Raw genomic sequence first — 100026 nt, 5'->3', positions numbered from 1 at the left:
GGCTGGGACAAGGTCGGCGGGGCCGGGGGCAACGCGGCCGGCGGTATCTACAACGCTGCCAGCGGCACCCTGAAGATCGTCGGCACGTCCGTCATCAGCAACAACATCGGTGCGGGCGGCGGCGGTGGCGGCGGTGGCGGCCAGGGCAGCAACGCCAGCAACGGCGGGATCGCCGGGCGCGGCGTCGGCGCCATCTGGAACCAGGGCGGCACGGTGCTGATCACCGCCGCCAACTTCGCCGCCATCAGCGGCAACGGCGCCGGCAGCGGCGCGGGCGGCACGGCCCAGGGCGGCGGCTCGACGGGCGCGTCGCCGACGGCCTTCGCGGCGATCTTCAACAACGGCGGTACCCTCAACACCGCGTACGTGGAACCGCCGACCGCCACCATCGTGGTGTCCGACACCGCGCTGAAGATCGGCGAGACCTCGCTGGTGACCATCACCTTCAGCCGGGCGGTGACCGGTTTCACCAACGCCGACCTGACCATCGCCAACGGCACCCTGAGCGCGGTGAGCAGCGCCGACGGCGGCATCACCTGGACGGCGACCTTCACCCCGACCAACGGCATCACCGACACCACCAACCTGATCGTCCTGGACAACACCGGGGTGACGGCGGTCTCCGACGGCGCAGCAGGCGTCGGCACCACCTCGTCGAACAACTATGCCATCGACACCCAGCGGCCGACCGCGACCATCGTGCTGGCCGATTCGGCCCTGAAGGTCGGCGAAACCTCGCAGGTGACCATCACCTTCAGCGAAGCCGTGAGCGGCTTCACCAACGCCGACCTGACGATCCCCAACGGCACGCTGAGCGCGGTGAGCAGCGCCGACGGCGGCATCACCTGGACGGCGACGTTCACGCCGACCGCCAACATCACCGACACCACCAACCTGATCACCCTGGACAACACCGGCGTCGTCGACCTGTCGGGCAACGCCGGCAGCGGCACCACCGACTCGGCCAACTTCACCATCGACACCCAGCGGCCGACCGCGACCATCGTCGTGACGGACACGAACCTGGCGGCCGGCGAAACCTCGCTGGTGACCATCACCTTCAGCGAAGCGGTGACCGGCTTCACCACCGCCGACCTGACCGTGGCCAACGGCACGCTGTCGGGCCTGAGCAGCAGCGACGGCGGCATCACCTGGACGGCCACCCTGACGCCGAACGCCAACATCACCGACAGCACCAACCTGGTCACCCTGGACAACACCGGCATCGCCGACCTTGCGGGCAACGCCGGCAGCGGCACCACCAACTCCAACAACTACGCCATCGACACGGCGCGCCCGACCGCCACCATCGTGGTGGCCGACAATGCGCTGAAGATCGGCGAGACCTCGCTGGTGACCATCACCTTCAGCGAGGCTGTGACCGGCTTCACCAACGCCGACCTGACCATCGCCAACGGCACCCTGAGCGCGGTGAGCAGCAGCGACGGCGGCATCACCTGGACGGCGACCTTCACGCCGACCGCCAACATCACCGACGCCACCAACGTCATCACCCTGGACAACACCGGGGTCACCGACGCGGCAGGCAACACCGGCAGCGGCACCACCGATTCGAACAACTACGCCGTCGACACCCAGCGCCCGACCGCCACCATCGTGGTCGCGAACCCGACGCTGGCCGTCGGCCAGACCTCGCTGGTGACCATCACCTTCAGCGAGGCGGTGACCGGCTTCACCAACGCCGACCTGACCATCGCCAACGGCACCCTGAGCGCGGTGAGCAGCAGCGATGGCGGCATCACCTGGACGGCGACCTTCACGCCGACCGCCAACGTCACCGACGCCACCAACCTGATCACCCTGGACAACACCGGGGTCGCGGACACGTCGGGCAACGCCGGCAGCGGCAGCACCGATTCGAACAACTACGCCATCGACACCCAGCGGCCGACGGCGACCATCGTCATGGCCGACAGCAACCTCGCCGCCGGCGAAACCTCGCTGGTGACCATCACCTTCAGCGAAGCGGTCACCGGGTTCACCAACGCGGACCTGACCGTCCCCAACGGCACGTTGAGCGCGGTGAGCAGCAGCGACGGCGGCATCACCTGGACGGCGACCTTCACCCCAAGCGTGGGCGTCAACGACGCCACCAACGTGATCACCCTGGCCAACACCGGCATCGCCGACCTGGCCGGCAACGCCGGCAGCGGCACCACCAACTCGGGCAACTTCACGATCAACACGCAGGTGCCGACGGCCACCATCGTGGTCGCCAACAGCAGCCTGGGGGTCGGCGGCACCTCGCTGGTGACCATCACCTTCAGCGAAGCGGTCACCGGGTTCACCAACGCGGACCTGACCGTCGCCAACGGCACCCTGAGCGCGGTGAGCAGCGCCGACGGCGGCGTCACCTGGACGGCGACGTTCACCCCGACCGCCAACGTCACCGACACCAGCAACCTGATCACCCTGGACAACACCGGCGTGCAGAACAGCGTCGGCAACGCCGGCAGCGGCACCACCGACTCGAACAACTACGCCATCGACACCCAGCGCCCGACCGCCACCATCGTGGTGGCCGACACGGCGCTCGGCGTCGGCCAGACCACCACCGTGACCATCACCTTCAGCGAAGCGGTGACCGGGTTCAGCCTGGCCGACCTGACCGCGGAAAACGGCACGCTCAGCGGCCTGACCACCTCGGACAACATCACCTGGACGGCCACCTTCACCCCGGCGCCGGGCATCACCGACACCACTAACCTGATCACGCTGGACAACACCGGCGTCGCCGACGTGGCGGGCAACGCCGGCAGCGGCACCACCGACTCGAACAACTACGCGGTCGACAGCCAGCGTCCGACCGCGACCATCGTCATGGCCGACACCGACCTGCGCCCGGGCGAGACCACCACGGTGACCATCACCTTCAGCGAGGCGGTGACCGGGTTCGACAACAGCGACCTCAGCATCCCCAACGGCACCCTGAGCAGCGTCACCTCAAGCGACGGCGGCATCACCTGGACGGCGACTTTCACGCCGGCCCTGGGCGTGACCGACAACACCAACCTCATCGTCCTCAACAACGCCGGCTACACCGACGTGGCGGGCAACGCCGGCCTCGGCACCACCAGCTCGGCCAACTTCACGGTGAACACCCTGGTGCCGACCGCGACCATCGTCGTCGCCGACACCGCCCTCAAGGCCGGTGAAACGTCATTGGTGACCATCACCTTCAACGAGGCGGTGAGCGGCTTCGACAACAGCGACCTGACCATCGCCAACGGCACGTTGAGCAACGTCAGCAGCAGCGACGGCGGCATCACCTGGACGGCGACGTTCACCCCGACCGCCAACGTCACCGACACCACCAACCTGATCACCCTGAACAACGCCGGGGTGACCAACGCCTCGGGCAACAGCGGGGTCGGCACCACCGACTCGAACAACTTCGCCATCGACACCGCGCTGCCGACCGCCACCATCACGGTCGCCGACAACCGCCTGGGCATCGGCGAGACCACCACGGTGACCATCACCTTCAGCGAGGCAGTGAGCGGTTTCGACCTGTCGGACATCAGCGTCGCCAACGGCGTGCTGTCGAACCTGAGCAGCAGCGACGGCGGCGTGACCTGGACCGCCACGCTGACGCCGACCGCCGGCGTCAACGACGCGACCAACCTGATCGTGCTCGACACCGCCGGCGTGCAGGACGCGGCGGGCAACCTCGGGGCGAGCATCGCCATCTCCAACAACTACATCCTCGACGCGACCCGGCCGACGGTGAACATCGTGGTGGCCAACCCGCACCTGGGCATCGGCCAGACCACCACCGTGACCTTCACCTTCAGCGAGGCGGTGAGCAACTTCGACCTGTCGGACCTCAGCGTCACCAACGGCGACCTGAGCAACCTGAGCAGCAGCGACGGCGGCAAGACCTGGACGGCGACCTTCACGCCGACCGCGAACGTCACCGACCCGAGCAACTTCATCGCCCTCGACACCAGCAACGTCACGGACCTGGCGGGCAACGCCGGCAGCACAGTGGCGGTGTCCAACAACTACGCCCTCGACGCCGAGCGGCCCACCGCCACGGTGGTGGTGGCCAACCCGAACCTGGGCATCGGCCAGACCACCCAGGTGACCATCACCTTCAACGAGGCGGTCAGCGGTTTCGACCTGGCGGACATCAGCGTCGCCAACGGCACCCTGTCCAACCTGAGCAGCAGCGACGGCGGCAAGACCTGGACCGCGACCCTGACGCCGAACGCCAACGTCAACAGCGCCAGCAACGCGATCAGCGTCAACGCCGCCGGGGTCAGCGACCTCTCCGGCAACAGCGGCAGCGGCATCAGCCAGTCCGGCAACTACGTGATCAATACCGTGCCGCCGGCGCCGCCGCCACCGACGTCGCCGACCGTGGTGGTGACCCCGGATCCCGAGTTCCGCAGCAGCGACCCGGTGACCGTAGCGCCGCCGCCTTACGTGCCGCTGCAACCGATCGTGTTCACCCCGCCCACCGGCAACCTCGGCTCGCCGCTGACCTTTTCGCCGCTGTTCGAGCAGCGGGTGATCGGCGACGGCATCCGTCCGCTCGGTGACATTTTCATCAACCGCGGCGCGCTGAGCCCAAGCTTCATCGCCCAGGTGTTCGGCGACAGCACCTACGGCGACGGCACCGGTCACGGTTTCCTCGGCTTCGGCGGAGGCGACGGCGGGGTGTTCGGCAGCAGCACCTTCGCCGGCCTGTTCAACCAGGCCAGCGATGCCGAGCGCGAATCGGTCAACGCCTTCGACAGCCATCCGATCAAGGGCGGCGACATTTCCCAGGGCCTGCGCGGCGTGTTCGGCGCGCCGACCCTGGGCCAGCAACTGCAGCAGTTCCAGGACAGCGAGCAGCACCGGGTCGACAGCCTGGCGGCGGCGCTCAAGCAGATCGGCGTCAGCGAAACGCCGAGCGCATAAAAACAACACACCATTTGTAGGACCCAAGGGGCGATCCAGGGATGAAGAAGAGTCAGAAGTTGTTCGGCGCCAGCCTGCTGGCGCTGGCGATCAGCGGATGTGCAGTCACCAGTGAGCCGATCGAGCGCAGCGTCAGCGAACAGCGCGCCCGAAGCGATCTGCAGAACATGTACAAGGGCCAGGAGCCGCTGCACGGCCCGCTGACCCTGCACCAGGCCATGGCCCGGGCGGTGAAGTACAACCTCGAAGGCCGGCTCAAGGTCATGGAGGAGGCGCTGGCCAAGCGGCAGCTCGACCTCGCCAGCTTCGACATGCTGCCGCGCATGGCGCTGGACGCCGGCTACGTGGGGCGCAACAACGTCAGCGCCTCCAGCAGCCAGAGCGTGCGCACCGGCACCCAGTCCCTGGAGCCGTCGACCTCCCAGGACCGCGACCGCGACGTCGCCGACCTGACCATGGTCTGGAACGTGCTCGACTTCGGCGTCAGCTACATCAGCGCCAAGCAGCAGGGCGACCAGCGTTTGATCGTTCAGGAGCGCCGGCGCAAGGTGATCAACACCATCGTCCAGGACGTGCGCTCGGCCTACTGGCGGGCGATGGCCGCCGAACGCCTGCTCAAGCAGATCGATGCCTTGATGGCCCGGGTCGACACCGCCCGGCGCAACAGCCAGAGCATGAGCGACCAGCGCATCGGCGACCCGGTGCAGGCCCTCGGCTACCAACGCTCGCTGATCGAGGCGACCCGCCAGCTGGAGGAGCAGCGCCGCGCGCTGTCGCTGGCCAAGACCGAACTGGCGACCCTGATCAACCTGCCGATGGGCTCGGAGCTGACCCTGGCCACCGACGACGGCTACCAGATCCCGGAACTCAAGGTCGACCTGGCCAAACTGGAACAGGAAGCCCTGACCAACCGTCCGGAACTGCGCGAGCAGGACTACCAGACCCGCATCAGCGCCGCCGAGACCCGCAAGGCCATGTTGCGCATGCTGCCGGGGCTGGAGTTCTCCGCCGGCGGGCACTACGACAGCAACTCGTTCCTCGTAGAGCAAGGCTGGGCCGACTACGGCGTGAAAGTCACCTGGAACCTGTTCAACGTGATCTCCGCCCCGGCGGCCATCGACGTGGCCAAGGCCGGCGAAGAAGTCGCCGCCGCACGCCGTCAGGCGATGTCGGTGGCGGTGCTGGCCCAGTTGTACGTGGCCAACGCGAACTATCAGGAGGCGCTGCGCCAGTTCAAGACCAGCCAGCAGTTGTCGGAGATCGACGGCCAGATCGTCGGTCAGTTGCGCAACCGCCACCAGGCCGCCGGCATCGGCGAACTGGACCTGATCCAGGGCGAACTGAACAACCTGCAGGCCGACCTGCGCCGCGACCTGGCCTACGCCGACCTGCGCAACGCCTACGGCCAGATCTTCGCCAGCGCCGGGCTCGATCCGCTGCCGGATCAGGTGCAGTCGACCCAGGTGCAGTCGATCGCCACCGCCCTGGCCAACCGCGAAGCGGCGTGGGCCTCGGGCGACATTTCGGTGCCGGTGGCCCATGCCCCTGCGCAGTGATGCGCCCGGTGTCCCATGAGCCGGCCGGCCTACTCGCGGTTGCCGGTGGCGGTGGATCTGCCGCTGCTGCGCCAGGCGCTGGCGGCGATTGACGACAGCGCCTGGCGGGGGCATTTCAACACCGCGTACTTTGCCGGCGACTGGAGCGGCGTGGCGCTGATCTCCGCGGCGGATGCGTTCACCGAACTGTCGCCCGGCCAGGCTGCGCCGGTGCCCCGCGGGCCCTGGCTCAACGACCGCCGCTGGCGCCAGGCGCTGCGTGGCCTGCCGTTGCAGATCGTCAGCGCCCGGCTGCTTCGGCTCGGGCCGGGCGGGCAGATCCACGAACACCGCGACTACGACCTGGAAGGCCCCGAGGCGGATCTGCGCCTGCACATCCCGCTGCTCAGCCCGCCCGCCGTGGATTTCTGGCTGGACGGCCAGCGCATGCCGATGCAGGCCGGGGAGTGCTGGTTCCTCGACCTGTCGCGGCCCCACCGGGTCGACAACCGCGACAGCAGCGTTCGGGTTCATCTGGTGCTCGATTGCCGTCCCTGCCCTTGGCTTGAGCGGATGATCGGCGAAGGCCTGGCGGACACGCCGGCCCCCGGCACCGAAGACACGGCCCTGCAGCAGTTTCAGCGGCAAGTGGCGGACGATCCGGCGCTCAGCGCGACGCTGCAGGCCGTGCAGGATCCCGAGCGCTTCATCGATTGCGCCGTGGCGCTGGCCGCCGAGCGCGGCCTCGCGCTCACGCCTCAGGCCCTGCGCGCCGCGATGCGCAACGGACGGCGGACATGGAACGAACAATGGCGCGCATGAATTTCGACGGCTGGCTGCCGATCCGCATCTGGAGCGAGGCCGGGCAGTGGCAGGTGGACTGGTGCTGGTTCGGCGATGCGCCGTTGCGCCAGCCGTTTTTCCGCGATGCGGTGGACGACGCGCTGCGGCTGCCGTTCAACCAGGCCTTGCGCCGGCAGACGCCGCTGTCGGCGCTGACGGACTGGCAGGCGCACAGCCCCGGCCTTGCGCCGAGCGCGTTCATCCTGCATGCCTCGCGCTGCGGTTCGACCCTGGTCAGCCAGATGCTGGCCCGGCTCGATGACCACATCGTCGTGTCCGAGCCGCCGCCCCTCGATGCCCTGCTGCGCAGCGACCTGCCGGCGCCCGAACGCCGGGCGGCCATCGCCGGGCTGCTGTCGGCCTACGGCCAGCGTCGGCGCGGCGGCGAACAGCGGCTGGTGATCAAGCTCGACGCCTGGAACATCGGCGAATGGCCGCTGCTGCGCGAATGCCACGGGCAGACGCCGTGGCTGTTCGTCTACCGCGACCCGCTGGAGATCGCCGTCTCCCATATGCGCCGTCCCGGCATGCACATGGTGGCGGGCATGCTCGGCGACTGCGTGCTGGACGACGGCCTGCCGTTCGAGGGGCGCGAAGACTTCATCGCCCGGCGCCTGGGGCGTCTGCTGGAGGCCGGGTGGGTGCATTGCCGCGATTCCGGCGGGCTGGCGGTGAACTACAGCGAATTGCCCGAGGCCATGACCGGGCACCTGGCGACGTTTTTCGGATTGAGCGCCGAGCAGTGCCTTCGGGCATCGGCGGCGACCGTGCAGCACGCGAAACAGCCGGCGCAGGTGTTCGTCGCCGACGGCGAGGACAAGCGCCGCGAAGCGTCGGCGCTGCTCCAGGCGCGGGTCGAGCACTACGCCGGGGCGCCTTACCGGGCGCTGGAGGCGTTGCGGCAGGACACGTCGTGCGCCGAGGTCAGGACGGTTTCGTCAGGTCGCTCATCCCTTTGAGCAGCTCGATCGGCAGCGGAAAGACAATCGTCGAGCTCTTGTCCCCGGCGATCGAACTCAAGGTCTGCATGTAGCGCAGTTGCATGGCGCCGGACTGGCGCCCCAGCATCTCGGCGGCCTGCATGAGCTTCTCGGAGGCCTGCAGTTCGCCTTCGGCGTGGATCACCTTGGCCCGCCGCTCCCGTTCCGCCTCGGCCTGCTTGGCGATGGCGCGCACCATCGACTCGTTGAGGTCGACGTGCTTGATCTCGACGTTGGCGACCTTGATGCCCCAGGCGTCGGTCTGGGCGTCCAGCACCTGCTGGATGTCGATGTTCAGCCGTTCCCGCTCGGCCAGCAGTTCGTCCAGCTCATGCTTGCCCAGCACCGCGCGCAGGGTGGTCTGGGCCAGTTGGCTGGTGGCCATGAGGAAGTCCTCGACCTGGATGATCGCCTTCTGCGGGTCGAGCACGCGAAAGTACAGCACCGCGTTGACCTTCACCGACACGTTGTCGCGGGTGATCACGTCCTGGGGCGGCACGTCGAGGACGATGGTGCGCAAGTCCACCCGCACCATCTGCTGCACCACGGGGATCAGCAGGATCAGCCCCGGCCCCTTGACCTGCCAGAAGCGCCCGAGCTGGAACACCACGCCCCGTTCGTACTCGCGCAGGATGCGGAACGTCGAGCCGGCCAGGGCGATGAGCAACAGCAGCAGCGCGACAAAACCGATTTGCAGACCCATGATCACTCTCCGAGCGGTGCCGCGTCAGCCGCGGCCACTTGCAGCAACAGGCCCTTGCGGCCCACCACCCGCACCGGTTGCCCGGTGTGCAGCGGCGTGGGGCTGAGCACCTGCCAGCGTTCTCCCTGCAATTGCACCCAGCCGCTGCGGGCATCGCCGGGCTCCACGACGGTGACCGCCGTCACGCTGCCGAGCAGCCCGGCGTCGCCGCTGACCGGCCGGCGCGGCCGGGTCTTGAGGGCCCGCCAGAGCAGCGCGGCCAGCAGCACCGCACTGACCAGGCCCAGGCCGAGCATCATCGGCACCGGCAGGCCGACGTCACCCAGGATCAGCGCGCCGACCACGAACATGACAAGGCCGGCCAACCCGACCACACCGTAGTTGGGCAGCACGGCTTCGGCGATCATGAACGCGATGCCGAGGGTGATCAGCCACAGGCCCACCGGGTTGACCGCCGGCAGCGGGGCATCCGCCGCCAGGGCTGCTCCGCTGAGCAGCATCGACAGGGCAAGCGCACAGCAACGGGTGTTCACGTGACCCTCCGGGAGCGTCAGGGGCTTACCTACAGTCTAGTTGAGCCTGCACCTGGATGATTTTTGATCAGTCCGGGCAAGCCGCCAGTGGGCGGAAATCCCTGTGCGGGCGGCCCGGCGGACTAGACTTTGTGGACGGCAACAGCATTCATGACCGTCCGCCGCACAGCGCCGGCGGGCATCGAGGTGCATCATGCGTATGGCAAGAAAGGTGCAAAGCAGCCTGAGACAGGCGCAATGCGAATATGACATCGTCGCTCATCCGCACTCCTCCAGCAGCCTGGAAACGGCGCGGGTCGCCGGGGTGCCGGCGGAGCGGGTGGCCAAATCGGTGATCCTCGACGATCGCCACGGGCACTACCTGATGGCCGTGCTGCCGGCCAGCCATCATCTGGACCTGAGCAAAGTGCCCGACGGCGGGCAATGGCAGATCACCCGCGAAAGCAACCTGGCGCACCTGTTCGACGACTGTGAACGCGGCGCGGTGCCGCCGCTGGGCGACGCCTACGGGCTGGACATGGTCATCGACCCGCTGCTGACCCGGCAGAAAGACATCTACCTGGAGGCCGGAAACCACAACAACCTGCTGCACATGAGCATCCCTGAATTCCTCAAGGCGGTGCCCCATGCGCAGGTGCGGGAGCTGAGCGATTAGCTACCGCCCTGCGGTGCACGACGCAGGACCTGCGCAAGCGAGCCTGTCCGCGATGACGGCGGCAGGCGGGCTCCCGCAGTCTTTCCTTTGCCCGTGACTTTCGAAGGAGCCAGACATGGAAAACCCGACCCACAGCCTTTCAGCGTTGTTCAAGCAACTCGGCCTGGCCAGCGATCCGGCCGGCATCGACCAGTTCATCGCCACCCATTCCCCGCTCAAGCCGGAACTGCACCTGGCCGATGCGTTTTTCTGGAACGAGGCGCAGAAGGCCTTTCTGCGGGACGAGATTCTGGATGACGCGGATTGGGCGGAGGTGGTGGATCAGTTGGATGTGATGTTGAGAAAGGGAAGGGCCGGGTAGTCGTCACTGCGGCAATGGCCATCGTCGAGCGGTATGGATCAGCGCCAGAATCCACACCGCCTCTTGCTCGATCTGGTAAACGAGACGGTAGCTGGGATGAGGAATGATCTCGCGCGTGCCGGCGATGATGCCGACGGGGCCGATGTTCGGGTTCCGGGAGAGGCGGGACACCGCCTCGCTGAAGCGGGTGTCCATGTCTGCGGCGGCTTTTGGATTCGCTTCGTAAAGGTAATCCCAAATCTGTGCACGATCCTGTGCGGCGGTTGGTGTCCATATAATCTTCATTCTTGACTGTCTGCCCGCCTGCGCCTTGCGGCGAATTGAGCTTCAACGTCTTCGTTCGACAGGCCGTCACCCGAGCGGACGGCATCGCGGGCGATGTCGACCTTGCGTTGCAGAAAGGCTTCGTACTCCCGTGCTTCCCGTTGTGTCCGCACAAAGTCGCGCATCATTTCCCGCACGATCTGCGAAGCAGGGCGATGGCTGGCTTCGGCCTCGGACATGAACTGTTCGCGCAATTCCGGTTCAAGCTTCATTGTGAAAACGGCTTGTTTCGACATCATGTCGTTCCTCGATTTAGGTACTGACGAAGTATATACACCGTCAGTACCAATCAAGGAGCTTCACTGCGACCAACGGATCAATTTGTTTCAAAACTTGACTGAAATTCCCCGCCAATGCCATATTGATAGTTAGCAAACTAACAGTATGTGCCTTGCCCGTGTCCGATAACCTCGACATCCTCCAGATGAACATCAGCAGTGCCATGGTGGTGGCCGCCCGTCATTGGCGCAAAATCTGCCAGACCACGCTGGTCAACTACGGCATCTCCGAAGCCTGCGCCGTCCCGCTGCTGATGATCGGGCGGCTGGGCGAGGGCGTGCGTCAGGTGCAGGTGGCGCAGGCGGCGGGGATGGAAAGCCCGTCGCTGGTGCGCCTGCTCGATCAGCTGTGCCACGCCGGGTATGTCTGCCGCAGCGAAGACCCCCAGGACCGCCGCGCCAAATGCCTGAGCCTGACCGACACCGGCCGCGAGCTGGTGCAGGCGGTCGAGGCTGAACTGGTGCGCCTGCGCCATGAGGTGCTGGAAGGCATCGACCGGCGCGATCTGGAAGCTACGCTTCGGGTATTGAAGGCTTTCGAGGCGGCGCGTCCGCCGGCGGTGACCCATCCGTGAACGGCTTCTTTTCCGGCTTTCCTCCGGCCCGGGACTGGTTCTACGGGATCCGCACCTTCGCCGCCTCGATGATCGCGCTGTACATCGCCCTGCTCATGCAGATGCCGCGTCCGTACTGGGCGATGGCCACGGTGTACATCGTCTCCAGCCCGTTCCTCGGTCCCACCAGTTCCAAGGCCCTGTACCGCGCCATCGGGACGTTCCTCGGTGCGGCGGCCGCGGTGCTGTTCGTGCCGATGTTCGTCCAGAGCCCCTATGTGCTGGTGGGGGTCATCGCGCTGTGGACGGGGATCCTGCTGTTTCTCTCGCTGCACCTGCGCACCGCCAACAACTACGCCTTGATGCTCGCCGGCTACACCTTGCCGCTGATCGCCCTGCCGGTGGTGGACAACCCGTTGGCGGTGTGGGACGTGGCCGAGGCGCGCACCGAGGAGATTTTCCTCGGCATCGCCGTAGCCGCAGTGGTCGGGGCGATGTTCTGGCCGCGCCGGCTGGCCCCGGTGTTCAACGACGCGGTGGGCAAGTGGTTCGCCGACGCGACGACCTACAGCCTGCGCTTCCTCGGCCGCGACGTGCGCCCGGAAGAGATCGGCGCCCTGCGCATGGCCATGGTCGGCAGCTTCAACAGCCTCGAACTGATGATCGGCCAGTTGCCCCACGAAGGCGCCCGGCCGCAGACGGTGCGCAACACCAAGGAACTGCGCGGGCGGATGATCCACTTGCTGCCGGTGATCGACGCCCTCGACGATGCGCTCTATGCCCTTGAGCGCCGCACCCCGGAACTGGTGGAGCGCTTTGCGCCGCTGCTGGCGGCCACCGGCGAGTGGCTCGGCCACAAGGACGCCGACCTCGGGCGGTGGCAAACCCTGAAGGATCGGCTCGACGCCCTGCAGCCGGATGCCGAAGCCCTGAACGACCGCAGGCAGTTGCTGTTCTCCAACGCGCTGTACCGCCTGGCCGAGTTCATCGACCTGTGGCAGGACTGCCGTTCGCTGCAGGACGCGATCCTCTGCGAGCGCCAGGACAGCTGGCGCGCGGTCTACCGGCACTGGCGCCTCGGGCGACTGACGCCGTTCCTCGACCGCGGGCTGATGCTGTATTCGGTGGCCTCGACCATCCTGGCGATCATCGTCGCGTCGGTGCTGTGGATCCTGCTGGGCTGGACCGACGGCGGCAGCGCGGTGATCCTGGCGGCGGTGTCGTGCAGCTTCTTCGCCTCGATGGACGACCCGGCGCCGCAGATCTACCGGTTCTTCTTCTGGACCGCGATGTCGGTACTGTTCGCCAGCCTGTACCTGTTCCTGGTGTTGCCCAACCTGCACGACTTCCCGATGCTGGTGCTGGCGTTCGCCGTGCCGTTCATCTGCGTCGGCACCCTGACGGTGCAGCCGCGCTTCTACCTCGGCATGCTGCTGACGCTGGTCAACACCTCATCGTTCATCAGCATCCAGGGCGCCTACGACGCGGATTTCTTCGCCTTCGCCAACTCCAACCTGGCAGGTCCCATGGGGCTGCTGTTCGCGTTCATCTGGACGCTGGTGGCCCGGCCGTTCGGCGCTGAGCTGGCGGCCAAGCGCCTGACCCGGTTCAGCTGGAAAGACATCGTCCACATGACGGAGCCGGCGAACCTCGCCGAACACCGGCAACTGGGCGTGCAACTGCTCGACCGCCTGATGCAGCACCTGCCGCGCCTGGCGCTGACCGGGCAGGACACCGGCATCGCCCTGCGCGAAGTGCGGGTGGGGCTGAACCTGCTCGACCTGCTGGCCTACACCCCGCGGGTGCCCGGCGCGCCGCAGGCGCTGCTGGAGCAGGTGGTGGCGGAAGTCGGCGATTACTTCCGCGCCTGCCTCAAGGCCGGCGAGCGCCTGCCGGCGCCCAGCCCCTTGCTGATGACGATGGACCGCACCCGCCGTGCCCTCAGCGGCCACGGCGATGACGAAACCCGGCTGCACCTGTTGCATGCCCTCAGCGGCCTGCGCCTGGCGCTGCTGCCCGGCGTCGAGTTTCTCGGCAACGCCGAACCCGAAGAACCGTTGCCTCACGGCATCGATGGAGCCCCCCTATGATCGGTGACCTGGACATCAGCGGCATTTTCCTGCCGACACTGCTGATTCTGATGGGCATCACGTACCTGCTGTTCCTGCTGGTGCACGGCGTGCTCACGCGCCTGCACTTCTACCGCCTGGTCTGGCACCGGGCGTTGTTCAACGTGGCGCTTTACGCCTTGCTGCTGGGCGCCGTGGATTCCCTCAGCCGATACCTGATGACATGAAAAAACCGTTTTTGACGCTCGGCCGCACCGTGCTGACCCTGTTGATCGTGACGTTCGCCGTCGTCGTCGTGTGGCGCATGGTGATGTATTACATGTTTGCGCCCTGGACCCGCGACGGGCATATCCGCGCCGACATCGTGCAGATCGCCCCGGACGTGTCCGGGCTGATCCAGCAGGTGGAAGTGAAGGACAACCAGCCGGTCAAGCGCGGCCAGGTGCTGTTCAGCATCGACCCGGACCGTTTCCGCCTGGCCCTGCGCCAGGCCAAGGCCACCGTCGCCGACCGCGAAGAGACCCTCGCCCAGGCGCAGCGCGAGGCCAAGCGCAACCGGGGCCTGGGCAATCTGGTGCCGGCCGAGCAACTGGAAGAGAGCCTGTCGAAGGTCGCCCGCGCCCAATCGGCCCTCGCCGAAGCGCTGGTGGCGGTGGACAGCGCCCAGCTCAACCTCGACCGCTCGGTGATCCGCAGCCCGGTGGACGGCTACGTCAACGACCGGGCGCCGCGCGCCCAGGAGTTCGTCACCGCCGGTCGGCCGGTGCTGTCGGTGGTCGACAGCAACTCTTTCCACATCGACGGCTATTTCGAAGAGACCAAGCTGGACGGCATCCGCGTCGGCCAGGCCGTGGACATCCGGGTGATCGGCGACCGGGCGAAGCTGCGCGGGCACGTCGAAAGCATCGTGGCCGGCATCGAGGACCGCGACCGCACCAGCGGCAGCAACCTGCTGCCCAACGTCAACCCGGCCTTCAGCTGGGTGCGGCTGGCGCAGCGCATTCCGGTGCGCATCGCGTTCGACGACGTGCCCGAGGATTTCCGCATGATCGCCGGGCGCACCGCCACGGTGTCGATCATCGAGGACGGCCGGCAGGAGTCCGCGCAATGAACCGGGCGCTGATGGTCGCCGGGCTGGGCGCGCTGCTGTCGGCCTGTCAGGTGGTCGGGCCGGACTATCACCTACCGGGCGAAGCGGCGGTGCAGCGCCACGACCTGCAGGGCGAACTGGCGGTGGACGGCAAGCCGGTGGTGTCGGCGCCGGTGCCGGCCGACTGGTGGCGCCTGTATCAGGATCCTCGGCTCAACGAACTGGTGCAGCAGGCCATGGCCTCCAACACCGACCTGCGGGTGGCGGCGGCCAACCTGTCGCGGGCTCGGGCCCGGGTCGACGAGGCCGAGGCGGCCGGTGGCTGGAGCGGCGGGGTGAAGATGGGGGCCCAGCGCCTGCAGGAGTCCGGTGAAGCGTTCCTGCTGCCGGAAAAGGTGCCGGTGGACAACATCGGCGAGATCGCCATCAGCGCCTCTTACCAGTTCGACCTGTTCGGCAAGCTGCAACGTGGCATCGAAGCGGCCAAGGCCAGCGCCGACGCGACCCAGGCCGCCGCCGACACAGCCCGCATCACCCTGGTGGCGGATGTGGTGCGCGCCTACACCCAGGTCTGCGCCGCCAACGAAGAGCGCGAAATCGCCCAGCATTCCCTCGACCTGCAGGACCAGAGCACTCGGCTCACCCAGCGCCTGCGCGATGCCGGCCGGGGCGACGAGACCCAGGTCACCCGCTCCCAGACCCAATTGAAATCCCTGCGGGCCGACCTGCCGCGCTACGAGGCGGCGCGCCAGGCCGGGCTGTTCCGCCTGTCGATGCTGCTGGCCAAGCCTGTGGCGCAACTGCCGGCCGGCACCGCCGGGTGCGCCGAACTGCCGAAGGTCGCGCAACTGATGCCCGTCGGCGACGGCGCTGCGTTGCTCAAGCGCCGTCCCGACGTGCGCCAGGCCGAACGGCAACTGGCCGCCGCGACCGCCGGCATCGGCATCGCCACCGGCGAGCTGTACCCGGACATCAGCTTCGGTGCGACGATCGGCACCGTCGGCCTGCTGGACGACCTCGGCAAACCGTCCACCAACCGCTGGGGCTTTGGCCCTTCGTTGAGCTGGAACGTGCCGACCAACGGCGCCCGGGCGCGCATCCGCGAGGCCGAAGCGTCGACCCAGGGCGCCCTGGCGCATTTCGACGGCGTGGTGCTGAACGCCGTCCGCGAGACCCAGACCGGCCTCGCCCAGTACAGCGCACAGTTGCAGCGCCGCGAGGCGCTGGCCGATGCCGAGCAGTCGGCGAAACAGGCAGCGGAGCAGACCCACCGCTTCTACCAGGCCGGCCGCGCGTCGTTCCTCGCCGACCTGCAGGCCACCCGCACCTACACCGATGTGCGGGCGCAGCTGGCGTCGGCCAACACCCAGGTCGCCCTGAGCCAGATCGATCTGTTCCTCGCCCTGGGCGGCGGCTGGGAAAGCGGACGAACGCAAGCGTCGGGCACCGGCAAACCCTGAGGCCGTTGCTATGCTTTGAAGTGTTGGAAGGGCGCCCGGTGCAAGGCGTCCTTGCAGCGCACTGGGCTTGCGCAGGTCGGGGAAACCAATAATGAAAAACCCTTACGCTCTTGGCTTCTGGTGCGCCCTGGTAGCGCTGGTGCTGCTCTCGGCCACCTATTTCTACGGCATCATGCTGGCCCATCAGATCGACAAGGCCATGGTGTTCCTCGACAGCGCCGTGGCCTTGATCGCGGTCATGGGGATTGTGGTGGTGGCCTGGGCCCTGGTGCAGGTCCGGCGGCTGAAGCAGCGCCAGCTGGAGCAAAGCAAGGTGCTGCTGCTGATCTGGGACACCAAAGTCGCGCTGCGCCGGGTCGAGACCGTGTTCGACCGGTATTTCTGGGGCAGCTACTGGCAACCGGGGCGCACCTTCGCCGAAGTCATGGGCGAACTCACCGGCACGCCGCTGGAAAAAAGCCTGGATGCCCTGAAAAAGCAGTGCCTGGAGCTCGACAAGCAAGTCGCCAGCGACGGCTGGCACTGGCTCAACAACGCCCGCGAACTGTCCGACGTCGCCACGGCCATGGCCCGCGAACGCTATCAGCTGGACTTCTGCGACCCGCGCAACGACGGCCCCGGCGGGGCGGTGATCGACCGGGACTTCGAAGTGCTGGTGTTCACCTGGACGGCGCGGCTCAAAAGCTTCGACCATCAACTGGACGAGATCGAGGTGCAGTATTCCTGAGCCCGCCAAGGCGCCATCGAGCTCACTGCCATCCCCTCGCCATGGACACTCTTTAACCTTTAAACACTGGGCCCTCACGGGGCGCCAGTGCTAATCTGCACCGCTAAATCCAGCGGAGTCGTGCCGCGGCCCGATCACGGGTTCAAGGAAGACGACCACACTTTCAGCCACGGAAATCGATCGGGTCATTCATGAATAAATCAGCAGGCGTGCTTCTGGGAATCGTTGTTGCCATCGGCGCCATCAGCGCCGGCGGGGCGTGGTACACCGGCACCAAAATCGAAGGCGTGCTGAACAACGCCGTCGCCAACGCCAACAAGGAACTGCAGGCCGCCATGGCCGGCTCCAACGGCAGTGCGTCGCTGGAGCTGGTGTCCCTGGAGCGCCACACCTTCAGCAGCACCGCCCAGTACCGCCTCAAGGGCGAGGGCGAGATGTTCGGCGAGGCGCCGGTCGAGCTGCTGTTCACCGACCGCATCGAACACGGCCCGCTGCCGTTCTCGCGGCTGGCGTCGTTCAAATGGCTGCCGGTCATGGCCAGCAGTCACTATGAGCTGGAAAAGACCCCGCTGACGGAAAAATGGTTCGCCGCCACCAAGGGTGCCGCGCCGCTCAAGGGCGTGGTCAACATCGGCTACGACGAATCCACCACCGGCACCCTCGAACTGCTGCCGCTGGAAACGGCGCTGGACGACAAGTCGAGCCTCAAGTTCTCCGGTCTGAACATGGACATCTCCGCCAGCGCCCAGGCCCAGAAGGTCAAGGCCAACGGCTACATGGACAGCCTGCACCTGACCACCGTCGCCGAAGACGAGGCGCCGGTGCAGATCGAGCTCAGCGGCCTGACCCTGGCCAGCAACCTCACCAAGAGCACCTACGGCTACTACACCGGGGAGAACACCCTGGAGCTGACCAACAGCAAGACCACCTTCGGCGCCAAGCAGTCGGTGCTGGGCATCAAGAACTTCGAGATGAAGAACCTCACCGAAGAGACCGGCTCCAGCGCTTCGGGCCGCGCCGACTACAAGATCGGCGAGGTCACCCTCAACGACAAGAAGATCGGTTCGGCCAACCTGGCCATGAGCCTGAAGAACCTCGACATTCCGTCGACGATGTCGCTGATGCAGATCTACCAGACCAAGCTGCAGCCCTACGAGAAGGCCGCCGCCGAAGCCGCAGCCGCCGGCCTGCCGGCGCCGGAGCTGAACCTGACCCCGGCCGAAGAGGCCCAGGTCAAGGCCGACCTGCAGAAACTGCTGGCCGCAGGCCCCCAAGTGGCGCTGGAGAACCTGTCGCTCAAGACCGCCAACGGCGAAAGCCGCGCCAATCTGGTGATCGACCTGGCCAAGCCGCAGTCGATGGATCTGCCGCCGGACCAACTGGGCAAGCAACTGATCGCCCTGCTTGACCTCAACGTGCTGGTGTCCAAGCCGATGCTGGTGGACCTGATGAGCGTTCAGGCGCAGCTCGACGGCCAGACCGACGCCAAGGCCATCGTCGACCAGGCCAGCGCCGCCACCGACATGTTCGCCGGCATGGCGGTCGGTTCGCAGTTGGCGACCCTGGACGGCACCAACGTCACGACCAAGCTGCACTACGCCGCCAACCAGGTGGAGTTCAACGGCCAGAAGATGACCGTCGAGCAGTTCGTCGGCTTCCTGATGAACAAGTTCGCCGGCGTCAGCCAGGTTCAGTAACCGCTGCGCACCGCCACGGCGCCCGGCCTCTGCGCAACGCAGACGCCGGGCGTTTTGCTGTCTGGCGCCTGGGTTTTCGTTCGGTAGGAAAACCGTCACTGCAATTCTGAATAATTATTGCGTTGTCGATATTGGTCTACGCTTGCGTGCAAGACTGCCTGGATAAGCTTGGCCGGGTCTGCGATTCGGCCGCCGTTACGAATGGGCAAGGAGGGCATTGCGACCCGGCTGGCCATGTAAGGATGCTGACGAATGCCGCGTATTGATGTTCCTGTATTGCATCGTGGTTTACGCCCATTGTTCCGAGTCGCGCTGTGCAGCCAGTTGCTCTGGCCGGCACTGGGGTTCGCCGATACGGCCTACGACCGAATGGTGCTCGACGCCCGGGCCGGCCACTATGCGCCCGCGCTCGATGCCCTGCGCCAGGTGCCGCCGGCCCAGGCCACCGCCGGCCAGGTCAGCGACCACCTGCAGATCGCCAGTTGGGCCGGGCTCGACGCCGAAGTGGTGCAGGTCTACGAGACCCAGGGCCGCGGCCGCACGTTGCCGGTCCAGGCGCTGACCGCCACCGCCCGGGCCTACCGCAACCTCAAGCGTTGGGATCAGGCGACCCAGGTCTACAACCAGGCCCTGGCGCTGGATCCGGGCAATGCCGACCTGCAACTGGGGTTGGCCCTGACCCAGGCCGACGCCGGCAAGCCCGACGAAGCGGTGACCCGCGCCAAGGCGCTGGTCGCGGCCAGGCCCGACGACCCCTCCCGCCGGCTCGCGCTGGGCTATGCCCTGACCCGTGCCGGCAAGCAGTACGACGCGCTGCACGAATACGATCAGGCGTTCGTCCGCGCCGGCAGCAAGCCGGAAGTCGCCCGCGAATACGTGGTGGCCCTGCAGAAGGCCCGTCTGCCGGAGCCTGCGCTGCGCCTGGCTGACCAGCGTCCGGGCCTGATCGACCCGGTCACCCGGCGTCGCCTCGAAGGCGACCTGGCCGCCGAGCGGGTGCGCCTCGCCGACCTGGCCACCCGCAGCGAGAAGGAACGCTACGTCATCGCCGACCGGGCGCTGACCGACTACGACAAGCTGCTGACCACCTGGACGCCGGACGCCAGCGCCCACGACGACGTGACCCGCTGGCGCATCGACCGCATGGGCGCGCTCCGGGCCCGGGCGCGCACGGCCGACGTCATCGGCGAATACCGGAAGCTGCAAGGCGAAGGGGTGAAGATCCCGACCTACGCCCTGCGCTGGGTGGCGGCGTCCTACCTGGACCAGCGCCAGCCGGAGATCTCCACCGACCTCTACCGTCAGGTGCTGACAGCGCCGGACGCCGATGCCGGCGACCGCCTGGAAGACACCACCGGCCTGTACTACTCGCTGCTCGAAAGCGACCGCGCCGAAGAGGCCCGCAAGGTCGCCGAGGACCTGGCCAAGTCCCAGCGGCCGCGCATCGAGCTCAAGGGCTTGCCGGTGGGCAACCCCAACGACGAATGGATGGACGCCCAGCAGCTCGCGGCGCAGGCCGGTACCTACGGCTCCGACCTGCCCCACGGCGAAGAGCGCCTGCAAACGTTGGTCGACCAGGCGCCGGGCAACATCGGCCTGCGCCTGGCCCAGGCCGACCTGTACCTGGCCCGGGACTGGCCGCGCCGCGTCGAGAACCAGCTCAAGGAAACCGAAAGCCTGGTGCCGCGGGACATGGGCCTGGAAGTCGCCCAGGCCCACACCGCCATGGACCTGCAGGAATGGCGGCAGATGGATGCGCTGACCGACGACGTGGTCGCGCGCTTCCCCGACAACCGGCAGGTGCAGCGCCTGGCCCGTCAGCGCGAAGTGCATGACATGGCCGAGCTGCGCGTCGAAAGCTACGGCGGCAAGGCTTACGGCGGCGGCAGCGGTGATGCCGGCGCGGTCAGCGGCAGCCGGGACTTCGGCATCGAAAGCACCCTGTACAGCCCGCCCATCGATGAAGACTGGCGGGTGTTCGCCGGCGTCGGCTACGCCACCGGCGACTTCACCGAAGGCACCGGCCACCACCGCTTCCAGCGCGTGGGCCTGGAGCGCCGCACCCGCGACATGACCCTGGAGGCGGAAATCTCCAACCACTCCTACGGTTTCGGCGACAAGCAGGGCGCCCGCCTGGCGATCGCCCGGGACATCGACGACCACTGGCAATACGGCGGCAGCCTCGAGTACCTCTCGGCGCAGACCCCGCTGCGCGCGCTGAACAGCGGCATCAAGGCCAACGGCGGCAGCGGTTTCATCCGCTGGCGGGCCAACGAGAGCCGGGAATGGAAGCTGGCGGTCAGCCCGTCGCACTTCAGCGACGGCAACAACCGGGTCGAGGCGCTGCTCACCGGCCGCGAAGGCGTGTACAGCGCGCCGAACCTGCAGGTCGACGCCGGCCTGGAAGTGGGCACCAGCCACAACTCCAAGTCCGATGACGTGCCGTACTTCAACCCGAAGGCGGACTTGAGCGTCATGCCGCTGCTGAACGTCAACCACGTGCTCTACCACCGTTACGAAACGGTCTGGAGCCAACAGTTCCAGCTGGGCGCGGGCACCTACAGCCAGCGTGACCACGGCACCGGCGGCATGGCGCTGATCGGCTACGGCCAGCGCTACGCCTGGAACGACGTGTTCGAAGTGGGCGGCCTGTTGAGCGCGATCAACCGGCCCTACGACGGTGATCGGGAAACCGATCTGCGTCTGCTCGTCGACCTCACTTTCCGCTTCTAGAAGAGTCTGAAGATGCCTCTGATTTCGCGATTCATCCTTTTGCTGGGCGCGCTGCTGGCCAGCGCCTGCGCCCAGCAGGCCCCGGCCTTCCTGCCGCCGTCGGAGCGCCCGGTGGCGGCCAGCGAAAAGCCGTGGCCGAAGAACCACGTGCTGGGCATCGCCTACCACGACGTCGAAGACCGTGACCCCGACCAGGCCGTGGTGGCGGTGCGCACCGAGCGCATGATCGAGCAACTGGCGTGGCTGCGTGAGAACGGCTACCGGCCGGTCACGGTCGATCAGATCATGGCCGCGCGCAAGGGCGGGCCGGAACTGCCGCCCAAGGCGATCCTGCTCAGCTTCGACGACGGCTATTCCAGCTTCTACACCCGCGTGCTGCCGGTGCTGCGCGCCTACAACTGGCATGCGCTGCTGGCGCCGGTCGGCACCTGGATCGACACGCCGCTCAACCAGCCGGTGGACTTCGCCGGCACCCCGCGCCAGCGCTCGGACTTCCTGACCTGGGATCAGGTGCGGGAAATCTCGCAGTCGGGGCTGGTGGAGATCGCCGCCCACACCGACGCCAACCACAAGGGCATCCTCGCCAACCCCCAGGGCAACCTGCAGCCGGCGGCGGCGACCCGGCAATACAACGCGGTCACCAAACGCTACGAGACCGAGGACGAATTCCGCGCGCGGATCCGCACCGACGTGGCCGCCATCTCCGAGAAGATCCGCAAGGTCACCGGCAAGAAACCGCGCATCTGGGTCTGGCCGTACGGCACGGCGGACGGCACCTCGCTGACGGTGGTGGGCGAGCAGGGCTACGAGATGGCCCTGACCCTCGACGACGGCCTCGACGCCCTCGACAACCTGATGAGCAGCCCGCGTTTCCTGGTGGCCTCGGATCCGGACGGCGAGCACTTCGCCAACAGCATCGTCTCGGTGCAGGCCGAATCGCCGATGCGCGTGGTGCACGTGGACCTGGACAACGTCTACGACCCGGATCCGGCGCAGCAGGACGCCAACCTCGGCAAACTGGTGCAGCGCATGGCCGACATGGGCGCCAACACGGTGTTCCTGCAGGCCTTCGCCGATCCCCAGGGCGACGGTCTGGTGCATTCGCTGTACTTCCCCAACCGCCACCTGCCGGTGCGCGCCGACCTGTTCGACCGCGTCGCCTGGCAGCTGCGCACCCGTGCCCACGTGAAGGTCTATGCGTGGATGCCGGTGCTGAGCTTTGCCCTCGACGCGAAACTGCCGCGGGTCACCCGTTGGGATCCGCAGACCGGCGCCGTGTCGGTCGATCCGGACCAGTACAAGCGCCTGTCGCCGTTCGATCCCGAGGTGCGGCGGGTCGTGGGCGAAATCTACGAGGATCTGGCGCGCCTGACTTCGGTGGACGGCATCCTCTACCATGACGATGCGGTGCTTTCGGACTTCGAAGACGCCGGCCCGCAGGCGCTCAAGGTCTACGCCGCCAACGGCCTGCCGGGCTCGATCGGCGCGCTGCGCGACGACCCGGCGACGATGCAGCGCTGGACGCGCTTCAAGAGCCGCTACCTGATCGACTTCACCCGGGAGCTGACCGCCAAGGTGCGGGCGATCCGCGGCCCGCAGGTGCTGACCGCGCGCAACATCTTCGCCGAACCGATGCTCAATCCGGCGAGCGAAGCGTGGTTCGCGCAGAACTTCGACGATTTCCTCGTCACCTATGACTGGACGGCGCCGATGGCCATGCCGCTCATGGAGAAACAGACCCACGCCCGCTCCGGCCCTTGGCTGGAGTCGCTGGTGGCGACCGTCAAGGCTCGCCCGGGCGCGCTTGAGCGCACGGTGTTCGAGCTGCAGGGCCGGGACTGGACAAAAAAGGACCAGGCCGAAATCGACGGCGCGCAACTGGCCGAGTGGATGGGCGTGCTCAAGCGTCAGGGCGTGACCAGCTTCGGCTATTACCCGGACAACTTCCTCGAGAACCTGCCGGACCTGAAAACCGTACGGCCTGCGCTCTCCAACAAATGGAACCCATGACATGCTGGATAGACTGTTGGCCCTGCTTGTTCTGGCGCTCGTCCTCGGCGTACCGCTGGGGCTGATCTTCCTGGTCACCGGGCAGTTCCTGATGGACTTCGTGTTCTTCTACCCGCTGTTCATGTCCGGGCTGTGGATCTCCGGCGGCCTGTATTTCTGGCTGCACTGGGAGCGGCACTGGCCATGGAAGGACGACACGCTGCCGCCGCCCCTGGCCGGCGAGCCGCTGATCTCGATCCTGATCCCTTGCTACAACGAGGGCGACAACGCCGCCGACACCATCCACGCGGCGCTGGCCCAGCATTACCCGAACATCGAAGTCATCGCGATCAACGACGGCTCCAAGGACAACACCGCCGAGGTGCTCGACGCCCTGGCCAAGGAAGACCCGCGCCTGCGCGTGCTGCACCTGGCGGAGAACCAGGGCAAGGCTGTGGCCTTGCGCATGGGCGCCATCGCGGCGCGCAGCGAGTACCTGGTGTGCATCGACGGCGATGCGCTGCTGGCGCCGAACACCGCGGCCTACCTGGTGGCGCCGATGCTTGACAACGCCCGGCTCGGCGCGGTCACCGGCAACCCGCGGATCCGCACCCGTTCCACCCTGGTCGGGCGGGTTCAGGTCGGCGAGTTCTCCTCGATCATCGGCCTGATCAAGCGCACCCAGCGAGTGTTCGGGCGGATCTTCACCGTGTCCGGGGTGATCGTCGCCTTCCGCCGCACGGCGCTGCACCGGGTCGGCTACTGGAGCCCGGACATGATCACCGAAGACATCGACATCAGCTGGAAGCTGCAACTGGATCACTGGAGCATCTTCTACGAGCCCCGCGCGCTGTGCTGGATCCTCATGCCCGAAACCCTGCGCGGCCTGTGGAAGCAGCGCCTGCGCTGGGCCCAGGGCGGCGCCGAAGTGCTGTTCAAGAACATCCGCGGGATCTGGCAGTACCGCCACCGCTACCTCTGGCCGCTGCTGTTCGAGTACTGCCTGTCCACCGGCTGGGCGTTCACCTTCCTGCTGTCGGTGATCTTCTGGGCGGTCGGCAAGTTCGTGGCGCTGCCGGACGCCATCGCGGTGCACCACCTGATGCCGCCGGCGTTCACCGGGCTGCTGCTGGCGTTCGTCTGCCTGGTGCAGTTCGCGGTCAGCATCGTGATCGACCGGCGCTACGAGCCGGGGCTGGGCAAGACCATGTTCTGGGTGGTCTGGTATCCGTTGGTGTTCTGGTTCATCAGCCTTTTGACCACGCTGGTCAGCTTCCCCAAAGTGCTGTTCGGCCAGCACCAGAAGCGGGCGCGCTGGGTCAGTCCCGACCGGGGCATCAAACCGGTCGGGGACGACGAAGAGGAGGTCATCAAATGAAAATCATCCGGACCCGCCAACGGCCCTTCCTGGTGGTGGTCGATGTGTTCATCACCGTGCTCGCCTGGGTCGGCCTGCTGTACCTGCTGGTGCGCGGGCTGTGGCCGCTGATCGACACCCATGGAGGCGGGCCGCGGATCGACAATTCCGCGTTCGAGGCCTTGGGCACCCTGCAGATCTACCTGTGGGTGGCGCTGGTCAACGCGGTGATCCTGATCGGCTGGGCGCGCTACCAGCAGCGCAAGAGCAAGAGCTTCGCCCAGCGCCGCCTGCCGGCGCCGGTGGTGGACGACGAAGGCTTGAGCAAAAGCTTCAAGCTGTGCGACGACCGCCTGCAGAAGCTGCGCGGCAGCGGGGTGATGACCATCCACAACGATCAGGAAGGCGACGTCAGCCATGTGGTGCCGCACTTCTGGCCGGTGACGCCCGACGAACTGCCGCCGCCGCTGGCGCCGCTGGAGCATCCCCGGGTGATCTTCCTGCACGCCGAGGACGACGACAACCGCGAGCCGAGCCACCGGATCACTTGAGCCTGCGGATCAGCCGCCAGGCTTCCTCCATCGGCAGCGGCTGCTTCATGCGTTCGGCCAGCAGGGCCATGGCCCGGTCCTCTTCGCAGGCCACGGCCGCCACCACCACGCCCTGGCTGCCGAACAGGCCGATGAAGGGCGGCTGGCCGGGGTCGCCGTTGAACCCCACCTCATCCCAGTGCGCGGCATGGCCCAGGCAATCGTAGCTCCTGCCGAAATGCCAGGTCCAGAAGTACGGCACGTCCAGGTAATGCTCCTCGCCGCCGAGCATGTTGGTCGCCGCGATCCGCGCCTGCTGCTGGGCCAGGCGCCAGTGTTCGATGCGTTCGGGCCGGCCGTTGAGCGGAAACGTGGCGATGTCGCCGATGGCCCACACGTCCCGGGCCACGCGCATGCCGTCGTCCACCCGCAGCGACAGGTCCTCCTCCCGCGGCAGCGACGCGAAGGCCTCGGTGGCCGGGTGAACGCCGATTCCCGCCAGCACCAGGTCCGCCGACAGGCGCAGGCCGTTGTCGAGCAGCACCGCCTCGACCTTGCCGTCGCCGATGATTTCGCGCGCCTCATGCCCAGTGATGAACCTGACGCCGTTGTCCTCGTGCAGCGCCCGCACCGCGCGGCCCACGGCGTCGCCGAAGCGGGCCGCGAAGGGTACGGCGTGGTGGGCGATCACCGTCACGTCGAGGCCGAGCTGGCGCAAGGCCGAGGCGCACTCGAGGGCGATGAAACCGTCGCCGACGATCACTGCGCGCTGGCCGGGACGGGCGCTGTCCAGGATGCATTCGGCCTGAAGCCTGGAGCGCAGCACGAAGACCTGCGGCAGGTCGGCGCCGGGCAGCGTCAACCGGTTGGGCGAGCCTCCGGTGGCCAGCACGGCGGCGTCGTAGGCCAGGTTCGCGCCGTGCTTCAGGTGCAGGGTCTTCGCAGCGGTGTCGAGGGCGGTGACTTCGTCTTCGAGGCGCTCGATGCGTTGCGTGCGGTAAAACCCTTCATCGCGCAGCGCCGGGGTTTCCCGGGGCGGCATTTCCCCGGCCAGCACGAATTTGCTCAGCACCGTGCGGTCGTACCCGGCGCCGGCTTCGCGGTCGACCATGACGATCCGCCCGCCGAAGCCTTTCTCCCGCAGCGCGGCGGCGCAGGCGGTGCCCCCGGCGCCCGCGCCGACGATGACGAAGGTGCGCGGATCGTCCGCCGGCGGCGTGTGCGGATCCGCCAAGGGCTGATCGTCGACCCACACCTCGTCGCCGCGCAGCTCCAGCGGGTAGCGGATGAGGCCGTCGAGGGCCGGCGGTTCGCACAGCGCGCCGTCCTCAAGGCGAAACGCGCCTTTGTGCCACGGACAGATCAGGCGCCCATGGCAGATCGCCCCTTCGGCCAGCGGCGCCCCGGCGTGGGGGCATTCGCCCTGGAACGCGCGCAGGCTGGTTCCGGCGCGCACCAGCAGGATCTTCTGTTCGCCGATCTGCACCGGCAGGCCACGGTCTTCGGGGACATCGGCGAAACGGGCGACACGGTGCAGGGACATGATCGTGCTCCACGCAAGTGTTTCTCTTACGAGTTTGGCGCCGATTCCCAGGTTCAGCCAATTGCCACTGCCACGGCATGAACGGTACGGCTATAGTTTGCAGGCCGACGAAGGCCCAACCGCACAAGGTGCTCCCGGAATGACCCGATCGATTTCTCTCAACCCTTGGCTGGCGGCCCTTGCCGTCGCCCTTTGCGTGCAGTTGCCGGCGCAGGCCCAGGAGCGCTTCACCCTCAGCATCCCCGGCGTGTCGGACAACCGCCTGTTCACCTCGGCAGCGGCCAGCGACGCCAGCGGCTGCGGCGGCAAGAACCAGTCGCCGGCCCTGAGCTGGAACGCGGGCCCGACCGGCACCCAGAGCTACGCCATCGTCATGCACGACCCGGACGGCCAGAAGGGCCTGGGCGTCGATCACTGGATTCATTACGGCATCAAGGCCACCACCCGGCAGATCCCGGCCGGCGTCGGCGCCAAGTCGGCCCTCGAAGGCGTCGGCGGCACCAACAGCAAAGGCACCACCCATTACATCGGCCCGTGCCCGCCGGTCGGTGACAGCGCCCACCACTACATCATCCAGATCTACGCCTTGGACCTGGCCCCGGACGCCTTGCCCGCCGGGCTGACCCGCGCCGAACTGATGGACAAGATCAAGGGCCACGTGCTGCGCAACAGCAGCGCGGTGCGGCGCTACCACCGCTGAAAAAAAGTTTTGCGGGGTTAACCCGAACGCGAGGGGCTGCCCGTCTCAGGGGATGAATGGATCAATTTCCGCCCGAGGTCAGCCCCCATGTCCTTTCCTTCTCTGTTCCTGCGCCCCGTCGCCGCCGCCGTGATGCTGGTCATCGCCGGCTGCGGCGCGTCCTCCACACCGGATTCCCGTACAGTGGCGCCGCCGGTTCCCTCCGCCCCTCAAGTCCGGGAGGAAGCGGCGATGGCGGACAGCGCGATGGCCAAGCGCAGCCTGCGCGCCGCACCGATGGCCGCTTATGCGCCGATGCCTGCCGCAGAAAGTTATCCACAGGGCTACCGTGACGAGTACCGCGAGCAGTACCAGGCACTGGCCGACAATCCTGTGCACAGCGTCGCCGAGGCACCGGTCTCGACCTTCAGCGCCGACGTCGACACCGGCGCCTACGCCAACGTCCGCCGCCTGCTCAACCAGGGCCGCTTGCCGCCCGAAGGCGCAGTGCGCCTGGAGGAGATGGTCAATTACTTCCCCTACGCCTACGCCTACGCGCTGCCCACCGACGGCTCGCCGTTCGGCGTGACCACCGAACTGGCCGCGACGCCGTGGAACCCGCACACCCGGCTGCTGCGCATCGGCATCAAGGCATCCGACCGCGCGGTGGCGGAACTGGCCCCGGCCAACCTGGTGTTCCTGGTGGACGTCTCCGGCTCGATGGATCGCCGCGAAGGCCTGCCGATGGTCAAAGGCACCCTGAAACTGCTGGTCGATCAGTTGCGCGAGCAGGACCGGGTGTCGCTGGTGGTGTATGCCGGCGAATCGCGGGTGGTGCTGGAGCCCACGTCCGGGCGGGACAAGGCGAAGATCCGCAACGCCATCGAACAACTGACGGCGGGCGGCTCCACGGCCGGCGCCTCGGGCATCGAACTGGCCTACCGGATGGCGCAGCAGGCGTTCATCCCCAACGGCATCAACCGCATCCTGCTGGCCACCGACGGCGACTTCAACGTCGGCGTCAGCGATTTCGACAGCCTCAAGCAAATGGCTGTGGATAAGCGCAAGACCGGCATCTCCCTGACCACCCTCGGTTTCGGTGTGGATAACTACAATGAACACCTGATGGAACAGTTGGCCGATGCCGGCGACGGCAACTACGCCTACATCGACAACCTGCGCGAGGCGCGCAAGGTGCTGGTGGACCAGTTGGGTTCGACCCTGGCCACGGTGGCGAAGAACGTCAAGCTGCAGGTGGAGTTCAATCCGGCGCAGGTCAGCGAATACCGGCTGCTGGGCTACGAGAACCGGGCCCTGAAGCGCGAAGACTTCAGCAACGACAAGGTCGATGCCGGGGAGATCGGTGCGGGGCATACGGTGACGGCGCTGTACGAAATCGTCCCGAGCGGAGAGAAGGGCTGGCTGGAGCCGTTGCGCTACGGCAAGGCCGGCGCGGCGGCGTCGCAAAAGAATGGAGAATTGGCGATGCTGCGTGTGCGTTATCAACAGCCTCAAGGTGGGAAAAGCCTGCTCATCGAACGGCCGATCGCCGACCGGGTCGCGCCGCCGAGCGAAGACCTGCGGTTCGCCGCCGCCGTCGCCGCGTTTTCCCAGCAGCTCAAGGACGGGCGCTACACCGGCGATTTCAGCCTGAAGGACACCGAAGACCTGGCCCGTGGCGCCCGTGGCGATGACCGCTTCGGCCTGCGCAACGAATTTGTGCAGATGGTGGAACTGACCCGGAGCCTGCGCGACACCACGGCGTCGGCCCCTGAAGCCACCGAGCGACGGATTGAATAGTGAGCGGCCTGAAGGGCTTCATCAGCCAGCTGTTCGCAGCCAAGGACAGCCTTGCCGCCAGCAGTGACGAATCGCTGCTGGCGCGCTACCGCGAGGGCGACGGCGCGGCGTTCGAGATTCTGTACGCCCGCCACCGTCAGGGCCTGTACCGTTTTCTGCTGGGCCTGAGCGGCAAGCCCGAACTGGCCGAGGAGGTGTACCAGGAAACCTGGCTGAGCCTGATCCGCAGCGCCAGCCGGCCGCAGGGCCGGGCGACGTTCCGCACCTGGCTGTTCCAGATCGCCCGCAACCGCTTGATCGACCACTGGCGCAAGCACGGCGCCCGCCAGCCGCTGCACGACAGCTACGACGAGCAGGCGCACGCCGTCAGCGACGAAACCACCGATCCCGAACAACTGCTGAGCCTGAGCCGCGACAGTCAGCGCCTGGAGGACGCCCTGCAGGCCTTGCCCGCCGACCAGCGCGAAGTGTTCCTGCTGCGCGCCCACGGCGACCTCGACCTGGCGCAGATCGCCAGCCTCACCGAAACACCGCTGGAAACGGTCAAGAGCCGCCTACGCTACGCCCAGCAAAAACTGCGTCGGCTGCTGACCGAGGAGGTACTGACATGACTGACGCCCGCCGGACACCCGAAGACCCGGTGATTTCGCACGTGCGCGAGCACCACGCTGGTGAGCCGTCGCCGCACCTGGATGCATTCATCCTCGACGCCGCCCGCCGGCAGGCACCGGCCGCGAAACCGGGCCTGTGGCAGCGCTGGCTGCGGATGTGCCGTCAGCCGCGTTATCAGGTGGCGTTCGCCAGCCTGGTCGGCGTGGCGCTGATGCTGTCGATGGTGCAGCAGGCGCCCGAGCCGGTGCCGCGCTACGATTTCGCCCCCGCCGCCAAACCCGCTGCGCCGGCGGCCCGCCAGGAAGCGGCCGAATCCCGCTCGCTGGCCGCACCGGCCGCCGCGCTGTCGGCCCCTGCGCCGGCGCCGATGGCCGAAAGGGCGGCGCCGATGGAGAGCGAAGCGCTCAGCGCCGACAGCGCTGACGAGGCCAAGGCCAGCAAGCGCGCCGCGGCCCCGGCCAACGGCCTCGACCGGCAACTGCGCGAGGTCCTGCGCCTGCGCGAAGCCGGCCAGGCCCAGGCGGCGGACAGGCTGTTCAACGAACTGCACAAGCGCTATCCGGGCACCGACCTCGACGCGCGGCTCACGCAATTGCAGGAAAAATGACCGCTCCGTCCGCCAGCGATTTGGCATTGCCCCGCAAAAGCGCGCACTATCGGGGCATTGCCGATGCGCTGGAGAACACCGTGGCACCGAAAATCGACCGCATCGCCCAACTCCTCAACTGCCCGGAAAAGGGCGAGGAGATGCGGCGAGCGATTACCGAAGCCCGCAAGGAGTTTCTGCTGAACCAAGCGGAAGAGAACGTGGCTGACGAAGATGACGTTTTCGACCTGGAGGCCGGGGAAGACGAGGATGACGGGTACGACGAGTTCGACTGGACGACGGAGTAGATCCGAAACCGTCCCGTTCCGGCACCCACAAAAAAGCCCCGGACCTTGCGGTCCGGGGCTTTCTCGTTTCGATTCATGGCGCACCAGGCGGGATTCGAACCCACGACCCCTGCCTTCGGAGGGCAGTACTCTATCCAGCTGAGCTACTGGTGCAGCGGGCGACATCATACCTAGGTCGATCCGGGGCGTCCATGCCGGTTTTCAGCTTGGCGAATTGCGTTTCCGTTACCGGCCTTTTCTGCGCGCCGGCCGGCTGCAATGTCCTGCAATGAGCGCTTCTGGCGCTTTGGCGCGGCTGATCTATCGTTTTCCTGCGGCGGGCTTCCGGATGCCCATCCCCAAGGAGAAACCCATGACTACCGTCAATCCCCAAATCACCGATGCCGTCACCCAATCGAACGTACAGGTCGTGGGCTCTGCGCCGTCCACGGCCATCGCCACGCTGTCCCAGGTCGCCAGCCACGCGGTCGGCCTGGCCCTGGAGAACGCGGTCAGCCACCAGCAGGCGATGAACATCGTCGGCAACGCCACGGTGGCGGCGGCCGTGCGGCAGATCCTGGCGGTGGGAGACAAATCATGACGGACAAGGAGCAGGCCCGCAGCGCCGCCGCAGAGCCGGCAGCGGCCGACCCCGCCGCCACGGCGGCCTCGCTGCTGGAATCGCTCAACGAGCAATTGCTCAAGCAGGTGGCCGACGGCGTCGGCAGCGAATCCCTGAACCGGCAGATCGTCGAGTCGATCAATTTGCTGAACACCCAATTGGCCACGCAGACGCCGGTGGTCTCGGCCCTGGCGTCGGAGCTGCTGGTGCGTCAGGCCAGCGGTCTGGTGGCGCAGTCGGCGGCCAGCTATTTCGACAGCGTGACCAAACTGGCCCTGGCCGCCCAGGGCGTGCTGCTGCGCAAGATGACCGAAAGCATCGTCAACGACGAGCTGGAGATCGCCAGCGAAAGCGCATTGGGAGCCCTCAACACCCACCTGTTGGTCGGCGGCGCCGCGGCGGTCGCGGCGGCCACCGGTGCCCTGGACGGCGAAGGCGTGGACCAGGCGCTTGAACGGATCAACCAGAGCATCGCCCGCTTCAGCGCCAACCTGGCCGAGCGGGCCGCCAATGCATGAGCAACCCATCGTCCAGCGAAAGGAGCCGGAACATGGCAACCGTGAATGATCAGATCACCGATGCGGTCACCCAAACCAACGTCAACGTGTTGGCCGAGGCGCCGGCGATGGCGCTGGGCAGTCTCTACCAATCCATGGCGCACTCCACCGGCATCCTGTTCGAGAATGCCGTGAACGCCCAGCAACAGCAGAACATCCTGGCCCAGGCGGCGGCCACCCAGGGCGTGATGCAGATCTACAGCCTCGACACCACGGCGGATGCCCTGGCGACCCGGAACATCCTCCAGGATGTCGCCGCCAAGGCGCCGAAGACCTGAAACACCTGTCGCCGATACTGCAAAAGGCCCCGCCCACCGAGCGGGGCCTTTTGCTCGTTGATCCGAAAACCTCAACAAATGCGCCGTTTTTGTTCTTTTTTTCGAACGGCCTATTGTCCTTTAAACCTGTTGAACCTAGGATTCGTTTGAGATTTCAAACGCTCCTTGTCTGGATGCTGAGCCGCACACGCTACGGACCGTGCGCCATCCATGTGCTTCACCCGGTGAATGATTTCCCTGACGGCAGCCTCGAGAGGCGCCTTTCTACAATCATAATTTTGCTCCGCGCCGTGCGCGGTGCTGTTAAGGAAAGCCGACATGCAGCTTAAAGACACCCAGTTGTTCCGCCAGCAAGCCTTCATCGATGGCGCTTGGGTCGATGCGGACAACGGTCAGACGATCAAGGTCAACAACCCGGCCACGGGCGAAATCCTGGGCACCGTGCCGAAGATGGGCACCGCCGAGACCCGCCGCGCCATCGAGGCCGCCGACAAGGCGCTGCCGGCCTGGCGTGCGCTGACCGCCAAGGAGCGCGCCTCCAAGCTGCGCCGCTGGTTCGAGCTGATCATCGAGAACCAGGACGACCTGGCCCGCCTGATGACCCTCGAACAAGGCAAGCCGCTGGCCGAAGCCAAGGGCGAAATCGTCTACGCCGCCTCGTTCATCGAGTGGTTCGCCGAGGAAGCCAAGCGCATCTACGGCGACGTGATCCCTGGCCACCAGCCAGACAAGCGCCTGATCGTGATCAAGCAGCCGATCGGCGTCACCGCCGCCATCACCCCGTGGAACTTCCCGGCGGCGATGATCACCCGCAAGGCCGGCCCGGCCCTGGCCGCCGGTTGCACCATGGTGCTCAAGCCCGCTTCGCAGACCCCGTTCTCCGCCTTCGCCCTGGCTGAACTGGCCCAGCGCGCCGGCATTCCCAAAGGCGTGTTCAGCGTGGTCACCGGCAGCGCCGGCGACATCGGCAGCGAACTGACCGGCAACCCGACCGTGCGCAAGCTGTCCTTCACCGGCTCCACCGAGATCGGTCGCCAACTGATGTCGGAATGCGCCAAGGACATCAAGAAAGTTTCCCTGGAGCTGGGCGGCAACGCGCCGTTCATCGTGTTCGACGACGCGGACCTGGATAAGGCCGTCGAAGGCGCGATCATCTCCAAGTACCGCAACAACGGCCAGACCTGCGTCTGCGCCAACCGCCTGTACATCCAGGATGCGGTCTACGACGCGTTCGCCGAGAAGCTGAAGGCCGCCGTGGCCAAGCTCAAGATCGGCAACGGTCTGGAAGAGGGCACCACCACAGGTCCCCTGATCGACGAGAAGGCCGTGGCCAAGGTGCAGGAACACATCGCCGATGCCGTGGGCAAGGGCGCGACCGTGCTGTCCGGCGGCAAGCCGATGCAAGGCAACTTCTTCGAGCCGACCATCCTGACCAACGTGTCCAAGGACGCTGCCGTGGCGAAGGAAGAGACCTTCGGCCCGCTGGCGCCGCTGTTCCGCTTCAAGGACGAAGCCGAAGTGATCGCGATGTCCAACGACACCGAGTTCGGCCTGGCCTCCTACTTCTACGCCCGCGACCTGGGCCGTGTGTTCCGTGTGGCCGAGGCCCTGGAATACGGCATGGTCGGCGTCAACACCGGGTTGATCTCCAACGAAGTCGCGCCGTTCGGCGGCATCAAGGCGTCGGGCCTGGGCCGTGAAGGCTCCAAGTACGGCATCGAGGACTACCTGGAAATCAAATACCTCTGCCTGGGCGTCTGAGACGCGCCGGCAAGGCTTTGCTCCAAGCGCAAAGGGCACGAGAGCGCTGTCCCTTTGCGTCGCTCCACAACGGAATTTTCTCTGCGGCCGGGATAGCTGCGGCAGTCGATCATCGCATGCTGCCCCAGTTGCCTCCCCGCTGCGTAATCCTTGAACCACGCCGACCGATGAGCGGCGAATGAGGAATGTAATGAGCAAGACTAACGCTGATCTGATGGCCCGCCGTGTAGCCGCTGTTCCACGTGGCGTCGGCCAGATCCACCCGATCTTCGCCGACTCCGCGAAGAACGCCACCGTGACCGACGTCGAAGGCCGCGAGTTCATCGACTTCGCCGGCGGCATCGCCGTGCTGAACACCGGCCACGTGCACCCGAAAATCATCGCCGCCGTGACCGAGCAGTTGAACAAGCTGACCCACACCTGCTTCCAGGTACTGGCCTACGAGCCTTACGTCGAACTGTGCGAGAAGATCAACGCCCGCGTGCCGGGTGACTTCGCCAAGAAAACCCTGCTGGTGACCACCGGTTCCGAAGCCGTCGAGAACGCCGTGAAGATCGCCCGTGCCGCCACCGGCCGCGCCGGCGTGATCGCCTTCACCGGCGCCTACCACGGCCGCACCATGATGACCCTGGGCCTGACCGGCAAGGTCGTGCCTTACTCCGCCGGCATGGGCCTGATGCCGGGCGGCATCTTCCGTGCGCTGTACCCGAACGAACTGCACGGCGTGAGCATCGACGACTCCATCGCCAGCATCGAGCGCATCTTCAAGAACGACGCCGAGCCGAAGGACATCGCCGCGATCATCATCGAGCCTGTGCAGGGCGAGGGTGGTTTCTACGTCGCGCCGAAAGAGTTCATGAAGCGTCTGCGCGCCCTGTGCGACCAGCACGGCATCCTGCTGATCGCTGACGAAGTGCAGACCGGCGCCGGCCGCACCGGCACCTTCTTCGCCATGGAGCAGATGGGCGTCGCCGCCGACCTGACCACCTTCGCCAAATCCATCGCCGGCGGCTTCCCGCTGGCGGGTGTATGCGGCAAGGCCGAATACATGGACGCCATCGCACCGGGCGGCCTGGGCGGCACCTACGCCGGCAGCCCGATCGCCTGCGCCGCTGCGCTGGCGGTGATGGAAGTGTTCGAGGAAGAGAAGCTGCTGGACCGCTGCAAGGCCGTCGGCGAGCGTCTGGTGACCGGCCTCAAGGCCATCCAGGCCAAGTACCCGGTGATCGGTGAAGTCCGTGCCCTGGGCGCGATGATCGCCGTCGAGCTGTTCGAGAACGGCGACAGCCACAAGCCGAACCCGACCGCCGTGGCGGCCGTGGTGGCCAAGGCCCGTGAAAAAGGCCTGATCCTGCTGTCCTGCGGCACCTACGGCAACGTTCTGCGGGTGCTGGTGCCGCTGACCTCGCCGGACGAGCAGCTGGACAAAGGCCTGAAGATCATCGAAGAGTGCTTCGCCGAGCTGTAAGGCCGGGCACCGTGTGACCGGATCGACAAAAAACCCGCTTCGGCGGGTTTTTTGTTGCCTGGGGAACGCATCCTTCGATTCCGGGCTGTATCGAATCGCCAGCATTGGCTAAGGTTCAACCATTGCAAGGGAGGGCGAGCATGACTGCCGTCGATTTACCCGCTGTACCGAGAGTCCTGATCGCCGAGGCCGACCCCTGGTCGCGCGATCTGCTCAAGCAGGTGTTGCTGAACGTGCGCTGCGACGCGCGGCTGGACCTGTGCGCCGATGGCCAGCAGGCGATGTCGCTGCTGGGCGAAGTGCCCTACGACCTGGCCATCGTCGATTGGGAGCTGCCCGGCGTCGACGGCCTGAACGTGCTGCGCAGCGTCCGCCAGCGCAAGCGCAACCCACCGCTGCCGTTCATCCTGATGAGCACCCGCAACGACAGCGCCAGCGTGCGCGAGGCCCTGCCGCTGGCGCCGACCGCCTATCTGACCAAGCCGCTGAACATGGAGAGCCTGACCGAGCGCCTGCAAGGCCTGCTGCTCAGCGCCGGGGAAGAAGTGTTCTGCGAAGTGCCGGCGCTGGCGCCGGGCATGACCCTGTCGGTGTTCTTGGAGCGGCGCCGCGAGCAGACCGACGGCGCGCCGCTGATGACCGATGTGCAGGTGGCGATCAAGCGCAGCCTCAATCCCGACGGGTTGGACCTGAAGCTGCTGGAGGAAGAGATCCGCACCGATCCGCAGATCACCGCCGTGCTGATCGCCGCCGCCAACAGTGCTGCCCAGCACCATGGCGCACCGGTGCAGACCCTCGCCCAGGCGCTGCACCGCTTGGGCACCGGGCAGAGCACCAACCTGATCCTGGGCCTGGCGCTCAAGCGCAGCGCCAAGCTCAGCGACCCGTACCTGGCCGATTACGCCGAACGCTATTGGGGCCTGTCGCTGCACACCGCCGAATATGCCCGGACACTGGCGCGGTTGCTCGACCTGGATCAGGAGCGCTGCTATTGCGCGGGGCTGCTGCACCGCCTCGGCGATCTGGCGCTGCTGCGCTGCCTGCAGGAGTGGAAGCAGGCCGGCGGTGCGCTGGACGAGACGGAAGAAGTGGGCGACGCGCTGGTGGCGTTCGGCGCGGCCTACGGTTCGGCGCTGCGTACCCGTTGGCGCTTGCCGCTGGAGCTGCGCGAGCTGATCGCGTCGGTCTACCAGCTCGGCGGCGGAGTGTATTCCCGAGAGGCGCTGGTGATGAACATGGCGGCGCAGATGGCTCGGCTGACCGAGCAGGAAGGCGTCGAGGAACTGGCGAAGAGCCGTACGGCGCGATTGCTCAAGATCGGCCTGCCGGAACTGACGCGGATGCGCAAATAGCCGGGTCTGGAGCAAAGTTCCTGCCGGCGGGCCGGCTCCCACAGGGCCGGAGGCGGCTCAGCCGCAGACGATCCGGTTCTTGCCCAGCCTTTTGGCCTTGTACATGGCCGCGTCCGCCCGGGCGAACAGGCTGTCGAGGCTTTCGTCGTCGACGGTCAGGCAGGTCAGGCCCTGGCTGACGGTGATGCCGTAGGCGTGTTCGCCATGCTGGAAACTCAAACGCTGGATCTCCCGCTGCAGGCGTTCGGCCACTTGCAGGGCAAAGTCCTGCGCGCATCCCGGGAATACGGCGGCGAACTCCTCGCCGCCGATGCGCCCGAACAGATCCCCGCTGCGCAGCGAGTCGCGTCCGCACTCGGCGATCCGTTGCAGGACGCTGTCGCCCTCCGGGTGGCCGTAGGTGTCGTTGATCAGTTTGAAGTCATCGATGTCCAGCAGCAGGAACGCCAGCGGCGAGCCTTGCAGGCGGGCCTGCTCGAACTCGCGGTGGGCGCATTCGAAGAAGTGGCGGCGGTTGCTGCTGCAGGTCAGCGCGTCGGTGGTGGCCAGGCGTTGCAGCTCGGTTTCCATCTGCTTCTTTTCGGTGATGTCTTCGGCGATGCCGACGATGATCACCGGCCGGCCCGGTTCTTCCTGGCGGTTGATGAAGCATTTGTCGCTGAGCCAGCGCACCTGGCCGTCGGCGGCGATGATCCGGTATTCGCGGTCCTCCACCGCGCCTTTGCGCAGCACGTCGGCGAGGCTGCGTTCGGCGTAGTCCAGGTCGTCGGGGTAGATGCTGTCGCGCCACTGGTTGTAGTCCGCCAGCAGCAGCCCGGCGGAGCGGCCGAAGATCCGCTCGTAGGCGGGGCTGACGTAGAGCACCTGACGGGTTTCCCAGTCGAAGGCCCACAACACGGCATTGACGCTGACCAGCAGCGAGCTGAACAGTTGCTCCCGTTCGCTCAGGCGGGCGACTTCGCCCTGGGCGTGCATCAGCGCCATCAGCGTTTGCGCGGCTTCGGGCCACTGGGAAGGGGATGAGCCGTTTTCATTGTTATTGACCATCGACGCGAATCTCAAAGGGTGTGCCGCCGGTTCGCAGCGGCCACAGCTGAGCCTGCCGGGGTGGCGAAGTGTCTTTGAGATGGGGGATGCGGGGCTAAGTTCCGCGCTGTTGCGGTGAGGGAGGGAGGCTCCCGCCGGGCGGTCGTGGCGAGGGGGATTCAGGGGACACCGCGTTGCCGGTCTTGCAGCGGCAAGCCCTCCTGTGAGCGAGGGCTTGCCCGGTTACCGGTCAGGCGGCTGAAGGGCGCAGCGAATAGGTTTTCAGCTGGTCGGCGAAGTCGCGCAGGGACTGGATGCCGCTGGCCTCGGCCTCATGCACCCAGTCCTTGATGGCAGCGAGCATGTCGTGGCCGTTTGTGCTGGTCTTGATCCAGATCTGCTGCAGGGCCAGGCGCTTCTCGTAGATTACCGCCAGCGCGTGGCTGTGCTCGAGCATGTTCTGGATGCGCACGTGGTGGCGGTCTTCCAGCAGGCTGGTTTCCCGGGACAGCAGGCGCTTGGCCCGGTGGAACTGGTGGCGCACCGAATGGTCGACCCGGGCCAGTTCCTGCTTGACCAGGGGAGCGATCACCAGCTTGCGGTACTGGGCCATGATCTGGAAGCGGTTGTTGAGGATCGCCATGGCGGTGTCCATGTCCAGGCTGCCCTTGCCCTTGACGCGGTGGGCGATCGGCGCGACCCGCTGCACCTTGGCCAGGCGCAGGAAGCAGAAGACCTTGATCCAGGCCCAGCCCAGGTCGAACTCCCACTTCTTCACCGACAGCTTGGCCGAATTGGGGTAGGTGTGATGGTTGTTGTGCAGTTCTTCGCCGCCGATCAGGATGCCCCATGGCACCAGGTTGGTCGCGGCGTCGCGGCATTCGAAGTTGCGGTAGCCCACGGCATGGCCGAGCCCGTTGACCACGCCGGCGGCCCAGACCGGGATCCACATCATCTGGATGGCCCAGATGGTGATGCCGATGGTGCCGAACAGCAGCAGGTCGATGACGGCCATGATCGCCACGCCCAGCAGCTTATGGCGGCTGTACAGGTTGCGTTCGATCCAGTCCTCGGGGCAGTTCTTGCCGTAGATGCGCAGGGTCTCGGGGTTGCGGGCCTCTTCGCGGTACAGTTCGGCGCCCTTGCGCAGCACCGTGGACAGGCCCTTGATCACCGGGCTGTGCGGGTCGTCCTCGGTTTCGCATTTGGCGTGGTGCTTGCGGTGGATCGCGGTCCACTCGCGGGTGTTCTGCGCGGTGGTCAGCCACAGCCAGAACCGGAAGAAGTGCTTGAGGCCGGCATTCAGCTCGAGGGAGCGATGGGCCGAGTAGCGGTGCAGATAGACCGTGACGCTGACGATCGTCACGTGGGTCATCAACAGGGTGACGGCCACCAGCGACCAGGCCGACAAGCCGAGAAAACCTTCGTACCACATAGCCTTTGGGCCCCTCTGTAGAGAAAAAACAGCCGCTGCATTATCACCAAGCACACAGATAAAACCAGTCGCCCTTTCAGATAAGAGTTGGCTGGATGTTTCTTGACCTATAATCCCAACTTTTTTGTAGGGACATGGACGGCCGAATGTCTGCCTCTTATCGCGATGCCTTGCGTGCAGCGCTGCTTTACCTGGTTCTGGCGGTGGTCTGGCTGCAGGGGACTGGCTACTTATTGAACAGTTTCTTCGATGATTCAGTGGCCTTGCTGCACTGGCAACTGATCAACGGTTACGTGTTCGTGGCACTCAGCGCCGGGCTGATCTTTCTCGCGCGGGCGCGGTTGTTCGAATGCCTCGGCATCGGCGCCCGGCTGCGCGAGCGTCAGGCCGACCGCGAGCGCCTGCGCCAGGCCGCCGCCGTGTTCGACTGCACTCGCGAGGGGGTGCTGGTGACGGATCGGCAGGGGCTGATCGTGCACGTCAACCGCGCCTTCATGGAAATCACCGGTTACCGGTGCGAGGAAGTGCTGGGCCGGCAGCCGAGCCTGTTCAAGTCCGGCCACCATCCGCCGGGCTTCTACCAGGCGATGTTCGCCACGCTGCAGACGAGCGGCGAGTGGAGCGGCGAGATCTGGAACCGGCGCAAGAGCGGTGAGATCTACCCGCAATGGCAGACGATCCGCGTCATCCGCGACGATCAGGGCCGGCTCAGCCATTACGTGGCGGTGTTTTCCGACATCAGCGCGATCAAGGACTCGGAACACGAACTCAAGCACCTGGCCCACCACGACCCGCTGACCGACCTGCCCAACCGCCTGCTGTTCAGCGACCGCGCCGAGCAGGCGCTGGCGTCGGCCCAGACCCACAAGCGCGGATGCGCGCTGCTGATGGTCGACCTGGATCATTTCAAGCTGATCAACGACAGCCTCAGCCACAGCGTCGGCGACCGCCTGCTCAAGGCCGTCGCCGCACGGCTGCAGGATCTGTTCGGGGCGGGCATCACCCTGGCCCGGCTCGGCGGCGACGAGTTCGCGGTGCTGGCCGAAAGCTGCCCGCAGCCTGCGCAGGCGGCGGTGCTGGCCCAGCGCATCCTGGACGGCCTCAAGGAGCCGTTCTGCCTGGAGGGCCACGAGCTGTTCATCAACGCCAGCATCGGCATCAGCCTGTTCCCCAGCGATGCCCTGAGCGCCGAGCAACTGCTGCGCAACGCCGATGCGGCGCTGTTCAAGGCCAAGAGCAGCGGCCGCAACGGCTATGCGCTGTACACCGAAGAGCTGACCGCCCACGCCCAGCAGCGGGTCGAGATCGCCTTCGAACTGCGCCGCGCGCTCGAGCAGCAGGAGCTGCGGGTCTATTACCAGCCGGTGCACGACCTGCACAGCGGCCGCCTGGTGGGGGTCGAGGCGCTGGTGCGTTGGCAGCACCCGCAGCGGGGGCTGGTGTCACCGGCGGAGTTCATCCCCATCGCCGAACGCACCGGCCTGATCGCCGACATCGACGCCTGGGTGATGCGCCAGGCCTGCCGGCAGATGTGCCAGTGGCAACAGGCGGGGGTGGCGCTGTCGTTCGTCGCGGTCAACGTGTCGTCCCGGTTGTTCGCCCGCCGCGAGCTGTACCGGCAGGTCGCGCAGGTGCTGCACGAGACCGGGCTGGATCCGGCCTGCCTTGAGCTGGAAGTCACCGAAAGCGCGGTAATGGACGATCCGGAGGTGGCGCTGGAGCAGATGCATCGCCTGCGCGAGCTGGGCATCCGCCTGGCCATCGACGACTTCGGCACCGGCTACTCGTCGCTGCTGCGGCTCAAGCGCCTGCCGGTGCAGAAGCTCAAGATCGACCAGGGGTTCGTCGCCGGCCTGCCGTGGGACGAAGATGACGGGGCGATCGTGCGGGTGATCATCGCACTGGCCCGGAGCATGGGCATGCAGGTGCACGCCGAAGGCATCGAACAGCCCGAGCAGGCGGCGTTCCTGCTGGAGCAGGCGTGCGACCTGGGGCAAGGCTACTGGTTCGGGCGGCCGGTGCCGGCGCAGGACATCGATTGGTCCAGGGTTCCGGTCATCGGCTGACGGCCTCGCTGCGGATACTCCCGTGGCGAGGGCGCTAGCTCCCGCCCGGGGTTCGGGTCTGCGGTGCAGACCAGAGGGAGCAATGGCCCTCTCCACAGGGGGCTTGGCCGCAAGCCCTTGTCCCGTCAGCTAATGTTTTCAAGTTATATAAACATTCTTAAATAGTCTTTTTAAGAATATCCAGCCCTCTCTTATATTGCTCCCACGCCGGACGCAGCGCGAGCCGCTGCCAGGCACATCCCATACAAAGGAGCAGCACCATGAGCGCATCCCTGCGTAGCGTTGACGGTCAGGACGAAAGCACCATCCTTCGCGAAATCCAGAGCGCCTTGCGCGACCTGCGTTTCGGCGCGGTGGAGATCACTGTGCACAACGCCCAAGTGGTTCAGATCGAACGCAAAGAGAAATTCCGTCTGCAGCAGCCGGGCAACAAGACCGGCTGAACCGCGATCCCGGTCTGCGCCAGCGCCTGCGGGGGATTGATGCCGGCGTCGGCGCAGACGGCGGTCTTGAACAGGCAAACCGCTTTTCGCAATCCATAAGAAAAAGCCACCACCCAGAATTCCAGGAGCTTTCCCCATGTCGTCGATTCGCCGTTACGCTTTGGCCGCCCTGGCCAGCGCTGTGTTTGCCGGTTCTGCGGTCGCCAAGGACTACGAGCTGCTCAACGTGTCGTATGACCCGACCCGTGAGCTGTATCAGGATTACAACGCCGAGTTCGTGAAGTTCTGGCAGGAGAAACATGCCGGCGACACGGTGAAGATCCAGCAGTCCCACGGCGGTTCGGGCAAGCAGGGCCGGGCGGTGATCGACGGCCTGCGCGCTGACGTGGTGACCCTGGCGCTGGCCGGCGACATCGACGAAATCGCCAAGCTGGGCAAGACCCTGCCGGCGGACTGGCAGAAGCGCCTGCCGGAGGCCAGCACGCCGTACACCTCGACCATCGTGTTCCTGGTGCGCAAGGGCAACCCCAAGGGCATCAAGGACTGGGGCGACCTGATCAAGAACGACGTGTCGGTCATCACCCCCAACCCGAAGACCTCCGGCGGCGCACGCTGGAACTTCCTCGCCGCCTGGGCCTATGGCCTGAAGGCCAACGGCGGTGACGAAGCCAAGGCCAAGGCCTACGTGCAGACCCTGTTCAAGCATGTGCCGGTGCTGGATACCGGTGCCCGTGGCTCGACCATCACCTTCGTCAACAACGGTCAGGGCGACGTGCTGCTGGCCTGGGAGAACGAAGCGTTCCTGGCGCTCAAGGAAGACGGCGGCGCCGACAAGTTCGACATCGTCGTGCCGTCGCTGTCGATCCTCGCCGAACCACCGGTGGCGGTGGTCGACAAGAACGCCGAGAAGAAGGGCAACGAGCAGATCGCCGAGGCGTACCTCAAGCACCTGTACAGCCCGGCAGGCCAGGAGATCGCGGCGAAGAACTTCTACCGTCCGCGTGACAAGGACGTGGCGGCCAAGTACGCCCAGCAGTTCCCGAAACTGGAACTGGTGACCATCGACAAGGACTTCGGCGGGTGGAAAACCGCGCAGCCGAAATTCTTCAACGACGGCGGCGTGTTCGACCAGATCTATCAGGCGCAGTAATCTGATTTGGCAGCCTGAAAAACTGTAGGAGCGAGCCTGCTCGCGAAGAGGGAGTATCAGTCAACATTCATGTCGCCTGATACTCCACTTTCGCGAGCAGGCTCGCTCCCACATTGTTAGATGTGTTTTTGACCAAGGACTTTTATGTCGCGTCGTATCTCCCCCGTCATACCCGGCTTCGGGCTGACGCTGGGCTACACCTTGGTGTACCTCAGTCTGATTGTGCTCATCCCGCTGGCGGCGATGTTCGTCCACGCCGCCCAACTCACCTGGGATCAGTTCTGGACGATCATCTCCGCCCCCCGCGTGCTGGCCGCCCTGAAGCTGAGCTTCGGCACGGCGTTGTGCGCCGCGGTCATCAACGGCGTCATCGGCACGCTGCTGGCCTGGGTGCTGGTGCGCTACAGCTTCCCCGGCCGCAAGGTGATCGACGCGATGATCGACCTGCCGTTCGCCCTGCCGACGGCGGTGGCGGGCATCGCGCTGACGGCGCTGTACACCCCCACCGGCCTGGTCGGGCAGTTCGCCGCGGACCTGGGCTTCAAGATCGCCTACACCCCCCTGGGCATCACCCTGGCGCTGACCTTCGTGACCCTGCCGTTCGTGGTGCGCACGGTGCAGCCGGTGCTGGCGGACATCCCCCGTGAGGTCGAAGAGGCCGCCGCGTGCCTGGGCGCCAAGCCCTTGCAGGTGTTCCGTCACGTGCTGCTGCCGGCGCTGCTGCCGGCCTGGCTGACCGGTTTCGCCCTGGCGTTCGCCCGGGGCGTGGGCGAGTACGGTTCGGTGATCTTCATCGCCGGCAACATGCCGATGAAGACCGAGATCCTGCCGCTGCTGATCATGGTCAAGCTCGACCAGTACGACTACACCGGCGCCACGTCCATCGGCGTGCTGATGCTGGTGGTTTCCTTTGTCCTGTTGCTGCTGATCAACCTGTTGCAGCGGCGCATCGAAACCCCATAAGGAGGCGCGAACCATGTCCCAACCGTCCATTGCGGCCGCGTCCTCGGCCAACGCCGCCCGTCGCGGCAACGCGGCAGCGCGCCGGATCCTGATCGGCCTCGGCTGGCTGATCTTTGCGCTGTTCCTGTTGCTGCCGCTGTTCATCGTGGTGTCCCAGGGCCTGAAGAACGGCATCGGTGAGTTCTTCACCGCGATCCTGGAGCCGGACGCCTTGTCGGCGCTGAAGCTCACGGTGATCGCCGTGCTGATTTCGGTGCCGCTGAACCTGGTGTTCGGCGTCAGTGCCGCCTGGTGCGTGAGCAAGTACTCGTTCCGCGGCAAGAGCATCCTGGTGACCCTGATCGACCTGCCGTTCTCGGTGTCGCCGGTGATCGCCGGCCTGGTCTACGTGCTGATGTTCGGCGCCCAGGGCCTGTTCGGGCCGTGGCTGCAGGACCACGACATCCAGATCGTGTTCGCCCTGCCGGGCATCGTGCTGGCGACGATCTTCGTCACCGTGCCGTTCGTGGCCCGCGAACTGATTCCGCTGATGCAGGAGCAAGGCACCCAGGAGGAAGAGGCCGCGCGCCTGCTCGGCGCCAACGGCTGGCAGATGTTCTGGCACGTCACCGTGCCCAACATCAAATGGGGCCTGATCTACGGCGTGGTGCTGTGCACCGCCCGGGCCATGGGCGAGTTCGGCGCGGTGTCGGTGGTGTCCGGGCACATCCGCGGGGTCACCAACACCCTGCCGCTGCACGTGGAGATCCTCTACAACGAATACAACCACGTGGCCGCGTTCGCCGTGGCGAGCCTGTTGCTGATCCTGGCGCTCTTCATCCTGCTGCTCAAGCAGTGGAGCGAAAACCGTATCAACCGCCTGCGCACCAGCGCCGCGGAGGAATAATTCATGTCGATCGAAGTGCGTAACGTCAGCAAGAACTTCAACGCGTTCAAGGCGCTGGACAACATCAGCCTGGATATCCACAGCGGCGAGCTGGTCGCCTTGCTCGGCCCGTCCGGCTGCGGCAAGACCACGCTGCTGCGCATCATCGCCGGCCTGGAGACCCCGGACCAGGGCAACATCGTGTTCCACGGCGAGGACGTTTCCGGCCACGACGTGCGCGACCGCAACGTCGGTTTCGTGTTCCAGCACTACGCCCTGTTCCGCCACATGACCGTGTTCGACAACGTCGCCTTCGGCCTGCGCATGAAGCCGAAGAACCAGCGCCCGAACGAAAGCCAGATCGCGGCCAAGGTCCATGAACTGCTGAACATGGTGCAGCTGGACTGGCTGTCGGACCGGTATCCGGAGCAGCTCTCCGGCGGCCAGCGCCAGCGGATCGCCCTGGCCCGCGCCCTGGCGGTGGAGCCCAAGGTGCTGCTGCTCGACGAGCCGTTCGGCGCCCTCGACGCCAAGGTGCGCAAGGAGCTGCGCCGCTGGCTGGCGCGCCTGCACGAGGACATCAACCTGACCTCGGTGTTCGTGACCCACGACCAGGAGGAGGCGATGGAAGTCGCCGACCGCATCGTGGTGATGAACAAGGGCGTGATCGAGCAGATCGGCTCGCCGGGCGACGTCTACGAGAACCCGGCCAGCGATTTCGTCTATCACTTCCTCGGCGACTCGAACCGCTTGCACCTGGGCGGCGACGACCACGTGCTGTTCCGTCCCCACGAAGTGTCGCTGTCGCGCCATGAGCTGGAGGATCACCACGCCGCCCAAGTGCGCGACATCCGCCCGCTGGGCGCCACCACCCGGGTGACGCTGAAGGTCGAAGGCCAGAGCGACCTGATCGAGGCCGAAGTGGTGAAGGACCACGACAGCCTGGTCGGCCTGGCCAAGGGCGAGACGCTGTTCTTCAAGCCGAAGGTCTGGCAGAAGGTCGCCAGTCTCTAAAGGCGAAAGCATCGCCAGCAGGCTGGCTCCCACAGTGAACCGGTGTGAACACGCAGTGTGTGAGCGATCGGAATCCCTGCGGGAGCCAGCCTGCTAGATGGCCGCGCGGTTCGGATTGACCCGCACCCCGCCCACCCGCGCCTCGATCTGCTCCTTCAGCCCCTGGCGCAGGCCGAGCATGAACGCCAGCTCCACCGTCACGAACAGCGGCCCGACGATCAGCCCGGTCAGGTCATCGACGAACGCCGGTTTGCGCCCTTCGTAATGGTGGCCGACAAACTGGATCGCCCAGCCGATCACGAACATCGCCAGCCCGCTGCCCAGCCACACCAGGGTGCTCTGTTGGGCCAGCGCATGCCCGGCCCAGACCGACAGTGCCATCAGCCCGGTCATCAGCAGGCCGAGACGGAGTTCCAGGCGCAGGTAGAACCAGGCCGACGCCAACGCCACCAACACCGCCGGAGAGATCCACAGGGCGCCGACCGGCCATTCGGGCCGCGACAGCAGCACCGCCACCGCCACCACGATCAGCGGGATGCCGACGAAGTGGCTGGCGATGTTGCGCGGGTCGCGGTGGTACGCGGCGTATTGACTCAAATGATCGACGAGGTTTTTCATTGTTGTTCCTCCTGTAGGGTGACCGGATCATGCCTGGGGCACGGCACCCGTTCTGTCAGGCAGGCGACAATCTTTGGGAGCGTTCATGGAAAAGGTCTGGCGCGAGCGTCTGATGACCGGGCAGTGGTTCAGCCATCTGCCGGCGTCCTTTCAGGATAGCCTGCTGGCGGCGGCCCGGGAGCGGCGGATGGCGGCGGGGCAGCGGTTGTTCAGGCGCGGCGATCCGCCGTGCGGGCTGTACGCGGTGCTCGATGGCGCGGTGCGCATCGGTGCGGTCAGCGAGCACGGCAAGGAAGCGCTGCTGAGCCTGGTGGAGGCGCCCCACTGGTTCGGCGAGATCTGCCTGTTCGACGGCCAGCCGCGCACCCACGACGCCTACGCGGCCGGGCCTTGCACGCTGCTGAACATCCCGCAGGCGACCCTGCTCAAGCTGCTCGACGAGCATCCGCTGCACTGGCGTCATCTGGCGTTGCTGATGAGCCAGAAACTGCGCCTGACCTTTATCAACCTCGAACAGCTGAGCCTGCTCCCGGCCCCGGCGCGCCTAGCCCACCGTCTGCTGATGATCGCCGAGGGCTACGGCGAGCTCGACCCGCCCCGCCGCGTGCTGCAACTGCCGCAGGAGCAACTGGCGTCGATGCTGTCGCTGTCGCGCCAGACCACCAACCAGATCCTCAAGGACCTGCAGGGGCAGGGGATCATCGGCTTGGGCTACGGCGAAATCGAGATTCTCGATGCCGAGCGGCTGAGGGCCCTGGCCACGATCTGACAAGTGCGTGGGATCACCTGTGGGAGCGATGGCGTGAGGTCTGTCACCGGCGATGTCGGATCAACGACCGCCATCGCGAGCCGGCTCGCTCCCGCCGTGTGCAGGCGTCAGCGCAACTGATCGCGGAACTGCCCCGGCGTCATCCCCGTCCAGCGCTTGAACGCGCGGCTGAAGCTGCTGGTGTCGGCGAAGCCCAGCAGGTAGCTGATTTCGCTCAGCGAGCAGTGCGGATCGCGCAGGTGCAGCAGCGCGAGGTTCTCGCGGCTTTCGTTGAGCAGCGTGTCGAACCGGCAGCCTTCGTCCGCCAGGTGCCGCTGCAGGCTGCGCAGGCTCAGGTGCAGGGCCTGGGCGATGCGTTCGGCGCCGGGTTCGCCTTCGGGCAGTTGTTCTTCGATGGCGTCGCGCACCTTGCGCTCCCAGGTCAGCGGCTTGAGCTGGGCGAGGGTGCGGTTGAGCACCGCCTCGTTGTGCTCGGCCAGTTCCGGGTTGGCGTCGTCCAGGTGGCTGTCGAAGTCGGCGAGGGCGAACTCCAGCCGGTCTTCTTCGGCGGCGAAATGCACCGGGGCGCGGAACACCTTGTGCCACGGGTGGGCGTCGGTCGGTTCCGGGCGGCGCAGGTACACCGCCAGCGGCGCGTAATCGCGGCCCAGGCGGTTGCGGCAGGTGCGCACGTAGATCGCGGCGAAGGCGTCGATGGCTTCGAACGCCGGGGCCGGGTTGCCGGCCGGTACGTTCAGGCGGAAGCGGTAGCGGTCCTCGTCGCGGGTGAGCTCCAGCTCCAGGGCATCGCTGACCACTGGGTGATAGCGCACGATCCGCTCGAACACTTCCCGCAGGCTGCCGCTGGCCACCAGCGCATAGCCCAGGGCATGGAACGTCGTGGGGCTGACGAAGCGCGACACCCGCAGGCCGATGGCCGGGTCGCCGCTGACCTGCACGGCGATCTCCCACAGGCGCGTGGTGCCGGACAGCGGGTAGCGGGCGTTCGGGTCGTCCATCAACTGCGGATCGAGCCCCGCCTGCCGGCACAGCTCGGTGCTGTCGAGCCCCAGCGCGTCGAGTTGCTTGCGCAGGGCACGGGTCCAACTGGCGAGGGAGGTCGGTTCCTTCATGTCGATTGGCGCTTCCGGTCAACAGGTTGGCGTTCTCGGCTACCGCATCCGGCCCCGCCCCAAGGCAGGATGCGGACATCGATAACCAGAGGATGGAAGCATGTACCGTACTTCTGCAAGTCCCCAGCGACACAATGACACCCAGCGCGCGGCGCACATTCGCCAGGTGGTGCTGGCCAGAGGCGCCGAACTGCGCGAGCGCTACCCCGTTCTGAACCGTCAGGACGCCCTCGGCGCCGGGATCCTGGCCTTCGCGCTGGTGGGGATGACCGCGTCGGCGGCGCTGTACATCACCGGCCACCTGGCCTGGTGGGCGTGCCTGCTGCTCAACGGCTTCTTCGCATCGCTGACCCACGAGCTGGAGCACGACCTGATCCACAGCATGTACTTCCGCAAGCGGCGGGTGCCGCACAACCTGATGATGGCGCTGGTCTGGCTGGCGCGGCCGAGCACCATCAACCCGTGGATCCGCCGCCACCTGCACCTCAACCACCACAAGGTGTCCGGCACCGAAACCGACATGGAAGAGCGGGCGATCACCAACGGCGAACCGTGGGGCCCGGCCCGGCTGCTGATGGTGGGCGACAACGTGATGTCGGCGTTCATCCGCATGCTGCGGGCCAAGACCTGGGCGCACAAGGTCAGCATCCTCAAGCGCTCGCTGAAGGTCTACGCGCCGCTGGCGCTGCTGCATTGGGGCGCGTGGTACGTGTTCCTCGGCTTCCACGGAGCCAACGGCGTCGCCTGGCTGCTGGGCTCGACCATCGACTGGTCGGCGACCACGCTGTCGGTGATGCAGGTGATCGACATCGCCGCCGTGGTGATCATTGGCCCGAACGTGCTGCGCACGTTCTGCCTGCATTTCATCAGCTCGAACATGCATTACTACGGCGATGTGGAGCCGGGCAACGTGATCCAGCAGTGCCAGGTGCTGAACCCTTGGTGGCTGTGGCCGCTGCAGGCGTTCTGCTTCAACTTCGGCAGCACCCACGGGATCCATCATTTCGTGGTCAAGGAGCCGTTCTACATCCGTCAGATGACCGCACCGGTGGCGCACAAGGTGATGCGCGAGATGGGGGTGCGGTTCAACGACTTCGGCACGTTCGGGCGGGCGAACCGGTTTGTGCGCAAAGAAGGCGCGGTGGTGCGGGAGGAGGCGGGTACGGCCAGGGCCTGAGGGGAGAACTCACTGGCGCCATCGCCAGCAGGCTGGCTCCCACAGGTACTGCGCAGATACACAGCAACGCAGATCACTCCGGAGCCCTGTGGGAGCTTGGCGGCAAGCGATGGGGCCGGTACGGCCAGCGCTTCCGGCATCTGACCCTCCGCCATCGCCAGCAGTGTGAGAGCGGGCGTGCTCCAGGCGCCCTCAATCCGGCTGGAACGGCGACTCGCTCAGGATCACTCCGGTCTCTTCCACGTAGCGCTGCCAATGGCCGATCAATGCCTCAAGTTTCTCCGGCCGGTCCTGCGCCAGGTCGTGGATCTCCCCCGGATCCGCCGCCAGGTCATAGAGCTGCCAGGTCGCCGGCCCCACCGGGCCCGGGATGTAGACCGCTTTCCAGTGCCCCTGGCGGATCGCCCGGCGCCCGAACAGCTCCCAGCCGGTGACGGTGTGTTCGTCATGCACCTGCGCCGTCTCGCCGGACAGGAAGCCCAGCCACGATTTGCCCCGCAGCGGCGCCACCGGTTTGCCGCGCCACTGCTTGCCGGGATGGCGCACGCCGGCCAGGTCGAGGATGGTCGGGGCGATGTCCATGACCGTGCCGAAGCCGTGGCTGATCTGCCCGCCGACCGGCAGCGGCGGGTAATGCAGCAGCGCCGGTACGCGGATCCCGCCTTCGGTGGTGAAGGCCTTGAACAGCCGCGACGGCGCCGTGGCCACCTGGGCCCAGCTCGGCCCGTACCAGACGTAGGAGTTGGCGCGGCCGATGTTGTCCAGGCTGTTGTCGTAGTGCCGGTCGAGGAAGGTCAGCAGCTGCGGGCCGAATTTCGGGAAGGCCTCCAGCAGCGCGCCTTCGGCGCCGTTGTCGGACATGAACAGGATGAACGTGTTGTCGAGCTGCCCCTGCTGGCGCAGGTAGTCGACGACCCGGCCGATGTTCCAGTCCATGCGCTCGACCATCGCCGCGTAGACCTCCATGGCCCGGGCGGAGATCTGCCGTTGCCGGTCGCTCATGGCGTCCCACTGCGCGTTCAGCTGGATCAGCGGATGCGGCTCGACGTCCGTCTCGATCAACCCCAGCGCCTTGAGTTTCTCTAGCCTTTCGAGGCGCAGGGCCTCGGGGCCGGCGTCGTAGCGGCCGCGGTATTTTTCGACGATATCGGCCGGCGCCTGCAACGGCCAGTGCGGCGCGGAAAACGGCAGGTAGGCGAAGAACGGTCGGGTCTGGTCACGTTCCTTCAGGTAGTGCAGCAGCTTGTCGCCGAACGCATCGGAGGAATAGAAGTCCTTGGGCAACGCGTCGAGGACGGTGTCGTCCTCGATGTACAGCGCCGGGGTGGACTTGAGCAGGCGCGGCGTGTCGTCCTGGTACGGCGGCTCGAAACCGTAGTGGTTGGCCGCGCCCGGCAGCAGCGAGAACGAACGCTCGAAACCCCGGGCGTGGGGGGCCAGGTCGGCGGTCAGGCCCAGGTGCCACTTGCCGCTCATCAGGGTTTGGTAGCCCGCTTCGCGCAGCAGCTCCGGCAGCGCCACCACGCGGTCGTTGAGGTGGCCCTCGTAGCCGGGCTTGCCGATCAGGTCTGGCGTCAGCGCCTCGGCCATGGTGCCGATCCCGGCGATGTGGTGGTCGGTGCCGGTGAGCAGCATCGAACGGGTCGGCGAGCAGGTCGGCGCGGTGTGGAAATCGGTCAGGCGCAGGCCGTTCTCGGCCAGGGCATCGAGGTTCGGCGTGGCGATCTCGCCGCCGAAGGCGCCGATGTCGGAGAAGCCGAGGTCATCGGCCAGGATCACCAGGAAATTGGGGCGTTGCGGCATCGTCAGACTCCTGTTCAGTAGGCAATGAAAGACAGCGGCAGATCGCGGATCTGCACCGCCGGGGCAGGCAGGTAGTGACCGTCGCCGGTCAGTTCGTGCAGCAGTTCCTCGCGCAGTTGGTGGAAGTCGAAGCCGCTGCGCTGGCGGGGACGGGGCAGGGCGATGTCCACCACTTGCTTGATCCGTCCCGGCCGCGGCTCCATCACCACCACCCGGTCGGCCAGGAAGATCGCTTCCTCGACATCGTGGGTGACCAGGATGGTGGTGATCTTCGCCCGGTCGCGGATGGCCAGCAGTTCGTCCTGCATCTGCTGGCGGGTCAGCGCGTCGAGGGCGCCGAAGGGTTCGTCGAGCAGCAGGATCCGCGGGCTCGCCACCAGCCCGCGGGCGATGGCCACGCGCTGCGCCATGCCGCCGGAGAGCTGGTGCGGGTAGGCGCGGGCGAAGTCGCGCAGGCCCACCAGTTCGATGAAACTGTCGATGCGCCGCTGCTTCTCGGCGGCGCCGAGGGGCTCGTTGACCAGGCCCAGGCCGATGTTGTCGGCCACCGTCAGCCACGGGAACAGGCGGTGCTCCTGGAACACGATGCCGCGTTCGCTGCCGACGCCGGTGACGGCCTTGCCGTCCACGGTGATCTGCCCGCGGAACGCGGTGTCCAGGCCCACCAGCAAGCGCAGCAGGGTGGATTTGCCGCAGCCGCTGGAGCCGACGATGGCGACGAACTCGCCCTCGGCGATGTCGAGGTTGAATTCGCGGATCGCCTCCAGTTCGAAGCCGTCGACGTCAAAGGATTTGCCGACATGGGTGAAGCTGACAATCGGTGCGTTCATGCGTGTCTCCAGCGGGTGGCGCGGATTTCCAGGCGTTGGCCGATGAGGTTGAGGAGGGCGCCGGTGAGGCCGACCAGCAGCATTCCGGCCATGATCAGGTCCATGCGCAGCAGTTGCTGGGCGCCGATCATCTGGCTGCCGATGCCGCCGTTGGACGGCATGAAATATTCGGCGCCGATGGTGCCGAGCCAGGCGTAGATCAGGCTCAGGCGCAGGCCGGCGAAGATGCCCGGGGCCGCGCCCGGCAGCACCAGCCGGCGCAGGCGCTGGCCGAGGTTCAGGCGCAGCGCCTGCGCCGCCTCGTTGAGCTGCGGCGACAGGTTGGCGACGCTGCGTTGGGTGGCGACGAACAGCGGGAAGAACGCGGCGAGGGCCACGAACACCCACTTGGCCAGTTCGCCCAGGCCGAACCACGCGGTGAGCAGCGGCACCCAGGCGAAAATCGCGATCTGCCGCAGGGCAGCGAGGGTCGGGCCGACCAAGCGTTCGGCGCTGCGCGACAGACCCAGCAGCAAGCCCAGCGCCAGGCCGAGCCCGCCGCCGATCAGCAGGCCGCCCAGGGTGCGGCCCAGGCTCAGGGCCATGCCGCCGATCAGCGTGCCGTCGCGCAGGCCGTTACGGGTGGCCTCCAGCACGGTCAACGGGCTGACCAGGAGGTTGGCGTCGATCCACTGCCCGTCGCTCGCCGCCTGCCACAGCGCCAGCAGGCCCAGCGGCAGCAGCCACGGCTGCACGCGCTGCCAGCCCCGGTAGCGCGGGCCCCGGCGGATTTCGGCGGTGGCCGGGTGCGGCCAGTGCACCAGCCGGCTGTCGAGCAGGCCGACGCCGCAGTCCATCGCCACGCCGAACAGGCCGATGACCACGATGCAGACGAACACGATGTCGAGCATGAACAGCTGCCGCGCCCAGACCATCAGGTAGCCGATGCCTTCGCTGGAGGCCAGCAGCTCCACCGCCAGCAGCGACGTCCAACCGGCCGCCAGGGCCAGGCGTACGCCGGCCATGAACGCCGGCAGCGCAGCGGGCAGGATCAGGCGGCGGATCAGCAAGTGCGGCGGCAGGCGCAGCACGGTGGCGGCTTCGCGCAGCTTCGGTTGCGCATCGCGCACGCCGACCAGGGTGTGCAGGGTCACCGGCACCACGATGGCCTTGACCAGCACCACCAGCTTGAGCGTTTCGCCGATGCCGAAGACCACCATGAACAGCGGGATCCACGCCAGCGTCGGCACCTGGGCGAGCCCGGCGAACGTCGGGAATATCAACCGTTCGAGCGGCCGGCTGAAACCCAGTGCCGCGCCCAGCGCCGCGCCTATTGAAACGCCGGCCAGCAGGCCCCAGAGCAACCGCTGCAGGCTGATCCACAAATGGCTCCACAATTCACCCCGGGACAGTTCGAGCGCACTGCTCCAGACCAGCGACGGTGCCGGCAGGATCTGCTCGCTCATCCATTGGCTGCGCGCCGCCAGCCACCAGAGGGCGAACAGGCTGAGCGGCAGCAGCCAGGGCAGCAGGCGTTGGCTCAGCGTCGGCCAGAGCCGCCGGGGTTTGAGCGACGGCGCCGGCAGCGGCAGGCTGAGCAGGGAATCTCGGGCCATGGTTGACCTCCGTTGTCGGGTTGCATGGCAGACCGCTGCGTGTGTGGAAGCGGTGTATGCAAAATCGATCTATAAAAAGTTGATTCAATGCTATTGGGAGATAAGCCAGACCATTTAAGGCCTCCAGCCCTGACGCATCCAATGCATTCGGAGAATATTTTCGATGCTGTTTTTGCATACGGGCCCGGGAGTCCCGACGGCGCCTGCTTAGCTTAAAAAGCTATAAAAATGTGCATTTATAGTATTTATGTGCAGAAGCCCGTTGCGCCTACTTTCGGCTCCTCAATGCCCGCCGCAATCAGGAGCCGCGCCCATGAACCTTCCCTTCAAACGTGTCACCCGTCTGTTTGCCGCCTCTGCGCTGGCGGGGTTGTTCGCCTTCACCGCCCACGCCGATGAACTCAAGGAAATCCGCATCGCCGTGCCCGACCTCAGCGCCGGCACCCAGCACAGCGGCGGCGGCATCGTCGACGTGCTGCGCGATCAGCAGGTCTTCGAGAAGGCTTTCGCCGAGCAGGGGATCAAGATTCAGTGGAGCTTCTTCAAGGGGGCGGGTCCTGTGATCAACGAGGCGTTCGCCAACGGCCAGGTGGATCTGGCCTACCTGGGCGACCTGGCGGCGATCATCGGCAAGTCCAACGGTCTCGACACCCGCCTGCTCAGCGCGACCGCCCGTGGCGTGAAGCAGTACCTGGGCGTGGTGCCGGGGTCGGGGATCAAGACGCTGCAGGACCTTAAAGGCAAGCGCGTGGCGATCTTCCGCGGTACCGCGACGCAGCTTTCGTTCGATGCGGCGCTGGCCAGCCAGGGCCTGAGCGAGAAGGACGTGAAGGTCATCAACCTCGACTTCAACGCGGCGGTGGCCGCCCTGGCGGCCAAACAGATCGATGCGTCCTGGGGCAGCTCCGGGCTGACCGCGCTTCAAGCGAAGGGGTTGGCCGAACTGCCGCTCAACACCAAGGACCTGGGCGGCGCCGGCAGCGTGCAGGCGGTGCTGGTGGGCACCGGCAAATTCGTCGATGCCCATCCCGACGTTGTGGCCAAGCTGCTCAAGGCCCAGCAGCAGGCGGTGGACTGGCTGACCCAGGACAGCAACAAGGACGCCTATGTGCAGTTGGTGTCGGGGTTGGCCAGCTATCCGCCGGTGATCCTGACCCAGGACCTGAAGGATCAGAGACTGAGCGAAGTGTTCCCCTCGACGCTGGATCCGGTGTTCCTCGGCAAGCTGCAGGACGCGGTGGATCTGGCGGCGCAGCAGAAGCTGATTCGCAAGCCGTTCAAGGTCAATGACTGGGTGGCGCCGGGGCTGGCGGCTGCCGGGCTCTGAACCGGTGGCGGCAGGGCTGCCCTCATCGCCAGCAGGCTGGCTCCCACAGGGACGTGGATGACAGCCCTAGACCGCGACGCCGAGGGCCTGCCTGTCCAGCGTCACCAGCGTCTCGATCATCGCCCGCGCCGCCGGCGACAGGCGGAAGCCGGTGCGGCTGACGATCCCGCACCGGGCGTTCATGCTTTCCAGGTTCTGCGGCAGGTTGCGCCAGTGCAGCAGTGCCAGCGAGCCCTGGGCGATGTCCTGTTCGAACGCCTCTTCGGTGCCCACGCCGATGGCGTTGGACTGCAGTACCACCTTGACCAGCGCCGGGAAATGCTCGGTCTCGATGGTCGGTGAAAAGTCGACCCGGCCGCTGAGGTTCGCCAGCAGTTTGCGGATGCCCGGCGGGATCAGCGTGGTCGCCAGCGGGTAGTCGAACATGTCGTTGGTCGACAGGCTTTCCTTGGCCAGCAGCGGATGCCCCGGCCGGCAGAAGAATACCCCGCGCTTGGGCGTCAGCGCCTGGGTCTGGAAGTTGGGGTCGGCCTCGAAATGGCGGATGTCGGCGATGAAGAATTCGATCTCCTCGCGGCTCAGGGCGCGGCTGAGCTTTTCCCAGTTGTCCACCTGAAAGCAGGTGCGCACCTTGGGGTGCGAATTGACGAACTGCGCCACCGCATCCGGCACCAGTTTCACCGCCGGCGCAGGGCCGCAGCCGAAGCGCAGTTCGCCGGCGTCGAGCTTGGTCATCTGCGTCACTTCGGCGCTGAGCAGCGCCGCGCCCTGCACCAGGGTGAGGGCGTGCTGCAACACCACTTGGCCTTCCGGGGTGGGGCGCAGATCCTTGTTGCCGCGGTCCACCAGCACGCAGCCGAACTCCTGCTCCAGCCCTTGGATGCTGCGGCTGAACGCCGGTTGGGTGATCCCCATCGCGTCCGCCGCGCGGACGAAGCTGCGGTGTTCGTTGAGGGCGATGAAATAGCGCAATTGGCGAAGATCCATATGCTTTTCCGGCATCCTAAAAATAGCGCGAAGGCATTTGCGACGAGGGTTGATCGAGGTTTTAAATGCAAGCTCTTATTCCGTCAACGAAGCACGTGAATATCTATTAGATGTAAATGGAATATAGATAGAGCGTTGCTTCGCTGCCGGCCAACCGCAAGCAGATGATGAGGGTCGATCCATGAGCAATGCCGCACTCGCTGTAAAACCCGCTGTCCAGGCGCTGGACATCCATCCGGTGGCCGGCCGCATCGGCGCCGAGATCCGTGGCGTGCAACTGTCCGGTGAGCTGGACGCCGCCACCGTCGAAGCCATCCAGCAGGCGCTGGTGCAATACAAGGTGGTGTTCTTCCGCGAGCAGACCCAGCTCGACGACCAGCGCCAGGAGGCGTTCGCCCACTTGCTCGGCGAACCGGTGGCGCATCCCACCGTGCCGTCCCGCGAGGGCACCCGCTACCTGCTGGAGCTGGACGGCGCCGAGGGCCAGCGCGCCAACTCGTGGCACACCGACGTGACCTTCGTCGAGGCCTACCCCAAGGCCTCCATCCTGCGTTCGGTGGTGGCGCCGGCCTTCGGCGGCGACACCCTGTGGGCCAACACCGCCACCGCCTACAGCGAACTGCCGGCGGAGCTGCGGGAGCTGGCGGACAAACTGGTGGCCGTGCACAGCAACGAGTACGACTACGCGGCGGTGAAGCCGCACGTGTCGGCGGAGAAGCTGGAGCGCTACCGCAAGATCTTCACCTCGACCGTGTACGAGACCGAACACCCGGTAGTGCGGGTGCACCCGGTCAGCGGCGAGAAGAGCTTGCTGCTGGGGCATTTCGTCAAACGCATCAAGGGCTATTCCCAGGCCGATTCGGCGCACCTGTTCGGGTTGCTGCAGAGCCATGTGATCCGCCAGGAGAACACCGTGCGCTGGCGCTGGAAGGCCGGCGACGTGGCGATCTGGGACAACCGTTCGACCCAGCATTACGCGATCGACGACTACGGCATCCAGGACCGGGTGGTGCGCCGCGTGACGCTCAAGGGCGAAGTGCCGGTGGGGGCTTCCGGGCAGCGCAGCCGGACCGTCAAAGGGGCTGAAAGCGTCGGTGCCTGACCCGACCCTTGGCAGGCAAGTCGATGGGGCGGCCAACGAAGTGGCCGCCTTCACCACACGCCGATCTGCACGGCTTTCTCAGTGCCGGGCTCGCCGTAGCGGAACCGTTGCCCGCGCTCATCGATTTCCCGGTGACTGATGGTGGTGCGCCGCTTCAGCCCGCGCAGCCACTCGAACAGATACCCCGCATGTTCCTCCCGCACCGCCGCGTACGCCGGCTCCTCCCCTAGGTCGCGCAGTTCCTGCGGGTCGTTCGACAGGTCGAAAAGCTGCGGCCGGAAGCCGTCGTAGGCCAGGTATTTCCAGCGTTCGCTGCGCACCATGGTCATGCGGCAGCGGTCGATGGGCCGGCCCAGCCGCTCCCGCGCCGGGGCCTGGAAGGCGTAGTCGTATTCGCTGATCGCGTAACGGCGCCACGCGGGACGCTCGCCGTGCAGCAGGGGAATCAACGAGCGCCCTTCCAGCCGGTGCTCGGCACCCGGCAGGCCCAATGCCTCCAGGAACGTCGGCAGCGCGTCGATGGTTTCCGTCAGTCGTTCGTCCACCGAACCCCGGGTGATGTCCGCCGCCGCGCGCGGGTCGCGCACGATCAGCGGCACGCCCACCGCCTGCTCCAGCAGGAACTCCTTTTCCCCCAGATAGTGGTCGCCGAGAAAGTCGCCGTGATCGCTGGTGAACACTATCAGCGTGTCCTCCCAGTGCCCGTTGCTTTGCAGGAAATCGAACAATCGGCCGAGGTGGTCATCGATCTGCTTGACCAGGCCCATGTACGCAGGAATGACGTTCTGCCGTACTTCATCCCGGGAGAAGTTCAGGCTTTCTTCGTGTTGGCGGAAGGCGTTGTAAACCGGGTGGTTGCTGGCGTTTTCGGGGGCGGCGCGCACCGGTTCGAGAATCGATTTCGTACTGTACAAGGCGTGGTACGGCGATGGTACGATATAAGGCCAATGAGGCTTTATGAAGGATAGGTGCAAACACCAGGATTGCCCGTTTTGTTCGTTGATGAAGTCGATGGCGCGATCGGTGGTGAAAGCGGTCTCCGAATGCCGTTCGGGGATGCGGGCCGGCAAGTGCGCATGGCGCATGTGCCAGCCGCTGAGGATTGCGCCGCTCTCGCCTTCGGCGGCGTTGGCCCAGTCGTGCCAGGGGTTGCGGCCGCCGAAGCCGTGGCTGCGCAGGTAATGGGTGTAGGGGGCGGATTCGCGCTTGTCGTCGAACAGCGGGTCGTCGGGGTAGATGCCGTCATGCCGCAGGTAAGGCTCGAAGCCGACTTCGTTGAGCGCCCGGGCATGGTCGCCGTCGGGATCGAGCGCCAGCCGCTGCAGGCCGTCCAGGTTCGGCGTCGCGTGGGTCTTGCCCACCAGCGCGGTGCGGATGCCGTGGGGGCGCAGGTAGTCGCCGAGGGTCAGTTCATCCAGCGGCAGCGGCACTGCGTTCCAGGCCACCTGGTGGCTGCTGACGTAGCGCCCGGTGTAGGCCGACATCCGCGACGGGCCGCAGATCGTGCCTTGGGTGTAGGCACGGCTGAAGCGCACGCCGGTGGCGGCGAGGCGGTCGATGTTCGGGGTGTGCAGGTGCGGATGGCCGTAGCAGGACAGGTAATCGCGGCGCAGTTGGTCGCACATGATGTACAGCACGTTGCGCACGGGTTTTGGCGGGTTGGGCATGGGGCTCACCGGTCAGAGGGACAGGCGGCTTTTTTCGCTGCGGTCGGGGCCGTTCGGCAAGTGCATTCGGGGAATGCCTGTCATGCAGGGATTGCATCGGCTCGGCGGTCTTGCCCCGATCCTGCGGTGCCTTTACTGACGCCATCGCCAGCAGGCTGGCTCCCACAGGGTTCTGCGCTGATCACCGATCCGGGTACGGCCGCGCCCTTTGTGGGAGCCTGCCTGCTGGCGATGGCGGCGGATCAGACCGCCAGCCCGTCGAGGGAGCACATCCCTTCGTCCAGCGCATCGATCTCGCGGATCTGCGCCACCATCGCCTCGGCCAGCGGTGACAGGCGATAGCCCGCCCGGCTGACGATCCCGTAGCGGGTGTACAGCTCCTCCAGGTCATCGGCCAACCCTTCGATCTTCAGGCACACCAACTCGTCCCGGGCCCGGTGCAGCGCGTCGGAGTATTCGCCGACGATACCCACCGCATCCGAGCGCAGCACCACGCCGAGCAGGCTGGCGCTGTTTTCGCATTCGACGTTCGGCGTGAAGTCCGGGCGGCCGCTGAGGTCGACGATCACTTTGCGCAGGTTAGGCGGGCGGATGCTCACCGCCATCGGATAACTCATCAACTCGGCGGCGCTGACCCGCTCCCGCGCCGCCAACGGATGCCCGGCGCGGCAGCAGAAATGCCATTTGCGCGGACGCAGGCGGTGGGTCAGGTAGTCCGGATCGGCCTCGAAATGCCGGGTGTCGGCGATGAAGAACTCGAACTCTTCGCTGTGCAGGCGTTTGTTCAGGCTCTGCCAGTCATCGACCTGGTAATGCACACGCGCCTTGGGGTAGCGCCCGATGAAGCGGCCGACGGCCCGGGGGATGAGCCCCGCCGCCGGCGCCGGGCCGCAGCCGAAGCGCAGTTCGCCCGCTTCGAGGCCGTTGAACTGGCTGATCTCGTTGGCCATCTGTTGCGCGCCGCTGACCAGCCGTCGCGCATGCTCCAGCAGCACCAGGCCTTGCTTGGTCGGTGGCAGATCCTTGCGCCCCCGGTCGACCAATTGGCAGCCGACGCTGTGCTCCAGCGCCTGGATGCTGCGGCTGAACGCGGACTGCGACAGGTTCACCGCCTGCGCGCCGGCGACGAAGCTGCGTTGTTCGGCAAGGGCGATGAAGTGACGTAACTGTCGCAAGTCGATATGCATTTTTCACATAAAAAATATCCGGGAAATGCATTGGATATGCATTAGGTCGACTCCTTATAAAGGCAATTTCTTATGCAGTAAAAGTTTGTAAATCAATATACAAATAACTTTGAAGAATATGCAGCGCCGGATCGGCCTGTGCGTTCTTTGACCAGGAGCCGCCTCATGAGTCCGTTGAACCCCGCCACTGCGCTGCCGCCCCGACGGCTCAAACGCTTGCCCTTGGCCTTGTTGCTGGCCGGGAGCGCCAACTGGAGCGCGGGCTACGCCGCCGATCCGCAAACCCCGGCGCCCGTTCCGGCCGGCAAGGGCGCCACTGCCGATTCACAGCTGGAAACCGTGACCGTCACCACCCGCCGCCGGGAGGAAAGCGCCCAGGATGTGCCCACGCCGATGAGCGTGGTCAGCGGCCAGACCCTGGAAACCCAGCGGGTGTACCGGATCCAGGACCTTCAGCAACTGGTGCCCAGCGTCAACGTCGCCTACATGCATGCGCGCCAGTCCAGCGTGTCGATCCGCGGGCTGGGCAACAACCCGGCCAGCGACGGGCTCGAAGGCAGCGTCGGGCTGTACATCGACAACGTGTACCTGGGCCGTCCGGGGATGGCGGTCTTCGACCTGATGGACATCGAGCAGCTCGAAGTGCTGCGCGGGCCCCAGGGCACGCTGTTCGGCAAGAACACCACCGCCGGGGTGATCAACATCGGCACCCGCGCACCGAGCTTCACCCCGGAACGCAGCATCGAGACCTCGGTCGGCGAGGATGGCTACTTCCAGACCAAGGGCACGATTTCGGGGCCGCTCAACGATCAGTTGGCCGGGCGCTTTTCCGCCTACCGCACCCGCAGCGACGGCGACATCAAGAACGAGTTCAACGGGCACGACCTCAACGGCGGTTCCCGCGACGGCTTCCGCGCGCAGTTGCTGTTCAAGCCCAACGAGTCCTTCAACCTGCGCTGGATCGGCGACTACAACGAAGAGGACTCCAGCGCCGGCACCCGCGTGCTTTACAGCACCGGGCCGACCATCAACGGCGTGAACGTCTATTCGGCACGGGCAGCGGCTGCGGGCGCGACCCTGGTCAACGGTTCGCACCGCAAGGTCAACCTGGACAACGACCAGCACGTCACCGTGCACCAGGGCGGCACGTCGGTGGAGGCCAACTGGACGCTGCCGAGCGATTTCACCCTGACCTCGGTCAGCTCCTACCGGTTCTGGAACTTCACCCCGCGCAACGACGACGGCCTCAACGTCCCGGCCACCTACAACGCCGGGGTGTCGGTGGAGGACAAGCAGTATTCCCAGGAATTGCGCCTGGCGTCGCCCAAGGGCGAGTTCTTCGATTACGTGCTTGGCGCCTACTACTTCGGCTCGGACCTGGACAACAAATCCTTCGCCTACTACGGCCCGCAGGCGGACATCTGGAACGGCACGCCGCGCGGTGCGCTGGCCAACGTCGACACGGTCGGCCACGGCCACATCAAGACCGACAGCTTCGCGCTGTTCGCCCAGGGCACCTGGCACCTGACCGAACGCCTGGACTTCACCGCCGGGGTGCGCGGCACCTACGAAGAGAAGAACGCCTGGGTCGACCGCGACGCGCCCCGTGGCGGCGCTGCGGTGACCGGCGCGGCGGCCACGGCGCGGCGCGGGCGGGTCGGCGCCTACGATTCCGGCGACCTCAACCAGTACAGCTCCAGCCCCTCCGGACTGCTCAACCTGAGCTACCGGTTCAGCGATGAACTGCTGGGCTACGCCACGCTGTCCCACGGCGAAAAGTCCGGCGGGGTCAACCTGGTGGTCGGATCGGCGCCGACGGCAGGTGCCGATTCGCTGCTGATCGGCACCGAACGCGCCAACAACGCCGAGCTCGGTTTCAAGAGCACGCTGTGGGATCGCCGCCTGCAACTCAACGCCAACGTGTTCTGGACGCAGGTCAACGCCTACCAGACCAACGCCTACGACGACGTCAACCGCGTGCAGTACCTGACCAACGCCGGTTCCGTGCGCTCGCGCGGGGTCGAGTTCGACAGCACGGTGATCCCGCTGCGCGGCCTGACGCTGAACTTCAACGGCTCCTTCAACGACGTCAGCTACCTCTCGTACAAGGATGCGCCGTGCCCGCCGGAAGTCAGCCTCGCGCCCGGAGCCCCGGCCTCTTGCGACCTCAGCGGCCACCAAGTGGTCGGCGCCTCGAAATGGATCGGCAACGCCAACGGCGAATACAAGTGGAACCTGGACAACGGCTTCGAACCCTACGTCACCGCCAGCTACGCGTTCCGCTCCAAGGCGGTGGGCACGGTGGAGGACTCGGACTTCGGCCAGATCCCGAGCTACGCGGTGGTCAACTTCTCCACCGGCCTGCGCGGCGACTTCAACCAAGGCCAGTGGGACGTGTCGCTGTGGCTGAAGAACGCCTTCGACAAGACCTACTACACGACCCTGTGGACGGGCGGCAACGGTGGCTATGAGGGCTTGCTCGGCACCCCGCGGACGTTGGGTGTGACGGGCCGTTATGACTTTTGACGGGGCGTGTCGATATGACAGTTATGACAGCCGTTATACATCGGCGGCAGGGGTGTAGAGGTTTGTCGGAGGAGGCTTAATACTTTGGTGCAAAGTATGCCGGGTGTTCATAGTTGTTATTGCGAATTCGTTGGTAAATAGCCCGTTATATGCGTGGACAATCGGTCATTCTCGAACCATCCTGAGTGCCGTGAGTTTCCAGGAGGAAACTTGCTCTCATCGGAAGATACTTAACCAACGATTAAGGAAATCTCGTTATGTCGAGCATTAATGGCACTTATGTAAACGCTAACGCTGGCGCCAAACTGACGATTACCGATGGCAACGACTCCAACGGCACCTTCAGCGGCCGGTTCAGCCAGAACGGCGTGAACTACGACATCGCATACGGGCACTACCACTTCCAGAACAGCACCGGGCAGCCTACGATCATCACCTTCGCGGCCCTCAACGACGGCACCGGCTATCAGGCCTGGACACTGTTCTCGCCAGACCACAACTACTCGAAAGTGCGCGCGGTGGGTTCGCGCAACAACTTTGACGGCGACGTGGTCGGCCTGGCCGGGGAGTTCGTGAAACAATAATGACGCCGCAGTAATAAAAGCCGATGCATTAACCTGCATCGGCTTTTTTGTTTCTTTCATGAAACAGCAACTATTCATTTCGCATTAGTTGTCCCCGCTTCTTGGGTCGCCTGTAAAACACATGCCTTGGATGAATACTTTTCATGCCTCAAAGGCATGCGGTTTTCCATCCTCCGCTGCAGCCCTTGCGGGACGTGGCCTTGGCGGAAATGACCGTTTCTTATATTCCATATAAGTCTATTCATAACATCAAAGATTACTTTCGGAGATAAGCGGCTGGCCCAATCATTGGGTCGTCGATCCGCCGTGGGGGATTCAACAAACGGCTGTCGGCAGCTATGGCAGAACGAGAACGCAAAGAGACCGCAGGGAGTGAATCAATGGGCAATGTCCAGACCGCCGCCGCACAGGAGGTGCTGTGGCGCCAGGCGCCGAGCGGCGAATTGGTCGGTCTCGGCCGGCCTCACCGGGTGCCGCTGGGGCAGTTGCGTCTGCAGCGTTCGCCCAAAGGCATCCTGAGCCGGCGCGAAACGATCCTGCTCGGCGTGCTGGCCCTGGTGGTGCATGGCGCGGTGATCTACTGGGTCGGCCGGCAGCCGACCCCGGCGCTGCCGGTGGTGCCGCCGCAGGTTCCGCCGATGACCATCGAGTTTTCGCGTCCGGCGCCGCCGGCGCCTCCTGTGGTCGAGCCACCGCCGCCGGCGCCCGTGGTCGAACCGCCTCCGCCGGTGGAAGACGAACTGGCGGTGAAGCCGCCGCCGAAAAAACCGGTGCCGAAGCCGATTCCTAAACCGGTCGCCAAGCCTGTGCCCAAACCTGCGCCCAAGGCGGTCGAGCAACCGCCGGCACCGCCGCAGCCGGCTGCTCCGGTCGCGGCACCTACGCCGCCCGCGCCGCCTGCGCCCGCACCGGTCACACCGGCCTCGGCCAATGCCGCTTACCTGAAGAACCCGGCGCCGGAATACCCGTCGCTGGCCCAGCGCCGCGGCTGGGAAGGCACCGTGCTGCTCAGGGTGCACGTGTTGGCCAGCGGCAAGCCGGGCGAGATCCAGATCCAGAAAAGCAGCGGCCGGCAACAGCTCGACGACGCGGCGTTGGAAGCCGTGAAGCGCTGGAGCTTCGTGCCGGCCAAGCAGGGCGATGTCGCCCAGGACGGCTGGGTCAGCGTCCCTATCGATTTCAAGATTCACTGAACCGAAACCAAATTCGCGCGAAACGTTTATACGAGGGAATGCACCATGACGTTACTGGCCTCTCCACTGGAATCCATCGAAAGCGCAGTGATCTGGCTGCTGGTGGCCTTTTCCGTCGCCACTTGGGGACTGGCGCTGCTCAAGGCTGTGCAGTTCGGCCGCCTGAAGGCCCAGGACCGCAGGTTTCACAAACGGTTCTGGGCGGCGTCGAGCCTGGATTCCGCCGCCGAGCTGAGCGAGACCCAGCCCGGCGCCGCCGCTCGGGTGGCCCAGGCCGGCTATGCGGCGATCCAGGTGGGCGAGGCGCCGGCGGCGGATCTGAGCCAGGCGATCAACCACCAGGATCGCCTGGAGCGTGCCTTGCGCCAGCAGATCGTGCGCGAGCGGCGTTCGCTGGAAACCGGTCTGGCGGTGGTCGCGAGCATCGGCAGCACCTCGCCGTTCATCGGCCTGTTCGGCACGGTGTGGGGGATCATGGAGGCGTTGAAGGGCATCAGCGCGGCGGGGTCGGCGAGCCTGGAAACGGTGGCCGGGCCCATCGGTGCGGCACTGGTCGCCACCGGCGTGGGGATCGCCGTCGCGGTGCCGGCGGTGCTGGTTTACAACTACTTTCTGCGGCGCTTGAAGCTGACCGCGGCGGATCTGGACGACTTCGCCCATGACTTCTACAGCCTGGCGCAGAAGAGCGCGTTCCGCGTGCTGATCCACCCGACCGCCCAGCGCACGACGGTGGCCGGCGGTGCGACGAAAGTGAAGGAGGCGTCCTGAGATGGCCTTCTCCACGCAAGACAGTGACGAGGTGCTGAGCGAGATCAACGTGACGCCGTTGGTGGACGTGATGCTGGTGCTGCTGGTGGTGTTTATCGTCACCGCGCCGCTGCTGACCAACGCGATACCGATCAACCTGCCCAAGACCGAAGCGGTGGCGCCGGTGGAGCAGAAGGATCCGCTGGTGGTGAGCATCGACGGGGCCGGCAAGCTGTTCATCAACAAGGATGAAATCCAGCCGGACCTGCTGGAGTTCAACCTCAAGGCCGCCAAGGCCAAGGATCCGGAAGTCCGCGTGCAGCTGCAGGCGGACGACGGCGTGAACTACGGCGAAGTGGCGCGGGCCATGGCGTCGATCGAGCGGGCCGGCATCACCAAGCTGTCGGTGATCACCGCGCGGTGAACGAATGTCGATTTTTCCGGGGCCGTCTCCTTGGCAGGGTGCGGCCCCTTTTTTATTTCCGTCTTCTTTGCGCCGCCGACTCCCTGTAGGCGCGAGCCTGCTCGCGAAGGGGCGGTGCAGGTCGCCAACGGCGGTATTCGTAAGCAGGCTCGCGTCGGCAAAGTCATCGCTGTATATGTGTTTTGGGTATTAATAAATAGCTTCTTATTCCTTAACGAATATAACTCCCATCCCTATACTCGACTAGGAACAGACACGACGCAGGAGAGCATCCCCATGCGCAACGAACCGATTCGTTACCTGATTGTGCCGGGCTGGCAAGGATCGCCAGAGGATCATTGGCAAACCCATTGGCAGAACAGCCTGCCCAACAGCGCCCGGGTGGAGCAGGCCGACTGGCTGACGCCCCGGCGTGAGGACTGGGTGGCGGCACTGGCCGAGGCGATCGCCGCCGACAGCGCGCCGGTGATCCTGATTGCGCACAGCCTGGGCTGCATCACCGTTGCCCATTGGGCGGCCAACGCGCCGTTGCAGGCCCTGCGTCAGGTGCGCGGCGCGCTGCTGGTCGCACCGGCGGATGTCGAGCGTCCGGCGTGTGTGCCGGCCCTGCGCAATTTCGCGCCGATCCCGACCGACCTGCTGCCGTTCCCCAGCCAAGTGGTCAGCTCCGACAACGACGCCGCCGTCAGCGCCACCCGGGCCCTGGAGCTGGCACGCAACTGGGGCGCCGAGGCGGGGATCCTCGCCGGGGCCGGGCACATCAACGTGAAGTCCGGCCATCGGCGCTGGGAACAGGGATTCGCGTACCTGTACCGCCTGCAGAACCGCATGGAACATCACGCCCGGCGGCGCGCTTGAACCCTACTTTCCATTTTTGATCGCCCCCGTCTCCCGGCGGTTCTGGGCGGGAGTCTGCCATGAGTCTCGAGACCTTCGGCCAGCCGTTGCTGACCTTTCCCGATGCGGAAAAAAGCCCCCTGAGCATCCGCGCCAAGGCGCTGGTGTTCGTCGATCCGCGCTCGCGCCGGTTGCGCGAGCACATGAACCAACTGGCCCCGCGGTCGATCTCGGTGCTGATCCGCGGCGAAACCGGCACCGGCAAGGAACTGCTCGCCCGGCACATCCACCGCGCCAGTGACCGCAGCGGCCTGTTCGTGTCGGTCAACTGCGGGGCGATCAGCCCGACCTACGCCGACGCCGAACTGTTCGGCTATGCCGCCGGCAGTTACACGGGCTCGGCCAGCAGTCGCGCCGGCTGGTTCGGCTCGGCCAACGGCGGCACCCTGTACCTGGACGAAATCGGCGACTTGCCGTTGCCGATTCAGATCAAACTGCTCGCCGCCTTGGAAAACCACGAAGTCACCCGGGTCGGCGCCCATCAGCCGAGCCCGGTGGACGTGCGCCTGGTGGCCGCCACCAGCATCGACCTGGCGCAGGCGGTGGCGGCGGGGAAATTCCATGAGCGGCTGTTCCATTACCTCAGCGAAGGCCATCTGGAACTGCCGGCCTTGCGCGAGCGGACCGGCGACATCCTGTCGTTGGCCGAGTACTTCCTCGGCATCTACAGCCAGCGCCTGGACCTGCCGGTGCCGCTGATCAGCGAGGCGGCGCAGGAGGTGCTGGAGCGCCACAGCTGGCCGGGCAACACCCGGGAGCTGGAGAACGTCATTCACTTCGCGTTGCTGGTGAGCACGGGGGACGAAATCCTGCCGGTACACCTCAACCTGCCCGAGGCGTCCGGGCTGCTGGCTCAGTTTGAGCGCCATGTGGCGGGCATCGGCATCGGCGGCACGCCCGACGAACGCAAGGCATTGAAAGACTGGCTTTTGCGCCTGGCGGAAGGGTTGTAACCATTTTGTTCAACATGAACAAAATGGAATATGAAGCTGAATAAACGTTATTGTCCGGGAATAAAAAATCCCGGTATTGTCCGCTTCACGCCAGCGATAGCACATCACTGGCACTTGTATTCAATGCCGTCGTCGATGACGACCATGACTTTCGATAAGGACACTGCATGAAAAAGGTTCTGCTGTTCTCCGCATTGGCGGCTGCCCTGACCGCATCCCTGGCCCAGGCCGGCGAGAAACTGGTGGTGGCGGCCACGCCGGTTCCCCACGCCGAGATCCTCGAACTGATCAAGCCGACCCTCGCCAAAGAAGGCGTGGATCTGGAAGTCAAAGTCTTCACCGACTACGTGCAGCCGAACGTGCAGGTGGGCGAGAAGCGCCTGGATGCCAACTACTTCCAGACCAAGCCTTACCTGGACAGCTTCAACGCCGGCAAATACAAGGACGACAAGGCCAAGTACCTGGTGACCGTGGAAGGCGTCCACGTCGAACCGTTCGGCGGCTACTCGAAGAAGTACAAGTCGCTGGCCGACCTGCCGAACGGCGCGACCATCGCGATCCCCAACGAAGGCAGCAACAGCGGCCGTGCCCTGATCCTGCTGCAGAAAGCCGGCCTGATCGAGCTGAAGGATCCGAAGAACGCGCTGGCCACCCCGAAGGACATCGCCAAGAACCCGCACAACTTCAAGTTCAAGGAACTGGAATCGGCCCTGCTGCCGCGGGTGCTGAACGAAGTCGACCTGGACATGATCAACACCAACTACGCGCTGGAAGCCAAGCTGAACCCGACCAAGGACGCCCTGGTGATCGAAGGTGCCGACTCGCCTTACGTGAACTTCCTGGTGGCCCGTGAGGACAACAAGAACAGCGACGCGATCCAGAAGCTGGCCAAGGCCCTGACCAGCCCTGAAGTTAAGGCGTTCATCGAGAAGAAGTACAACGGCGCGGTATTGCCGGCGTTCTGATCCGACGCATCCGACGCATCCGACGCAACAGCACCCCCCTTCAGGTGTGAAGACGCCGACGGCCAGCGATGGTCGTCGGCGTTTTCGTTTGCGGCGGTGTCGCAGCCTGCGGTGAGGGAGCCCGCTCCGTCACCGCAAGGGCCTAGGCGAGCCCCGTCTTCAGCGCCCTGCGCAACGCCACCAACAGTTTCACGATGTCCTGCGGATCCAGCCGCTGCGGCACTTTTACGTCAGCCATGTTTTCTTCCTTGTAATGGTTTGGCCCAGAGAGTCTGGTCAAAAGCTGTGCGTCCTTGGAGGGGCAATCTGAAAAAAAGATCCTTCCTACAGCGCCGGGGAAAATAGCTTTCTTCTTCCGTCCCGGCAAACCCGGCGATTAGTTTTTTGTGTGATATCAATATGCTTTATCGGTATTTAAATTCTTTTTTTTATACCTATAAAGTCGGTGCCTTCAGGACGGCCACCCGCTGTCCATGGATTGCACCACCGTCGCTTACCGAGCGGCGTCAGGACGTTTCATGACCTTCGATTACGCGTTCATCCTCAGTACCTTGCCGGCCTTCCTCAGCGCCGTGGGCGTGACCTTGCAGGTCGGGCTGATCGCCATCGGCACTTCGTTGGCCGTGGCGCTGTTCAATGCGGCGCTCCTGGTGTTGCGTGTGCCGTACCTGCCGAAGGTCATCGGCCTTTACGTGGAACTGGCCCGCAACACGCCGCTGCTGATCCAGCTGTTTTTCGTCTACTTCGCGTTGCCGACCGTGGGGGTTCAAGTGTCCGGTTTCGCCGCCGCGATCATCACCCTGACGTTCCTGGGCGGCGCCTACCTGACTGAGGTGCTGCGCGCCGGCGTCGAAGCGGTGCCCAAGGGGCAGATCGAATCCGGCCGTTCCCTCGGGCTGTCCGACCTGCAAGTGCTGCGCTACGTGATCCTGCCGCAGGCGGGGATCCTCAGCCTGCCGTCGCTGTTCGCCAATTTCATTTTCCTGCTCAAGGAAACCACGGTGGTGTCGGCCGTGGCGGTGCCGGAACTCCTCTACACCACCAAGAGCTACATCGCCCTTTACTACAAGACCTACGAAATGCTCGCCGTGCTGACGCTGATCTGCGTGCTGCTGTTCCTGCCGCTGTCGCTGCTGCTCGGTCGTCTGGAAAGGAGGCTGCAACATGGCCAGTTCGGGTCTTGAGCTGCTGTGGGTGTCGCTGCCGCAACTGGCGGCCGGCGCCGGGCAGACCTTGTCGATCTCGCTGCTGAGCATCGCGGTCAGCACCGTCGGCGGCGTGCTCTACGGCGTGCTGCGCACCCTCGACGTGAAGTGGCTCAACGCGGTGCTGCGGGTCTACCTGGAGCTGTTCCGGGCGATTCCGGTGCTGGTCTGGCTGTACCTGCTGTTCTTCGGCCTGCCGATTTTCTTCGGCCTCAGCGTGCCGAGCTTCTGGTGCGCCGTGACGGTGCTGTCGCTGTGGGGCGCCAGCGAAGTCGGCGAGGCGGCGCGCGGCGCATTGCGCTCGTTGCCCCGCGGGCAGCGCGAGGCCGGGCTGTCGCTCGGCTTCAACGCCGTGCAGCTCTACGCCTACGTGCTGATGCCGCAGGCGCTCAAGCGCATGACGCCGCCGACCATCAATGTCTACACGCGCATCATCAAGACCAGCTCGCTTGCGGTGCTGATCGGCGTGGTGGACGTGATCAAGGTCGGTCAGCAGATCATCGAACGCACCTACGAATCGGTGCTGATCTACGGTGCGCTGTTCCTGTTCTTCTTTTTCATCTGCTACCCGCTCTCTGCCGCCTCCCGCGTGCTGGAGCGGCGCTGGGCCCACGCATGAGCGCCTCGACCGCTTGGCAGGGCCCGCACCCCGCCCGAGATTTTCTTTGCGAACCCGCAGACCGCACGCGCGCAGCCGTTCCTGGAGAAGTTCTCCCCGCCGAAGCCTGGCCTTCGGCGACGTTGCCCAAAACGACTCAGACCAAGGAACCGTCATGAAAACTGCCAAATCGCTGTTCGTTCTGCCCCTGCTCGGCCTCGCGCTGCTGGCCGGCTGCAACAAATCCGAGGAACCGGCCAAGCCCAAGGTCGCCAGCGAAAGCGCTGCGCCCGCAGGCAGCCTGGACAAGATCAAGGCCCGCGACAAGCTGATCGTCGGCGTGTTCACCGACAAGCCGCCGTTCGGCTTCGTCAACGAAACGGGGCGCTACGTCGGCTTCGACACCGACATCGGCCGCCGGCTGGCCAAGGACCTGCTGGGCGACGAGAACAAGGTCGAGTTCGTCGCCGTGGAGCCGGCCAGCCGGATCCCGTTCCTGCAAAGCGACAAGGTCGACCTGATCCTGGCCAACATGACCGTCACCCCGGAGCGCAAGGAAGCGGTGGACTTCACCAACCCGAACCTGCGGGTGGCGGTGCAGGCGCTGGTGCCCCAGGGCAGCGCGGTGAAGCGGCTCGACGACCTGGCGACCCGCACCACCATCGTCACCACCGGCACCACCGCCGACATCTGGCTGACCAAGCACCACCCGGACTGGAAACTGCTCAAGTTCGAGAAGAACTCCGAATCGCTGCAGGCCCTGGCCGGCGGCCGCGGCGACGCCTACGCCCAAGACAACCTGGTGCTGTTCAGCTGGGCCAAGCAGAACCCGGGCTACCGCGTGCTGGACGAAAAGCTCGGCGACGAGGCCCCGATCGCACCGGCGGTGAAGAAGGGCAATACCGAACTGCGCGACTGGGTGAATACCGAGCTGGCGAAGCTGGGCGAGGAGAAATACCTGCTCAAGCTGTACGACCAGTACGTGCGCAAGGAACTGAGCGACGACACCCAGCCTGAGAGCGTGATTGTCGAAGGCGGCAAGTGGCAGGGCTGAGCGCCTGACCAAAAGCTGTGGCGAGGGAGCCTCGCCACGGGCTCAATCCGGCCAGTGCCAGGCCGGCTCGTCCAGCATTCGCTGGCCGACGACGCCGGTCTGGCCGAGGGTCTTTTCCAGCACGATGCAGTTGCAGTCTGGATCCTCCTGCAACGCCGAGATCAGCCGCCGGGCGTGGGACACCACCCACACCTGGCAGTCCTGCGATACGCGGATGATCAGGCGCGCCAGCGCCGGCAGCAGGTCCGGGTGCAGGCTGGTCTCCGGTTCGTTCAGCACCATCAGCGACGGCGGTCGCGGCGTCAGCAGCGCCGCGACCAGCAGCAGGTAACGCAAGGTGCCGTCCGACAGCTCCGCCGCCGACAGCGGCCGCAGCAACCCTTCCTGATGGAATTCGATGGCGAAACGTCCGCCGGCCAGCGGCGCGATCTCCAGGCGTGCGCCGGGAAACGCGTCGCTGACCGCCGCCCGCAGGGCTTCGGGATCGCCGATCTCGATGATGGTGCGCAGCGCCGCCGCCAGATCCCGGCCGTCGTGGTGCAGCACCGGCGTGCGGGTGCCCAGCTGCGGCTGGCGCGCCGGGGCGTCAACGTCGCTGCGAAAGTGGTCGTAGAAGCGCCAGCGGCGGATGAACTCGCGCATCTGGAACACCTCCGGCGAGGTGCGCAGGCTGCCGACCTGGTCGAACAGGCTGTCGAAGGTCGGCGTGTGCTGCGCCAGCACCTCCCAGCGGCGGCCTTCGCGGGCGCGGATCATCGGGCCGTCGCGGTCCACCAGCAGACTGGCCGGGCGATGGAACGGCCCGGCCCAGATGCACTCCCGTTTGATTTCCGGATCCAGGGCAAAGTACGAGCGGGACGGCTCGGGCAGGCCCAGCGCGATCGCATAACCGAAGTCCTCCCCGGCGAACCCCAGGCGCAGGCGTTTGACGCCTTGGCGCACCGTGGGCTCGATGGCCACCTCGCCGTTGCGCATCCGTCGGCTGAGGGTTTCCGGTCCGGCCCAGAAGGTCGAGTCCAGCCCGCCTTCGCGGGCCAGGGCGTTGACCACGCCGCCCTGCGCGGTCTCCGCCAGCAGGCGCAGGGCCCGGTAGAGGTTGGACTTGCCGCTGCCGTTGGGGCCGGTGATGAGGTTCAGGCGGCCCAGCGGGATCACCAGTTTGTTGATCGAGCGGTAATTGGCCACCGCCAGGGTCTTGAGCATGGGCGTTTCCTTCTGCCGGAGCCGGCCAGTTTGCCTGAATGCCGTGTCGCCGTGTGCCTGCGCACGCTTCGTGCGGTAAAGCCGTGCAATGGTCAAAGGCTGTTCTAAGCTCTCAGTCGTATCGTCTCTGTCACGTCAGAAAAAGCCAAGGAGTCTGCATGGCGGGTCCCGGATATAAAGTGGCATTGGCCCTGAGCGCCGTCGCTTTGCTGAGCGCCTGCGGCGAAAAGAAAGCCGCCGAGGAGTACCTGCCCAGGGTGCTGGTGCTCGACGTGAAGCCCGCCGACTACGCTGCCGCCGTGACCCTCACCGGCGATGTGCAGGCGCGGGTGCAGACCCAACTCTCGTTCCGCGTCGGCGGCAAGATCATCCAGCGGCTGGTCGAGGTCGGCGACCGGGTGAGCGCCAAGCAGGTGCTGGCCCGGCTCGACCCCAAGGACCTGCAGACCAACGTCGACTCCGCCCAGGCCCAGGTGCTGGCCGAGCAGGCCCGGGTGAAGCAGAGCGCGGCAGCCTTCGTGCGCCAGCAGAAACTGCTGCCCAAGGGCTACACCAGCCAGAGCGAATACGACTCCGCCCAGGCTGCGCTGCGCAGCAGCCAGAGCGCCTTGAGCGCTGCCCAGGCGCAGCTGGCCAACGCCAAGGACCAACTGAGCTACACCGCCCTGGTGGCCGATGCGCCGGGGGTCATCACCGAGCGCCAGGCCGAGGTCGGCCAAGTGGTGCAGGCGACGATGCCGATCTTCAGCCTGGCCCGGGACGGCGACCGCGATGCGGTGTTCAACGTCTACGAGTCGCTGCTGGCCGAGCGGCCGTCGAAACGTCCGATCGTGGTGAGCCTGCTCGACAACCCCGCGGTCAAGACCACCGGCACCGTGCGTGAGGTCACCCCGTCGGTGTCGGCGCAGTCCGGCACGGTGCAGGTCAAGATCGCCCTCGACGGCCTGCCGCCGGGGATGCAGCTCGGTTCGGTGGTGAGCGCCACGGCCAAGGGCTCCGGCAAGCCGGCGGTGGAGCTGCCGTGGTCGGCCCTGACCAAGAAGGTCAGCGAACCCGCCGTGTGGCTGGTGGACGGCAAAGGCGAGGCGCAGCTGCAAGCGGTGACGGTGGGCCGCTACCTGACCGGCAAGGTCGTCGTCAGCGAAGGCCTCAATGGCGGGGAGAAGGTCATCATCGCCGGAGGGCAGTTGCTGCATCCGGGCATGAAGGTCGAGATCGCCGACTACACCTACAAGGATCTGAAAATGGAAGCGCAGCCATGAAGCGCCTGGGACTGCTGTCCGTCGGGGTACTGCTCGCTGCGTGTTCCAAGAGCGAAGCGCCGCCGGAGCCGGTGCGTCCGGTGCTGTCGGTCAAGGTGCAGGCGCTCAGCGAAGAGAGCCTGGGGCGGTTCGCCGGCAACATCCAGGCGCGCTACGAGAGCAACACCGGCTTTCGCGTGGGCGGGCGCATCGCCAGCCGCAACGTCGATGTGGGCGCCGAGGTCGGCAAGGGCACGCTGCTGGCGACCCTCGACCCGTCCGATCAGCAGAACCAGCTGCGCTCGGCCCAGGGCGACCTGGCCAAGATCGAGGCGCAACTGATCAACTCCCAGGCCAACGCCCGCCGTCAACAGGCGCTGTTCGACCGCGGGGTCGGCGCCCAGGCGCAGCTGGACATCGCCCAGACCGACCTGAAGACCACCCAGGCTTCGCTGGACCAGGCCCGGGCGGCGGTCAGCCAGAGCAAGGATCAACTCGGCTACACCGAATTGCGTTCGGACCATAAGGCCGTCGTCACCGGCTGGAGCGCCGAGGCCGGCCAGGTGGTGACCGCCGGCCAACAGGTGGTGACCCTGGCGCAGCCGGACATCAAGGAAGCGGTGATCGATCTGCCGGACACCCTGGTCGATCAGTTGCCCAAGGACGTGGTGTTCCAGGTGGCGGCCCAGCTCGACCCCGGCATCAACACCACGGCGGTGATCCGCGAGATCGAACCCCAGGCCCAGAGCGCCACCCGCACCCGCCGCGCGCGCCTGACCCTGGCCGAGACGCCGCCGGGCTTTCGCCTCGGCACGGCGATCAGCGTGACCTTGCGGTCGGCGATCAAGCCGCGCATCGAACTGCCGGCGGCGGCCTTGCAGGAGGTCGACGGCAAGCCGCGCATCTGGGTGATCAACCCCCAGGACAAGACCGTGGCGCCCCGCGACGTCCGCCTGCTCAGCCGCACCGACAGCACCGTGGTGCTGGACGGCGGGGTGCGCAACGGCGAGCGGGTCATCAGCGCCGGGGTCAACAGCCTCAAGCCCGGACAAACCGTGAAATTTGACGAGGACAGTCAATGAAAGGGTCTTTCAACCTCTCCGAATGGGCCCTCAAGCATCAGTCGTTCGTCTGGTACCTGATGTTCGTCGGGTTGCTGATGGGGGTGTTCTCGTACTTCAACCTGGGACGCGAGGAAGACCCGTCCTTCACCATCAAGACCATGGTGATCCAGACCCGGTGGCCCGGAGCGACCCAGGAGGAGACGCTCAAGCAGGTCACCGACCGCATCGAGAAGAAACTCGAAGAGCTCGACTCCCTCGACTACGTGAAGAGCTACACCCGCCCCGGCGAATCGACGGTGTACGTGTACCTGCGCGACACCACCCAGGCCAAGGACATCCCGGAAATCTGGTACCAGGTGCGCAAGAAGATCAGCGACATCCGCGGCCAGTTCCCCCAGGGCATCCAGGGGCCGGGGTTCAACGACGAGTTCGGCGACGTGTACGGCTCGGTGTACGCCTTCACCGCCGACGGCCTGACGATGCGCCAGCTGCGCGACTACGTGGAGCAGGCGCGGGCCGAGATCCGCGGCGTGCCGGGGCTGGGCAAGATCGAGATGATCGGCCAGCAGGACGAGGTGCTGTACCTGAATTTCTCCACCCGCAAACTGGCGGCGCTGGGCATCGACCAGCGTCAGGTCGTGCAGAGCCTGCAGCAGCAGAACGCCGTGACGCCGGCCGGGGTCATCGAGGCCGGGCCCGAGCGGATCTCGGTGCGCACCTCGGGGCAGTTCGCCTCGGAAAAGGACCTGGCCGAGGTCAACCTCAAGCTCAACGACCGCTTCTACCGGCTGGCGGACATCGCCGACATCTCCCGCGGCTACGTCGACCCGGCCACCCCGGAGTTCCGCTTCAACGGCACGCCGGCCATCGGCCTGGCCATCGCGATGCAGACGGGCGGCAACGTCCAGGCCTTCGGCAAGGCCCTGCACGAGCGCATCAACGAAATCATCGCCGACCTGCCAGTGGGCGTCGGCGTACACAACGTGTCCGACCAGGCGGTGGTGGTGGAGGAGGCCGTCGGCGGGTTCACCAGCGCACTGTTCGAAGCCGTGGTGATCGTGCTGGTGGTCAGCTTCGTCAGCCTCGGCATGCGCGCCGGGCTGGTGGTGGCGTGCTCGATTCCCTTGGTGTTGGCGATGGTGTTCGTCTACATGGAGTACAGCGGCATCACCATGCAGCGGATCTCCCTCGGCGCGCTGATCATCGCCCTGGGCCTGTTGGTGGACGACGCGATGATCACGGTGGAGATGATGGTCACGCGTCTGGAGATGGGCGAGACCAAGGAGCAGGCGGCGACGTTCGCCTACACCTCCACGGCGTTCCCGATGCTCACCGGCACGCTGGTGACGGTGGCGGGTTTCGTGCCCATCGGCCTCAACGCCAGTTCCGCCGGCGAATACACCTACACCCTGTTTGCGGTGATCGCCGTGGCGATGCTGGTGTCGTGGGTGGTGGCGGTGCTGTTCGCGCCGGTGATCGGCGTGCACATCCTGAGCACCAACGTGAAGCCCCATGAGGGGGAGCCCGGCCGCATCGGGCGGGCGTTCAACCATGGTCTGCTGTGGTGCATGCGCAACCGCTGGTGGGCCATCGCCATCACCGTGCTGTGCTTCGTCCTGTCGGTGGTCGGCATGCGCTTCGTGCAGAACCAGTTCTTCCCGTCCTCGGACCGCCCGGAAATCCTGGTGGACCTGGACCTGCCGCAGAACGCTTCCATCGACGAGACCCGCAAGGCGGTGGACAAGCTTGAGGCCACGCTCAAGGGTGACCCGGACATCGTGCGCTGGAGCACCTACATCGGCCAGGGCGCGATCCGGTTCTACCTGCCGCTGGACCAGCAGCTGCAGAACCCCTACTACGCCCAGCTGGTGATCGTCAGCAAGGACTTCGAGGCCCGCGAGGCGCTGAGCCAGCGGATCCGCGACCGCCTGCGCAAGGATTTCGTCGGCATCGGCGGCTACGTGCAGGCCCTGGAGATGGGCCCGCCGGTGGGCCGGCCGATCCAGTACCGGGTCAGCGGCAAAGACATCGACCAGGTGCGCAAGCACGCCATCGACCTGGCCACCGAGCTGGACAAGAACGAGCACATCGGCGAGATCATCTACGACTGGAACGAGCCGGGCAAAGTCCTGCGCATCGACATCGCCCAGGACAAGGCGCGCCAGCTCGGGCTGTCGTCCGAAGACGTGGCGAGCCTGATGAACAGCATCGTCAGCGGCTCGACGCTGACCCAGGTCGACGACGACATCTACCTGATCAACGTGGTCGGCCGGGCGGTGGACTCCGAGCGCGGCACGCCGGAGACCCTGCAGAACCTGCAGATCGTCACGCCCAACGGCACCTCGATCCCGCTGCTGGCGTTCGCCACGGTGCGCTACGAACTGGAGCAGCCGCTGGTGTGGCGCCGCGACCGCTTGCCGACCATCACCATCAAGGCGGCGTTGCGCGGCGACATCCAGCCCACGGACCTGGTGAAGGTGCTCAAGCCCTCCGTCGACGCGTTCGCCGCCAAGCTGCCGCCGGGCTACAAGGTCGCCACCGGCGGTACGGTGGAGGAGAGCGGCAAGGCCCAGGGGCCGATCGCCAAGGTCATCCCGCTGATGCTGTTTCTGATGGCGACCTTCCTGATGATCCAGCTGCACAGCGTGCAGAAGCTGTTCCTGGTGGCCAGCGTCGCGCCGCTGGGGCTGATCGGCGTGGTGCTGGCGCTGGTGCCCACCGGCATTCCGATGGGCTTCGTGGCGATCCTGGGGATCCTGGCGCTGATTGGCATCATCATCCGCAACTCGGTGATCCTTGTGACCCAGATCGAAGAGTACGAGCAAAAGGGTTATGCGCCGTGGGACGCGGTGGTGGAGGCCACCGAACACCGGCGCCGGCCGATCCTGCTGACGGCGGCGGCCGCGAGCCTGGGCATGATCCCGATCGCCCGCGAAGTGTTCTGGGGGCCGATGGCCTACGCGATGATCGGCGGGATCATCGTGGCGACCTTGCTGACGCTGCTGTTCCTGCCGGCGCTGTATGTGGCGTGGTACAGGATCCGCGAGCCGAAGAAGGACGCGCAGTGACAAGCGGGCGCTGTGCGCCCGTCGCCGGCAGGCTGGCTCCCGCCGGGGGAGTCAGTGCCGTTCAAATGTGGCTGCCGGCGATGGCGTCCTGGCCGATCTTGCGCCAGACGCTGGCCAGCCAAGGCTGCTGCTCCCGCGGCAGGCCCGCCGGCCGGTAGTAGTGCTCCAGCTCCGCGAACCCGGCGGCGGTCAGCAAGCGGCGCCAGGCCTCGAGGTCGTGGTACGAGCCGTAGCGCGGGCCGTTCCAGCCCTCGCGGTTGTCCCCGCGGGGGTTGGAGCTGAACAGCACGCCGCCCGGCTTGAGCGTGGCGTGCAGTTGCCCGAGCACACGGGGCAGTTCCTGCAACGGCACATGGAACAGCACCGCGTTGGCGAAGATCCCGTCGAAGCGTCCGGCCGGCAGGTCGAGCTTGAGGAAATCCTGCCGCCAGACTTCGCAGCCGCTGTCCTCCCGGGCCATCCGCACAAACGCTTCCGAGCCGTCGAGGCCGATGGCGACATGGCCCAGGCGGGTGAAGGTCTGCAGGTCGCGGCCCGGTCCGCAGCCGAAGTCCAGGATGCTGAAGGGCGCCGGGCCCTGAATGTGGCGCAGCAGGGCGTCGATGTTCTGGCTGACGTCGTGGTCGCGGGTGCCTTCGCGGAAATCTTCCGCCACCGAGTCGTAGTGGCCCAGGGTGGTGGAGGTGATCTGTTCCAGATCGGAGGGGGTCTGTTTCATGGTCGGCTGCGCGGGCTATGGGATGTGCCGAATATACGCCAACCTGTAGGGCCGCTGCGCAGCCCGTCGCCAGCAGGCTGGCCCCCACCGAAGTCATGAACGCCGCCGTCCACTGTGGGAGCCAGCCTGCTGGCGATGACCGTTTTATTGGCGACGCAAGACTCAGCGCTTGTTCAAGCCCCGCGCCAAGCGGTCGCCGCCCAGCTGGATCACCGCCACCAGCGCCACCAGCAGCACGATCACCGTCAGCATGATCTGGCTGTCGAACCGCTGATAGCCGTAGCGGTAGGCGATGTCGCCCAAGCCCCCGGCGCCGATGGCCCCGGCCATGGCCGAGGAGTTGATCATGGTCACCAGGGTGATGGTGAAGCCGCCGACGATCCCCGGCAGCGCCTCCGGCAACAGCACGTGCCAGACGATGTGCCAGCGCCGGCAGCCCATGGCCTGGGCCGCTTCGATCAGGCCGTGGTCGACCTCGCGCAGGCTCACCTCGGCGATCCGCGCGAAGAACGGCGTGGCGGCGATGGTCAGCGGCACGACCGCCGCCCACACGCCGTAGGTGGTGCCGACGATCAGCCGGGTGAACGGGATCAGCGCGACCATCAGGATCAGGAACGGGATCGAGCGGAACAGGTTGACGAACGCCCCCAGCGCCCGGTTCAGCGCCGGGGCCTGGTAGATGCCGCCCTTGTCGCTGGTGACCAGGATCACCGCCATCGGGATTCCCGCCACCAAGGCGATCAGCGACGACACGCCGACCATCAGGAACGTGTCGATGAAACCTTGCAGCAGACGGTCAAACCACATGGCCCAGCACCTCCACCCGTTGCGCCCATTGCCCGGCGCGCGCCTGCAGCCGGGCGGCGTCCAGGGACGAGCCGCTCACCGCCAGCAGCAGTTGCCCCAACGCATGGCCCTGGATCCGCTCCACGCCGCCCTGCAGCAGCTTGACCCGCCCGCCGAGGGCGGCGAACAGCGCGGCCAGGTCCGGCTCGTCGGCGTCGCTGCCGGTGAACTGCAGACGCAGCACCACGGCGGCCTCCGGTGATGGCGGCTGGGCGTGCAGACGGCTTTGCAGCTCCTGGGGCAGGGTGTGCTGCAAGGGCGCGAGCAGGGTCTGGCTGACTTCGTGCTGCGGGTCGCCGAACACTTCCCACACCGGGCCCTGCTCGACGATGTGCCCGCGTTCCAGCACCACGACGCGGTCGCAGATGTCGCGGATCACCGCCATTTCGTGGGTGATCAGGACGATGGTCAGGCCCAGGCGGGCGTTGATCTCGCGCAGCAGGCCGAGGATCGACTGGGTGGTTTCCGGGTCGAGCGCCGAGGTGGCCTCGTCGCACAGCAGGATGTCCGGGTCGTGCACCAGGGCCCGGGCGATGCCCACGCGCTGTTTCTGCCCGCCGGACAACTGCGCCGGATAAGCCGCGTGCTTGCCTTGCAGGCCCACCAGATCCAGCAGTTCGCGCACCTTCGCTTCGCGCTGCGCCTTCGGCACGCCGGCGACCTTGAGCGGCAGCTCGACGTTCTGCCACACGGTCTTGGCCGACATCAGGTTGAAGTGCTGGAAGATCATGCCGATCCGCCGGCGCAGGGCGACGAGGCGGTCCTCGTCGAATTCGCCGATGTCCACCTGATCGATCAGCACCCGTCCTGCGGTCGGTTGCTCCAGACGGTTGATGGTGCGGATCAGCGACGACTTGCCGGCGCCGCTGCGGCCGATGATGCCGAACACTTCGCCGCGCCGGATCGACAGGTCGATGCCTTGCAGCGCCGCGACCGGGCCCTGGCGGCCTTCGTAGGTCTTGCCGACGCCGATGAAGCGCACATGGGCGCGGGTCAGTTCGGGGTGCAATTCTGTGCGTTCGGCACTGTGACGGGGCTCTGGAGTCTCCAGTCGCCGTTGGAGGGCGGCCGTCATGTCAGCTTTCCCAGCCGGCCTGGTACAGCTTGCCGTGGGCCTTGTCGAGCGCGGCGCGCACGGCGGGCGAGTGCTGGTAGATGTCGACGAACTTGATCAGGCGCGGATCGTCCTTGCTCTTGGGCCGGATCACGAACTGGATCACGTATTCCTTGTGGTCGAGGCCGTCGAACAGCAGCGCGGAGCCGGCATCGAAGGTCTTGGCCAGGCGGATATAGGCCGGATAGCCCTGCACCAGGTCGGCGTCGTCATAGGCGCGCACCAGTTGCACGGCCTCGACCTGAAGGATCTTGATCTTCTTCGGGTTGGCGACGATGTCGTCCTCGGTGGCCTTGTAGCCGACGCCGGGCTTGAGGGTGATCAGGCCGGCCTTGGCCAGCAGTTGCAGGCCGCGTCCGCTGTTGATCGGGTCGTTGGCGATGGCGACGCTGGCGCCCTCGGGCAGCTCGGCGAAGCTCTTGTACTTCTTCGAGTAGAGGCCGACGTTGTTGATGATCCCCGGCGCGAACGGCACCAGGTCGAAGCCTGAGGCGGCCTTGGCGTTCTCCAGGAACGGGATGTGCTGGAAGTAGTTCACGTCGATGTCGCCGGCGGCGAGGCTGACGTTCGGCGCGATCCAGTCGGTGAACTCCACCAGCTCGACCTTCAGGCCTTGCTTGGAGGCCTCCTCGACGGCGGCCTCCAGGGGAATGGCGAAGGCGGCGGTGGTGCCGATCTTCAGCGGCGCCTCGGCGGCGAACGCCGCCGAGCTGAACAGGCCGAGGGCCAGGGCCAGTGCCTTGACCGGGTTGGGCAGGAGAGTCTTGGTCATGAGGGTTTTCCAGTCAGTGCATGGGTTATGGGGTGTCTGATCGGGCCTCTTCGCGGGCAAGCCCGCTCCCACAGGTTCTTGTGTACACCGCACACCCCTGTGGGAGCTGGCTTGCCCGCGAAGCTTTTCAGCGGCGAAACGATGATCCGGTGTGCTGTCGCGGTAACTGCGCCCCGGCATGGAACAGCTTTTCCCGCAGGCTGCCGTCGTCGTAGGCGGTCTTGTACGATCCGCGCCGCTGCAGTTCCGGAATCACCAGGTCGATGAAGTCCACATAGCTTTCCGGGGTGACGATGCGGGTCAGGTTGAAGCCGTCGAGGCCGGTTTCGGCGATCCACGATTCCAGCTCGTCCGCCACCTGCTGCGGCGAACCGACCACGGTGATGTAGCGCCCGCCGAGGGCGTGCTGCTCCAGCAGCTTGCGCCGGGTCCAGTCGTTGTTCTGCAGGTTCTTGGTCGCGGACTGGATGGCGTTGCTCTTCACGTACTGGATCGGTTCGTCGAGGGCGTACTCGGAGAAGTCGATGCCGGTGGACGCCGAGAAATGCGCCACGCCGGCCTCGGCGCTGGCGTAGCTCAGGTACTCGGCGTGCTTGGCCCAGGCCGCTTCTTCGGTCTCGCCGACGATCACGTTCAGGCCCATGAACACCTTGATGTCCTCGGGGTTGCGCCCGGCCTTCACGGCGCTGGCGCGCACCTTGTCCACCTGGGCCTTGGTCGACGGCTTGTTCTGGCCGCTGATGAACACGCACTCGGCATGGCGCCCGGCGAACAGCAGGCCGCGGTCCGAACTGCCGGCCTGGAACAGCACCGGCGTGCGCTGCGGCGACGGCTCGCACAGGTGATAACCCTCGACGTGGTAGAACTCGCCCCGGTGTTCGACCTTGTGCACTTTGTCCGGGCGGGCGTAGATCCGCTGCTGCGGGTCGTTGACCACGGCGCTGTCTTCCCAACTGCCTTCCCAGAGTTTGTAGAGGACTTCGAGGTACTCGTCGGCCTGGTCGTAGCGGCGGTCGTGTTCGGCCTGTTCGCGCAGGCCCATGGCCTTCGCGGCGCTGTCCAGGTAGCCGGTGACGATGTTCCAGCCCACCCGCCCGCGGCTCAGGTGGTCGAGGGTCGACAGGCGCCGGGCGAACAGGTACGGCGGCTCGTAGGTGAGGTTGGCGGTGAGGCCGAAGCCCAGGTGTTTGGTCACCGCGGCCATGGCCGAGACCAGCAGCAGCGGATCGTTGACCGGCAGCTGGATCGACTCCTTGAGCGTGACGTCCACCGACTGCTGGTAGACGTCGTACACGCCGACGATGTCGGCGATGAACAGGCCGTCGAACAACCCGCGCTCAAGCAACTGCGCAAGCTCGGTCCAGTACTCAAGGGTGCTGTAGCGGGTCGAGGTGTCGCGCGGGTGCGTCCACAGGCCGTGGTTGATGTGGCCGATGCAGTTCATGTTGAACGCGTTGAGCAGAATCTTCTTTTTCCCGGCGGCCATCAGATCGTCCCCCGCAGCGGAGGCTTTTCGTCGTTGAGGTAATAGTTGCCCACCGCGTGGTACTTCCAGCGCACCGGGTCGTGCAGGGTGTGCACGCGGGCGTTGCGCCAGTGGCGGTCGAGGCCGTGTTCGCTGAGGGTGGCCTGGCTGCCGGCCAGCTCGAACAGGGTGCTGCCGGCGGCCAGGGAAATGTCGGTGCTGATCGCCCGGGCCTCGGCGACGGCGATCGACGCGGCGGCGACGGTGTCGGCGTTGCTGTCGGCCTGGGCGGCGTCGAGGAATTCACCCGCGCGCTCCAGCAGCGCCTCGGTGGCGTGCAGGCGAATGCTCAGGTGGCCGAAGCTCTTGAGGGTCAGCGGGTCTTCCGTGGCCTTATCGTTGCCCGAATCGATCCACGGACGGGTCTTGCTGCGCACGAAATGCAGCGCGTCCTCGAAGGCGGCGCGGGCGATGCCGGTGTCGATGGCCGCATGGAGGATCTGAGCCAGCGGGCCGACCGTGGTCGGGCGCTCGAAGGCGGCCTGGAACGGCACCACGTCTTCGGCGGCGACGTACACGTCTTCGAACACCACCGAACCGCTGCCGGTGGTGCGCTGGCCGAAGCCGCTCCAGTCGTCGATCACGGTCAGGCCCTGGCTGTCGCGATGGACGAACGCCAGTTGCTGCACGCCGTTTTCGTCCACCACCAGGGTCGGGATGCGCTGGGCATAGATCGCGCCGGTGGCGTAGAACTTGCGGCCGTTGATGCGAAAACCGTCGCCTTCGCGGGTCAGGCGAGTGACGCGGTCATGGGCGGTCTTGGTGCCCAGTTCCGCCAGGGCGTTGCCGAAGCGGCGGCCGGTCAGCGCCTCGGCGTACAGGCGTCGCTTCTGCGCAGGGCTGCCGTTCACCCGCAGCACTTCGAGGGCGTAGAAATGGTTCTGCGGTATCTGCCCCAGGGAGCCGTCGGCCTGGGCGATCAGGGCGATGACCCTGGCCAGGGTGACGTTGGAGACGCCGGCGCCGCCGTATTCCTTCGGCACGCTGATGCCCCACAGGCCGGAGCGGGAAAACACGTCCAGCTCCGCCAGCGGCAGGCGGCGTTCACGGTCGCGCAGGTGGCTGTCGCGCTTGAAGTCTTCGGCCAGGTCGCTGGCGACGATCAGGGCCTGTTCGTCGCTGGCGATGACCGCGACGGGATGGGAAAGGGTCATGTGCTTCTCCAGAGATCTGGTCAAAAGTGTTCTGGTCGTCAGATCCAGGAATGGCGGGCCGGCAGCTTGCCGTTGAGGCGGTAGGCGCCGACCGCGTGGTACTTCCAGCGCACCGGGTCGTGCAGGGTGTGCACCCGTGCGTTGCGCCAGTGGCGGTCGAGGTTGAACTCGGCGAGGGTCGCGCGGCTGCCGGCCAGCTCGAACAGCTTCTCGCTGGCCAGCAGCGATATTTCGGTGGTCAGCACCTTGGCTTCGGCCACGGCGATCGAGGCGCGGGCGGCGGACTCGGCGGTGACCGGCGCGGCATGCACCTGGTCCAGGACTTGCCCGGCCTTGCGCAGCAGCGCTTCGGCGGCGTGCAGTTCGATCTTCAGCCTGCCGATGTCGGCGATGACGTAAAGGTCATCGCTGGCGCGCTCGACCTTGGCCTCGATCCACGGACGGGCGCGGGTCTTGACGAAGTCGATGGCGTCGTCGAGGGCGCCGCGGGCGATGCCGGCGTCGATCGCGGCCTGGATCAGCTGCGACACCGCACCTTGGGTGTTGGGCTTCTCGTTGATCTTCCAGTTGTCCACCACCAGGCCAGCCTCGACCCGCACGTTGTTCAACAGGATCGTGCCGCTGGCGGTGGTGCGCTGGCCGAAGCCCGACCAGTCGTCGACGATGCGCAGGCCCGGCGTGCCGCGCCGAACGAAAGCCAGCACCTGCCGGCCGTCATCGTTGAGCGCCTTGACCGCGACCCAATGGGCGAAGAGGGCACCGGTGGAATAGAACTTCTGGCCGTTGATGACGAAATCGTCGCCGTCGGCGGTGATCCGCGCCTTCAGCTCCAGGGTGTCCTTGGTGCCGCGCTCGGGGCCTGCGTTGCCGATGCGCCAGCCTTCGAGCACGCTCTGGAACAGCTGGCGCTTCTGCGCCTCGGTGGCGCAGCCGAGCACCAGGTTGAGGATGCCGAACTGGTTTTGCGGGATCTGCCCCAGCGCCGGGTCGGCGGCGGAGATGATCGCGAACACTTCGGCCAGGGTGACGAAGGACACCTGCGGCCCACCGTATTCGCGGGGGATGGCGATGCTGCCCAGGCCGCTGCGGGTGAACTGTTCGATCTGCGCCCACGGCAGCTTGCGCTGGCGGTCGCGCCGGGCGGCGTCCACACGGGCGGCCTCGGCCAGTTCATGGGCGGCCTCGATGGCCTGGGCGTCGTTGCGCAGGATCTGCGCGGGCAACAACAACGGGGCGGTGTCCAGATCGGTCTGAACGTTTGCGTCTGCCAGACTGGACATCAGTGCCACTCCTTGGCTGCACGCAATGCCCTGGCGATCCGCACTGGGGTGATTGGGTTCCGGACCATGCTACCTACCTCACATCTCAAAAAATCGCCGCGAAATGCGGCGAACGAAAGAATGTCCGGTGGTCCGGTTCATATACCCTAAACGTGTATAAATATTTTATGAACTAACTTTTAGAAATATGCATAGAAGGGGCCATGGCCTGTCCGGTTAACAGGTTGCCGCCGATCCTCAGCATGCGCGGCGGCGCCCAGCGCGAGTTGTTGCCGACCCGGTCGAGGATGCAGTAGGTCACTTCCAGGCGCAGGTCCTCGCCGGCTTCGAGAATCACCGACGGCGGTATCCACACCTGGATCGGCCGTCCGACGCCCTCGGTCGCGACGGGCGGCAGGTCCATCCGCACATCGCCCCAGCGCACCGTGATCGCGTCGCCCTCGGCCATGTTCAGGTAGGGCTGGATGGTCAGCGGCACACCGCGCTTGACCTGCCCCGGGTTCACGCCCTGACGGCAGATGGTGCCGGGCAGCACGGCTTGCGCCAGGTGCTGGTTCTCGTCGTTGCACAACGGCGGCGGCTGCCCGCCGGGACAGTCCAGCTTCACCTGCGCCGACGCGCTGGCCGACAGCGCCGGGCTGCGCCCCACCTGCATGATCCGGTAGTGGGCATGGGCCGGGCCGTTGACCACGAAGCTTTCCGGCACCCGCAGCCTGACCGGTTCGCCGACACAGGCGTCCGTGAGCACATGGGAGGCGACGTAGCAGTCGTTCCAGAACAGTTCGATCAGGTCGCCGGCATCCATCCCGGGATACGGGGCGACTTCGACCAGCAAATGGGCGGCGGCGGCCAAACCGATGCCGCCGTGGCGGGCCGACGTCAGGTTCGGCGCGGCCATTTCGGGGATGTGCGAAGCGAAGGGCATGGGGTTCTCTCCTTGAGACCTTGCAGCGAAGTCCGTTTCTGAAAGTTCGGGCGGTTTGAATGCTCAGGTCATGAAACAGTGTCGGGTTGATCGATGTTTATGTCGCCTTGATGAAGTAACGGGCAACGGTGGCGACTAGATAAAAGTTCGCCGAAAGAGCTGTCAATAGAGGCAATCGGTGATTTTAAAAATTGCGGACTAATCAGAAAGCTCCTACATCAACAGCGCAATTTGCCTGGCCTGCGGAGTGAATTCGGCCACAGGACAGGGCTATTTTGGCGGTTTCAGCGCATGTCTGGCCATGCACCTGTATGGAGGGTGTTTAGCGGATGCCGGGCACGGAATATCTGTTGCAGAACATATATATGTGCCGCATCGGAACAAGTTGATTGCTGTAGGGAGAAAGGAGAGAGAGCGAAACTTCCGTCCATGGAAGTTTGCGGTTGTTGCGGATCGGTGAGGTCAGCCGTTGTTTCTGAACTTGCTGAGGAACTGTCGCGTGCGTTCTTCCTTCGGATCGGCGAACAGGGCCTTGGCCTCACCTTGCTCGACGATCACGCCCTTGTCGAAGAACACCACACGGTTGGCCACGTCACGGGCGAACGCCATTTCGTGGGTGACGATGACCATTGTGCGTTTCTCCTCGGCGAGGCCGCGGATGGTCGCCAGCACTTCGCCCACCAGTTCCGGATCCAGGGCCGAGGTCGGCTCGTCGAACAGGATCACTTCCGGCTCCATCGCCAGCGCCCGGGCGATCGCCACGCGCTGTTGCTGGCCACCGGACAGGCGCCGCGGATAGGCGTCTTCCTTGCCCGCCAGGCCGACCTTGGCCAGCAGCTTGCGGCCCAGGGCGATGGCATCGGCGCGGGGCGTCTTCTTGACCACGGTCGGGCCTTCGATGACGTTCTCCAGGGCGGTGCGGTGAGGGAACAGGTTGAAGTTCTGGAACACGAAGCCCACGTGCTGGCGCAGGTTGCGCACCAGGCCTTGCTGCTGGTTCAGCGGACGGCCGGTATCGATCTCGATGTCGCCGACCTTGATCCGGCCGCTGGTGGGTTGCTCAAGGAAGTTCAGGCAGCGCAGGAACGTGGTCTTGCCCGAGCCGCTGGGACCGATGATCGCCACGACCTCGCCTTCCTTCACCTTAAGGTCGATGCCGTTGAGCACGGTCTGACCCTTGAACTGCTTTGTCAGTTTTTCCACGACAATCATGGGGTCAGGACTCCTGGTCGTGCCGATTGACCCGCTCTTCCAACTTGTTCTGCAGGTGCGACAGCACCGTGGCCAGAACCCAGTAGATCAGCGCGGCGGCAAGATACATGGTGAACACTTCGAAGGTGCGGGCGGTGATCAGCTGCGCCTGGCGGAACAGCTCCGGCACCTGGATGGTGGCGGCCAGCGCGGTGTCCTTGACCAGCGAAATGAAGCTGTTGCCCAGCGGCGGCAATGCCGTGCGCATCGCCTGCGGCAGGATGGCCCGGCGCAGGGTCTGCGCGCGGGTCATGCCGATGCTGGCCGCCGCTTCCCACTGGCCGCGCTCGATCGAGCCGATGGCGGCACGCAGGATCTCGCAGGCGTAGGCGGCCATGTTCAGCGAGAAGCCGATCAGGGCCGCCGGCAGCGGATCCAGTTCCACACCCAGTTGCGGCAAGCCGTAATAGATCACGAACAGCTGCACCAGCAACGGCGTGCCGCGAAAGAACGACACGTAGATGCGGGCCAGCCAGCTGACCGACTTGAAGCGCGACAGGCGCATCAGTGCCAGGCCGAAGCCCAGCAGCAGACCGAAGAACATGCCGCCCAGGCTAAGGATGACCGTGTAGTACGCGCCCTTGAGCAGGAAGGGCGCGGAGTCCAGCGCGAGTTGGAAAGCTGCTTCCATTATTTCGTGACGTCAGCGTTGAAGTACTTTTCCGAGAGCTTCTGCAGCGTGCCGTCGGCGCGCAGTTCGTCGAGGGCCTTGTTCACCGCCGTCAGCAGTTCCGGCTCGCCCTTGCGCAGCGCGATGCCCGATTCCTGACGGGAGAACGCCTGGCCTGCGGCCACGGTCTTCGGTGCCTTCTTGGCGTATTCCAGAGCAGCCAGACGGTCGATCAGGATGGCGTCGGTGCGGCCGTTGTTCAGGTCGGCGAACTTGGTCGGATCATCGTCGTAGGTGCGCACGTCGGCGCCCGGCACGTTGGCCCGCACCCATTGCTCGTAGTTGGTGCCCAGGCCCACGCCGACCTTCTTGCCGGACAGGTCGGCGGCGGTCTTGATGTTCAGCGCCGCTTCCTTGTCCTTCAGCACCAGCGCCTGGATCCCGGACACGGTGTAGGGCTCGGAGAAGTCGTATTTCTTCTTGCGCTCGTCGGAGATGGTTACCTGGTTGACCACGACGTCCAGACGCTTGGATTCCAGGGCCGCGAGGATGCCGTCCCACTTGGTCGGCTGGATCTTGGCCTTCACGCCCAGCTTTTTCGCCAGGGCTTCGGAGAGTTCGACCTCGAAGCCGGCCAGCTTGCCGTCGGGATCGACGAAGGAGAACGGTGGGTAGGTGCCTTCCAGGCCGACGTTGATGACGCCTTTGTCCTTGATCTGCTTCAGTTGCTCACCGGCGGCTGCGTGGCCGATCAGGCCGGCGCTCAGCGCCAGGCCCAGCGAACCCACCAGCAGGTTGCGACGTAGTGCGGAAAAATTCATGACATGCCCCTGTGTTTTCTTATGGAAGACGCTTAAGGAAAGTTGGCGAATCCGGGAATTGGACGACTGCGCTATCGTGCCCTAAAGCAGCTTATGCGTCTCCCGCGAAATTCGCCTGCGGGGAGACTATATGATTGCTCGCTTAGAATTGAAAATAATGGTTTTTATTTTTGTTATTTCAAATTCGAATATATGCGCAGCCTGCTGCGGCGAGGGATCCGGCTCCCTCGCCGCGGGCCTTACAGGAAGTCCTTGTAGGCGAACAGCGCCGGTGCGCCGCCGGTGTGCAGGAAGATCACCGGGCCGTCGTCGAAGCGCCCGCGGCCGATGCCGTCGAGCAGGCCGGCCATGGCCTTGCCGGTATAGACCGGGTCGAGCAGCACGCCTTCCTGGCTGGCCAAAAGCTTCACCGCCGCCAGGGTGCCGGCGTTCGGTTCGCCGTAGCGCGGGCCGAAGTACTCGTCCCACAGGCGCACCTTGAAACTGTCCGGCAGCGCCACGCCCAGCAGGTCGGCGGTACGTTCGGCCAGGCCCTGCACTTTCGGGCGCTGGTCCTCTTCGCTGCGCGAGACGGTCACGCCGATCACCGGCAGCGCCGGCAATGCTTCGTTCAAGGCCAGGGCCAGGCCGCTGTGGGTGCCGGCGCTGCCGGAGGCCAGCACCACGGCGGCGAAGTCGAGGCCGGTGTCCTTGATCTGTTCGGCCAGTTCCAGGCCGGCCCGCACGTAACCCAACGCGCCGAGGGCGTTGGAGCCGCCGATGGGCACCAGGTACGGCTTCTTGCCGTTGCTGCGCAGGCGCACGGCGAGGGCCGCCAGTTGCTCGTCGGCATTGTCGAGGTTGTCGACCAGCTCGACCTTGGCGTCGAACAGATCCAGCAACAGGCGGTTGCCGTTGCCGGTGTAGTCGCCGTCGTCGGTGCCCAGCGGGTTCTCCAGCAGCGCCACGCAGCCCAGGCCCAGCTTGGCGGCGATCGCGGCGGTCTGGCGCACGTGGTTCGATTGCAGGGCGCCGGCGGTGATCAAGGTGTCGGCGCCCTGGGCGAGGGCGTCGGCGGCGAGGTATTCGAGCTTGCGCAGTTTGTTGCCGCCCATGGCCAGCGGGGTCAGGTCGTCGCGCTTGAAGTAGATGTCGCGGCCCAGCCAGGCGGAAAGGCGTTCGAGTTTTTCCAGGGGAGTGGGTTGGCCGAGCAGGTCGAGACGATGGAAGCGGTCCAGCTGTTGTTTGATCATGGGCCTGTACTGGCGGAGGAAGATCACAGGACTATAGGCATGGCGTTTTGGCGGGGCAACCGTCAATCGCTTATAGCCAAACGTGCTTAGGCCAGCACTATCGGTTCTTAATTCGCGCTTGGGGCCATGCCGTAAAGTAGTCGCCGTTGAGGCGGCCCGACAGTCCGGCCGCCGGTGAGGAGTCTTTACCGTGAGCGAGCGTTCCAGCCATTGGCAACTGCAGACCATCGTCAGCCAACTGCGTACCGCGCGGGATCTGTGGCGTACCCAGAACGGCCGGGCCACCGGCGAACAGGGCGGGCGCGAACTGCCCTCCCGCGCAGCGATGGCGGAGATCCTCGAGGCCCTGTGCGGGGCGTTGTTCCCGATGCGGCTGGGGCCTGTGGACCTGCGTGAGGAAAGCGAGGACTTCTATGTCGGCCATACCCTCGACGTCGCCCTGAATGCCTTGCTCGTCCAGGCGCGGCTCGAACTGCGCTACGTCGCCCGCCACAGCGCCCAGGCCGACACCGAGGTCGAGTCCCGCGCGATCCGCATCGTCCAGGACTTCGCCCTGGCCCTGCCGGGCCTGCGCAGCCTGCTCGACACCGACGTGCTGGCGGCCTACCACGGCGATCCGGCGGCGCGCAGCGTCGACGAGGTGCTGCTGTGCTACCCGGGCATCCTGGCGGTGATCCACCATCGCCTGGCCCATCACCTGTACCGCGCGGGCCTGCCGCTGCTGGCGCGGATCAGCTCGGAGATCGCTCACTCGGCCACCGGCATCGACATCCACCCCGGCGCGCAGATCGGCCCGAGCTTCTTCATCGACCACGGCACCGGCGTGGTGATCGGCGAAACCGCGATCATCGGCGAGCGGGTGCGGATCTACCAGGCGGTGACCCTGGGCGCCAAGCGCTTTCCGGCGGACGAGGACGGCCAACTGCAGAAGGGCCATCCGCGCCACCCGATCGTCGAGGACGACGTGGTGATCTACGCCGGGGCGACCATCCTGGGGCGCATCACCATCGGCCAGGGCTCGACCATCGGCGGCAACGTGTGGCTGACCCGCAGCGTACCGGCCGGCAGCAACCTGACCCAGGCCAACCTGCAGCACGACGACGGGACGCAGAAGTGACGGCGCACTCCGCTTGAAGGCCCTGCGGCGCCTTGACCGGCGCCGTCGCGGGCCCGTCGAACGGACTCAGGCCGGCCCGGATAGTGGCACCCGGCCAATTCGCCACTGAACGAATCCCTCCGAACCTGCGTCATAACCCTCCTTGAGCCCGCAGGGGCGAGCGACCGCTCGGCCTTGCGATTAGTCCTTAGCGTGCTATCCATGTTTAACTTGAACGTTCATTCAAGTTAAACCGGCAGTCCGCTGCCCGCTCACAACAGGAGGCTTGCCTTTGCTGAGTCCGATCATTTCAGCCATGTTCCACCCCTTCGAGGTGCACCGTCCATGAGTGCATCGTCCACCCCCGCCAGCGCCCAGGTGCGCATGAACCCGCCGGTGTTCTGGTTCGCCGCGACGGTCATCCTGCTGTTCGGCCTCGTCGTGATTTCCCTGCCGGAGGCGGCCGGCGCCTGGCTGCTGAAGGCCCAGGACTGGGCGGCCAACACGGTCGGCTGGTACTACATGCTGGCGATGACCCTGTATCTGGTCTTCGTGGTGGTCACCGCGCTGTCTGGCTACGGCAAGATCAAGCTCGGTGCCGACCACGACGAGCCCGAATTCAGTTACCTGTCCTGGGCCGGCATGCTGTTCGCCGCCGGGATCAGCATCACCCTGTTTTTCTTCTGCGTGTCGGAACCCCTGACCCACATGCTCCAGCCGCCCCAGGGCGAGGCCGGCACGGCGGACGCCGCGCGCCAGGCGATGCAGATCCTGTTCCTGCACTGGGGCCTGCACGGCTGGGGCGTGTTCGCCTTCGTCGGCATGGCGCTGGCGTACTGCGCGTACCGCCACAACCTGCCGCTGGCGTTGCGCTCGGCGCTCTATCCGCTGATCGGCAAACGCATCAACGGCCCCATCGGCTACGCGGTGGACGGCTTCGGCATCATCGCCACGGTGTTCGGCCTCGGCGCGGACATGGGCTTCGGCGTGCTGCACCTCAACTCCGGCCTGGACTACCTGTTCGGCATCGCCCATACCCAGTGGATCCAGGTCGGCCTGATCGTCCTGATGATGGGCGCGGCGATCACCGTCGCCGTGTCCGGGGTCGACAAGGGCGTGCGGGTGATGTCCGACATCAACATGCTGCTGGCCTGCGCGCTGCTGCTGTTCGTGCTGTTCGCCGGGCCCACCCAGCACCTGCTCAACACCCTGATCCAGAACCTGGGCGATTACCTCGGCGCGCTGCCGACCAAGAGCTTCGACCTCTACGCCTACGACAAGCCCAGCGACTGGCTCGGCGGCTGGACCGTGTTCTACTGGGCCTGGTGGATCGCTTGGTCGCCGTTCGTGGGCCTGTTCATCGCGCGGATCTCCCGGGGCCGCACCATCCGCGAATTCGTCTTCGGCGTGCTGCTGATTCCGTTGGGCTTCACCCTGGCGTGGATGTCGATCTTCGGCAACAGCGCCATCGACCAGGTGCTCAACCACGGCATGGAGGCCCTCGGCCTGTCGGCCATCGACGACCCGTCGATGACCCTCTACCTGCTGCTGGAGACCTACCCGTGGAGCAAGACCGTCATCGCGGTGACGGTGTTCATCAGCTTCGTGTTCTTCGTCACCTCCGCCGACTCCGGCACCGTGGTGCTCTCGACCCTGTCGGCCAAGGGCGGCGGCCCGGACGAGGACGGGCCGAAATGGCTGCGGGTGTTCTGGGGCGCGATGACGGCGCTGATCACCAGCGCGCTGCTGTTCTCCGGCAGCATCGATGCGCTGAAGTCGGCGGTGGTGCTGACCTCACTGCCGTTCTCGTTGATCCTGCTGCTGATGATGTGGGGGCTGCACAAGGCGTTCTACCTGGAGTCGCAGAAGCAGATCGCGCAATTGCATTCGCTGGCGCCGGTGTCCGGTTCGCGGCGCGGCAAGGGTGGCTGGCGGCAGCGCCTGAGCCAGGCGGTGCATTTCCCGTCGCGGGACGAGGTGTACCGGTTCATGGACAGCACCGTGAAGCCGGCCATCGAAGAGGTGACGGCGGTGTTCGTCGAGAAGGGTCTGCATGTGGTCACGCAGCCGGATCCGGCCCACGACAGCGTCAGCCTGGAGATCGGCCACGGCGAACTGCACCCGTTCATCTACCAGGTGCAGATGCGCGGCTATTTCACGCCGTCGTTCGCCCGGGGCGGCATGGGTTCCAAGCAGCTCAACAACCGCCGCTACTACCGCGCCGAAGTGCACTTGAGCGAGGGCAGCCAGGACTACGACCTGGTGGGCTACACCAAGGAGCAGATCATCAACGACATCCTCGACCAGTACGAACGGCACATGCAGTTCCTGCACCTGGTGCGTTGAGCCCGGCGGGCGCCGGGGCGGTCTCAGGCCTCGGCGCTCAGCACCATGAACAGCACCATCGCCGCCACCGGCACGCCGAACACGGCGCTGCCGACCATCAGTTCGGTGCTCAGCGTCTGCTTGCCGTGCACCATGCCGACCGCGCCGTTGATCACCGTCAGCGCCAGCCACAGGGCGGCGAAGCCGTAGGCCAGGGTCTGGCGGGAAAAGCCGATGCGTTCGCCGATGTACAGCATCAGCGCCAGCAGGAGCAGGCCGAAGGTGATGATGATGGTGGTGTGCATGAGAGGCTGCCTGTCGGTGTCGTTTCGCCTGGGCGGATCCCATCGCCAGCCAGCCGGCGACGGGGCCGCTGCGGGCCTGTTCAGAGCATAGTCAAACCAGCCCGCCGTTGGCCCGCAGGATCTGTCCGTTGACCCAGTCCGCCGCCGGGCTCGCCAGGAACGACACCACCCGGGCAATGTCCTCCGGCTGCCCCAGGCGTTCCAGCGGCGGCATCTTCGCGTAGGTCTGGATCTGCTCCTCGCTCTTGCCGTGCAGGAACAGCTCGGTGGCCACCGGCCCCGGCGCCACGGCGTTGACCGTGACGTTGCGCCCGCGCATTTCCTTGGCGAACACCTGGGTCAGCGATTCCACTGCCGCCTTGCTGGCGATGTACACCGCGTAGCCCGGCAGGTTGAGGCCGACGGTGCTGCTGGAGAAGTTGATGATCCGTCCGCCGTCGTTCAGCCGAGCCGCCGCCTCGCGCATCGTGTTGAAGGTGCCGCGGGCGTGGATGTTGAAGGTCTGCTCGAACAACTCGTCGCTGTGCTGGGCCAGCGGCAGCACCTTGAGGATGCCGGCGTTGTTCACCAGCACGTCGACCTTGCCCAGGTGCGCTTCGGTCTCGTCGAACAGGCGCCGCACGTCGGCGGCGTCGGCCACGTCGCCCTGGATGGCCATGGCCCGGTGGCCGGCCTGGCGCAGTTCGACGACAAGCCGGGAAGCTTCGTCGGCGCTGTTGGCGTAATTGACGGCGACGGCGAAACCGTCCTCGGCCAATTGCTTGGCGATCACCGCGCCGATGCCGCGGGAGGCGCCGGTCACGAGGGCGACTTTCGAAGTGTGCTGGGTCATGGCTGTGTTCCTGTGTGCGGGGGAAGTGGGAGTCATTTCACCTGTTTGCCTGTGCTGGATAAATGCCGCAAAGTTGCCTTGACTGTTCAACATCCGCCAACAATCGAAGGCCGGGAGCCCGCCGTGGATCAAGTCAAAGCGATGAAGGCGTTCGTGCGGATCTACGAGCGCAGCAGCTTCACCCAGGCCGCCGCCGACCTGAACCTGCCCCGGGCCACCCTGACCCACATCCTCAACCAGTTTGAAGCCTGGCTCGGCACGCGCCTGCTGGAGCGCAGCACGCGCAAGGTGCGTCCGACCCTGGACGGCGAGGCTTATTACCGGCGTTGCGTGCAGTTGCTTGCGGAGCTGGAGGACGCCGAACTGGCGTTCCGCAGCGTGGTGCCGAAGGGGCGGCTGCGGGTCGATATGCAAGGTACGTTGGCCCGGCATTTCGTGATCCCGGCGTTGCCGCAGTTCATGGCGCGCTACCCGGACATCGAACTGTCGATCAGCGAGGCCGACCGCTTCGTCGACCTGATCGCCGAAGGCGTCGATTGCGTGCTGCGCGCCGGCACCCTCGGCGACTCGACGCTGATCGGCAAGCGCGTGGCCAGCCTGCGGCAGATCACCTGCGCCAGCCCCGCCTACCTGCGCAGGTTCGGCGAGCCCCGCAGCCTGGCCGACCTGAAAGACCATCGCGCGGTGAACTACGTCTCGCGCAGCACCACCCGGGTGTTTCCCTTCGAATTCATGGTCGACGGCGAACGCACGGAGGTCGCCATCGACGGGGCGGTCTCGGTGTCCGGCGCCGAGATCTACGCGGCCTCCGCCATCGCCGGCCTGGGCCTGATCCAGTGCCCGCACTACCGCATGCAGAGCCAGATCGACCAGGGCCTGATACGGGAAGTCCTGCCCGACACGCCGCCGCCACCGATGCCGGTGTCGGTGCTGTACCCGCACAACCGGCACCTGTCGCCGCGGGTACGGGTGTTCGTGGACTGGTTGAGCGAGGTCTTTGCACAGGTTTCCCGTTAGGCCGAAGGTCTTGAGGCGTTTTGGCTGGCGCCATCGTCAGCAGGTCGACAAGGATCTGTGAAGACGGGGTGGCGGCGTCTTTTCCCTTCCTGATGTGAAACGATTCAGCCATAGGTCGAATCCGAGGTGGGCAGGGGCCCGCTTGGGCGTATGCTGAGCAGCTTCGGTCTGTCAAAGCACCGCTGCACCGGCGGTCGCTGCGCAACCGAGCGGGAGCCAGCTCCCTCGCCACAGGAAATGTCCGACCGACGATGGCTGAAACTCAATCTAGAGAGGATTCGATGACTTACACCGCTGCCGAAAACCGCTACGACACCCTCCCTTACCGCCGCGTGGGCCGCAGCGGCCTGGTGTTGCCGGCGCTGTCCCTGGGCCTGTGGCACAACTTCGGCGACAGCACGCCGATCGACACCCAGCGTGCCTTGCTGCGCACGGCGTTCGACCTGGGGATCAACCACTTCGACCTGGCCAACAACTACGGCCCGCCCTACGGCAGCGCCGAGATCAACTTCGGCCGCCTGCTGCGCGAAGACTTCAAGGGCTACCGCGACGAGCTGATCATCTCCAGCAAGGCCGGTTGGGACATGTGGCCGGGCCCTTACGGCCAGGGCGGCGGTTCGCGCAAGTACGTGCTGGCCAGCCTCGACCAGAGCCTGCAACGGCTGGGCGTGGACTACGTGGACATCTTCTATTCCCACCGCTTCGATCCGGACACCCCGCTGGAGGAGACCGCCGGCGCCCTCGCCACCGCCGTGCAGCAGGGCAAGGCGCTGTACGTCGGCATCTCTTCGTATTCCGGGGTGAAGACCCGCGAAATCGCCGCGCTGCTCAAGGAGTGGAAAGTGCCGCTGCTGATCCACCAGCCGGCCTACAACCTGCTCAACCGCTGGGTGGAAAAGGACCTGCTCGACACCACCGACGAACTCGGCACCGGGGTAATCGCCTTCACCCCGCTGGCGCAGGGCCTGTTGACAGACAAGTACCTCAATGGCGTGCCGGCGGATGCGCGGGTCAACCGTCCGGGCGGCGGTTCGCTGCAGGCGTCGCACCTGTCCGAGGCCAACATCGCCCATGTGCGGGCGCTGAACGAGATCGCCAAGCGTCGTGGCCAGAGCCTGGCGCAACTGGCGCTGGCCTGGACGCTGCGCGATCCGCGGGTGACCTCGGCGCTGATCGGCGCGAGCCGGCCGGAGCAGATCATCGAGAACGTCGGGGCGCTGAAGAACCTGAGCTTCAGCGCTGAAGAGCTGGCTGAAATCGATCGGTTCGCCCAGGAGGGCGGGATCAATCTGTGGGAGAAGCCGTCGACGGCCGAGTAAGCGTCAGGCGCCGGATCCTGCGGCGCCTGTCACACCGTCATCGCCAGCCTGCTGGCGATGGGGCCGGAACCGGCGACGCAGCCGTCAGCGAAAGAACGGCACATCCCCCAACACCGTCGCCCGCTGCATCACCCGCCGGGCGGGGCGGTAGTCGTCCACTGCGTAATGCTGGGTCACGCGGTTGTCCCAGAACGCGATGTCGTCCTTCTGCCAGCGCCAGCGGATGGTGAATTCCGGCCGGGTGGCGTGGGCGAACAGGAACTTGAGGATCGCCTCGCTTTCGGTCTCCGACAGTTCATTGATCTTCGAGGTGAAGCCTTCGTTGACGAACAGCGAGCGGCGCCCGCTCACCGGGTGGGTGCGGATCACCGGGTGCGACAGCGGCGGGTTCTTGCGCCGTGCCTCTTCCCACTGCGCCAGCGCTTCGGGCGTGTTGCCGTAGCGCTCCAGCGGAAACGAGCGGGTGAAGTCATGGGTGGCGGTCAGCCCTTCGAGCAGGGCCTTCACCGGCGCCGACAGCGCTTCATAGGCCGCGATGCCGCTGGCCCACAGGGTGTCGCCGCCGTACTCCGGCAGGAGCTTGGCGCTGAGCACCGCGCCCATCGCCGGGGTCGGCAGGAAGGTCACGTCGGTGTGCCAGATTGCGTTGTCGCGCACGTCGGTGACGGCGGTGTCGAGGATCAGCACTTCGGGCTGTTCCGGCACGTTGGGGTAGATCGGGTGGATGTGCAGGTCGCCGAAGTACGCGGCGAAGCGCGCCTGCTGCGCAGGCTCGATGGGCTGGTTGCGGAAGAACAGCACCTGGTGCTTGAGCAGCGCCTGGCCGATGGCGTCGCGCTGCTCCTGGCTCAATGGCTGGCTGATGTCGACGCCGCTGATCTGCGCGCCGAGGGCCGGGCTTAAGGGAACGATGTTCAGGTCGCTCATGGTGTTCTCATCAATATTCGGTGGAGGGCTGTTCAAGCGGTGGGAGCGACTGTCTGCGGTGCCCGGGCTGGCGCCATCGCCAGCAGGCCGGCTCCCGCAAGGGAAAAAGTCAGTGGGCCTGGCCGTGCCACGGCACCAGTCTGCGTTGCAGGGCGCGCAGGCCCATTTCCATGGCGAAGGCGATCAGGGCGATGACCAGGATCCCCAGCACCACCACGTCGGTCACCAGGAACTGCGCCGCCGACTGCACCATGAAACCCAGCCCGCTGGTGGCGGCGATCAGTTCGGCGGCGACCAGGGTCGACCAGCCAACGCCAAGGCCGATGCGGATGCCGGTGAGGATGTCCGGCAGGGCGCTGGGCAGGATCACATGGCGGATCAGTTGCCCGCGGGTGGCGCCCAACGACTGGGCGGCCCGCAGCTTGGCCGGGTCGACCGTGCGTACGCCGGTGGCGGTGGCGATCGCGATCGGCGCGAAGATCGCCAGGTAGATCAGCAGCACTTTCGACACCTCGCCGATGCCGCACCAGATCACGATCAGCGGCAGGTAGGCGAGCGGCGGGATCGGCCGGTAGAACTCGATCAGCGGATCGAGCACGCCGCGGGCGATGCGGTTGGCGCCGATGGCGATGCCCACCGGCACGGCGGTCAGGATGGCGAAGCCCAGACCCAGGCCGATGCGGCTCAAGCTGGCGCCCAGGTGCTGCCACAGGGTCGAGTCCATGTAGCCGCTGGTGGCCAGCAACCAGCCCTTTTGCAGTACGGCGGCGGGCGGCGGCAGGAACAGCGGTTCGATCAGGCCGGTGGCGGTCACCGCCCACCAGGCCAGCAGCAGGGCGAACAGGGTCAGCACACTGATCCAGCGGGTGCTCAGGCTGCGCCGCACCGCAATGGACGTCGAGGGTTTGGAAGGTTTCACCGTGGCGGCGGAAACGTCGTAGCTGCTCATGCGCGCTCCTGTAGCCGGACGGCGTTGCGTTGGGAGAACACTTTGCCGAGCACGTGTTCGCGGGTTTCGATGAAGCGCGGGTCGGACTTGATCGACCGCGCCGGTTCGCCGGCGGCGTAGCGCTGGCCGAAGTCCAGGTGCAGGCGTTCGACGATCTGCCCGGGGTTGGGCGCCAGCAGGATCAGGTCGGTGGCGAGGAACACCGCCTCTTCGATGTCGTGGGTGATCAGGAACACCGGTTTGGCGGTGCGTTGCCAGACTTGCAGCAGCAGTTCCTGCATCTGTTCGCGGGTGAAGGCGTCGAGGGCGCCGAAGGGTTCGTCCATCAGCAGCACGCGCGGATCGGCGGCCAGGGCGCGGGCCAGGCCGACACGCTGCTTCTGGCCGCCGGAGAGTTGCCAGACGCGGCGGCTCTCGAAACCGGCCAGGTCCACCAGCGCGAGCATTTCCCGGGCGCGCCGCTCGCGCTTGTCCCGGGGCACGCTGGCCAGTTCGAGCCCGAAGGCCACATTGGCCAGCACGTCCTGCCAGGGCAGCAGGGCGTCGTCCTGGAACACCACGCCGCGTTCGGCGCCCGGCCCCTTGACCGGCACGCCGTCGAGGGTGATGCGCCCGGCGCTGGGGTCGACGAAACCGGCGATCAGGTTCAACAGCGAAGTCTTGCCGCTGCCGGACGGGCCGAGGGCCACCAGCAGTTGCCGGGGGCCGAGGGTCAGGGAAATATCCGACAGCACCGGTTCCGGGCTGCCGGGGTACTGTGCGCTGATGCGCTCCAGCGAAAGCAAGGCCATCGCGGTCGACTCCCGATCAGTTGGTGATGTACTGGGCGCTGACGTACGGCGCGTAGTCCGGCAGCACGGCCTCGACCTTGCCTTGCTCCTTTAGGAACACGGCGGTGTCGGTGATGGCCTTGGTGGTCGGCGCGCCGAGGTCGTTGACCTGATCCGCCGCCAGCGGGTAGACGTTGCCTTGCAGCAGCAGCGGAATGTCGCTGGCCTTGGCGCCGGACAGCTTCACCAGCTTGTCGACGTTGCTCGTGTCGGCGAGCCAGGCTTTCGGATCCTTGCGGTAGTCGGCGTAGGCGTCGAGGGTGACCTTGGCGAACGCGGTGACGATCTCCGGATGCTTCTGCGCGAAGTCCTTGCGCACGATCCACGCATCGAAGGTCGGCGCGCCGAACTTGGCCAGCTCGCCGGAGGTGATCAGCACCTTGCCGTTTTCCTTGGCCACGCCCAGGGCAGGATCCCAGACGTAGGTG

At 66.1% G+C, this 100026-nt stretch carries 90 protein-coding genes, 1 tRNA gene and 1 pseudogene (1 of these 92 running past the window's edge); 57 read left to right on the top strand and 35 right to left on the bottom strand.

Annotated elements, in window-relative coordinates:
- The 4 genes from CAG33_RS16975 to CAG33_RS16960 form a co-directional block, all read left to right on the top strand.
- Nucleotides 1–4929, top strand: a 4929-nt coding sequence (locus tag CAG33_RS16975) for an S-layer family protein (RefSeq protein ID WP_085639537.1), incomplete at its 5' end; no start/stop codon positions are given.
- 41 nt (nt 4930–4970) lie between these two features.
- On the top strand, nt 4971–6485 hold the full coding sequence (locus CAG33_RS16970; RefSeq protein ID WP_085582142.1) for a TolC family protein: 1515 nt from the start codon (nt 4971–4973) through the stop codon (nt 6483–6485).
- Nucleotides 6486–6500: 15 nt separating this feature from the next.
- On the top strand, nt 6501–7286 hold the full coding sequence (locus tag CAG33_RS16965) for an aspartyl/asparaginyl beta-hydroxylase domain-containing protein (protein WP_085582140.1): 786 nt from the start codon (nt 6501–6503) through the stop codon (nt 7284–7286).
- The gene (locus CAG33_RS16960; RefSeq protein ID WP_085631827.1) at nt 7274–8266 is read left to right on the top strand and encodes a sulfotransferase family protein; all 993 of its coding nucleotides are present in this window, start codon (nt 7274–7276) and stop codon (nt 8264–8266) included. The genes CAG33_RS16965 and CAG33_RS16960 overlap by 13 nt, the downstream gene beginning before the upstream one ends.
- On the opposite strand, the gene CAG33_RS16955 is transcribed toward CAG33_RS16960, so the two are convergent.
- Nucleotides 8232–8990, bottom strand: a complete 759-nt coding sequence (locus tag CAG33_RS16955) for a slipin family protein (protein ID WP_085582135.1) — start codon at nt 8988–8990, stop codon at nt 8232–8234. The genes CAG33_RS16960 and CAG33_RS16955 overlap by 35 nt on opposite strands.
- A 2-nt stretch (nt 8991–8992) precedes the next feature.
- On the bottom strand, nt 8993–9523 hold the full coding sequence (locus tag CAG33_RS16950) for an NfeD family protein (RefSeq protein WP_085582133.1): 531 nt from the start codon (nt 9521–9523) through the stop codon (nt 8993–8995).
- A 193-nt stretch (nt 9524–9716) separates the two neighbouring features.
- Between CAG33_RS16950 and CAG33_RS16945 the strand changes: the two genes are divergently transcribed.
- Both CAG33_RS16945 and CAG33_RS16940 read left to right on the top strand, forming a co-directional pair.
- Nucleotides 9717–10178, top strand: a complete 462-nt coding sequence (locus CAG33_RS16945) for an aminoacyl-tRNA deacylase (RefSeq protein WP_085582131.1) — start codon at nt 9717–9719, stop codon at nt 10176–10178.
- A 115-nt stretch (nt 10179–10293) separates the two neighbouring features.
- Nucleotides 10294–10539 carry a DUF2789 domain-containing protein gene (locus CAG33_RS16940; RefSeq protein ID WP_085631829.1) on the top strand — a complete coding sequence of 82 codons (246 nt, stop codon included), beginning with the start codon at nt 10294–10296 and terminating at the stop codon, nt 10537–10539.
- A gap of 3 nt (nt 10540–10542) precedes the next feature.
- Here CAG33_RS16940 and CAG33_RS16935 read toward each other — a convergent pair whose 3' ends face one another.
- Nucleotides 10543–10824 carry a type II toxin-antitoxin system RelE/ParE family toxin gene (locus CAG33_RS16935; RefSeq protein WP_085582127.1) on the bottom strand — a complete coding sequence of 94 codons (282 nt, stop codon included), beginning with the start codon at nt 10822–10824 and terminating at the stop codon, nt 10543–10545.
- Nucleotides 10821–11099 carry an antitoxin of toxin-antitoxin stability system gene (locus tag CAG33_RS16930; RefSeq protein ID WP_085632030.1) on the bottom strand — a complete coding sequence of 93 codons (279 nt, stop codon included), beginning with the start codon at nt 11097–11099 and terminating at the stop codon, nt 10821–10823. The genes CAG33_RS16935 and CAG33_RS16930 overlap by 4 nt, the downstream gene beginning before the upstream one ends.
- A 188-nt stretch (nt 11100–11287) precedes the next feature.
- Between CAG33_RS16930 and CAG33_RS16925 the strand changes: the two genes are divergently transcribed.
- The 11 genes from CAG33_RS16925 (at nt 11288) to pgaD (ending at nt 25368) form a co-directional block, all read left to right on the top strand.
- Entirely contained in the window at nt 11288–11716 is a 429-nt protein-coding gene (locus CAG33_RS16925) for a MarR family winged helix-turn-helix transcriptional regulator (protein WP_085632032.1), read from the top strand.
- Nucleotides 11713–13785 carry an FUSC family protein gene (locus CAG33_RS16920; protein WP_085639534.1) on the top strand — a complete coding sequence of 691 codons (2073 nt, stop codon included), beginning with the start codon at nt 11713–11715 and terminating at the stop codon, nt 13783–13785. Before CAG33_RS16925 ends, CAG33_RS16920 begins: the two co-directional genes overlap by 4 nt.
- Nucleotides 13782–13991 (top strand): DUF1656 domain-containing protein, encoded by a 210-nt coding sequence (locus tag CAG33_RS16915; RefSeq protein WP_085582123.1) that lies wholly within the window; start codon nt 13782–13784, stop codon nt 13989–13991. Before CAG33_RS16920 ends, CAG33_RS16915 begins: the two co-directional genes overlap by 4 nt.
- Nucleotides 13988–14875, top strand: coding sequence for an HlyD family secretion protein (locus CAG33_RS16910; protein ID WP_085582121.1), 888 nt, complete (start codon nt 13988–13990; stop codon nt 14873–14875). The genes CAG33_RS16915 and CAG33_RS16910 overlap by 4 nt, the downstream gene beginning before the upstream one ends.
- The gene (locus CAG33_RS16905) at nt 14872–16314 is read left to right on the top strand and encodes an efflux transporter outer membrane subunit (RefSeq protein WP_085582119.1); all 1443 of its coding nucleotides are present in this window, start codon (nt 14872–14874) and stop codon (nt 16312–16314) included. The genes CAG33_RS16910 and CAG33_RS16905 overlap by 4 nt, the downstream gene beginning before the upstream one ends.
- 91 nt (nt 16315–16405) lie before the next feature.
- Nucleotides 16406–17041 carry an NADH:ubiquinone oxidoreductase subunit N gene (locus CAG33_RS16900; RefSeq protein ID WP_085582117.1) on the top strand — a complete coding sequence of 212 codons (636 nt, stop codon included), beginning with the start codon at nt 16406–16408 and terminating at the stop codon, nt 17039–17041.
- A 191-nt stretch (nt 17042–17232) separates the two neighbouring features.
- Entirely contained in the window at nt 17233–18738 is a 1506-nt protein-coding gene (locus tag CAG33_RS16895) for a YdgA family protein (RefSeq protein ID WP_085582115.1), read from the top strand.
- 252 nt (nt 18739–18990) lie between these two features.
- The gene (gene pgaA / locus CAG33_RS16890) at nt 18991–21471 is read left to right on the top strand and encodes a poly-beta-1,6 N-acetyl-D-glucosamine export porin PgaA (RefSeq protein WP_085639531.1); all 2481 of its coding nucleotides are present in this window, start codon (nt 18991–18993) and stop codon (nt 21469–21471) included.
- Between the two features lie 12 nt (nt 21472–21483).
- Complete coding sequence (gene pgaB, locus CAG33_RS16885; RefSeq protein WP_085639528.1) at nt 21484–23481, top strand: poly-beta-1,6-N-acetyl-D-glucosamine N-deacetylase PgaB; 1998 nt, start codon at nt 21484–21486, stop codon at nt 23479–23481.
- A 1-nt stretch (nt 23482) separates the two neighbouring features.
- Nucleotides 23483–24838: a poly-beta-1,6-N-acetyl-D-glucosamine synthase gene (pgaC, locus tag CAG33_RS16880; protein WP_085582111.1), complete on the top strand. Its 1356-nt coding sequence runs from the start codon at nt 23483–23485 to the stop codon at nt 24836–24838.
- Entirely contained in the window at nt 24835–25368 is a 534-nt protein-coding gene (gene pgaD / locus CAG33_RS16875) for a poly-beta-1,6-N-acetyl-D-glucosamine biosynthesis protein PgaD (RefSeq protein WP_085582109.1), read from the top strand. Before pgaC ends, pgaD begins: the two co-directional genes overlap by 4 nt.
- Here the strand turns inward: pgaD and CAG33_RS16870 are convergent.
- Nucleotides 25361–26890: an FAD-dependent oxidoreductase gene (locus CAG33_RS16870; RefSeq protein WP_085639525.1), complete on the bottom strand. Its 1530-nt coding sequence runs from the start codon at nt 26888–26890 to the stop codon at nt 25361–25363. The genes pgaD and CAG33_RS16870 overlap by 8 nt on opposite strands.
- 139 nt (nt 26891–27029) lie before the next feature.
- Between CAG33_RS16870 and CAG33_RS16865 the strand changes: the two genes are divergently transcribed.
- The 5 genes from CAG33_RS16865 to CAG33_RS16845 all read left to right on the top strand — a co-directional run bounded on the left by CAG33_RS16865 (nt 27030) and on the right by CAG33_RS16845 (nt 30875).
- Nucleotides 27030–27590 carry a YbhB/YbcL family Raf kinase inhibitor-like protein gene (locus tag CAG33_RS16865; protein ID WP_085639522.1) on the top strand — a complete coding sequence of 187 codons (561 nt, stop codon included), beginning with the start codon at nt 27030–27032 and terminating at the stop codon, nt 27588–27590.
- 87 nt (nt 27591–27677) lie between these two features.
- Nucleotides 27678–29369, top strand: coding sequence for a VWA domain-containing protein (locus tag CAG33_RS16860; RefSeq protein WP_085639519.1), 1692 nt, complete (start codon nt 27678–27680; stop codon nt 29367–29369).
- Between the two features lie 29 nt (nt 29370–29398).
- Nucleotides 29399–29980, top strand: a complete 582-nt coding sequence (locus CAG33_RS16855) for an RNA polymerase sigma factor (protein ID WP_170930022.1) — start codon at nt 29399–29401, stop codon at nt 29978–29980.
- Nucleotides 29977–30588 (top strand): hypothetical protein, encoded by a 612-nt coding sequence (locus tag CAG33_RS16850; RefSeq protein ID WP_085631845.1) that lies wholly within the window; start codon nt 29977–29979, stop codon nt 30586–30588. Before CAG33_RS16855 ends, CAG33_RS16850 begins: the two co-directional genes overlap by 4 nt.
- Nucleotides 30585–30875: a hypothetical protein gene (locus CAG33_RS16845; RefSeq protein WP_371856105.1), complete on the top strand. Its 291-nt coding sequence runs from the start codon at nt 30585–30587 to the stop codon at nt 30873–30875. Before CAG33_RS16850 ends, CAG33_RS16845 begins: the two co-directional genes overlap by 4 nt.
- 76 nt (nt 30876–30951) lie before the next feature.
- Here the strand turns inward: CAG33_RS16845 and CAG33_RS16840 are convergent.
- Nucleotides 30952–31028, bottom strand: a tRNA-Arg gene (locus CAG33_RS16840).
- A 199-nt stretch (nt 31029–31227) separates the two neighbouring features.
- Here CAG33_RS16840 and CAG33_RS16835 point away from each other — a divergent pair.
- The 6 genes from CAG33_RS16835 (at nt 31228) to CAG33_RS16810 (ending at nt 36892) form a co-directional block, all read left to right on the top strand.
- Nucleotides 31228–31455, top strand: a complete 228-nt coding sequence (locus CAG33_RS16835) for a RebB family R body protein (RefSeq protein WP_085582097.1) — start codon at nt 31228–31230, stop codon at nt 31453–31455.
- Nucleotides 31452–31994: a hypothetical protein gene (locus tag CAG33_RS16830; protein ID WP_085639513.1), complete on the top strand. Its 543-nt coding sequence runs from the start codon at nt 31452–31454 to the stop codon at nt 31992–31994. The genes CAG33_RS16835 and CAG33_RS16830 overlap by 4 nt, the downstream gene beginning before the upstream one ends.
- A gap of 32 nt (nt 31995–32026) precedes the next feature.
- Nucleotides 32027–32311: a RebB family R body protein gene (locus CAG33_RS16825; RefSeq protein ID WP_085631847.1), complete on the top strand. Its 285-nt coding sequence runs from the start codon at nt 32027–32029 to the stop codon at nt 32309–32311.
- A 318-nt stretch (nt 32312–32629) separates the two neighbouring features.
- Complete coding sequence (gene gabD, locus CAG33_RS16820; RefSeq protein ID WP_085639510.1) at nt 32630–34072, top strand: NADP-dependent succinate-semialdehyde dehydrogenase; 1443 nt, start codon at nt 32630–32632, stop codon at nt 34070–34072.
- 190 nt (nt 34073–34262) lie between these two features.
- Nucleotides 34263–35540, top strand: a complete 1278-nt coding sequence (gene gabT / locus CAG33_RS16815; protein WP_085582089.1) for a 4-aminobutyrate--2-oxoglutarate transaminase — start codon at nt 34263–34265, stop codon at nt 35538–35540.
- Between the two features lie 140 nt (nt 35541–35680).
- Nucleotides 35681–36892 (top strand): response regulator, encoded by a 1212-nt coding sequence (locus CAG33_RS16810; protein ID WP_085639507.1) that lies wholly within the window; start codon nt 35681–35683, stop codon nt 36890–36892.
- A 57-nt stretch (nt 36893–36949) separates the two neighbouring features.
- Here CAG33_RS16810 and CAG33_RS16805 read toward each other — a convergent pair whose 3' ends face one another.
- Complete coding sequence (locus CAG33_RS16805; protein WP_085582085.1) at nt 36950–37939, bottom strand: sensor domain-containing diguanylate cyclase; 990 nt, start codon at nt 37937–37939, stop codon at nt 36950–36952.
- Between the two features lie 229 nt (nt 37940–38168).
- Nucleotides 38169–39353 carry a delta-9 fatty acid desaturase DesA gene (gene desA / locus CAG33_RS16800; protein WP_085639504.1) on the bottom strand — a complete coding sequence of 395 codons (1185 nt, stop codon included), beginning with the start codon at nt 39351–39353 and terminating at the stop codon, nt 38169–38171.
- 146 nt (nt 39354–39499) lie between these two features.
- Here desA and dibA point away from each other — a divergent pair, with 146 nt between their 5' ends.
- The 6 genes from dibA (at nt 39500) to CAG33_RS16770 (ending at nt 45854) form a co-directional block, all read left to right on the top strand.
- Nucleotides 39500–41419, top strand: coding sequence for a phosphodiesterase DibA (gene dibA, locus CAG33_RS16795; RefSeq protein ID WP_085582081.1), 1920 nt, complete (start codon nt 39500–39502; stop codon nt 41417–41419).
- Nucleotides 41420–41679: 260 nt separating this feature from the next.
- Nucleotides 41680–41862 (top strand): sulfur starvation response protein OscA, encoded by a 183-nt coding sequence (gene oscA / locus CAG33_RS16790; protein ID WP_085582079.1) that lies wholly within the window; start codon nt 41680–41682, stop codon nt 41860–41862.
- 136 nt (nt 41863–41998) lie between these two features.
- Nucleotides 41999–43012: a sulfate ABC transporter substrate-binding protein gene (locus CAG33_RS16785; RefSeq protein WP_085582077.1), complete on the top strand. Its 1014-nt coding sequence runs from the start codon at nt 41999–42001 to the stop codon at nt 43010–43012.
- A gap of 144 nt (nt 43013–43156) precedes the next feature.
- Nucleotides 43157–43975 carry a sulfate ABC transporter permease subunit CysT gene (cysT, locus tag CAG33_RS16780; protein ID WP_085582075.1) on the top strand — a complete coding sequence of 273 codons (819 nt, stop codon included), beginning with the start codon at nt 43157–43159 and terminating at the stop codon, nt 43973–43975.
- 13 nt (nt 43976–43988) lie between these two features.
- Nucleotides 43989–44861: a sulfate ABC transporter permease subunit CysW gene (gene cysW / locus CAG33_RS16775; RefSeq protein ID WP_085631851.1), complete on the top strand. Its 873-nt coding sequence runs from the start codon at nt 43989–43991 to the stop codon at nt 44859–44861.
- Nucleotides 44862–44864: 3 nt separating this feature from the next.
- Nucleotides 44865–45854: a sulfate/molybdate ABC transporter ATP-binding protein gene (locus tag CAG33_RS16770; RefSeq protein ID WP_085582071.1), complete on the top strand. Its 990-nt coding sequence runs from the start codon at nt 44865–44867 to the stop codon at nt 45852–45854.
- 93 nt (nt 45855–45947) lie between these two features.
- On the opposite strand, the gene CAG33_RS16765 is transcribed toward CAG33_RS16770, so the two are convergent.
- The gene (locus CAG33_RS16765; RefSeq protein ID WP_085582069.1) at nt 45948–46472 is read right to left on the bottom strand and encodes a DUF962 domain-containing protein; all 525 of its coding nucleotides are present in this window, start codon (nt 46470–46472) and stop codon (nt 45948–45950) included.
- An 85-nt stretch (nt 46473–46557) separates the two neighbouring features.
- On the opposite strand from CAG33_RS16765, the gene CAG33_RS16760 reads away from it, so the two are divergent.
- Nucleotides 46558–47241, top strand: a complete 684-nt coding sequence (locus CAG33_RS16760; protein WP_085631855.1) for a Crp/Fnr family transcriptional regulator — start codon at nt 46558–46560, stop codon at nt 47239–47241.
- 107 nt (nt 47242–47348) lie between these two features.
- Here CAG33_RS16760 and CAG33_RS16755 read toward each other — a convergent pair whose 3' ends face one another.
- Nucleotides 47349–48353, bottom strand: coding sequence for an AraC family transcriptional regulator (locus tag CAG33_RS16755; RefSeq protein WP_085639501.1), 1005 nt, complete (start codon nt 48351–48353; stop codon nt 47349–47351).
- A gap of 100 nt (nt 48354–48453) precedes the next feature.
- On the opposite strand from CAG33_RS16755, the gene CAG33_RS16750 reads away from it, so the two are divergent.
- Nucleotides 48454–49530: a fatty acid desaturase gene (locus CAG33_RS16750; RefSeq protein WP_085639498.1), complete on the top strand. Its 1077-nt coding sequence runs from the start codon at nt 48454–48456 to the stop codon at nt 49528–49530.
- Nucleotides 49531–49722: 192 nt separating this feature from the next.
- Here the strand turns inward: CAG33_RS16750 and CAG33_RS16745 are convergent, their stop codons facing one another.
- Genes CAG33_RS16745 through CAG33_RS16735 form a run of 3 tightly spaced genes read right to left on the bottom strand, consistent with a single transcriptional unit; the run spans nt 49723 to nt 53758 of the window.
- Complete coding sequence (locus tag CAG33_RS16745; RefSeq protein ID WP_085639495.1) at nt 49723–51333, bottom strand: arylsulfatase; 1611 nt, start codon at nt 51331–51333, stop codon at nt 49723–49725.
- A gap of 14 nt (nt 51334–51347) precedes the next feature.
- Entirely contained in the window at nt 51348–52163 is an 816-nt protein-coding gene (locus CAG33_RS16740; protein WP_085639492.1) for an ABC transporter ATP-binding protein, read from the bottom strand.
- Nucleotides 52160–53758, bottom strand: a complete 1599-nt coding sequence (locus CAG33_RS16735) for an ABC transporter permease (RefSeq protein ID WP_085639489.1) — start codon at nt 53756–53758, stop codon at nt 52160–52162. Before CAG33_RS16735 ends, CAG33_RS16740 begins: the two co-directional genes overlap by 4 nt.
- 313 nt (nt 53759–54071) lie before the next feature.
- Between CAG33_RS16735 and CAG33_RS16730 the strand changes: the two genes are divergently transcribed.
- Nucleotides 54072–55085 carry an ABC transporter substrate-binding protein gene (locus CAG33_RS16730; protein ID WP_085631865.1) on the top strand — a complete coding sequence of 338 codons (1014 nt, stop codon included), beginning with the start codon at nt 54072–54074 and terminating at the stop codon, nt 55083–55085.
- A 66-nt stretch (nt 55086–55151) separates the two neighbouring features.
- Here CAG33_RS16730 and CAG33_RS16725 read toward each other — a convergent pair whose 3' ends face one another.
- Nucleotides 55152–56072, bottom strand: coding sequence for a LysR family transcriptional regulator (locus tag CAG33_RS16725; RefSeq protein ID WP_085582054.1), 921 nt, complete (start codon nt 56070–56072; stop codon nt 55152–55154).
- Between the two features lie 181 nt (nt 56073–56253).
- Here CAG33_RS16725 and CAG33_RS16720 point away from each other — a divergent pair, with 181 nt between their 5' ends.
- Nucleotides 56254–57174 carry a TauD/TfdA family dioxygenase gene (locus tag CAG33_RS16720; RefSeq protein ID WP_085639486.1) on the top strand — a complete coding sequence of 307 codons (921 nt, stop codon included), beginning with the start codon at nt 56254–56256 and terminating at the stop codon, nt 57172–57174.
- 50 nt (nt 57175–57224) lie between these two features.
- Here CAG33_RS16720 and CAG33_RS16715 read toward each other — a convergent pair whose 3' ends face one another.
- The gene (locus tag CAG33_RS16715) at nt 57225–58841 is read right to left on the bottom strand and encodes an alkaline phosphatase family protein (protein ID WP_085639483.1); all 1617 of its coding nucleotides are present in this window, start codon (nt 58839–58841) and stop codon (nt 57225–57227) included.
- 242 nt (nt 58842–59083) lie between these two features.
- Nucleotides 59084–60028 (bottom strand): LysR family transcriptional regulator, encoded by a 945-nt coding sequence (locus CAG33_RS16710; protein ID WP_085639480.1) that lies wholly within the window; start codon nt 60026–60028, stop codon nt 59084–59086.
- 165 nt (nt 60029–60193) lie between these two features.
- Here CAG33_RS16710 and CAG33_RS16705 point away from each other — a divergent pair, with 165 nt between their 5' ends.
- The 12 genes and pseudogenes from CAG33_RS16705 (at nt 60194) to CAG33_RS16655 (ending at nt 71174) form a co-directional block, all read left to right on the top strand.
- A complete protein-coding gene (locus CAG33_RS16705; protein ID WP_085639477.1) occupies nt 60194–62554 on the top strand; it encodes a TonB-dependent receptor in 2361 nt (786 codons plus the stop codon).
- A gap of 257 nt (nt 62555–62811) precedes the next feature.
- The gene (locus CAG33_RS16700) at nt 62812–63138 is read left to right on the top strand and encodes a hypothetical protein (protein WP_085582046.1); all 327 of its coding nucleotides are present in this window, start codon (nt 62812–62814) and stop codon (nt 63136–63138) included.
- 380 nt (nt 63139–63518) lie between these two features.
- The gene (locus CAG33_RS16695) at nt 63519–64331 is read left to right on the top strand and encodes an energy transducer TonB (RefSeq protein ID WP_085582044.1); all 813 of its coding nucleotides are present in this window, start codon (nt 63519–63521) and stop codon (nt 64329–64331) included.
- Nucleotides 64332–64376: 45 nt separating this feature from the next.
- Nucleotides 64377–65099: a MotA/TolQ/ExbB proton channel family protein gene (locus CAG33_RS16690; protein ID WP_085631867.1), complete on the top strand. Its 723-nt coding sequence runs from the start codon at nt 64377–64379 to the stop codon at nt 65097–65099.
- 1 nt (nt 65100) lies between these two features.
- Complete coding sequence (locus CAG33_RS16685; RefSeq protein ID WP_085631869.1) at nt 65101–65502, top strand: biopolymer transporter ExbD; 402 nt, start codon at nt 65101–65103, stop codon at nt 65500–65502.
- Nucleotides 65503–65778: 276 nt separating this feature from the next.
- Nucleotides 65779–66360 (top strand): alpha/beta hydrolase, encoded by a 582-nt coding sequence (locus CAG33_RS16680; protein WP_085639474.1) that lies wholly within the window; start codon nt 65779–65781, stop codon nt 66358–66360.
- 59 nt (nt 66361–66419) lie between these two features.
- Nucleotides 66420–67352: a sigma 54-interacting transcriptional regulator gene (locus CAG33_RS16675; RefSeq protein WP_085639471.1), complete on the top strand. Its 933-nt coding sequence runs from the start codon at nt 66420–66422 to the stop codon at nt 67350–67352.
- A 167-nt stretch (nt 67353–67519) separates the two neighbouring features.
- On the top strand, nt 67520–68317 hold the full coding sequence (locus CAG33_RS16670; protein ID WP_085639468.1) for a MetQ/NlpA family ABC transporter substrate-binding protein: 798 nt from the start codon (nt 67520–67522) through the stop codon (nt 68315–68317).
- Nucleotides 68318–68835: 518 nt separating this feature from the next.
- Nucleotides 68836–69501, top strand: a complete 666-nt coding sequence (locus CAG33_RS16665; RefSeq protein WP_085582032.1) for an amino acid ABC transporter permease — start codon at nt 68836–68838, stop codon at nt 69499–69501.
- Nucleotides 69482–70141: an amino acid ABC transporter permease gene (locus tag CAG33_RS16660; RefSeq protein ID WP_085582030.1), complete on the top strand. Its 660-nt coding sequence runs from the start codon at nt 69482–69484 to the stop codon at nt 70139–70141. Before CAG33_RS16665 ends, CAG33_RS16660 begins: the two co-directional genes overlap by 20 nt.
- A 24-nt stretch (nt 70142–70165) precedes the next feature.
- Nucleotides 70166–70299: pseudogene (locus CAG33_RS28675) on the top strand (amino acid ABC transporter ATP-binding protein); the annotation flags it as partial.
- Nucleotides 70296–71174: a transporter substrate-binding domain-containing protein gene (locus tag CAG33_RS16655; protein ID WP_085582028.1), complete on the top strand. Its 879-nt coding sequence runs from the start codon at nt 70296–70298 to the stop codon at nt 71172–71174. The pseudogene CAG33_RS28675 and the gene CAG33_RS16655, both read left to right, overlap by 4 nt.
- A 42-nt stretch (nt 71175–71216) precedes the next feature.
- Here CAG33_RS16655 and CAG33_RS16650 read toward each other — a convergent pair whose 3' ends face one another.
- Nucleotides 71217–72377: an AAA family ATPase gene (locus CAG33_RS16650; RefSeq protein ID WP_085639465.1), complete on the bottom strand. Its 1161-nt coding sequence runs from the start codon at nt 72375–72377 to the stop codon at nt 71217–71219.
- Between the two features lie 158 nt (nt 72378–72535).
- Between CAG33_RS16650 and CAG33_RS16645 the strand changes: the two genes are divergently transcribed.
- Genes CAG33_RS16645 through CAG33_RS16635 form a run of 3 tightly spaced genes read left to right on the top strand, consistent with a single transcriptional unit; the run spans nt 72536 to nt 77750 of the window.
- Nucleotides 72536–73639 carry an efflux RND transporter periplasmic adaptor subunit gene (locus CAG33_RS16645; protein ID WP_085582024.1) on the top strand — a complete coding sequence of 368 codons (1104 nt, stop codon included), beginning with the start codon at nt 72536–72538 and terminating at the stop codon, nt 73637–73639.
- Nucleotides 73636–74700, top strand: coding sequence for an efflux RND transporter periplasmic adaptor subunit (locus tag CAG33_RS16640; RefSeq protein ID WP_085639462.1), 1065 nt, complete (start codon nt 73636–73638; stop codon nt 74698–74700). Before CAG33_RS16645 ends, CAG33_RS16640 begins: the two co-directional genes overlap by 4 nt.
- Nucleotides 74697–77750, top strand: coding sequence for an efflux RND transporter permease subunit (locus tag CAG33_RS16635; RefSeq protein ID WP_085631877.1), 3054 nt, complete (start codon nt 74697–74699; stop codon nt 77748–77750). Before CAG33_RS16640 ends, CAG33_RS16635 begins: the two co-directional genes overlap by 4 nt.
- 61 nt (nt 77751–77811) lie before the next feature.
- Here CAG33_RS16635 and CAG33_RS16630 read toward each other — a convergent pair whose 3' ends face one another.
- From CAG33_RS16630 to CAG33_RS16575, 12 genes are all read right to left on the bottom strand, one after another.
- Nucleotides 77812–78468 carry a bifunctional 2-polyprenyl-6-hydroxyphenol methylase/3-demethylubiquinol 3-O-methyltransferase UbiG gene (locus CAG33_RS16630; protein WP_085582018.1) on the bottom strand — a complete coding sequence of 219 codons (657 nt, stop codon included), beginning with the start codon at nt 78466–78468 and terminating at the stop codon, nt 77812–77814.
- Nucleotides 78469–78630: 162 nt separating this feature from the next.
- Nucleotides 78631–79275, bottom strand: a complete 645-nt coding sequence (locus CAG33_RS16625; protein ID WP_085639460.1) for a methionine ABC transporter permease — start codon at nt 79273–79275, stop codon at nt 78631–78633.
- Nucleotides 79265–80389, bottom strand: coding sequence for a methionine ABC transporter ATP-binding protein (locus CAG33_RS16620; protein ID WP_085582014.1), 1125 nt, complete (start codon nt 80387–80389; stop codon nt 79265–79267). The genes CAG33_RS16625 and CAG33_RS16620 overlap by 11 nt, the downstream gene beginning before the upstream one ends.
- A gap of 1 nt (nt 80390) precedes the next feature.
- Nucleotides 80391–81200, bottom strand: a complete 810-nt coding sequence (locus CAG33_RS16615; RefSeq protein ID WP_085582012.1) for a MetQ/NlpA family ABC transporter substrate-binding protein — start codon at nt 81198–81200, stop codon at nt 80391–80393.
- A gap of 127 nt (nt 81201–81327) precedes the next feature.
- Complete coding sequence (locus CAG33_RS16610) at nt 81328–82686, bottom strand: LLM class flavin-dependent oxidoreductase (protein ID WP_085639457.1); 1359 nt, start codon at nt 82684–82686, stop codon at nt 81328–81330.
- Nucleotides 82686–83879, bottom strand: a complete 1194-nt coding sequence (locus tag CAG33_RS16605; RefSeq protein ID WP_085639454.1) for an SfnB family sulfur acquisition oxidoreductase — start codon at nt 83877–83879, stop codon at nt 82686–82688. The genes CAG33_RS16610 and CAG33_RS16605 overlap by 1 nt, the downstream gene beginning before the upstream one ends.
- 38 nt (nt 83880–83917) lie before the next feature.
- Nucleotides 83918–85159, bottom strand: coding sequence for an SfnB family sulfur acquisition oxidoreductase (locus tag CAG33_RS16600; RefSeq protein ID WP_085582006.1), 1242 nt, complete (start codon nt 85157–85159; stop codon nt 83918–83920).
- A gap of 172 nt (nt 85160–85331) precedes the next feature.
- Nucleotides 85332–86084 carry a hypothetical protein gene (locus CAG33_RS16595; protein ID WP_085639451.1) on the bottom strand — a complete coding sequence of 251 codons (753 nt, stop codon included), beginning with the start codon at nt 86082–86084 and terminating at the stop codon, nt 85332–85334.
- Nucleotides 86085–86546: 462 nt separating this feature from the next.
- Complete coding sequence (gene tcyN / locus CAG33_RS16590; protein WP_085582002.1) at nt 86547–87296, bottom strand: L-cystine ABC transporter ATP-binding protein TcyN; 750 nt, start codon at nt 87294–87296, stop codon at nt 86547–86549.
- Between the two features lie 4 nt (nt 87297–87300).
- A complete protein-coding gene (gene tcyL / locus CAG33_RS16585; protein ID WP_085582000.1) occupies nt 87301–87966 on the bottom strand; it encodes a cystine ABC transporter permease in 666 nt (221 codons plus the stop codon).
- Complete coding sequence (tcyJ, locus tag CAG33_RS16580; protein ID WP_085581998.1) at nt 87966–88766, bottom strand: cystine ABC transporter substrate-binding protein; 801 nt, start codon at nt 88764–88766, stop codon at nt 87966–87968. The genes tcyL and tcyJ overlap by 1 nt, the downstream gene beginning before the upstream one ends.
- A gap of 239 nt (nt 88767–89005) precedes the next feature.
- Nucleotides 89006–89998, bottom strand: a complete 993-nt coding sequence (locus CAG33_RS16575; protein ID WP_085581996.1) for a D-cysteine desulfhydrase — start codon at nt 89996–89998, stop codon at nt 89006–89008.
- A 190-nt stretch (nt 89999–90188) separates the two neighbouring features.
- Here CAG33_RS16575 and epsC point away from each other — a divergent pair, with 190 nt between their 5' ends.
- Both epsC and betT read left to right on the top strand, forming a co-directional pair.
- Entirely contained in the window at nt 90189–91115 is a 927-nt protein-coding gene (gene epsC, locus CAG33_RS16570) for a serine O-acetyltransferase EpsC (protein WP_085581994.1), read from the top strand.
- Nucleotides 91116–91439: 324 nt separating this feature from the next.
- Nucleotides 91440–93440, top strand: a complete 2001-nt coding sequence (gene betT, locus CAG33_RS16565) for a choline transporter BetT (RefSeq protein ID WP_085631889.1) — start codon at nt 91440–91442, stop codon at nt 93438–93440.
- Between the two features lie 23 nt (nt 93441–93463).
- On the opposite strand, the gene CAG33_RS16560 is transcribed toward betT, so the two are convergent.
- Nucleotides 93464–93724, bottom strand: a complete 261-nt coding sequence (locus CAG33_RS16560; RefSeq protein ID WP_085639448.1) for a hypothetical protein — start codon at nt 93722–93724, stop codon at nt 93464–93466.
- Between the two features lie 91 nt (nt 93725–93815).
- On the bottom strand, nt 93816–94556 hold the full coding sequence (locus tag CAG33_RS16555; protein ID WP_085581988.1) for an SDR family oxidoreductase: 741 nt from the start codon (nt 94554–94556) through the stop codon (nt 93816–93818).
- A gap of 123 nt (nt 94557–94679) precedes the next feature.
- On the opposite strand from CAG33_RS16555, the gene CAG33_RS16550 reads away from it, so the two are divergent.
- Nucleotides 94680–95573, top strand: a complete 894-nt coding sequence (locus CAG33_RS16550) for a LysR family transcriptional regulator (protein WP_085639446.1) — start codon at nt 94680–94682, stop codon at nt 95571–95573.
- Between the two features lie 281 nt (nt 95574–95854).
- Nucleotides 95855–96892: an L-glyceraldehyde 3-phosphate reductase gene (gene mgrA, locus CAG33_RS16545; RefSeq protein ID WP_085631893.1), complete on the top strand. Its 1038-nt coding sequence runs from the start codon at nt 95855–95857 to the stop codon at nt 96890–96892.
- An 84-nt stretch (nt 96893–96976) separates the two neighbouring features.
- Here mgrA and tauD read toward each other — a convergent pair whose 3' ends face one another.
- The 4 genes from tauD to tauA form a co-directional block, all read right to left on the bottom strand.
- Nucleotides 96977–97819: a taurine dioxygenase gene (tauD, locus tag CAG33_RS16540; RefSeq protein WP_085581982.1), complete on the bottom strand. Its 843-nt coding sequence runs from the start codon at nt 97817–97819 to the stop codon at nt 96977–96979.
- Between the two features lie 109 nt (nt 97820–97928).
- Nucleotides 97929–98768 carry a taurine ABC transporter permease TauC gene (tauC, locus tag CAG33_RS16535; protein WP_085581980.1) on the bottom strand — a complete coding sequence of 280 codons (840 nt, stop codon included), beginning with the start codon at nt 98766–98768 and terminating at the stop codon, nt 97929–97931.
- Nucleotides 98765–99559 (bottom strand): taurine ABC transporter ATP-binding subunit, encoded by a 795-nt coding sequence (tauB, locus tag CAG33_RS16530; RefSeq protein WP_085639443.1) that lies wholly within the window; start codon nt 99557–99559, stop codon nt 98765–98767. Before tauB ends, tauC begins: the two co-directional genes overlap by 4 nt.
- 16 nt (nt 99560–99575) lie before the next feature.
- Nucleotides 99576–100026, bottom strand: partial view of a taurine ABC transporter substrate-binding protein gene (gene tauA, locus CAG33_RS16525; RefSeq protein WP_085581976.1) — the 3' portion only. 527 nt of this gene lie beyond the right edge of the window; only the last 451 of its 978 coding nucleotides appear in the window; its start codon lies beyond the right edge, outside the window; it ends in the stop codon at nt 99576–99578.

The organism is Pseudomonas sp. B3(2017), assembly GCF_002113595.1.
GTDB classification, from domain to species: domain Bacteria; phylum Pseudomonadota; class Gammaproteobacteria; order Pseudomonadales; family Pseudomonadaceae; genus Aquipseudomonas; species Aquipseudomonas ekonensis.
The sequence above is the reverse complement of the archived record's forward strand: the minus strand, read 5'-3'. Positions and strand labels throughout refer to the sequence as shown.

Coding starts and splice junctions, on each gene's coding strand:
- CAG33_RS16970 (WP_085582142.1), top strand. CDS start 4,971: ATGAAGAAGAGTCAGAAGTTGTTCGGCGCCAGCCTGCTGGCGCTGGCG.
- CAG33_RS16965 (WP_085582140.1), top strand. CDS start 6,501: ATGAGCCGGCCGGCCTACTCGCGGTTGCCGGTGGCGGTGGATCTGCCG.
- CAG33_RS16960 (WP_085631827.1), top strand. CDS start 7,274: ATGGCGCGCATGAATTTCGACGGCTGGCTGCCGATCCGCATCTGGAGC.
- CAG33_RS16955 (WP_085582135.1), bottom strand. CDS start 8,990: ATGGGTCTGCAAATCGGTTTTGTCGCGCTGCTGCTGTTGCTCATCGCC.
- CAG33_RS16945 (WP_085582131.1), top strand. CDS start 9,717: ATGCGTATGGCAAGAAAGGTGCAAAGCAGCCTGAGACAGGCGCAATGC.
- CAG33_RS16940 (WP_085631829.1), top strand. CDS start 10,294: ATGGAAAACCCGACCCACAGCCTTTCAGCGTTGTTCAAGCAACTCGGC.
- CAG33_RS16935 (WP_085582127.1), bottom strand. CDS start 10,824: ATGAAGATTATATGGACACCAACCGCCGCACAGGATCGTGCACAGATT.
- CAG33_RS16930 (WP_085632030.1), bottom strand. CDS start 11,099: ATGTCGAAACAAGCCGTTTTCACAATGAAGCTTGAACCGGAATTGCGC.
- CAG33_RS16925 (WP_085632032.1), top strand. CDS start 11,288: ATGAACATCAGCAGTGCCATGGTGGTGGCCGCCCGTCATTGGCGCAAA.
- CAG33_RS16915 (WP_085582123.1), top strand. CDS start 13,782: ATGATCGGTGACCTGGACATCAGCGGCATTTTCCTGCCGACACTGCTG.
- CAG33_RS16910 (WP_085582121.1), top strand. CDS start 13,988: ATGAAAAAACCGTTTTTGACGCTCGGCCGCACCGTGCTGACCCTGTTG.
- CAG33_RS16905 (WP_085582119.1), top strand. CDS start 14,872: ATGAACCGGGCGCTGATGGTCGCCGGGCTGGGCGCGCTGCTGTCGGCC.
- CAG33_RS16900 (WP_085582117.1), top strand. CDS start 16,406: ATGAAAAACCCTTACGCTCTTGGCTTCTGGTGCGCCCTGGTAGCGCTG.
- CAG33_RS16895 (WP_085582115.1), top strand. CDS start 17,233: ATGAATAAATCAGCAGGCGTGCTTCTGGGAATCGTTGTTGCCATCGGC.
- pgaA (WP_085639531.1), top strand. CDS start 18,991: ATGCCGCGTATTGATGTTCCTGTATTGCATCGTGGTTTACGCCCATTG.
- pgaB (WP_085639528.1), top strand. CDS start 21,484: ATGCCTCTGATTTCGCGATTCATCCTTTTGCTGGGCGCGCTGCTGGCC.
- pgaC (WP_085582111.1), top strand. CDS start 23,483: ATGCTGGATAGACTGTTGGCCCTGCTTGTTCTGGCGCTCGTCCTCGGC.
- pgaD (WP_085582109.1), top strand. CDS start 24,835: ATGAAAATCATCCGGACCCGCCAACGGCCCTTCCTGGTGGTGGTCGAT.
- CAG33_RS16870 (WP_085639525.1), bottom strand. CDS start 26,890: ATGTCCCTGCACCGTGTCGCCCGTTTCGCCGATGTCCCCGAAGACCGT.
- CAG33_RS16865 (WP_085639522.1), top strand. CDS start 27,030: ATGACCCGATCGATTTCTCTCAACCCTTGGCTGGCGGCCCTTGCCGTC.
- CAG33_RS16860 (WP_085639519.1), top strand. CDS start 27,678: ATGTCCTTTCCTTCTCTGTTCCTGCGCCCCGTCGCCGCCGCCGTGATG.
- CAG33_RS16850 (WP_085631845.1), top strand. CDS start 29,977: ATGACTGACGCCCGCCGGACACCCGAAGACCCGGTGATTTCGCACGTG.
- CAG33_RS16845 (WP_371856105.1), top strand. CDS start 30,585: ATGACCGCTCCGTCCGCCAGCGATTTGGCATTGCCCCGCAAAAGCGCG.
- CAG33_RS16835 (WP_085582097.1), top strand. CDS start 31,228: ATGACTACCGTCAATCCCCAAATCACCGATGCCGTCACCCAATCGAAC.
- CAG33_RS16830 (WP_085639513.1), top strand. CDS start 31,452: ATGACGGACAAGGAGCAGGCCCGCAGCGCCGCCGCAGAGCCGGCAGCG.
- CAG33_RS16825 (WP_085631847.1), top strand. CDS start 32,027: ATGGCAACCGTGAATGATCAGATCACCGATGCGGTCACCCAAACCAAC.
- gabD (WP_085639510.1), top strand. CDS start 32,630: ATGCAGCTTAAAGACACCCAGTTGTTCCGCCAGCAAGCCTTCATCGAT.
- gabT (WP_085582089.1), top strand. CDS start 34,263: ATGAGCAAGACTAACGCTGATCTGATGGCCCGCCGTGTAGCCGCTGTT.
- CAG33_RS16810 (WP_085639507.1), top strand. CDS start 35,681: ATGACTGCCGTCGATTTACCCGCTGTACCGAGAGTCCTGATCGCCGAG.
- CAG33_RS16805 (WP_085582085.1), bottom strand. CDS start 37,939: ATGGTCAATAACAATGAAAACGGCTCATCCCCTTCCCAGTGGCCCGAA.
- desA (WP_085639504.1), bottom strand. CDS start 39,353: ATGTGGTACGAAGGTTTTCTCGGCTTGTCGGCCTGGTCGCTGGTGGCC.
- dibA (WP_085582081.1), top strand. CDS start 39,500: ATGTCTGCCTCTTATCGCGATGCCTTGCGTGCAGCGCTGCTTTACCTG.
- oscA (WP_085582079.1), top strand. CDS start 41,680: ATGAGCGCATCCCTGCGTAGCGTTGACGGTCAGGACGAAAGCACCATC.
- CAG33_RS16785 (WP_085582077.1), top strand. CDS start 41,999: ATGTCGTCGATTCGCCGTTACGCTTTGGCCGCCCTGGCCAGCGCTGTG.
- cysT (WP_085582075.1), top strand. CDS start 43,157: ATGTCGCGTCGTATCTCCCCCGTCATACCCGGCTTCGGGCTGACGCTG.
- cysW (WP_085631851.1), top strand. CDS start 43,989: ATGTCCCAACCGTCCATTGCGGCCGCGTCCTCGGCCAACGCCGCCCGT.
- CAG33_RS16770 (WP_085582071.1), top strand. CDS start 44,865: ATGTCGATCGAAGTGCGTAACGTCAGCAAGAACTTCAACGCGTTCAAG.
- CAG33_RS16765 (WP_085582069.1), bottom strand. CDS start 46,472: ATGAAAAACCTCGTCGATCATTTGAGTCAATACGCCGCGTACCACCGC.
- CAG33_RS16760 (WP_085631855.1), top strand. CDS start 46,558: ATGGAAAAGGTCTGGCGCGAGCGTCTGATGACCGGGCAGTGGTTCAGC.
- CAG33_RS16755 (WP_085639501.1), bottom strand. CDS start 48,353: ATGAAGGAACCGACCTCCCTCGCCAGTTGGACCCGTGCCCTGCGCAAG.
- CAG33_RS16750 (WP_085639498.1), top strand. CDS start 48,454: ATGTACCGTACTTCTGCAAGTCCCCAGCGACACAATGACACCCAGCGC.
- CAG33_RS16745 (WP_085639495.1), bottom strand. CDS start 51,333: ATGCCGCAACGCCCCAATTTCCTGGTGATCCTGGCCGATGACCTCGGC.
- CAG33_RS16740 (WP_085639492.1), bottom strand. CDS start 52,163: ATGAACGCACCGATTGTCAGCTTCACCCATGTCGGCAAATCCTTTGAC.
- CAG33_RS16735 (WP_085639489.1), bottom strand. CDS start 53,758: ATGGCCCGAGATTCCCTGCTCAGCCTGCCGCTGCCGGCGCCGTCGCTC.
- CAG33_RS16730 (WP_085631865.1), top strand. CDS start 54,072: ATGAACCTTCCCTTCAAACGTGTCACCCGTCTGTTTGCCGCCTCTGCG.
- CAG33_RS16725 (WP_085582054.1), bottom strand. CDS start 56,072: ATGGATCTTCGCCAATTGCGCTATTTCATCGCCCTCAACGAACACCGC.
- CAG33_RS16720 (WP_085639486.1), top strand. CDS start 56,254: ATGAGCAATGCCGCACTCGCTGTAAAACCCGCTGTCCAGGCGCTGGAC.
- CAG33_RS16715 (WP_085639483.1), bottom strand. CDS start 58,841: ATGCCCAACCCGCCAAAACCCGTGCGCAACGTGCTGTACATCATGTGC.
- CAG33_RS16710 (WP_085639480.1), bottom strand. CDS start 60,028: ATGCATATCGACTTGCGACAGTTACGTCACTTCATCGCCCTTGCCGAA.
- CAG33_RS16705 (WP_085639477.1), top strand. CDS start 60,194: ATGAGTCCGTTGAACCCCGCCACTGCGCTGCCGCCCCGACGGCTCAAA.
- CAG33_RS16700 (WP_085582046.1), top strand. CDS start 62,812: ATGTCGAGCATTAATGGCACTTATGTAAACGCTAACGCTGGCGCCAAA.
- CAG33_RS16695 (WP_085582044.1), top strand. CDS start 63,519: ATGGGCAATGTCCAGACCGCCGCCGCACAGGAGGTGCTGTGGCGCCAG.
- CAG33_RS16690 (WP_085631867.1), top strand. CDS start 64,377: ATGACGTTACTGGCCTCTCCACTGGAATCCATCGAAAGCGCAGTGATC.
- CAG33_RS16685 (WP_085631869.1), top strand. CDS start 65,101: ATGGCCTTCTCCACGCAAGACAGTGACGAGGTGCTGAGCGAGATCAAC.
- CAG33_RS16680 (WP_085639474.1), top strand. CDS start 65,779: ATGCGCAACGAACCGATTCGTTACCTGATTGTGCCGGGCTGGCAAGGA.
- CAG33_RS16675 (WP_085639471.1), top strand. CDS start 66,420: ATGAGTCTCGAGACCTTCGGCCAGCCGTTGCTGACCTTTCCCGATGCG.
- CAG33_RS16670 (WP_085639468.1), top strand. CDS start 67,520: ATGAAAAAGGTTCTGCTGTTCTCCGCATTGGCGGCTGCCCTGACCGCA.
- CAG33_RS16665 (WP_085582032.1), top strand. CDS start 68,836: ATGACCTTCGATTACGCGTTCATCCTCAGTACCTTGCCGGCCTTCCTC.
- CAG33_RS16660 (WP_085582030.1), top strand. CDS start 69,482: ATGGCCAGTTCGGGTCTTGAGCTGCTGTGGGTGTCGCTGCCGCAACTG.
- CAG33_RS16655 (WP_085582028.1), top strand. CDS start 70,296: ATGAAAACTGCCAAATCGCTGTTCGTTCTGCCCCTGCTCGGCCTCGCG.
- CAG33_RS16650 (WP_085639465.1), bottom strand. CDS start 72,377: ATGCTCAAGACCCTGGCGGTGGCCAATTACCGCTCGATCAACAAACTG.
- CAG33_RS16645 (WP_085582024.1), top strand. CDS start 72,536: ATGGCGGGTCCCGGATATAAAGTGGCATTGGCCCTGAGCGCCGTCGCT.
- CAG33_RS16640 (WP_085639462.1), top strand. CDS start 73,636: ATGAAGCGCCTGGGACTGCTGTCCGTCGGGGTACTGCTCGCTGCGTGT.
- CAG33_RS16635 (WP_085631877.1), top strand. CDS start 74,697: ATGAAAGGGTCTTTCAACCTCTCCGAATGGGCCCTCAAGCATCAGTCG.
- CAG33_RS16630 (WP_085582018.1), bottom strand. CDS start 78,468: ATGAAACAGACCCCCTCCGATCTGGAACAGATCACCTCCACCACCCTG.
- CAG33_RS16625 (WP_085639460.1), bottom strand. CDS start 79,275: ATGTGGTTTGACCGTCTGCTGCAAGGTTTCATCGACACGTTCCTGATG.
- CAG33_RS16620 (WP_085582014.1), bottom strand. CDS start 80,389: ATGACGGCCGCCCTCCAACGGCGACTGGAGACTCCAGAGCCCCGTCAC.
- CAG33_RS16615 (WP_085582012.1), bottom strand. CDS start 81,200: ATGACCAAGACTCTCCTGCCCAACCCGGTCAAGGCACTGGCCCTGGCC.
- CAG33_RS16610 (WP_085639457.1), bottom strand. CDS start 82,686: ATGGCCGCCGGGAAAAAGAAGATTCTGCTCAACGCGTTCAACATGAAC.
- CAG33_RS16605 (WP_085639454.1), bottom strand. CDS start 83,879: ATGACCCTTTCCCATCCCGTCGCGGTCATCGCCAGCGACGAACAGGCC.
- CAG33_RS16600 (WP_085582006.1), bottom strand. CDS start 85,159: ATGTCCAGTCTGGCAGACGCAAACGTTCAGACCGATCTGGACACCGCC.
- CAG33_RS16595 (WP_085639451.1), bottom strand. CDS start 86,084: ATGCCCTTCGCTTCGCACATCCCCGAAATGGCCGCGCCGAACCTGACG.
- tcyN (WP_085582002.1), bottom strand. CDS start 87,296: ATGATTGTCGTGGAAAAACTGACAAAGCAGTTCAAGGGTCAGACCGTG.
- tcyL (WP_085582000.1), bottom strand. CDS start 87,966: ATGGAAGCAGCTTTCCAACTCGCGCTGGACTCCGCGCCCTTCCTGCTC.
- tcyJ (WP_085581998.1), bottom strand. CDS start 88,766: ATGAATTTTTCCGCACTACGTCGCAACCTGCTGGTGGGTTCGCTGGGC.
- CAG33_RS16575 (WP_085581996.1), bottom strand. CDS start 89,998: ATGATCAAACAACAGCTGGACCGCTTCCATCGTCTCGACCTGCTCGGC.
- betT (WP_085631889.1), top strand. CDS start 91,440: ATGAGTGCATCGTCCACCCCCGCCAGCGCCCAGGTGCGCATGAACCCG.
- CAG33_RS16560 (WP_085639448.1), bottom strand. CDS start 93,724: ATGCACACCACCATCATCATCACCTTCGGCCTGCTCCTGCTGGCGCTG.
- CAG33_RS16555 (WP_085581988.1), bottom strand. CDS start 94,556: ATGACCCAGCACACTTCGAAAGTCGCCCTCGTGACCGGCGCCTCCCGC.
- mgrA (WP_085631893.1), top strand. CDS start 95,855: ATGACTTACACCGCTGCCGAAAACCGCTACGACACCCTCCCTTACCGC.
- tauD (WP_085581982.1), bottom strand. CDS start 97,819: ATGAGCGACCTGAACATCGTTCCCTTAAGCCCGGCCCTCGGCGCGCAG.
- tauC (WP_085581980.1), bottom strand. CDS start 98,768: ATGAGCAGCTACGACGTTTCCGCCGCCACGGTGAAACCTTCCAAACCC.
- tauB (WP_085639443.1), bottom strand. CDS start 99,559: ATGGCCTTGCTTTCGCTGGAGCGCATCAGCGCACAGTACCCCGGCAGC.